105 protein-coding genes, 1 tRNA gene and 1 riboswitch (2 of these 107 cut by a window edge) are annotated in these 115343 nt (G+C 58.1%); of the genes, 46 read left to right on the plus strand and 60 right to left on the minus strand.

The genetic code is table 11. The annotated features are described in order from the left end of the window. The 12 genes from ACR0CZ_RS07645 to ACR0CZ_RS07700 all read left to right on the plus strand — a co-directional run. Window positions 1-67, plus strand: partial view of a DUF2484 family protein gene (locus ACR0CZ_RS07645; RefSeq protein ID WP_170392032.1) — the 3' portion only. It extends 200 nt beyond the left edge of the window; the window shows 67 of its 267 coding nt (coding positions 201-267); its start codon lies off the left edge, out of view; it ends in the stop codon at window positions 65-67. Between the two features lie 23 nt (window positions 68-90). After that, window positions 91-384 carry a hypothetical protein gene (locus tag ACR0CZ_RS07650; RefSeq protein WP_170392030.1) on the plus strand — a complete coding sequence of 98 codons (294 nt, stop codon included), beginning with the start codon at window positions 91-93 and terminating at the stop codon, window positions 382-384. Beyond that, window positions 381-1307 carry a UDP-N-acetylmuramate dehydrogenase gene (gene murB / locus ACR0CZ_RS07655; protein ID WP_170420834.1) on the plus strand — a complete coding sequence of 309 codons (927 nt, stop codon included), beginning with the start codon at window positions 381-383 and terminating at the stop codon, window positions 1305-1307. The genes ACR0CZ_RS07650 and murB overlap by 4 nt, the downstream gene beginning before the upstream one ends. 108 nt (window positions 1308-1415) lie before the next feature. Continuing rightward, window positions 1416-2333: a D-alanine--D-alanine ligase gene (locus ACR0CZ_RS07660; protein WP_170392026.1), complete on the plus strand. Its 918-nt coding sequence runs from the start codon at window positions 1416-1418 to the stop codon at window positions 2331-2333. Then, on the plus strand, window positions 2321-3325 hold the full coding sequence (locus ACR0CZ_RS07665) for a cell division protein FtsQ/DivIB (protein ID WP_170392025.1): 1005 nt from the start codon (window positions 2321-2323) through the stop codon (window positions 3323-3325). Before ACR0CZ_RS07660 ends, ACR0CZ_RS07665 begins: the two co-directional genes overlap by 13 nt. A gap of 8 nt (window positions 3326-3333) precedes the next feature. After that, window positions 3334-4668, plus strand: coding sequence for a cell division protein FtsA (ftsA, locus tag ACR0CZ_RS07670; protein ID WP_170392023.1), 1335 nt, complete (start codon window positions 3334-3336; stop codon window positions 4666-4668). Further along, window positions 4655-5074: a hypothetical protein gene (locus tag ACR0CZ_RS07675; RefSeq protein WP_170392021.1), complete on the plus strand. Its 420-nt coding sequence runs from the start codon at window positions 4655-4657 to the stop codon at window positions 5072-5074. The genes ftsA and ACR0CZ_RS07675 overlap by 14 nt, the downstream gene beginning before the upstream one ends. Before the next feature lie 352 nt (window positions 5075-5426). After that, window positions 5427-7028, plus strand: a complete 1602-nt coding sequence (ftsZ, locus tag ACR0CZ_RS07680) for a cell division protein FtsZ (RefSeq protein ID WP_170420842.1) — start codon at window positions 5427-5429, stop codon at window positions 7026-7028. A gap of 214 nt (window positions 7029-7242) precedes the next feature. Beyond that, window positions 7243-8163: a UDP-3-O-acyl-N-acetylglucosamine deacetylase gene (gene lpxC / locus ACR0CZ_RS07685; RefSeq protein WP_170420844.1), complete on the plus strand. Its 921-nt coding sequence runs from the start codon at window positions 7243-7245 to the stop codon at window positions 8161-8163. Window positions 8164-8289: 126 nt separating this feature from the next. Beyond that, entirely contained in the window at window positions 8290-9153 is an 864-nt protein-coding gene (locus ACR0CZ_RS07690; protein WP_170392015.1) for an outer membrane protein assembly factor BamD, read from the plus strand. 36 nt (window positions 9154-9189) lie between these two features. Further along, on the plus strand, window positions 9190-10839 hold the full coding sequence (gene recN / locus ACR0CZ_RS07695) for a DNA repair protein RecN (RefSeq protein WP_170392013.1): 1650 nt from the start codon (window positions 9190-9192) through the stop codon (window positions 10837-10839). Window positions 10840-10931: 92 nt separating this feature from the next. Then, window positions 10932-12617: a chloride channel protein gene (locus ACR0CZ_RS07700; RefSeq protein ID WP_170392011.1), complete on the plus strand. Its 1686-nt coding sequence runs from the start codon at window positions 10932-10934 to the stop codon at window positions 12615-12617. On the opposite strand, the gene ACR0CZ_RS07705 is transcribed toward ACR0CZ_RS07700, so the two are convergent. Next, entirely contained in the window at window positions 12618-13988 is a 1371-nt protein-coding gene (locus ACR0CZ_RS07705) for a DUF3179 domain-containing protein (protein ID WP_170392009.1), read from the minus strand. It lies immediately after the preceding gene. Window positions 13989-14178: 190 nt separating this feature from the next. On the opposite strand from ACR0CZ_RS07705, the gene speB reads away from it, so the two are divergent. Then, the gene (gene speB, locus ACR0CZ_RS07710) at window positions 14179-15150 is read left to right on the plus strand and encodes an agmatinase (protein ID WP_170392007.1); all 972 of its coding nucleotides are present in this window, start codon (window positions 14179-14181) and stop codon (window positions 15148-15150) included. Between the two features lie 30 nt (window positions 15151-15180). Here the strand turns inward: speB and ACR0CZ_RS07715 are convergent, their stop codons facing one another. The 8 genes from ACR0CZ_RS07715 to ACR0CZ_RS07750 all read right to left on the minus strand — a co-directional run bounded on the left by ACR0CZ_RS07715 (window position 15181) and on the right by ACR0CZ_RS07750 (window position 24444). Beyond that, the gene (locus ACR0CZ_RS07715) at window positions 15181-16401 is read right to left on the minus strand and encodes an aminopeptidase P family protein (protein ID WP_170392005.1); all 1221 of its coding nucleotides are present in this window, start codon (window positions 16399-16401) and stop codon (window positions 15181-15183) included. A 160-nt stretch (window positions 16402-16561) separates the two neighbouring features. Further along, complete coding sequence (locus ACR0CZ_RS07720; protein WP_170392003.1) at window positions 16562-17773, minus strand: ABC transporter permease; 1212 nt, start codon at window positions 17771-17773, stop codon at window positions 16562-16564. 5 nt (window positions 17774-17778) lie between these two features. After that, complete coding sequence (locus ACR0CZ_RS07725) at window positions 17779-19053, minus strand: ABC transporter permease (protein WP_170392001.1); 1275 nt, start codon at window positions 19051-19053, stop codon at window positions 17779-17781. Window positions 19054-19122: 69 nt separating this feature from the next. Continuing rightward, the gene (locus ACR0CZ_RS07730; protein WP_170391999.1) at window positions 19123-20214 is read right to left on the minus strand and encodes an extracellular solute-binding protein; all 1092 of its coding nucleotides are present in this window, start codon (window positions 20212-20214) and stop codon (window positions 19123-19125) included. 101 nt (window positions 20215-20315) lie between these two features. Further along, complete coding sequence (locus tag ACR0CZ_RS07735; protein WP_170391997.1) at window positions 20316-21416, minus strand: ABC transporter ATP-binding protein; 1101 nt, start codon at window positions 21414-21416, stop codon at window positions 20316-20318. 132 nt (window positions 21417-21548) lie between these two features. Then, on the minus strand, window positions 21549-22262 hold the full coding sequence (locus ACR0CZ_RS07740) for an aspartate racemase/maleate isomerase family protein (protein WP_170465072.1): 714 nt from the start codon (window positions 22260-22262) through the stop codon (window positions 21549-21551). After that, window positions 22259-23404, minus strand: a complete 1146-nt coding sequence (locus ACR0CZ_RS07745) for a M24 family metallopeptidase (RefSeq protein WP_170391992.1) — start codon at window positions 23402-23404, stop codon at window positions 22259-22261. The genes ACR0CZ_RS07740 and ACR0CZ_RS07745 overlap by 4 nt, the downstream gene beginning before the upstream one ends. Next, complete coding sequence (locus tag ACR0CZ_RS07750) at window positions 23401-24444, minus strand: pyridoxal-phosphate dependent enzyme (RefSeq protein ID WP_170391990.1); 1044 nt, start codon at window positions 24442-24444, stop codon at window positions 23401-23403. The genes ACR0CZ_RS07745 and ACR0CZ_RS07750 overlap by 4 nt, the downstream gene beginning before the upstream one ends. A 203-nt stretch (window positions 24445-24647) precedes the next feature. On the opposite strand from ACR0CZ_RS07750, the gene ACR0CZ_RS07755 reads away from it, so the two are divergent. Continuing rightward, a tRNA-Leu gene (locus ACR0CZ_RS07755) sits at window positions 24648-24733 on the plus strand. 8 nt (window positions 24734-24741) lie between these two features. On the opposite strand, the gene ACR0CZ_RS07760 is transcribed toward ACR0CZ_RS07755, so the two are convergent. Both ACR0CZ_RS07760 and ACR0CZ_RS07765 read right to left on the minus strand, forming a co-directional pair. Then, a complete protein-coding gene (locus ACR0CZ_RS07760) occupies window positions 24742-25239 on the minus strand; it encodes a hypothetical protein (RefSeq protein WP_170391988.1) in 498 nt (165 codons plus the stop codon). Further along, the gene (locus ACR0CZ_RS07765) at window positions 25232-25993 is read right to left on the minus strand and encodes a helix-turn-helix transcriptional regulator (RefSeq protein ID WP_480537010.1); all 762 of its coding nucleotides are present in this window, start codon (window positions 25991-25993) and stop codon (window positions 25232-25234) included. Before ACR0CZ_RS07765 ends, ACR0CZ_RS07760 begins: the two co-directional genes overlap by 8 nt. A gap of 613 nt (window positions 25994-26606) precedes the next feature. Here ACR0CZ_RS07765 and ACR0CZ_RS07770 point away from each other — a divergent pair. The 6 genes from ACR0CZ_RS07770 to ACR0CZ_RS07795 all read left to right on the plus strand — a co-directional run bounded on the left by ACR0CZ_RS07770 (window position 26607) and on the right by ACR0CZ_RS07795 (window position 35550). Next, complete coding sequence (locus tag ACR0CZ_RS07770; protein ID WP_480537009.1) at window positions 26607-29054, plus strand: beta strand repeat-containing protein; 2448 nt, start codon at window positions 26607-26609, stop codon at window positions 29052-29054. Window positions 29055-29182: 128 nt separating this feature from the next. Continuing rightward, on the plus strand, window positions 29183-31129 hold the full coding sequence (locus ACR0CZ_RS07775; RefSeq protein WP_170464947.1) for a type I secretion protein: 1947 nt from the start codon (window positions 29183-29185) through the stop codon (window positions 31127-31129). A 36-nt stretch (window positions 31130-31165) separates the two neighbouring features. Continuing rightward, window positions 31166-33472, plus strand: a complete 2307-nt coding sequence (locus ACR0CZ_RS07780; protein ID WP_170391971.1) for a type I secretion system permease/ATPase — start codon at window positions 31166-31168, stop codon at window positions 33470-33472. Between the two features lie 3 nt (window positions 33473-33475). Then, window positions 33476-34816 carry an HlyD family type I secretion periplasmic adaptor subunit gene (locus ACR0CZ_RS07785; protein WP_170391969.1) on the plus strand — a complete coding sequence of 447 codons (1341 nt, stop codon included), beginning with the start codon at window positions 33476-33478 and terminating at the stop codon, window positions 34814-34816. A 72-nt stretch (window positions 34817-34888) separates the two neighbouring features. Then, a complete protein-coding gene (locus ACR0CZ_RS07790) occupies window positions 34889-35281 on the plus strand; it encodes a rhodanese-like domain-containing protein (protein WP_170391967.1) in 393 nt (130 codons plus the stop codon). 83 nt (window positions 35282-35364) lie between these two features. Beyond that, the gene (locus ACR0CZ_RS07795) at window positions 35365-35550 is read left to right on the plus strand and encodes a hypothetical protein (RefSeq protein WP_170391965.1); all 186 of its coding nucleotides are present in this window, start codon (window positions 35365-35367) and stop codon (window positions 35548-35550) included. Here ACR0CZ_RS07795 and ACR0CZ_RS07800 read toward each other — a convergent pair whose 3' ends face one another. Further along, window positions 35551-36309, minus strand: coding sequence for an alpha/beta fold hydrolase (locus ACR0CZ_RS07800; RefSeq protein WP_170391963.1), 759 nt, complete (start codon window positions 36307-36309; stop codon window positions 35551-35553). Between the two features lie 89 nt (window positions 36310-36398). Between ACR0CZ_RS07800 and ACR0CZ_RS07805 the strand changes: the two genes are divergently transcribed. After that, window positions 36399-36773, plus strand: coding sequence for a hypothetical protein (locus ACR0CZ_RS07805; protein WP_170391953.1), 375 nt, complete (start codon window positions 36399-36401; stop codon window positions 36771-36773). 68 nt (window positions 36774-36841) lie between these two features. Here the strand turns inward: ACR0CZ_RS07805 and glyA are convergent, their stop codons facing one another. Next, on the minus strand, window positions 36842-38137 hold the full coding sequence (glyA, locus tag ACR0CZ_RS07810; protein ID WP_170391950.1) for a serine hydroxymethyltransferase: 1296 nt from the start codon (window positions 38135-38137) through the stop codon (window positions 36842-36844). Window positions 38138-38305: 168 nt separating this feature from the next. On the opposite strand from glyA, the gene ACR0CZ_RS07815 reads away from it, so the two are divergent. Next, window positions 38306-39067 carry an NAD kinase gene (locus tag ACR0CZ_RS07815; protein ID WP_170391948.1) on the plus strand — a complete coding sequence of 254 codons (762 nt, stop codon included), beginning with the start codon at window positions 38306-38308 and terminating at the stop codon, window positions 39065-39067. A gap of 271 nt (window positions 39068-39338) precedes the next feature. Here ACR0CZ_RS07815 and ACR0CZ_RS07820 read toward each other — a convergent pair whose 3' ends face one another. The 3 genes from ACR0CZ_RS07820 to ACR0CZ_RS07830 form a co-directional block, all read right to left on the minus strand. Further along, entirely contained in the window at window positions 39339-40778 is a 1440-nt protein-coding gene (locus ACR0CZ_RS07820; RefSeq protein WP_170391946.1) for an amidase family protein, read from the minus strand. A gap of 180 nt (window positions 40779-40958) precedes the next feature. Beyond that, window positions 40959-42848: a propionate-CoA ligase PrpE gene (gene prpE / locus ACR0CZ_RS07825; protein ID WP_170391944.1), complete on the minus strand. Its 1890-nt coding sequence runs from the start codon at window positions 42846-42848 to the stop codon at window positions 40959-40961. 287 nt (window positions 42849-43135) lie between these two features. Next, complete coding sequence (locus ACR0CZ_RS07830; protein WP_170391942.1) at window positions 43136-45409, minus strand: NADP-dependent malic enzyme; 2274 nt, start codon at window positions 45407-45409, stop codon at window positions 43136-43138. A gap of 196 nt (window positions 45410-45605) precedes the next feature. On the opposite strand from ACR0CZ_RS07830, the gene ACR0CZ_RS07835 reads away from it, so the two are divergent. The 7 genes from ACR0CZ_RS07835 to upp all read left to right on the plus strand — a co-directional run bounded on the left by ACR0CZ_RS07835 (window position 45606) and on the right by upp (window position 52005). Continuing rightward, window positions 45606-46310 carry a hypothetical protein gene (locus tag ACR0CZ_RS07835; RefSeq protein ID WP_170391940.1) on the plus strand — a complete coding sequence of 235 codons (705 nt, stop codon included), beginning with the start codon at window positions 45606-45608 and terminating at the stop codon, window positions 46308-46310. After that, on the plus strand, window positions 46273-47376 hold the full coding sequence (locus ACR0CZ_RS07840; protein ID WP_170391938.1) for a cupin domain-containing protein: 1104 nt from the start codon (window positions 46273-46275) through the stop codon (window positions 47374-47376). Before ACR0CZ_RS07835 ends, ACR0CZ_RS07840 begins: the two co-directional genes overlap by 38 nt. Before the next feature lie 104 nt (window positions 47377-47480). Continuing rightward, window positions 47481-47873: a cytidine deaminase gene (locus tag ACR0CZ_RS07845; protein ID WP_170391936.1), complete on the plus strand. Its 393-nt coding sequence runs from the start codon at window positions 47481-47483 to the stop codon at window positions 47871-47873. Between the two features lie 4 nt (window positions 47874-47877). Further along, window positions 47878-49185: a thymidine phosphorylase gene (locus ACR0CZ_RS07850; protein ID WP_170392910.1), complete on the plus strand. Its 1308-nt coding sequence runs from the start codon at window positions 47878-47880 to the stop codon at window positions 49183-49185. Beyond that, window positions 49182-50393: a phosphopentomutase gene (locus ACR0CZ_RS07855; RefSeq protein WP_170391934.1), complete on the plus strand. Its 1212-nt coding sequence runs from the start codon at window positions 49182-49184 to the stop codon at window positions 50391-50393. Before ACR0CZ_RS07850 ends, ACR0CZ_RS07855 begins: the two co-directional genes overlap by 4 nt. Further along, a complete protein-coding gene (locus tag ACR0CZ_RS07860; protein WP_170391932.1) occupies window positions 50390-51376 on the plus strand; it encodes an adenosine deaminase in 987 nt (328 codons plus the stop codon). Before ACR0CZ_RS07855 ends, ACR0CZ_RS07860 begins: the two co-directional genes overlap by 4 nt. Beyond that, the gene (upp, locus tag ACR0CZ_RS07865) at window positions 51373-52005 is read left to right on the plus strand and encodes a uracil phosphoribosyltransferase (RefSeq protein ID WP_170391930.1); all 633 of its coding nucleotides are present in this window, start codon (window positions 51373-51375) and stop codon (window positions 52003-52005) included. The genes ACR0CZ_RS07860 and upp overlap by 4 nt, the downstream gene beginning before the upstream one ends. 3 nt (window positions 52006-52008) lie before the next feature. Here the strand turns inward: upp and ACR0CZ_RS07870 are convergent, their stop codons facing one another. Continuing rightward, window positions 52009-53022 (minus strand): hypothetical protein, encoded by a 1014-nt coding sequence (locus tag ACR0CZ_RS07870; protein WP_170420887.1) that lies wholly within the window; start codon window positions 53020-53022, stop codon window positions 52009-52011. A gap of 147 nt (window positions 53023-53169) precedes the next feature. On the opposite strand from ACR0CZ_RS07870, the gene ACR0CZ_RS07875 reads away from it, so the two are divergent. After that, window positions 53170-54108: a DMT family transporter gene (locus ACR0CZ_RS07875; RefSeq protein ID WP_480537007.1), complete on the plus strand. Its 939-nt coding sequence runs from the start codon at window positions 53170-53172 to the stop codon at window positions 54106-54108. Between the two features lie 209 nt (window positions 54109-54317). Continuing rightward, the gene (locus ACR0CZ_RS07880) at window positions 54318-55094 is read left to right on the plus strand and encodes a Hint domain-containing protein (RefSeq protein WP_480503466.1); all 777 of its coding nucleotides are present in this window, start codon (window positions 54318-54320) and stop codon (window positions 55092-55094) included. A 53-nt stretch (window positions 55095-55147) separates the two neighbouring features. Here ACR0CZ_RS07880 and ACR0CZ_RS07885 read toward each other — a convergent pair whose 3' ends face one another. From ACR0CZ_RS07885 to ACR0CZ_RS07920, 8 genes are all read right to left on the minus strand, one after another. After that, window positions 55148-57349, minus strand: coding sequence for a 3-hydroxyacyl-CoA dehydrogenase NAD-binding domain-containing protein (locus ACR0CZ_RS07885; RefSeq protein ID WP_170391924.1), 2202 nt, complete (start codon window positions 57347-57349; stop codon window positions 55148-55150). Next, window positions 57342-57830, minus strand: coding sequence for a cupin domain-containing protein (locus ACR0CZ_RS07890; RefSeq protein WP_170391922.1), 489 nt, complete (start codon window positions 57828-57830; stop codon window positions 57342-57344). The genes ACR0CZ_RS07885 and ACR0CZ_RS07890 overlap by 8 nt, the downstream gene beginning before the upstream one ends. Then, window positions 57830-59041, minus strand: a complete 1212-nt coding sequence (locus tag ACR0CZ_RS07895; RefSeq protein ID WP_170391920.1) for an acetyl-CoA C-acetyltransferase — start codon at window positions 59039-59041, stop codon at window positions 57830-57832. Before ACR0CZ_RS07895 ends, ACR0CZ_RS07890 begins: the two co-directional genes overlap by 1 nt. Before the next feature lie 12 nt (window positions 59042-59053). After that, a complete protein-coding gene (locus tag ACR0CZ_RS07900; RefSeq protein ID WP_170391918.1) occupies window positions 59054-59692 on the minus strand; it encodes a glutathione S-transferase in 639 nt (212 codons plus the stop codon). Window positions 59693-59723: 31 nt separating this feature from the next. Further along, window positions 59724-59936 (minus strand): hypothetical protein, encoded by a 213-nt coding sequence (locus ACR0CZ_RS07905; RefSeq protein ID WP_170391916.1) that lies wholly within the window; start codon window positions 59934-59936, stop codon window positions 59724-59726. A 53-nt stretch (window positions 59937-59989) separates the two neighbouring features. Further along, window positions 59990-61771 carry an acyl-CoA dehydrogenase C-terminal domain-containing protein gene (locus ACR0CZ_RS07910; RefSeq protein WP_170391914.1) on the minus strand — a complete coding sequence of 594 codons (1782 nt, stop codon included), beginning with the start codon at window positions 61769-61771 and terminating at the stop codon, window positions 59990-59992. 38 nt (window positions 61772-61809) lie between these two features. After that, window positions 61810-62211 (minus strand): MerR family transcriptional regulator, encoded by a 402-nt coding sequence (locus tag ACR0CZ_RS07915; protein ID WP_039536426.1) that lies wholly within the window; start codon window positions 62209-62211, stop codon window positions 61810-61812. Window positions 62212-62383: 172 nt separating this feature from the next. Continuing rightward, the gene (locus ACR0CZ_RS07920; protein ID WP_170391912.1) at window positions 62384-62752 is read right to left on the minus strand and encodes a MerR family transcriptional regulator; all 369 of its coding nucleotides are present in this window, start codon (window positions 62750-62752) and stop codon (window positions 62384-62386) included. A gap of 117 nt (window positions 62753-62869) precedes the next feature. Here ACR0CZ_RS07920 and ACR0CZ_RS07925 point away from each other — a divergent pair, with 117 nt between their 5' ends. From ACR0CZ_RS07925 to ACR0CZ_RS07935, 3 genes are read left to right on the plus strand one after another with little or no spacing between them, the layout of a single operon-like run. Further along, window positions 62870-63289, plus strand: coding sequence for a PaaI family thioesterase (locus tag ACR0CZ_RS07925; RefSeq protein WP_010438901.1), 420 nt, complete (start codon window positions 62870-62872; stop codon window positions 63287-63289). A 1-nt stretch (window position 63290) separates the two neighbouring features. Further along, complete coding sequence (locus ACR0CZ_RS07930; protein WP_170391910.1) at window positions 63291-63809, plus strand: PaaI family thioesterase; 519 nt, start codon at window positions 63291-63293, stop codon at window positions 63807-63809. A 2-nt stretch (window positions 63810-63811) separates the two neighbouring features. Then, window positions 63812-65128, plus strand: coding sequence for an MATE family efflux transporter (locus ACR0CZ_RS07935; protein WP_480537006.1), 1317 nt, complete (start codon window positions 63812-63814; stop codon window positions 65126-65128). Here the strand turns inward: ACR0CZ_RS07935 and arsC are convergent. From arsC to ACR0CZ_RS07955, 4 genes are read right to left on the minus strand one after another with little or no spacing between them, the layout of a single operon-like run. Beyond that, window positions 65125-65466 (minus strand): arsenate reductase (glutaredoxin), encoded by a 342-nt coding sequence (arsC, locus tag ACR0CZ_RS07940; protein ID WP_170420902.1) that lies wholly within the window; start codon window positions 65464-65466, stop codon window positions 65125-65127. The two genes, ACR0CZ_RS07935 and arsC, sit on opposite strands and share 4 nt — an antisense overlap. Continuing rightward, on the minus strand, window positions 65463-66521 hold the full coding sequence (locus ACR0CZ_RS07945) for a quinone-dependent dihydroorotate dehydrogenase (protein ID WP_480537005.1): 1059 nt from the start codon (window positions 66519-66521) through the stop codon (window positions 65463-65465). Before ACR0CZ_RS07945 ends, arsC begins: the two co-directional genes overlap by 4 nt. Continuing rightward, window positions 66518-66949, minus strand: coding sequence for a DUF1330 domain-containing protein (locus ACR0CZ_RS07950; RefSeq protein ID WP_170420906.1), 432 nt, complete (start codon window positions 66947-66949; stop codon window positions 66518-66520). The genes ACR0CZ_RS07945 and ACR0CZ_RS07950 overlap by 4 nt, the downstream gene beginning before the upstream one ends. After that, complete coding sequence (locus ACR0CZ_RS07955; RefSeq protein WP_170818724.1) at window positions 66946-67284, minus strand: DUF952 domain-containing protein; 339 nt, start codon at window positions 67282-67284, stop codon at window positions 66946-66948. Before ACR0CZ_RS07955 ends, ACR0CZ_RS07950 begins: the two co-directional genes overlap by 4 nt. 108 nt (window positions 67285-67392) lie before the next feature. Between ACR0CZ_RS07955 and ACR0CZ_RS07960 the strand changes: the two genes are divergently transcribed. Continuing rightward, entirely contained in the window at window positions 67393-68970 is a 1578-nt protein-coding gene (locus ACR0CZ_RS07960; protein ID WP_170625323.1) for a bifunctional metallophosphatase/5'-nucleotidase, read from the plus strand. 52 nt (window positions 68971-69022) lie between these two features. On the opposite strand, the gene ACR0CZ_RS07965 is transcribed toward ACR0CZ_RS07960, so the two are convergent. Further along, a complete protein-coding gene (locus ACR0CZ_RS07965) occupies window positions 69023-70675 on the minus strand; it encodes a tetratricopeptide repeat-containing sulfotransferase family protein (RefSeq protein WP_170391897.1) in 1653 nt (550 codons plus the stop codon). A gap of 151 nt (window positions 70676-70826) precedes the next feature. On the opposite strand from ACR0CZ_RS07965, the gene mnmH reads away from it, so the two are divergent. Next, window positions 70827-71879, plus strand: coding sequence for a tRNA 2-selenouridine(34) synthase MnmH (mnmH, locus tag ACR0CZ_RS07970; protein WP_170391895.1), 1053 nt, complete (start codon window positions 70827-70829; stop codon window positions 71877-71879). Here mnmH and selD read toward each other — a convergent pair. The 7 genes from selD to ACR0CZ_RS08005 are packed head-to-tail and all read right to left on the minus strand — an operon-like array spanning window position 71870 to window position 79956. Beyond that, window positions 71870-74029 (minus strand): selenide, water dikinase SelD, encoded by a 2160-nt coding sequence (selD, locus tag ACR0CZ_RS07975; protein WP_170391893.1) that lies wholly within the window; start codon window positions 74027-74029, stop codon window positions 71870-71872. The genes mnmH and selD overlap by 10 nt on opposite strands. A gap of 5 nt (window positions 74030-74034) precedes the next feature. Further along, entirely contained in the window at window positions 74035-74421 is a 387-nt protein-coding gene (locus tag ACR0CZ_RS07980) for a Na+/H+ antiporter subunit G (protein ID WP_170401276.1), read from the minus strand. A gap of 7 nt (window positions 74422-74428) precedes the next feature. Then, the gene (locus tag ACR0CZ_RS07985) at window positions 74429-74698 is read right to left on the minus strand and encodes a K+/H+ antiporter subunit F (protein ID WP_170391889.1); all 270 of its coding nucleotides are present in this window, start codon (window positions 74696-74698) and stop codon (window positions 74429-74431) included. Further along, window positions 74695-75192: a Na+/H+ antiporter subunit E gene (locus tag ACR0CZ_RS07990; RefSeq protein ID WP_170392908.1), complete on the minus strand. Its 498-nt coding sequence runs from the start codon at window positions 75190-75192 to the stop codon at window positions 74695-74697. The genes ACR0CZ_RS07985 and ACR0CZ_RS07990 overlap by 4 nt, the downstream gene beginning before the upstream one ends. Next, a complete protein-coding gene (locus tag ACR0CZ_RS07995; RefSeq protein WP_170391887.1) occupies window positions 75192-76730 on the minus strand; it encodes a monovalent cation/H+ antiporter subunit D in 1539 nt (512 codons plus the stop codon). Before ACR0CZ_RS07995 ends, ACR0CZ_RS07990 begins: the two co-directional genes overlap by 1 nt. Further along, a complete protein-coding gene (locus ACR0CZ_RS08000) occupies window positions 76727-77086 on the minus strand; it encodes a Na+/H+ antiporter subunit C (RefSeq protein ID WP_170391885.1) in 360 nt (119 codons plus the stop codon). Before ACR0CZ_RS08000 ends, ACR0CZ_RS07995 begins: the two co-directional genes overlap by 4 nt. Then, window positions 77086-79956, minus strand: coding sequence for a monovalent cation/H+ antiporter subunit A (locus ACR0CZ_RS08005; RefSeq protein ID WP_170391883.1), 2871 nt, complete (start codon window positions 79954-79956; stop codon window positions 77086-77088). Before ACR0CZ_RS08005 ends, ACR0CZ_RS08000 begins: the two co-directional genes overlap by 1 nt. A 220-nt stretch (window positions 79957-80176) precedes the next feature. Here ACR0CZ_RS08005 and ACR0CZ_RS08010 point away from each other — a divergent pair, with 220 nt between their 5' ends. Together ACR0CZ_RS08010 and ACR0CZ_RS08015 are read left to right on the plus strand one after the other, a co-directional pair. Further along, complete coding sequence (locus ACR0CZ_RS08010) at window positions 80177-80650, plus strand: rhodanese-like domain-containing protein (RefSeq protein WP_170391881.1); 474 nt, start codon at window positions 80177-80179, stop codon at window positions 80648-80650. Then, on the plus strand, window positions 80647-81462 hold the full coding sequence (locus ACR0CZ_RS08015) for a PHB depolymerase family esterase (protein WP_170391879.1): 816 nt from the start codon (window positions 80647-80649) through the stop codon (window positions 81460-81462). The genes ACR0CZ_RS08010 and ACR0CZ_RS08015 overlap by 4 nt, the downstream gene beginning before the upstream one ends. Here the strand turns inward: ACR0CZ_RS08015 and mdoH are convergent, their stop codons facing one another. The 13 genes from mdoH to cbiE all read right to left on the minus strand — a co-directional run bounded on the left by mdoH (window position 81463) and on the right by cbiE (window position 96165). Continuing rightward, a complete protein-coding gene (gene mdoH, locus ACR0CZ_RS08020) occupies window positions 81463-83334 on the minus strand; it encodes a glucans biosynthesis glucosyltransferase MdoH (RefSeq protein ID WP_170464936.1) in 1872 nt (623 codons plus the stop codon). It abuts the gene before it with no gap. Further along, a complete protein-coding gene (locus tag ACR0CZ_RS08025) occupies window positions 83331-84830 on the minus strand; it encodes a glucan biosynthesis protein G (RefSeq protein WP_170391875.1) in 1500 nt (499 codons plus the stop codon). The genes mdoH and ACR0CZ_RS08025 overlap by 4 nt, the downstream gene beginning before the upstream one ends. Then, window positions 84827-86044: an OpgC domain-containing protein gene (locus ACR0CZ_RS08030; protein ID WP_170391873.1), complete on the minus strand. Its 1218-nt coding sequence runs from the start codon at window positions 86042-86044 to the stop codon at window positions 84827-84829. The genes ACR0CZ_RS08025 and ACR0CZ_RS08030 overlap by 4 nt, the downstream gene beginning before the upstream one ends. A gap of 33 nt (window positions 86045-86077) precedes the next feature. Continuing rightward, on the minus strand, window positions 86078-87448 hold the full coding sequence (locus tag ACR0CZ_RS08035; protein WP_170391871.1) for a tetratricopeptide repeat protein: 1371 nt from the start codon (window positions 87446-87448) through the stop codon (window positions 86078-86080). A gap of 180 nt (window positions 87449-87628) precedes the next feature. After that, window positions 87629-88813, minus strand: coding sequence for a CoA transferase (locus ACR0CZ_RS08040; protein ID WP_170391869.1), 1185 nt, complete (start codon window positions 88811-88813; stop codon window positions 87629-87631). Then, a complete protein-coding gene (locus ACR0CZ_RS08045) occupies window positions 88800-90419 on the minus strand; it encodes a thiamine pyrophosphate-binding protein (RefSeq protein WP_170391867.1) in 1620 nt (539 codons plus the stop codon). Before ACR0CZ_RS08045 ends, ACR0CZ_RS08040 begins: the two co-directional genes overlap by 14 nt. Window positions 90420-90498: 79 nt before the next feature. Then, the gene (locus tag ACR0CZ_RS08050; RefSeq protein WP_170391865.1) at window positions 90499-90963 is read right to left on the minus strand and encodes a DUF302 domain-containing protein; all 465 of its coding nucleotides are present in this window, start codon (window positions 90961-90963) and stop codon (window positions 90499-90501) included. Window positions 90964-91039: 76 nt separating this feature from the next. Then, window positions 91040-91783, minus strand: coding sequence for a precorrin-6A synthase (deacetylating) (gene cobF, locus ACR0CZ_RS08055; RefSeq protein WP_170391863.1), 744 nt, complete (start codon window positions 91781-91783; stop codon window positions 91040-91042). After that, window positions 91776-92504, minus strand: a complete 729-nt coding sequence (gene cobA, locus ACR0CZ_RS08060; protein WP_170391860.1) for a uroporphyrinogen-III C-methyltransferase — start codon at window positions 92502-92504, stop codon at window positions 91776-91778. The genes cobF and cobA overlap by 8 nt, the downstream gene beginning before the upstream one ends. After that, window positions 92501-93823 carry a cobyrinic acid a,c-diamide synthase CobB gene (locus ACR0CZ_RS08065; protein WP_480537078.1) on the minus strand — a complete coding sequence of 441 codons (1323 nt, stop codon included), beginning with the start codon at window positions 93821-93823 and terminating at the stop codon, window positions 92501-92503. The genes cobA and ACR0CZ_RS08065 overlap by 4 nt, the downstream gene beginning before the upstream one ends. Beyond that, window positions 93810-94604, minus strand: coding sequence for a precorrin-4 C(11)-methyltransferase (gene cobM, locus ACR0CZ_RS08070; protein ID WP_170391857.1), 795 nt, complete (start codon window positions 94602-94604; stop codon window positions 93810-93812). Before cobM ends, ACR0CZ_RS08065 begins: the two co-directional genes overlap by 14 nt. Beyond that, a complete protein-coding gene (locus ACR0CZ_RS08075; RefSeq protein WP_170391855.1) occupies window positions 94601-94969 on the minus strand; it encodes a cobalamin biosynthesis protein in 369 nt (122 codons plus the stop codon). The genes cobM and ACR0CZ_RS08075 overlap by 4 nt, the downstream gene beginning before the upstream one ends. Beyond that, entirely contained in the window at window positions 94966-96165 is a 1200-nt protein-coding gene (gene cbiE / locus ACR0CZ_RS08080; protein ID WP_170391853.1) for a precorrin-6y C5,15-methyltransferase (decarboxylating) subunit CbiE, read from the minus strand. Before cbiE ends, ACR0CZ_RS08075 begins: the two co-directional genes overlap by 4 nt. Between cbiE and ACR0CZ_RS08085 the strand changes: the two genes are divergently transcribed. Then, a complete protein-coding gene (locus tag ACR0CZ_RS08085) occupies window positions 96164-96895 on the plus strand; it encodes a cobalt-precorrin-6A reductase (protein ID WP_170391851.1) in 732 nt (243 codons plus the stop codon). The genes cbiE and ACR0CZ_RS08085 overlap by 2 nt on opposite strands. On the opposite strand, the gene cobJ is transcribed toward ACR0CZ_RS08085, so the two are convergent. Genes cobJ through ACR0CZ_RS08120 form a run of 7 tightly spaced genes read right to left on the minus strand, consistent with a single transcriptional unit; the run spans window position 96892 to window position 104856 of the window. Next, window positions 96892-97650: a precorrin-3B C(17)-methyltransferase gene (cobJ, locus tag ACR0CZ_RS08090; protein ID WP_170391849.1), complete on the minus strand. Its 759-nt coding sequence runs from the start codon at window positions 97648-97650 to the stop codon at window positions 96892-96894. The genes ACR0CZ_RS08085 and cobJ overlap by 4 nt on opposite strands. Continuing rightward, window positions 97647-98375, minus strand: a complete 729-nt coding sequence (locus ACR0CZ_RS08095; protein WP_170420941.1) for a precorrin-2 C(20)-methyltransferase — start codon at window positions 98373-98375, stop codon at window positions 97647-97649. The genes cobJ and ACR0CZ_RS08095 overlap by 4 nt, the downstream gene beginning before the upstream one ends. Then, window positions 98372-99001 (minus strand): precorrin-8X methylmutase, encoded by a 630-nt coding sequence (locus tag ACR0CZ_RS08100; RefSeq protein WP_170420943.1) that lies wholly within the window; start codon window positions 98999-99001, stop codon window positions 98372-98374. Before ACR0CZ_RS08100 ends, ACR0CZ_RS08095 begins: the two co-directional genes overlap by 4 nt. After that, window positions 99001-100128: a precorrin-3B synthase gene (gene cobG / locus ACR0CZ_RS08105; RefSeq protein WP_170391843.1), complete on the minus strand. Its 1128-nt coding sequence runs from the start codon at window positions 100126-100128 to the stop codon at window positions 99001-99003. The genes ACR0CZ_RS08100 and cobG overlap by 1 nt, the downstream gene beginning before the upstream one ends. Further along, the gene (gene cobN, locus ACR0CZ_RS08110; RefSeq protein WP_170391841.1) at window positions 100125-103418 is read right to left on the minus strand and encodes a cobaltochelatase subunit CobN; all 3294 of its coding nucleotides are present in this window, start codon (window positions 103416-103418) and stop codon (window positions 100125-100127) included. Before cobN ends, cobG begins: the two co-directional genes overlap by 4 nt. A 5-nt stretch (window positions 103419-103423) precedes the next feature. Next, entirely contained in the window at window positions 103424-104479 is a 1056-nt protein-coding gene (cobW, locus tag ACR0CZ_RS08115) for a cobalamin biosynthesis protein CobW (protein ID WP_170391839.1), read from the minus strand. Further along, entirely contained in the window at window positions 104476-104856 is a 381-nt protein-coding gene (locus tag ACR0CZ_RS08120; RefSeq protein WP_170391837.1) for a DUF1636 family protein, read from the minus strand. The genes cobW and ACR0CZ_RS08120 overlap by 4 nt, the downstream gene beginning before the upstream one ends. Window positions 104857-104941: 85 nt before the next feature. Further along, window positions 104942-105148: riboswitch (cobalamin riboswitch) on the minus strand. Window positions 105149-105253: 105 nt separating this feature from the next. On the opposite strand from ACR0CZ_RS08120, the gene ACR0CZ_RS08125 reads away from it, so the two are divergent. The 3 genes from ACR0CZ_RS08125 (at window position 105254) to ACR0CZ_RS08135 (ending at window position 107966) form a co-directional block, all read left to right on the plus strand. Then, window positions 105254-106240 carry an NAD(P)-dependent oxidoreductase gene (locus ACR0CZ_RS08125; protein WP_480439222.1) on the plus strand — a complete coding sequence of 329 codons (987 nt, stop codon included), beginning with the start codon at window positions 105254-105256 and terminating at the stop codon, window positions 106238-106240. A gap of 114 nt (window positions 106241-106354) precedes the next feature. Further along, window positions 106355-107362 (plus strand): glycosyltransferase family 2 protein, encoded by a 1008-nt coding sequence (locus ACR0CZ_RS08130; protein ID WP_480503451.1) that lies wholly within the window; start codon window positions 106355-106357, stop codon window positions 107360-107362. Then, entirely contained in the window at window positions 107355-107966 is a 612-nt protein-coding gene (locus ACR0CZ_RS08135) for a class I SAM-dependent methyltransferase (RefSeq protein ID WP_170391833.1), read from the plus strand. The genes ACR0CZ_RS08130 and ACR0CZ_RS08135 overlap by 8 nt, the downstream gene beginning before the upstream one ends. A 124-nt stretch (window positions 107967-108090) precedes the next feature. Here ACR0CZ_RS08135 and ACR0CZ_RS08140 read toward each other — a convergent pair whose 3' ends face one another. From ACR0CZ_RS08140 to ACR0CZ_RS08150, 3 genes are read right to left on the minus strand one after another with little or no spacing between them, the layout of a single operon-like run. After that, the gene (locus ACR0CZ_RS08140; RefSeq protein WP_170391831.1) at window positions 108091-109089 is read right to left on the minus strand and encodes an ABC transporter substrate-binding protein; all 999 of its coding nucleotides are present in this window, start codon (window positions 109087-109089) and stop codon (window positions 108091-108093) included. Further along, the gene (locus tag ACR0CZ_RS08145) at window positions 109068-110435 is read right to left on the minus strand and encodes a sensor histidine kinase (protein ID WP_170391829.1); all 1368 of its coding nucleotides are present in this window, start codon (window positions 110433-110435) and stop codon (window positions 109068-109070) included. The genes ACR0CZ_RS08140 and ACR0CZ_RS08145 overlap by 22 nt, the downstream gene beginning before the upstream one ends. After that, complete coding sequence (locus ACR0CZ_RS08150) at window positions 110425-111093, minus strand: response regulator transcription factor (RefSeq protein ID WP_170609335.1); 669 nt, start codon at window positions 111091-111093, stop codon at window positions 110425-110427. The genes ACR0CZ_RS08145 and ACR0CZ_RS08150 overlap by 11 nt, the downstream gene beginning before the upstream one ends. A 108-nt stretch (window positions 111094-111201) precedes the next feature. Between ACR0CZ_RS08150 and ACR0CZ_RS08155 the strand changes: the two genes are divergently transcribed. From ACR0CZ_RS08155 to ACR0CZ_RS08170, 4 genes are all read left to right on the plus strand, one after another. Beyond that, entirely contained in the window at window positions 111202-112179 is a 978-nt protein-coding gene (locus ACR0CZ_RS08155) for a tripartite tricarboxylate transporter substrate-binding protein (RefSeq protein WP_170391824.1), read from the plus strand. A gap of 66 nt (window positions 112180-112245) precedes the next feature. After that, window positions 112246-112728, plus strand: coding sequence for a tripartite tricarboxylate transporter TctB family protein (locus tag ACR0CZ_RS08160; protein WP_170391822.1), 483 nt, complete (start codon window positions 112246-112248; stop codon window positions 112726-112728). A gap of 1 nt (window position 112729) precedes the next feature. Next, window positions 112730-114241, plus strand: coding sequence for a tripartite tricarboxylate transporter permease (locus ACR0CZ_RS08165; RefSeq protein ID WP_170391820.1), 1512 nt, complete (start codon window positions 112730-112732; stop codon window positions 114239-114241). Continuing rightward, window positions 114231-115343: the 5' portion of a CoA transferase gene (locus ACR0CZ_RS08170; RefSeq protein ID WP_170391817.1), read on the plus strand. The gene runs 75 nt beyond the window's last position; the window shows 1113 of its 1188 coding nt (coding positions 1-1113); its start codon is at window positions 114231-114233; its stop codon lies off the right edge, out of view. The genes ACR0CZ_RS08165 and ACR0CZ_RS08170 overlap by 11 nt, the downstream gene beginning before the upstream one ends.

The raw sequence follows: 115343 nt of genomic DNA on the forward strand, positions 1-115343 counted from the left end.
GCCGGTGATTTACCTCACCCGTTGGACAAAGGCGAAAATGCAGGGCATGAAGGCGGCGAACAAGTAACTGGCCATTTTCAGGAGGCCCCCATGGTCGACATCGCCACTTTCGCCTATTTGCCGCTGATTACCCTGATCCTCGGGACGCTTGCGGGTTTTGTCGCCGCGCGCTGGATCGGCCTCAAGGCACTGCTGTGGCTGATCGGGCTGACCTCGGCCCTTGGTCTGGTACTGATCATAATGCTGGCCAGTGTCGGCACCGGGGAAGAGGAACAGGCGTTCGGCCCCTTCGTCTGGCTGACCGGTGCGGTCCTGCCCTTCCTGTTTGCGGTGATCATGGGTGGAGTAGGCGGGCGCAGCCTTGCATCCCGGGAAGGCGCATGAGCGAGCTGCCCGACGTCCGTGGCCGCCTGTCCGCGGCGCGTTCTCTTTCCGAACTCACCTGGCTGCGCGTCGGCGGACCAGCGGATTATCTGTTTCAACCCGCCGATACCGAAGACCTTCAGTCGTTTCTGCGTGATCTGCCTGCGGATGTTCCCATCTTTCCTATGGGTGTCGGATCCAATCTGATCGTCCGTGATGGTGGTCTGCGGGCGGTGGTGATCCGATTGGGGCGCGGGTTCAATGGTATCTCGGTCGACGGCAATACCGTCAGCGCGGGTGCCGCCGCGCTGGATGCGCATGTGGCGCGTAAAGCAGCGGATGGAGGTGTGGACCTGACTTTCCTGCGCACGATACCCGGGTCGATCGGCGGGGCCGTGCGCATGAACGCGGGCTGTTACGGCAGCTATACTGCGGATGTGCTGCAAAAGGCTACCGTAGTCACCCGCGCCGGAGAGATCGTGGACCTGACCCCGCAAGACTTCAGCTTCCGCTATCGCCAGTCCGACCTGCCCGAAGGCGCGGTGCTGATCTCGGCGACGTTTCAAGGCCCCTCGGGCGATCCAGCTGAGCTGCACGCTCGCATGGAGGCGCAGCTAAAAAAGCGCGACGAAACTCAACCCACCAAGGACCGCAGCGCCGGGTCGACCTTCCGTAATCCAGCCGGGTTCTCGTCGACTGGGCGCGCGGACGATGTGCATGACCTCAAGGCGTGGAAAGTGATCGATGACGCGGGTATGCGCGGGGCCACCAAAGGTGGTGCGCAGATGAGCCCCAAGCACTCGAATTTCTTGATCAACACGGGCGATGCGACCGCCGCGGACCTGGAAGGTCTGGGTGAAGAGGTGCGAAAAAAGGTTTACGAAACAAGCGGCATCACGCTAGAGTGGGAAATCATGCGGGTCGGTGATCCGCTGAAAGAATAAAGCCCCGACCGTCAGACCATAACAGGCAAATTAGGACGACGGATCAAAGGCATAAACGCAGTACGGACCACCACATAAGGTCCGGGGACATTGAGGCGCACATTGGGTATGTCGAGCAGGACAAACCCCAAAGTGGCGGTGTTGATGGGCGGCCCCTCGGCGGAACGCGAGGTGTCTCTCAGCTCTGGGCGCGAATGCGCAGCCGCTCTTGTGGGTGAAGGCTTTGAAGTGGTCGAACTGGACGCAGGTCCGGACCTTGCTGCTCGCCTTACCGATATCCAACCCGATGTGGTGTTCAACGCCCTGCATGGACGCTGGGGCGAGGATGGCTGTGTGCAGGGGCTACTGGAATGGATGCGCATTCCTTACACGCATTCCGGCGTGCTGGCTTCGGCCCTTGCGATGGACAAGCAACGCAGCAAAGAGGTCTATGCCGCCCAAGGATTACCTATCGTACCCAGCCTGATCGTTCCCAAGGTCGAGGTGGTCGAGGTCCATGTGATGGAGCCGCCCTATGTGGCTAAGCCCAACAACGAAGGTTCCAGCGTCGGCATCTATATCGTGCATGAAAATGCCAACGGCCCGCCGCAACTGGACGAGGCGATGCCTGATCAGGTGATGGTCGAGAAATACGTCGCGGGCCGTGAACTGACCGTGACCGTGATGGGCGATCGCGCCCTGACGGTGACCGAGATCATGACCGATGGCGGTTGGTACGATTATGATGCCAAGTACAAGCCCGGCGGCTCGTGGCATGTGCTGCCCGCCGAGATCCCGCAGGATATCTTTGACCGCTGCATGGACTATGCGGTTAAGGCGCATAATGCACTGGGGTGTCGCGGCGTGTCCCGCACCGATTTCCGCTGGGATGACAGCAAGGGTGCCGACGGGCTGTTCCTGCTGGAAACCAACACCCAGCCCGGCATGACGCCGACTTCGCTGGTGCCCGAACAGGCCGAGCATCTTGGCATCAGTTTCGGCCAGCTCTGCGCCTGGATGGTGGAGGACGCCTCATGCGACCGCTGACCGCCACCCGCGCGCCGGTGATTCACCGGACCAAACCGTTGGCGGGGCCGGATGCCGATTTCACCGCCGCGCCAAGGCCCGAGCCCAAAACCGAACCTAAGCTGCATTTGCGCGGGGCGCGTCTTTTTGGCCGCGCGCGCAACGCGGACCCCGCGCCCTCGCGCCTCAGCTACCGCTTTCAGCGCTGGATGCTCACCCCCGGCATCCGGCGCGGGCTAAAAATTGGCCTGCCGGTTCTGATCGTCGTTGGTTTGGTGGGTGGCTTCTTTGCCGCCGAAGAACGTCGTGAGGCGGTCAGCACCTATATCGCCGACATCAAGACCTCGATCCAGGAGCGCCCCGAATTCATGGTCAACCTGATGGCCATCGACGGGGCAGGAACCGCACTGTCTGAGGATATCCGCGAGATCGTGCCGCTCGATTTCCCGCTCAGCTCGTGGGATCTGGATGTGGAGTTGATCCGCGACACCATCACCGGGCTTGACCCGGTGAAATCGGCAACCGTACGCATTCGCGCCGGCGGGATTCTTCAGGTTGATGTGGTCGAACGCCAGCCGGTCATCGTCTGGCGCACCCGAGACGGGATCGAGCTATTGGATGAAACCGGAGCCCATGTTGACCGTGTTTCAGCACGCGCCGATCACGCAGCCCTGCCACTGATCGCAGGGAAGGGCGCGAACAAACATGTCCCCGAGGCGCTGCAAATCCTGACCACTGCCCGCAGCTTGGGCGACCGCGTTCGCGGTTTGGTGCGCGTTGGCGAACGGCGCTGGGATCTGGTGCTGGATCGCAACCAGCGCATCATGTTGCCGACCGAACGTCCGGCGCGCGCGCTGGAACGCGTGTTGGCGGTGAACGAGGTGCAGGACCTTTTAGAACGTGACGTGGCCGTGGTCGACATGCGACTGGGGCAGCGACCGACCATCCGAATGAACAAAACGGCCAGCGAAGACTGGTGGAACACAAAAGTAGATGTGAGTAGCGGGCAGTAACGACCATGATGACCGATCTTTATCAGTCCCAAAGGGCTATGCGGCAGATGCGCCGACAGGCAATGCAACGCGGTGTAGTTGCTATCCTGGATGTCGGCAGCTCCAAAATCGCTTGCCTTGTATTGCGCTTCGACGGGACGGGGCGGTTGTCCGAGGATAACTCGATCGGCTCCATGGCCGGTCAGACCGGGTTCCGCGTCATCGGCGCTGCGACTACCCGCTCGCGCGGGGTGCAGTTCGGCGAAGTCACAGCGATGCAGGAGACCGAACGCGCCATCCGCACCGCACTGCAGGCAGCGCAGAAGATGGCCGATATCCGCGTGGATCACGTGATTGCATCCTTCTCAGGGGCGAACCCGCGCTCGTACGGGCTGGATGCACAGGTCGATCTGGAAGGGCAACTAGTTACCGAAGCCGAGGTCGGTCGTGTCCTGAACGCCTGCGACGTGCCCGATTACGGCGAAGGGCGCGAGGTACTGCATGCGCAACCGGTGAATTTCGCGCTCGACAACCGCTCGGGACTAATCGATCCGCGTGGGCAGTTGGGGCAGAGCCTTGCAGTGGATATGCACATGCTAACCGTCGATGCGGTGGCGATCCAGAACATCGTCCGCTGTATCAAGCGCTGCGATCTGGAGCTGGCAGGGATTGCGAACTCGGCCTATGTCTCGGGCATTTCCGCATTGGTCGAGGACGAACAGGAGTTGGGCGCGGCCTGTATCGATCTGGGCGGCGGCACCACCAGCATCTCGATCTTCATGAAGAAACACATGATCTATGCCGATTGCGTGCGCATGGGCGGCGATCACGTGACCAGCGATATTTCGATGGGCCTCGGCGTGCCCGCAGCGGTGGCCGAACGGATCAAGACCTTTAACGGCGGCGTTCACGCGACCGGAGCCGATGATCGCGACCTGATCGACATCGGTGGCGATACTGGCGATTGGGAGCATGACCGCCGTACCGTCAGCCGTGCCGAGTTGATCGGCATCATGCGCCCCCGCGTCGAGGAGATTCTCGAAGAGGTGCGTACTCGTCTGGACGCTGCCGGTTTCGACCACCTGCCAAGCCAGCAGATCGTTCTGACTGGTGGTGGCAGCCAGATCATGGGGCTAGACGGGCTTGCCAGCCGGATTCTGGGTCAGCGTGTTCGTTTGGGCCGCCCGCTGCGTGTTCATGGCCTGCCGCAATCCGCGACCGGGCCCGGTTTTTCTTCGGCAGTGGGGCTTAGCCTGTTTGCGGCGCATCCTCAGGACGAATGGTGGGATTTTGAGATCCCGGTCGACACCTATGCCGCGCGCCCGTTCAAGCGCGCCGTGCGCTGGTTCCGTGACAATTGGTAATGCCCTGCGTGGTGCAGCCGTTGGCGCGGCCCTTGGACCCGCTGCGGCCCCGGCTCAAACCCTGATTACGCCAGAGGCGTTTCTGAGCGCCGTCGTTGGCAAAACGATCACCTTCCATGAAATCCGAAGCGGTATGTTGGTCGGAACTGAGGAATTTCTCAGCCCGACTCTCTCGGTCTGGCGGATGGAGGGGCGGGGCTGTGTCTATGGCCAGATCACCACGCCAAATGGCCAGATCTGTTTTCTGTACGATGATGCGCCCGATGGCCTGCCAGTCTGCTGGTGGCCCTACCTGTACAATGACCGGTTGATGGTGCGGCTGGCGCGCTTCGTCGGCAGCGAAATGCAAGAGGTCCGTAGCATCTCTGAAGATGGCCTGAATTGCCCAAGTGCCCCGGTAGGCTAAAGAAATCAGTTGCGGCAACTGCCAAATTGCCGCAAAATAAGGCTCAAGGCCCGGCAGAGGCCCAGCGGCAGGACATTGAGCAGTTTTCCGCGACCAAACGAGTGACTAAAAGTTTTACACCCCCCCCCCTCAAGGTGGGCGGGGTCTTTCCGTGTGTAGTAGCGCATGAGTCTTTCGCCGCAACATGTCGCGGTAACAGCGAAATGCCGCTGTTTGCTGCCTTATTTCCTCCATATTTTGTGGATTCGTGCGATTTTTCTGGTGACGTTTCCGAAATGACACAGTAAAATCGACTGTGGATAGGTCAGAAAAACCGCATTTTGCGGCAACATAAAAAACAGGCGGACAGAGCATGACATTAAATCTTTCGATGCCCGGGCACGACGAACTCAAGCCTCGGATTACCGTATTTGGCGTTGGCGGCGCTGGGGGCAATGCTGTCGACAACATGATTGAAAAACAGTTGGACGGCGTAGAATTTGTCGTCGCGAACACAGACGCACAGGCGCTGCAGCAAAGCCGTTCGTCGGCGCGGGTGCAGCTGGGCGTCAAAGTCACCGAAGGGTTAGGTGCAGGTGCGCGTCCGACCGTGGGTGCTGCAGCAGCTGAAGAAAGCATCGAACAGATCGTGGATCATCTGGCGGGTGCGCATATGTGCTTTATTACCGCCGGCATGGGTGGCGGCACAGGCACCGGCGCGGCGCCGATCATCGCGCAGGCAGCGCGGGAGTTGGGTGTTCTGACCGTTGGGGTTGTCACCAAACCCTTCCAGTTCGAAGGCGCCAAGCGTATGCGTCAGGCCGAAGACGGCGTTGATGCGCTGCAGAAAGTCGTTGATACGCTGATCATCATTCCGAACCAGAACCTGTTCCGTCTGGCCAACGAAAAGACAACATTTACCGAGGCGTTCTCGATGGCCGACGATGTCCTGTATCAGGGCGTCAAAGGCGTAACCGACCTGATGGTGCGTCCGGGTCTGATCAACCTCGACTTCGCCGACGTTCGTGCCGTGATGGACGAGATGGGCAAGGCGATGATGGGCACAGGCGAAGCGACCGGTGAAGATCGCGCCATTCAGGCAGCCGAGAAGGCCATTGCTAACCCGCTGTTGGACGAAATCAGCCTCAAGGGTGCCAAGGGTGTGCTAATCAACATCACCGGTGCGCACGACCTGACCTTGTTCGAACTGGACGAGGCCGCCAACCGCATCCGCGAGGAAGTGGACCCGGAGGCCAATATAATTGTCGGTTCGACCCTCGACACCGAGATGGAAGGCGGAATGCGCGTTTCAGTCGTTGCCACCGGTATCGATGCCAGCGAGAAAAGCGAAGATGTACCGGTCGCCCGCCGTTCGATGTCGGCTCCGCTGACACGCACGGTTTCGGCAGAAGACTCCACGCCTGAACAAATCGCTGCAGATGAGGCCCCGGCTGAGGACAACATTGCGCCCACGCTCTTCGAGTCCATCGAAGATGTCGAGTTCAATGAAGGCTGGCAAGACGAACAACCCGCTGCCGAGCAGGAAGATGACGGGCTGCCTCCGCCCGCCTATCAGCCTCAGGTTGCGCAGTTCGAACCGCAACCCGAAGTCGAAGAGACAGTCGACTCCTACGACGCACCGCGTGCCCAGACCCCCGGCACACCGTCTCCGGAAGCGATGCAGCGGTTGCAGGCCGCAGTTCAGAAAGTACCTTCGAACCGGCTGCGTCCGACGCCTGAGGCACCTCGCGAACCGGCCCCTCAGCCGCAGCAAGCGACCGAGGATCGCCCGCGTTTTGGCTTCAACCGATTGATTGACCGGATGACCGGCCATGCGGCCGATACGCCCGCTCAACCGGTACGCCAACAGCCTGCGATGCGGTCGGTTGACGCAACGGCACCTGTTCAGGATGAAGCCGATCCTGATCAGGAGCGCATCGAAATTCCCGCCTTCCTACGGCGTCAGGCCAACTGATCGCGGTAACAAAATCATCTCGAAGGGCCGCCATCGCGCGGCCCTTTTTTGTGGAAACACAAGGTGTTGAGCTGGTGTAAGCAGGGATTTGCCGATGTGTCACATTCATGTTTCATTCGGTTGCAAAAGGTGAGTTGAGCCTTGATGCCCCCTTCCTTAGTTGAGGGTGCAACACAGCCCCTGATAGGCTGGACACAACTCACCGAGGCTCACATTGCAACATACGCTCAAATCTTCAGTCACGTTTGTGGGCACTGGGCTGCATAGCGGCAAGCCTGCGACGATGGTTCTGAAGCCTGCAGCGGCAGGTCATGGAATCTGGTTCAAACGGACTGATATCGAGCTGGGCAATGCGTTGATCCCCGCTATCTATGACGTTGTTGAGCGGACGCCTCTTTGCACACGATTGGTTAACGATGCGAATGTGTCGGTATCGACTGTGGAACACATCATGGCGGCACTTGCCGGATGTGGTGTCCATAATGCGCTGATTGAAATCGACGGTCCCGAAGTCCCGATCATGGATGGTTCGTCCGTGGCCTTTGTTCGGGGCATCATGGCCAAAGGCGTTCGTCGTCAGGCTAGTCCGGTACTGGCTTATGAAGTGCTCAAACCCGTCTCTGTTGAACGCGAGGGCGCAAAGGCATCTATCGCGCCTGCGGAAGGTCTGGAGATCGAGTTCCACATTGATTTCGAAGATGACGCCATTGGAAGCCAGACAAAAGTTTTGGACATGCGCAATGGTTCGTTTGCGCGTGAACTCTGCGACAGTCGCACGTTTTGCCGCCGCACAGATGTCGAAGCGATGCGTGAAAACGGATTGGCCTTGGGCGGCACATTGGACAATGCCGTAGTCGTACAGGGCGACGAAGTCCTGACCCCGGGTGGCTTCCGTCACACGGATGAAGCGGTGCGCCACAAAATGCTGGACGCTCTGGGTGATCTCTATCTTGCAGGCGGTCCGATTCTGGGGCGCTTTGTCGGCGAGAAGTCGGGGCATTCGATGACTAACACATTGCTGCGCAAACTGTTCGAAACACCGGGCGCTGTGCGACCGATCCTTTGTACCCCTGAACAAGCCGCGCGTCTGCCCGGCCAGGGCCTTGTGCGAAGCGAAATCCCGCAGGTTGCGTGATCTGATCAACTCTGACGACATTTGCGCCATGAGGGTGGATAAGGCGTTTTGCACTGGAATTTTATGTGCTAGACCGAGGCCCGATCAGGGGTAATTCCCGCTAAGTAGACGACAAGGATGGGCGGAATGGTTGGCAGCAAAGCGGCAGTCAGAATCGCAGGTGCGCTTCTTCTGGCAGCAACTTTGACGGCATGTGGCAATGCCGGAGGTCTGTTTGGTAACCGTGGGGCAGACCGCAGCCAAAACCTCGAAGGTTTCACGCCTGAACAGATTTACACCCGCGGTGAATACGAGCTGTCGCAGAATCGCTCGGACGACGCGGCTTGGTATTTCTCTGAAGTAGAGCGGCTTTATCCTTATTCCGATTGGGCGAAACGTGCGCTGATCATGCAGGCGTTCTCATTCCATTCGGACCAGAACTATGAAGAAAGCCGCGCCGCCGCGCAGCGATATATCGATTTCTATCCCACTGACGAAGACGCCGCCTATGCCCAGTATCTTCTGGCGCTCAGCTACTATGATCAGATCGACGAAGTTGGCCGTGATCAGGGGCTGACCTTTCAGGCACTGCAGGCGCTGCGCACGGTGATCGAAGTCTACCCAGACAGTGAGTATGCCACATCTGCCGTACTGAAATTCGACCTTGCCTTTGACCATCTGGCTGGCAAAGAGATGGAGATCGGGCGCTATTATCTGCGTCAGGATCACTTCACTGCGGCGATCAACCGATTCCGCGTGGTGGTCGAGGATTTTCAGACCACATCTCATACCGCCGAGGCGCTCTATCGCCTGATCGAGGCGTATCTGGCGCTGGGACTGGTGGACGAGGCGCAGACCGCGGGTGCGATTCTGGGTTACAACTATCAGTCCTCGGAATGGTACGACGCGGGGTACACGTTGCTGACGTCGCGTGGTCTCGATCTAAAGAGCCGAGGTAACAATTGGCTCAGCACGATCTATCGCCAGACCGTCAAGGGTGAGTGGTTGTAACGGCCATGGCTAAAGGCTTGGGACGCTAAAGACCCGATGCTGCGCGCCCTTGATATCCGCGACATGCTGATCATCGACCGGCTGGAGCTGACGTTTCAGCCGGGCTTGAATGCTTTGACCGGTGAAACCGGCGCGGGCAAGTCGATCTTGCTGGATTCGCTGGGCTTTGTGCTGGGCTGGCGAGGGCGCGCCGAGCTGGTTCGTCAGGGGGCCGCACAGGGCGAAGTTGTGGCCGAGTTTGAACTGCCTGACGATCACCCTGCCCATTCGATTCTGGCCGAGGCGGGTCTGCCCGGTGGCGAGGAGCTGATCCTGCGCCGCGTCAACACGGCCGAGGGACGTAAGACTGCATGGGTCAATGACCGCCGTTGTTCGGGCGAAGTGTTACGGGCGCTGTCGGAAACTCTGATCGAACTACACGGCCAACATGATGACCGAGGCCTGCTGAACCCACGCGGGCATCGCACAATGCTGGATGCCTATGCCGGGGCAGGGGATCAGTTGGCCGCCGTGCGTGCCGCATGGGGCCAGATGTCCATCGCCCGCAAAGCTCTGGCGCAGACTGAGGCAGCGCTGGAGGCTATGCGTGCCGAAGAAGAGTTCCTGCGTCATTCCGTTGCCGAGTTGGATCAGCTTGACCCGCAGCCGGGCGAGGATGCAGATCTCGACGCCCGCCGCCGCATGATGCAAGCGGCCGAGCGGATTCGCGATGACGTGGCCCGTGCCTTTGCCTTGCTGGACGGCGACGGGGCCGAGGGCGCGATGGCCGATGCCGTGCGCTGGCTGGAAGGCGTGTCGGACAATGCGGGTGGCCAGTTGGAAGGCCCCATTGCAGCGCTGGGTCGCGCCCTGATCGAACTGGGCGAGGCGCAGGATGGGGTCAACGCCTGTCTGCAAGCGCTCGATTTTAACCCAGCGGAACTGGAACAGGCCGAGGAACGCCTCTTTGCCATTCGCGCGCTGGCACGGAAACACGATGTGGCCCCCGATGATCTGGGCACCTTCGCCGATACCTTGCGCGACCGCCTGAACCGGCTGGATGCAGGTGACGCCGACCTCAGCAACAAACGCGCTGCTGTGGACGCGGCACAAGCTGCGTATGACAACGCGGCCACCGCACTCGGCGAAACGCGCCGTAAGGCCGCCAGTGCGTTGGACACCGCAGTAATGGCTGAACTCGCGCCCCTGAAAATGGAACGCGCCGTGTTCCGGACCGAGATCACCGCGACCGACGCAGGCCCCGAAGGCACCGACGCGGTGGCCTTCACCGTCGCCACCAACCCGGGGGCGCCGTCAGGGCCGCTCAACAAAATCGCCTCGGGCGGCGAACTCAGCCGCTTTCTGCTGGCGCTTAAGGTCTGCCTAACGGGCGAAGACAGTGCCCGCACGATGATCTTTGACGAGATTGACCGCGGTGTCGGCGGTGCCACGGCGGACGCGGTGGGCCGCCGTCTGGCCGCACTCGCGCAGGGCGGGCAGGTGCTGGTCGTCACTCACTCGCCGCAAGTGGCCGCACGGGCGGCGCATCACTGGCGGGTGCAGAAACAGGTCACCGGCGATCAGACCCTGTCCACCGTGATCCCGCTGGCCGACCCCGACCGCGTCGACGAAATCGCCCGGATGGTCGCAGGCGACACCATTACGGATGAGGCACGTGCCGCTGCCCGTGCCCTATTGGATGCATGACGCGCATTCTGTGAGCATCTTGTCGTGAACCGACTTTTCTAAGGCGCGCGCGTGGCTTACTAAGGGTCAGGCGACCACCCCAACGAGGGCCAATGACCCAATCGACCCGCACCGTGCTGCGCAATCAGCTCAATCAAGCCCTCTCAGCGCTGCGGGATGCATGGCGGGTAATGCTTCATCGTGGCCCCAGCCAGATTCAGTTCTGGTTTATTGCTCTGGTCATTGGGATCGCTGCAGGCTTCATGGCGCTGGGATTCCGGATGGCGATCTCGTCGTTGCAGGCTTATCTCTACAACACCGAAGATATCCTATTCCTGCACAGCCATGCTGAGAAGCTGCATTGGCTCTGGATTTTCCTTACACCTGTGGTCGGCGGGTTGGTCGTCGGGATCATCCTGAACAGGTATACCGATGATGGCCGTGTGCGTTCGGTAGCTGATGTGATCGAGGGTGCGGCCATCACTGATGGACGGGTCGAAAAGAAGGCCGGTATCGCATCTTTTTTCGCTTCGCTGATCACGCTCAGCTCAGGCGGATCCACGGGGCGGGAAGGACCTGTTGTGCATATGGCCGGGGTCATCTCGACTTGGGTCAGCGACCGTATCCACGCCGACGGCATCACCGGGCGCGACCTATTGGGTTGCGCTGTGGCCGCTGCAGTTTCGGCCAGTTTCAACGCCCCCATCGCCGGTGCTTTATTTGCGCTTGAGGTTGTGCTGCGCCACTTCGCCGTTCATGCCTTTGCGCCCATTGTCATCGCCTCGGTCGCGGGGACCGTGATCAACCGGCTGGCTTATGGTGACGTGACCGAATTCACGCTGGATACGCCCGGGTCGTTGCAATTCTATGTCGAGCTGCCCGCCTTCCTGATCCTAGGCCTGATTTGCGGGCTGGTCTCGCTGCTGCTGATGCGATCGATCTTCTTCGCCGAGGATATCGGCACGCATATTCAAAACCGTTTGTCTCTGCCGCGCTGGCTGCGCCCCGGTGTTTCGGGCGCGATGCTCGGCCTGTTGGCGGTCTGGTTTCCGCACATCATCGGCGTGGGATACGAAACCACGATCCGTGCCTTGACCGGGGACCTCGTGCTGACGACCGCGATCCTGTTCGCGGTCATCAAGACCGTCGCAGTGGCGATTACCATGGGCGGTCGCATGGGTGGTGGTGTGTTTTCCCCTTCATTGATGATCGGAGCGTTGACCGGGTTGGCCTTCGGCCTGATCGCCACCGGATTGCTGCCAGATGTGTCAGGCACCCATACGCTCTATGCCTTTGCCGGGATGGGCGCGGTGGCCGCCGCGGTGCTGGGCGCACCAATCTCAACCACGCTCATCGTGTTTGAATTGACCGGAGACTGGCAGATCGGCCTCGCCGTGATGGTTTCGGTCTCGATGTCCACTGCGCTGGCCTCGCGCCTTGTGGACCGGTCCTTCTTCCTGACCCAGCTGGAACGACGCAATGTGCACCTTGCCGCCGGGCCGCAGGCCTACTTGCTGGCAATGCTGCGCGCAGGCGCAGTGATGCGCCCGCTGGGGGACGCGCGTTCGATCTCCAAGGAAGACGCGCAGGCATTGATCGAACAAGGCCTATGCGTCAAGGCCAGCGCCACGCTTGAGGCCGCGATGCCATATTTCGACCGCGATGACATCCCTTGCATCCCGGTGGTGATCATCGACAAGGACGGCTGTGAAAACCCCGTTGGCGCGCTCTATCACATCGACGCGCTGAAAGCTTACAACCGCGCGCTGGCCGCCACAGCGGCCGAGGAACATTCTTGATCAGCGTCCGTAAACGCTGGCTGCGTCGCCAAGATAATTGTCCCAGGCAAACCAATACGAGATATGTCCCGCGACGCGCGGCAACTCTGCGCCATCCGGGCCAATTAGTGCCTCTTCGGTGACGCGCCACTTGTTGCCCGTTTCGTCCAGCAGCCCGCCATCGGTGGTCGCGCGGAACTGGCGCGATCCACGCTCGTAGGCGCGCACGCTGCGCTTGTCCGGGTCGCCCATCAGCATCAGTGCCCGCCCGCCAATCGCATCGTTGATCACCGGCTTGCCCTTGAACGCGTCCAACGGCCAGGCCCGCGCCGCGCCGAACTGGCGCACGGCGAACACGTAGTCCTTCTGGCGATGCCGACTTTGATCGACCAAGGCCGGGAACATCAGATCGGGTGAGGCAAAGTAATCGCGATACACAACGCCCGAGCCATAGTTGCGCCGATGACCGGTGCTGAGCGACAGCACCTTCGTATCTGAATGCGACGCCTTCCAGCTGTCCCAGCGGGTGATCACCACAGGACGCTGCTTCAGCTCGATTCCACTGTTGACCAGCGGTCCGACCACGGGCTTACCTGTGTACTGGTTCCATAACGAATGCGTCTCACGGTCGAACATCAATTTGTTCGACCGATACAGGAACCCGGACGAGCCAAATACAAACGGCTTCCGCCGCCCCTCGACCTGCGTTTCAAACAAAATCCCCGATCCGCACAGCGTACAATAGGCCAGTGCTACCGGAACGCCTCCGATCACCTCGTTGAACATCTCGTGCCAGCCCATGATGCGCAGCGGATAAGCGCGTACATCGCCGTTGATCGAGACGCCAAAGACCAAATCGTCGTCTTTCATGTAGTCCGCCCGCGCCGCCGGGATCAGCTTGGGATTGTCCAGCGAAGGGATACCGTCCTTTAGCACACCACCCCAACTGATCTCTTCCAACCGAATCTTCATGTTGTCGCGTTGCAAATATTCGGGTTTCAGGAAAACGTCGAAGTTCTGATCGATGCCCAAAAGAACTTCGCGTTTGAACGGTATCAAAGATGGATGAGGTACAATCTGAGCGTTCCGTTCTTGCCATAGCATCCATTCGAACCAGTCTGTGCCGTGGCGCGCGCCGCTCAACGCTTCCATGACTTTGGCAATGTCTCGCTCTCGCCGTCTACCATAGCGCATCGCCGTCAGAAGCGCGGGCACAACGTCCGGTTTGCCGCGCTCGGTCAGGAACGCCATCCCGGCTTCGAAATCGGTCCGACTGTCATACAAAGTTGAACGTACGGCATCGTAGACAGGGTCATCCTGCGCCCAAAGAGCGCGAGGGGCTACAGCGCTTGCCCCCAACAGGCCGACAAAGCTGCGACGTGGAATCGACATGGCATCCTCCGATCGGGTTCATATTCGATCTTGCCCGCAAAGCAGATCACATACACGCAACACTCGCGTGAGTGGCTCGAATTTCTGAAGCTGCACGCCGGGCATCTCGACATTGGTCCATCCTGAGCACAAGATGCTGCTGCGATTGATGTCATCGAACGTGACAGTGGCAATGAAAAAGGAAATACCCATGCAAGACCATGGTTATAAGGCGGGGCGACTAAACCTGCCTTTTGTCGGCATCTCAACCTTCGCCAAATCTCCATATGTTGAGAATTGGGATGAGATAGAGGCGGATATCGCCGTTCTCGGCGCGCCCTTCGATTTCGGGACCCAATGGCGACCGGGGGCGCGGTTTGGACCTCGGGCCGTGCGCGAAGCCTCGACCCTGTTCAGTTTCGGCCACGCTGGGGCTTATGATCACGAAGATGACGCAACCTATCTGGATGGCTCGGTGCGGATCGTTGATCTGGGGGACGCGGATATTATCCATACCAAGACCGACGAGAGCCATGCGAATATCGCCTTGGGGGTGGGCAAGATCCTGAAAGCAGGGGCCTTGCCGGTGACAATTGGCGGGGACCATTCGATCAACATCCCCTGTATCAATGCCTTCGCCGAGGATTGCACGCAGAACGGCCCGATCCATGTGGTGCAGATCGACGCGCATCTGGATTTTGTCGATGAACGCCACGGAGTGACCGCCGGACATGGCAACCCGATGCGGCGGGCGATTGAGAAAGACTATGTCTCAGGCATGACGCAGCTGGGCATCCGCAATGTCTCATCCACCGCGAAGGAAGGCTATGACGACGCCCGTGCGCGCGGGTCGGACATCCTGTCTGTGCGGCAGGTGCGCAAACTGGGGGCCGAGGCAGTGCTGGCGCGTATCCCGCAGGGGGCACGGTATTACGTAACGATAGATATCGACGCCTTCTGTCCTTCGATTGCCGCGGGCACCGGGACGCCCAGCCATGGCGGGTTTCTCTACTACGATGTACTGGAAATTCTACAGGGTCTGGCCAAACGCGGGGATGTTGTGGGCATCGATCTGGTCGAAGTCGCGCCTGCTTACGACCCGACGGAAAGTACCCAGATTCTGGCAGCGCAGCTGTTGCTGAACTTTCTCGGCTTCATCTTTCACGAACGCAACCAGCGGTAGTAGGTGGGGCCATCAGCCCCACCCGTTTTCTTACGCCCCGATGATGTTGTGGCCGGGACCATAGGGGAAGCCGGTGATGTTCTCGGCCCCGTCTTCGCCCACCACGAGGATATCGTGCTCACGATAGCCGCCCGCGCCGGGCTGGCCTTCGGGGATCCACAGCATCGGCTCGATCGAGACGACCATGCCGGGTTCCAGCACCGTGTCGATATCTTCGCGCAGCTCCAGACCGGCCTCGCGCCCGTAATAGTGGCTGAGGATGCCGAAGGAATGGCCATACCCGAACGAGCGGTATTGCAGCAGGCCCTCATCCGCGAAGAAGCGGTTGATCTCAGCCGTGATGCCCGAACAGGTCGCGCCGGGTTTGATCAGGCTCAGGCCCAGCTCATGCGCGGCAACGTTGGCCTTCCACAGGCGCAGGCTGTCTGCGTCGGGCTCGCCCAGGAACAGGGTGCGTTCCAGCGCGGTGTAATAGCCCGAGATCATCGGGAAGGTGTTCAGCGACAGGATATCGCCCTTTTGCAGCGCGCGTTTAGTCACCGGGTTATGTGCGCCGTCGGTGTTAAGCGCCGACTGGAACCAGACCCATGTGTCGCGGTATTCGGCATCCGGGTAGGCGCGGGCGATTTCCTCTTCCATCGCGTCGCGTCCAGCCATGGCGATCTCGATCTCGGTGGCGCCTTCACGGATAGCTGCGTGAATGGCGGCTCCACCCACGTCAGCGGTGCGCGCGCCGCCTTTGATCAGCTCGATCTCTTCTGCGGATTTCACCATGCGGGCAAACATCGTGTCAGGTGCGATATCGATCAGTTCCGGTCCGCCCAGCATGTCCAGCGCCGTGTTGCGCGCCGCCAATGTCATGTGGTCGCCTTCGATCCCGATCCGTTTGGCCCCGCCGATCAGGCTGGCCACTGCGCGCCAGTAATTGTCGCGCTTCCAGTCGGTGTAGATGACGTTATCCTCGACCGAGCGGCGCCAGGGCTGGCCCGCGTCGATATTGGCCGAGACGGTGGTGCAGGCGTCCTGCGTGACGACGCAGCCATAGGGCCGACCGAAAGAGCAGTACAGAAAGCCGGAATAATAGGCGATGTTCTGCATCGAGGTCAGCAGGACGGCGGGGATGTCATGCTTGGCCATGATAGCGCGCAGGGCGCCAAGGCGGCGGTCGTATTCACCCTTGCTGAACGGCAGGGGCGCTTTATCGCCATTGTGGCAGGTGAAGAATTCTGGGCGATTTGTTGTGTCTGTCATGACTAGGTCTCTCATCTTTGCCGGGCGGCAAACCCGGCCACTTGTCCCGGCGTTCAGGACAGGCGGTCTCGGGGTCCGAGAGCCGATCATCCCAGTGCGTCCGCGACGCCATCGCGGCTGGGATGAACGTATAGATCGTTAGATCAGACCTGCGCTTGCGTCAAGCGGGGGAGAGACCCCGCAGACGCTCGGACCGGCGGCGCAGCAGTTCGACCGTGGTCAGCAGCGCGATTGAGATCACAACAAGGATCGTCGCCACAGCCAGAATGGTCGGGCTGATCTGTTCACGCAGGCCAGTGAACATCTGCCATGGCAGAGTCTTTTGGCTGGCAGAGCCGACAAACAACACCACGACCACTTCGTCGAACGAGGTGATGAAGGCAAACAGGCCACCCGAGATCACGCCCGGCAGGATCAGAGGCATCTGGATCTTGAAGAACGTCCGCACTGGACCCGCGCCCATATTCGCCGCCGCCCGCGTCAGCGAGCGGTCAAAGCCCACTAGCGTTGCGGTCACGGTGATGATGACGAATGGAATACCCAGAACGGCGTGAGCGAGGATCACTTTCACATAGCCCACAAAATTCTTGTTCATGCCCAGTGTTCCCTCCATGAAGCGGCCGATATCGCTGTAGAAGAAGAACATGCCTGTGGCTGAAATGATCAGCGGCACGATCATTGGCGAGATCAGGATGCCCATGATGGCGCGGCGGCCTGGAACGTGGCTCTGGCTGAGGCCAATGGCCGCCAGCGTGCCCAGCGAGACCGAGATGATCGTCGCAATCGGCGCAATGATGAGCGAGTTCTTGAAGCTGCGCTGCCATTCATTGTTGGTGAAGAAATCGCGGTAGTGCTTGAGCGAGTACCCTTCCGGGTCGAGCCGCAGCATTTCTGGCGTGAAGGTAAAGAAGTCCTGCGCGTTGAACGAAAGCGGCAAAACCACGAGGATCGGGGTGATCAGGAACACGAAGATCGCGCCGCAGATCACCCGGAACAAGTAGTGATAGAACACTTGTTTCGCGGTCAGATAGGGCAACAGTTTTTGGCGATATCGACCTTCGTACAGCCAAAAGATAAACCAGACGAAGAACCATCCACCCAACAGGCCCAGAACGCCGCCCATTGGGCCAGAGAACAGAAAGCCGACGATGCCAAAGCCAAGGATATTGATCCATCGTGCCAGTTTTTCGTTCTTGAGTATCGTGATGTAGACCCAGGCCACAGCGGCGATCAAGGCTGCACCGCCAATAATGCCGAGGAAGACCGAGCCATTGCCCGCGCCGACAAAGATACCGGCGAAGGCGCCTGCCAGCGCAACGCTTGGCAAAACCATGGACAAAGGTTTGCGGGATATCGGAGTAAGTGCGGCCATGTCGATTATCCCAGCTTCACGTTATCAATGCCGACAATCTTGTCGTAGCACCAGTAGAGCAGCAGTACGACGCCCAGAAGGATCGTTCCCAATGCCGCGGCCAGCCCCCAGTTCAGTGAAGACGAGATGTGATAGGCAATCCGGTTCGAAATAAAGACACCTTTGGTGCCGCCAACGATTTCAGGCGTGATGTAGTAGCCGATCGCCAGAATGAACACGAGGATTGAGCCCGCGCCAATGCCAGGAATGGATTGCGGGAAGTAGATGCGCCAGAATGTCGTCCAGTTGGTCGCGCCCATGGATTTTGCGGCGCGGGTGTACGAGGGCGGTATGGTCTGCATCACCGAATACATTGGCAGGATCATGAACGGCAGCAGGATATGCGTCATAGCTATGATCGTGCCGATCTGGTTGTTGATGATCACCAGCCTGGCGTCGTCGGCGACCAGTCCCAGCCAGACCAATGTTTCATTGATCACGCCCTGTTGCTGCAACATCACCTTCCACGCCGAGGTTCGCACCAACAATGACGTCCAGAAGGGCAACAACACGAGGATCATCAGCAGGTTCGACACCCGCATCGGAAGTGTCGCCAGCAAATAACTGACCGGATAGGCCAGCAGGATACAGGACGCGGTGATCACCAGCGACATGAACAAAGTGCGCCCGAACAGCTTGATCAGGATCTGCTTGTCCTCGGGCTGCGCCTGCGCGCCCTCGGGCGTGCGGCGCATGTCCACAGCGTTCAGAAAATAGCCATTGGTGACAGCGGGCGAATGCGTCTTGATAACCGCCCAAGTCTGCGGTTCACCCCAGCCGTCGTGAATCTCGATGACCTGGTCTTTGAACGGCCCATCGGTTTCGGGGTCCAGCTTACCCATTTTCCGACCCGAGCGGCGGAACATTGAAGACATGCCTGTCTCTTCGTAGTTCAGACGCGAACCCAGCCGGGTGTGTGTCTTGTTATCGACGGCCACGACCATATCGCGGACAAAGGCGTCATAAACGGCTTCGTCGGGCAACTCGCCGCTGGTTTCATCCCAGCTTTGCAATGCTTCAACCGTCAGGGGCAGTGTCTCTTGTACGATGCTGTTTTCCACAGATCGGAACAGCATCGCCGCAATAGGCACGATGAACGAGAACATAACGAACAGCAGCAGTGGGGCGACCAGCATCAGGGCCCGCAGCTTTTGCCGTCGCAGAGACCGGGCCAGCGATTGCTTGAGTGGCGTGCCGTCCGCGGCCAGCATGGGACCAGTATTTTGGGTGGCGTCAGTCATCGGTACCCCTTGGGTATTTTTGGGGTCGGGGGCGATAGCCGCCCCCGACAATCTCAGGAAATCAAACGCTTATTGCGCCAGCCAAGCCTGGAATTTGGCGTCGATATCGTCACGGTAATCCGCCCAGAACTCGTAGTTGTACAGGAACGTGTTCTTGGCGTTTTCCGGATCGGTCGGCATGTGTGGTGCCATGTCGATGCCCAGATCGGCGTGCTGACCCACCAGCGGTGCAGAGGAGGCACGAGCCGGGCCGTACGAGATGTACTTGGCCTGATCTGCCAGACGCTGCGTGTCAGTTGCGAACATGATGTAGTCCAGCGCGCGCTGTTGACGCTCTTCGCTCAGGCCTGCAGGAATGATCCAGCCATCAAGATCGAATACCTGAGCATCCCACAGCATCGCTACCGGCTGCTTTTGTTCTTCGATCACGCTGAACAGGCGGCCGTTATAGGTCGAACCCATGACAACTTCACCATCGGCTAGCAATTGTGGCGTGTCGGCACCGGCAGACCACCAGACGACACTGTCCTTGATGGTATCCAATTTGGCCAAGGCCTGGTCCTGACCTTCAGCAGTGGCCAGAACGTCGTAGACGTCGTCTTTTGCAACGCCGTCACACAGCAGCGCCCATTCCATGTTGTTGATCGGGCGCTTTTCCAGCGAGCGCTTGCCGGGATAGGCTTCAAGATCGAATACTGCGCAGATGTCGGTTGGCGGAGTATCACCGACCAGATCTGTGCGATAACCGAAAGTGGTTGAATAGACGATCTGCGGGATAAAGCAGTCGCTGACCAGAAGGTCACCGAAATCTTCGGAGGCAGGCGTGCCATCGGGGGCAGGGGCCAGTTGAGTGTCGAAATCGATCTCAAGTGCTAGACCTTCGTCGCAGAGGCGGATTGCGTCCGCCGCAACCACATCAACCACGTCCCATGTGATGTTGCCCGCTTCGTTCATCGCGCGCAGTTTGGCGACGGCCTCGTTCGAGCTGTCATCGTTCAGGATGGTGACGCCGGTCTTCTCCGAATAGGGCTCGTGATAAGCCTTGAGCTGCGATTTGGAATAGGCGCCGCCCCACGAGACGATGGTCATCTCTTCGGCGGAAACGCCGCCAGCCGCTGTCGCAATAGCAGCTGCTGTCAGCAGTGTTTTGGTAGTTTTCATGTGTTACTCCCAGTACTTCCCGTTTGTTGTTTGGTCAGCTGACGCACGGGTTTTCGCCAGCTGGTCCCTCGGTAAACCACGTTTGTATCGCGCGGCTTGGTCTATGCGTCGAGCGCACGACAATCCTGTGCCAACCATCCGATTTCGATTTCCTGCCCCGGTTGCAGGCGAATGGCGTCGGGGGCATTCCGTGTTTTGACAATGAATTCGTCATTGCCCGCCACCGACATGCGGAAGCGGAACACGTCGCCCATATAGATGAATTCCTTGACCGTGGCTTTCAGCGTATGCGCATCGGCATGCAGACGGTCCTTGTTGAATTCCACACGCTCGGGCCGGATCGAGACCTTGGTGCGCTCACCCGGATTGTGCACGTTGATCGGAACTGCATCAATTTCCGAACCGTCATCCAGCTGTACAAGGCAAGTGTCACCGTCTATCGATTTAACAACGCCTTCTAGCGTATTGTTTTCACCTATAAATTGCGCAACGAAGCTGTTTTCGGGCTCTTCATAAAGTTGATCCGGCGGGGCCAATTGCTGAATGCGACCATCGTCAAACACTGCCACGCGGTCGGACATCGTCAGAGCTTCGGTCTGATCGTGGGTCACGTAAACGGTGGTGATGCCCAGTTCATGCGCCAGACGGGTGATTTCGAACTGCATATGCTCGCGTAGTTGTTTGTCCAACGCACCCAGCGGTTCGTCCATCAACACCAGTTCGGGCTCGAAAACCAGCGCACGTGCCAGTGCGATCCGTTGCTGCTGACCACCCGACAACTGCGCGGGGCGACGATTGCCGAAGGCACCCATCTGCACCATGTCCAGCGCGCGCTTGACCTTCTCCTCGCGCTCGGACTTACCCAGCTTGCGGACTTCCAGCGGGAACGAAAGGTTCTCGGCTACAGTCATATGCGGGAACAGAGCGTAGTTCTGGAACACCATCCCGATGCCACGTTTGTGCGGAGGGATATTGTTGATGGGTTTTCCATCCAGAAGAATCTCGCCATGTGTGGCGGTTTCGAATCCGGCAAGCATCATCAGGCAGGTCGTCTTACCTGATCCGGACGGCCCGAGCATGGTCAGGAATTCGCCCTTTGGCATTGCCAGGTTGAGATCTTTGACGACGAGGTTCTCGCCATCATAAGACTTTTGAACGCGTTGAAATTCAACAAACGCGGCGTCGCTATTTGTGTCGGTCACAAGACCCCCTGTTGCGTCAAATGATTACCCGGTTGGTCCGGGCCTCATTGATCTTCTCGTGCATTGATGACGAGGCTAACAAATGGTCGCAAGCCCGTAAAGCAATTGGAGTCGCGTAAACGCCGCATTTACCTAATTTTGCGACACGTTCAGTTGTTTCATATGCCAGGCCAAACTCTGGTTGCTTGACAGGACAGGCTTGCCGATCTGCGCCTCGATCCTTGGGATAGCCGTCAGTGTCCGAAGGTTCGTACAACTTAGGAATACGGCGTCGACTGTTGAATCTCTTCCCAGTCGCACGGCGGCATCGACCACGGAATCGGTTGAGATCCGCACAACTTTGGCTTCTTCGGATTCGCCGAAAGTGCCAAACACATCCATCGAGATGCCTTGTTCTGCAAACGCGCGTCGCAACGGAGTGTTTACTTCTTCAATGTAAGGCGACAGCAGCGCAAATTTTGAGACGCCCAAATGTCTCGCGCAGGCAGAGGCTGCCCGCAACGGGTTGGTGACGGTCGATGTATTACAGGACTGCATGACCATCTGCTTAACCCGATCCGAGCCGATAACCGAACTGGCTGACGTACATCCATAGCCAACAACTCGATAGGGCCGCGCCTTTGGCAGCAAATCAGCCGCTGCAGGCAAGTCGGTCTCCATCTGCGCCAGCGTGTCGGTGTTAACCTCGGTCCCGCTGGGAATGCGGCTGACATAAAGCGGGCTTTTGTCATCGATAAAAAGGCTACGAAACTCAGGTTCGATTGTCTCGTCAGTCTGTAAAACGATCAGCCCCATTGGTACGGCCGAGGGATCGTCAGGATCCAGTGTGTACGGCAACGTGCTCATATCTCGGCGATCTCTGGTCCGGTGCGGGGGCTGAGGAATTCGGGCGCGCCTTCGGTTACCAGGATGTTTTCTTCGTGCACGAGAATTTTGCCATCGACCGCAATACCCGGTTCAAGCGTCAAAACCATTCCCGGTTGCAGTTCAGTATGATCATCGGGAATAAGCGAAGGCCATTCGGTCAACGACATTCCTAACCCGTGGCCCAGTCTCCCGGCATCGGTACCCGCGCTGCCATCGGTAAGTATTCTGTTCATCGTATGAAAAAGCTGAGAAGCCGGCACGCCGGGACGGGCTTGATCAAACGCTGCATCCGAAGCCTCGACCAGTCTGGCATGTGCATCGCGTACCGCCTTGGTCGCTGGGCCGACGGACCAATTGCGATCATAGTCGCAAAAATAGCCATCGTGGACGAGGCCGGTGTCGAGCATAAGCACATCGCCTATACGAAGCGGGGTCTGTGTCGCGGGTGAGATTACATCCGAGTACCCGCCTTGCTCGGCCCCTCCGGCCAGATAGGGCACCCAGTCGGCACCTTCTTCAAGGCAGAGTCTCTGAAAGTTTCGAAACACCTGATCCAACGGTGTCCCTGCTGAGGCAATCTCGGGCACTCGTGCAAAGGCGTGGGCACCAATCTGACAGGCAGTTCGAATCTTTGCGATCTCGGCGTCAGATTTCACCATCCGCAGCGCCCGCAGGATGCCATGGTCACCCGTAATTTGGCGCGCTCCAATTGCGGATTCGAGATGCCTTAGATCGGCCAGTGGCATCCTTACATGGGTCTCATGCCCGTCGGGGCAGCCGATTGAGGCGTTTTCAGGCGTCAACTCTCTCAGTGTATCGGCCAGCAGGGATACCCCATCATCTTCAAGGTCGGGTGCACTCCAGGTTCGAATGTCGTCGATCCATGTCTGCGCCATCAATGCAGCACCGATGGATGGGATTACTGCAACCGGCTTGCCAGAAATCGGAACGATCAGAAACCAAGGCCGCGTTGGGCTTTCCCAGAAACGGGTCAGATAACCTGTGAAATAGCGAAGCTGGGGCTCAGTCGTAAGCAACAGGGCCGATAGCCCGGTTTCTTGCATCCGATGCTGGGCGCGCGCAACGCGGGTCGCGAATTCCTCTGGTGCGAAACCTCTCATGCAGGTTGCTCGCTCAAGATGCAGAGCACTTTGGAATTCGGTCCAATACCCAGTTCACTACGGATCGCGTCGTTCAGAACGGCCGCAATGCCAGCACCGCCCGAAGCGCTGGTTTCCAACCCGGCCTTCGCCATAGCCGGAAGCTGTGCTTCGACAGTGTCATCCTCGATTGTCACAAACAGATCGGCATCTCGGGCCAAGCCGTTCAAGGCGATCAGCGAGGGCTCTTTGCAATCCAGTCGCCCCATGATGCTGTCGGGCCCGTCAGCAAACACACAATGCCCCGCTTCGATACTGGCCTGCAGCGCCGGGGCAGAGGTTGGCTCGACAACGATGATCTGCGGAGCATCTCCCCAAACGACCCGCGCATAGGCAGCGACGGCTCCGGCCATGCCGCCAACACCGGCTTGCAGAAGAATGTGCGTTGGTGCCTCATTACATTGCTCGGCGGCTTCGACCGCCATTTGCAGATACCCTTCCATCAGCAAGTACGGTAGTTCAGTATACCCCTCCCAGGAACTGTCCGAGAGCAAAGTCCAGCCATTGTCCTGCGCCGCCTGACTGGCTGCTTCCATGCTGGCGGCGTAATCCGCACCCGCCCGGACCACTTGTGCGTTTTGAGCGCGCAGGCGATCTGCAAAGCTCTCTGGCACTGTTTCTGCGATGTAGACAACTGAATCAGCTCCGAAGGCGCGCGCGCCCGCGGCCATGCTCATCCCGTGATTGCCCGCGCTTGCCGTAACATAGGTGCGCCCTTTGAGCGTGTTACCATCTGGCGTTACCGAGATGTCATTTGCTTGGCAGGCGATCACATAAGCCGCACCCAGTGCTTTGAACGACCCCAGGCCCATGCGGCTCCGCTCATCTTTAACCCAAAGATTCGCAACGGGTGCCAGCGCCGATGCATCCGCAAGGGGCGTTTCGACAAAGTCAGGGCAGAAGAATCGATGCCGGCCCAACCCATCTGTCTCTACGGAGGGATAAGGGGCCTGATCCGAAAGCTTAGAACCACCTCGAAACGGGTTACTGACTAGTTTCATCGCTCGCTCCCTGATCTTGTGTTGCGCCGACGTGAACGAATTGGCCAAAGGCTGTCAAGCTCGGCCTTGATTCAGCAGGATTGTGTTGGTGTTCTGCATGCATCCCTGGATCTGATGAATGAGTATCTTTTCAATCGTTTTGGTTGGTTGTAAGTGTCTGCACACGACATCGGCGCGGTGAGACAAAACTTCGACGATGATGTGCGGGCGTGATGGAATGGTAGACATATCGGACTTAAAATCCGAAGGCCTTAGTGCCGTGTGGGTTCGAGTCCCACCGCCCGCACCAGTACCATCTCAGACAGGGAAACCCAGCTGGGTGATCAATTTCCAGATATCCCTGTTGGCATTCGAGAGCTGAGTGACAACATCCTCGATTTCTTTCATTGCTTTGTCGTCAACTGTGTCTTCACGACCAAGTTTGATGTCGGTCTTGCGATCAGCAATGCGCATCAGGATGGTCTTTGGATTTCCGCTTTCCTGATCGAAAGAATAGATGCAGTGATTGTACTTGTTTCGAATAGAGGACAGGCGCGACAACCGCTGGGTGTGTTCGAGAATCGGATCGCGGATTTCAGGGGGGCGACCCTCCATCTTGGCGAGACGTTCGACCAGATCGATACGGGCACGTGTGGTGTTAAGCGTCAGGAATATGATGACCGCAACATCTTTGTTGGCCCCGGTCAGACCTGCGATCAGGTGGATCAGCAGGCTTTCCGTGTTCGTCCACATATAGTTGAGCCGACCCACCAACAGAATGAGCCGGTCGAACCGGGTTTCGAATGCCTCATCCAACGGGCGCGTTGCGCGCTTCGTTCGGCGCGACCTCAAAGTAGAAATGCGCAGCTTCAGTCCGGTTGCTCACATCGATCTTGCCCGAGACATTGTGCATATGCAGTTTTACGGTGTGTTCGGTGATGCCCAGATTCGACGCAATGGTCTTGTTGCTCTTGCCTTGCGATACCAGCCTCAGGACTTGCTTTTCGCGGCGCGTCAGCTTTGAGTATCGCAACAGTTTGTCAGGCGACCGGGTTCTGGTTGCAGGCTGTTTTTCGATAGGTGTGCCTGGCGCACTTTGTGTTGCGTTCATGCTGTCGGCCAGAAAGCAGGGCAGGTGCAGCTCTTCGTGCATCAGAAGCCGCAATATTGCGCGCCAAACATCCGGCGCCACGTTCATTGGCAAATACCCGACACTGCCGAAACGGGTACGATCCCAGCGTTCGAACAGAACCCGGGCCGGACTTTTCTTGCGATAGGCGAAGGCCAGACATCCTATCTCGGCGAGCCGGGAATAATCAGCGGGCCGCGCCAACAGATCTTCGAGCATCATCTGATCCACGACAATGATGCGCTCGGAGGGAACTGAGTTCCCACTCTCAGCCAGCAGGTCGTCAAGGCTTTCATATCTTGATGCACGAACGCCAAATTCGCTTTGAACACTTCTCAGGGTTTGGTTCGAGTAGAACAATTCCTTGCCGATAAAAATGATCGACAGCTCTTCGGGATATTCAATCTGATCACGGGCGTCTTCTTGCAATGAAATATTCATTGATCTTCCCCCCACTAATACAAACGCCGCCCTCTGAAACTTTAAATCGGGCACAGAACTGGGTGGCGCGAAACATTAACTTTGAACTCAAATAGTACCTTATCATAGCTGAAAGTACGTGTTTCAGCAACCAAAGGCGGGTTCCGCAATACCGCGTACTAGAACCTTTGATCAGGTTTTTCGTATATAGTTTTAGCGTAACTTTATGAAATTTCAGGGTTAATAATCCTATATGTTTGAGCATGATTGTTTCTGAGGCAAATCTGGTGCGAAATACGCCAGATTTCGAAAAATATATATATTAAACAGCTAATTACGGAAAATAGCCCTTTCGGCCAGCTATGCACATCCCCTTATCGCTGCAACCATGCCCAAGCTTCAATTTGTGAAGTGATCTTAGACCTGACGTGCCTGCGGTCCGCGTATTTCTGCGAATTCTCCGTGGTCATGGAATCGGCTTAGCCGAGAAAGGGGGGCAAACCAAACAGAAGACCTTCACGGCCGCGCGAGTGTCCAGATTGACACGTTGCGCGCAAAGTCTGTTTCAAACCGCGCCTGTTACCGCTTTGTAGATGAATGGCGGTCTGGTGCTTCAGTAAAAGTGGAACTTATTATGGAACGCAGATTAGCTCCAATCACCGATGTCCAAGAAGTTATCGACGATCAGGATCCTGTTGTAGACGAACCGCAGCTGGAAGAAGAAGAGATGGCTGTTGAAGATTTGAACCAACAGCAACAGCAGCAGCAACAACAGCAGGGCGACGACAGCAACACCAACGGTGGTAACGACAGCAACACCAACGGTGGTAACGACAGCAACACCAATGGTGGTAACGACAGCAACACCAATGGTGGTAACGACAGCAACACCAATGGTGGTAACGACAGCAACTCACAGACCAATGGCGGTGACGACAGCAACACCAATACCGCGACCGTAGATATCGACTTCGGCGGCGGAGAGTGGATTCCGCGCGACGATGACAAAGTCGACGTTGATATTGAGGACGTCGAAGGTGATGTCGGCGACGTTATTACTGCCGGTGACGATGTAAATTACGATCCCGGCGACGACGTCAACATTGATATCTCGCAAGATGGTCCCGGAAATGATTTCGCGTCGATCAACCAGCAGTTTGCCAGCCTGGAAGACAATGACAGTTTGGGTACAGCAAGTGTCGAGAATTCAGGCGACTTCACACAAAGCGGTGACGCCAACGGCGGTGAAGCCTATGCTGAAGACGGTATCGACGTAAACAACGACGGTGGCTCCTCTGGCGATGGCGGCATGAGCTATGGTGGTGAAGCCTATGGCGACACCAATGGCAGCCATTCGCTGGCCTTTGGTGGTCATTCAGGAAATGCTGATAGCGCTGCGACAGGTGGAGATGGCGCATCTTCGGGTGATACCTATAACGCAAGCCTGGGTCTTGGTCATTCGAGTGCCAGCGCAGACGGTGACAGCACCGGCGGCGAAGGCGGCGCAGCAGACAGCGAGTCTAATGCCGACAACCACGGCGAAGCGAGTTCCGATAGTGACTCTACTGGTGGTAACGGTGGTAATGCCGGATCGATTGGCCTTGGTCTTGGTCTTGGTTTGTCCGGAGCGAACGCCGATGGCGATGCAGACGGTGGTGACAATACATCTGGGGCATTAGCTGCTGGCCTTGGTCTGGCAGGCACCGATGCTTCCAACGACGGTGCCGATGGTGGTGCTGGTGATGCCGATAACGATGGTTCGGCAGACAACTCTAGCGACGGAACCAACGAAGCCAACGAGTCTTCCTCTGGAGGCAATATTGGTTTGGGTCTGGCTGGCGCTGGCGCGATGGGCTGGAATGATGCCGATGGCGGTAGCGGTTCCGGCGGCGAAGGCTCCGGCGGCGAAGGCTCCGGTGGCGAAGGCTCCGGGGGCGCGGGCTCAGGCGGTGAAGGCTCAGGCGGTGAAGGCACTGGTGGCGAAGGCTCCGGTGGCAATGCCAATGGTGGCGACGGCACCGGCGGAGATTCCGGCTCGGTAGAAGAAGCCTTCCCATTCCCGGTACTCCTTGTGGAAGAGGAAGATCCTGACGGAGACGAAGAAGCTGCAGCAGCTGGTAACTCGAACGGTACCGGCGGAGACGGTGGTACTGGTGGTGCAGGTACCGGCGGTACGGGTACTGGCGGTACAGGTACTGGTGGTACGGGTACTGGAGGTACTGGTACTGGTGGCACAGGTACTGGCGGACCGGGTGCTGGCGGTACAGGAACCGGTGGTGCAGGCGGCGGCTACGTTGACACGGATGCGGATGCGCAAGGTGTTGGTGACCAAGATGCTGCCGGCCCTGTAATCACGCAGTCACCTGGTGATATCGATGGCTCTGCCGACAATGATCAGGACGTTGACGGTTCTGGTGGTAATGGTGGTACCAACACAAGTAATGGATCAGCAGACGCCAGCGGCGATGGAATGGCATCGGCCGAAGGTACTGGTGGCGCTGGCGGTACGGCCAACCCCGAGGCAAGCTCGGCCGGAAGCGGTGCTGGTTCAGCTGACGCAACCAACGAAGCCGGAAACGGCGGTGACTCTGAAGCATGGGCCGATTCAGCCAACGATGGTTATGCCGAAAGCCTTGCCGAAGCGATTGCGGGATACGGTGGAGATGCTTCGTCCGATAATGATGCGGACTCGATGGCTTCAGGTGATGCAACAGGTACTGCGATGTCAGGTGACGGCGGTGCCGGTGGTGCAGCGGCATCGACTGGCGGTACCAGCGGCGACGTCATGGGCTCGTCTACTGGTGGTGCAACCACAGGTGCAATGAACACCGGTGGTGAAGCATCCGGTGCATATTCGGGTGCCGGTGGTGCTGGCGGTAATGGCGGTACCTGGGGTTCGGATAATGGTGGCGATGGTATCGTCAACGGCGAGTCTTATGCATCCGCAGCAGCAGTCGTCGATACGAACGCGTTCAACCAATCGATCGTACAGGGTGCCAACGTGCTTGGTAACTCGGTCGATACGACCATGGTTGGCGGTTCGATGACCTCGACTTATTCGAGCGACGACACCGAGGTCTAAGACCAATTCGCGGGGGCCGCATTATCGGCCCCCGTTCAATGAAATCGCCGGGGCCGCGAAATGTGGCCTCGGCCCAGCAAATCCCGAACCGGAAATTTTAGTCGGCAAGGGGGTAAGGGATCATCGAAATGTCATTCGATAGTGTTACCGAAAAGATTGCACACTTTATTGGATCTTTTGATCTTACGATTGAAAAAGCCCGGTTGAGGGATCAGTACGAAGAGTTCACCGCCATGCGGCGCAAGGCGGAACTGGACGAACTGGAAGAACCCGCAAAGACCCGGATCAAGGCAGATCTTGAATTGGACCCAGGCAAATATGGTCCGCTTTCCTATCGGTTTGACACCCCCCCCGCCACTCCTGAACTTCCACCCCCAACCGACGGCCCTGAATTTGAAACGGTCGTTGTACTTGAACCACCACTCTCAGACGGTCCGCCGTTACCCGAAGCGACAACCGGCCTAGGTGCAACGTTTGTGATCGAGCAGCAGCTGGAGATTGTGACAGAGCTTATCGGGTCTGCTGTGACCTACACGTTCCAGACGATTTTCCTACGCGACAATGACGTTGTCGGCGAGGGAGATTTCCGCGATGTCGATCAGTTGATCGCATTGGCCGAGGCGGCTGCGCAGGTCGCAGCATCGATGCACGCGTTTGCCGTGCCCTCGTTCTCGATCTCGGACTACTTGTCGGTTGAATACGTCGAGTCTTTGGCCGAAGCGATGTTGGCCCCGATCAATGTCGAAGTTGAAGGCGCGGTTGTTTATCAGTTCCACGGCGAAGACGCGATGGGCGTGATCGTCAATGGTGAGTATGTGGACGAAGCCCCGGAATGGGAAGATCTTCTGCCTGCGCATCATAGACCGGACGAGGAAGAGGACGACGAAACACCCGATATGATGCCCGCAGAATGGGCTCAGGACGAGGAAGACGAATTTGCCGAAGGTCACACGGTGATCGCAGGCGGCAACCTTGCGATCAACGAGATGAACGCAACTGTGGCCTGGGTCGATGCGCCTTATATTGCGGTCGGTGGAAAAGCAATCGAACTGGCCATGGTGAGCCAGGTCGCCGTTGTATCTGACACAGACAAGGGCACGAATGGCGGCTCGGGCACCAATGTGGTGCACTCGTCGACGATCGAGGTCGAAGGCAACTCAGCCCCTTGGCTTAAGACAGGTTCAAGTGAAGACGATGCCCCGGCATATGTGCATGTTGATTGGATTACGACCGACCTGATCGTTGCTAATTTTGTCAAGCAGGACATCGACGCAACGGATATCGATCATATTGATACCGAGATTAACGCGACGACCACGCTGTACGCATTGGGCGACAACGAGTTGATTGATGTCACCAATATTCTTCAACTTGGCAGTTATTATGACCTGATCATGATCGAAGGTGACATGATATCGGTCGATGCGTTTGTCCAGACGCACGTATTATTGGATGACGATGTGGTGATGGGCGGATTGCCCGGACCCATCGATGGATCGGACGAGAACCTGGTTATGAACGAGGTTTCTCTCAAGAAAGAAGGCGAAGATACGTATCAGGCGATGCACGACTCCATGGCCGACGCCATGACCATGGGCGAGGACGACATGGCAGCGCTGGAAGAGGCGCTAATGAACGATCCGATGTTTGCTGGCATGGAGCAGATGCGGGTCCTCAAGATCGATGGATCGCTGGTTCAGGTCAACGTGGCCGAGCAATCGACGATGCTTGCCGATCAGGATGACGTATATCTGAATGGTCCCCACGCGGACGAGACCGAGGTTCTGGCAGGCAGCAATGCGATGCTGAACGCCGCCAATGTAACCAAGGCCGGCGTGGATTCGGTTGTTATGGCTCAGGATGGGGCATTTTCTGACCTGCTACTGCATCAGGCAAGCCTGCTTGACATGCCCACGAATGAGGACATCGCCGAGATGACCAACGAGGCAATCGCCGCCATCATGGAAGAGGCGGGTATGCCAGGTCACGACAATGGCATTGGGCCTAACGGTAACGATCTCACGCCAAGCGAAATGGCGAATTCCTCCGATGGCCTGCAGACCATGCTGGCCTAATATTTCCTGATTTACGAGTGACCGGAAGGTTAGTTTATGTCGATCGTTTTTTCGTCGCGCCGCACCCGTTTTGCAAGTCCATTGGACCGGCACGGAGGCGGAGGCCCATTGACCCTGGAACCCCGAAATCGGGTAGCAAAACCAAATGAAAGTAAACTTGCAAAAACAGCGTCCCGCCTGCGTTTGACAAGTGATATGCAACTGGCGGAACCCGAAACCAAACCAGAGACCCCGGAAGCAAGTGACACCCCGGTTGCCGGGCCCGCGAAACGATCGCGGCAATCAGAAGCGCCTCAGGCGACGACACAACCGGATAATCCGGGGCAGACCCAGGCAGAGCAGTTGGATCAAACATCACAACCGCGCGCTGGTTCTCCCCTTCGGCGCGCGTCGTCGCGGCCCGCGCAAGATAAGGATCCTGCGGGTGGCGACACTGGGGTGGCCGATACCGAAGCCCCCGATTGTGAAACCGCCGACCAATCGACTGCACGCATGACCCCCTCTGCGCCGTCGGATGGTAAAGACCGCATGGGCACCACGATCGAGGCCAAGGCCAACCAACCCTTGCTGCGCCCGGGGACGGGTGGTGGCGATGGCAAGGGGCCACCCCAAACATTCCACAAACGCACGCCGCCTGAAGATTTCCAGAAGACGCTGCGTACCTCACTGCGCGCGATTTGGCGCAATCTGGCTTTCGTGCTGGTACTGACCTGCGCGACCAACGTCCTGATCCTAGCGATCCCGATCTACCTGTTTCAGATCAGTGACCGGGTTCTGACTAGTCGCTCGCTGGATACGTTGATCATGCTGACGGCAATCGTTGCCGGAGCAGTCATTTTTCAAGCCGCATTTGATGCCGTTCGTCGGTTCATGCTGATGCGTACAGCGGTCGAGGTCGCCGCCCGTCTTGGGGCCCCGGTTCTTAGCGCTGCGGCCCATGCCTCGCTGCACGGCAACGGACGCGAATATCAGACACTTGGGGATCTGCAACAGGTGCGGGGCTTTCTGGTCTCGGGCACTCTGATCTCATTTCTGGATGTACCATTTGCACCGCTGTTCATCCTGATGATCTTTCTGGTGCATCCGCAACTTGGGATGATTGTGGTGACGACGGCCGTGATTCTGATGATCATCGCGCTGATCAACCAGAAAATGACCGCCAAGCCCTTTGCCAAGGCCAATCAGGCGCAATCAATGGCGAACCAGCATCTGGATTCAATGTCGCGCAACAGTCAGATCATCAACGCTTTGGCGATGATCCCCGAGGCAGTGCGCATCTGGGGGCGTGACACCGCACAATCGTTGACATGGCAGGTCAAGGCGCAGGATCGTAACGTGATCTTCGCGGCCATTTCACGTGCCGTCCGTCTTTTGACGCAGATCGGCATTCTGGGCTGGGGCGCATTTCTTGCGCTGCAGGGCGAAATTACAGGCGGTATGGTCATCGCCGCCTCGATCATCGCGGGGCGGGCTTTCGCGCCGATCGAAGGATCAATCGAGGGTTGGAATACCTTCCTGCTTACGCGCGGCGCTTTTGGGCGGATCAAGGCTCTGCTGTCGAACTCGGCCCTGCAATATGAAAAACTGCGCCTACCACGGCCTGAGGGGCGGTTGGATGTCGAACGCCTGCTATATGTCCCAGGCGGCACCAAGCGGGTGGTTCTGAACGGGATTACCTTTGCGCTGAACCCAGGTGAAACTCTGGCGATCATCGGGAATTCAGGCGCAGGCAAAACGACACTTGGTAAAACGCTGGTGGGTTCGATCCTGCCGACCTCGGGCAGTGTGCGGCTGGACCTGATGGATATCCGCAACTGGGATCCCCGCCAGTTTGGCGAAAATATTGGCTATCTGCCGCAAGACGTACAGCTATTCCCCGGCAGCATCAAAGACAATATTGGCCGGATGCGTGCCGATGCCACGGATGAGCAGATCCACGATGCTGCCGTTTTGGCCGACGTGCACAATATGATCGCAACGCTGCCGCAGGGGTATGAGACTGTTGTGGCCGCCGACGGCTCACCTCTCTCAGGTGGCCAGAAGCAGCGTATTGCTTTGGCGCGTGCCTTCTTCGGCAACCCGCGTTTGGTTGTTCTGGATGAGCCGAATTCGAACCTCGACGTGGCAGGTGACAAGGCGCTTGCGCGCGCAATTCAGCAAGCAAAGGAAAGCAAGATCACCGTTGTAGTGATTACGCAAAAGCCGACTCTGTTGAATGTTGTCGACAAGATCATGCTGCTGACCGATGGGCGCGTGGCGCTGTTCGGGCAGCGCGAACAGGTGCTGGAACAGCTCAACGGGCCGCGCCAGCAACCGCCCGAAATACAGGGCAAGGGGGATTAAGCGATGAACGACGTGGCACGCACCGATGAAGGCGGTCTTTGGTACTCTGAAGTTCCGCGCTCGATCACCAAATTCATCGTGATTGGCTTTATCATGCTTATTGTCTGTTTTGGCGGCTTTGGCGTCTGGTCCTTCCGTGCACCTCTGGCCGCTGCAGTCATCGCGCAAGGCAGCTTTGTCGCGACCGGTCGCAACAAGATCGTGCAGCATTTGGAAGGCGGTATCATCGAGAACATACTGGTCTCGGAAGGTGAATCTGTTCAAGCCGGACAGATCATGATGACTTTGGATCAGACCTCGGCCGAGGCGAGTGAACGCGAATTGTTCATTCGCAAACTTCGCCTTCAGGCCATGACCGAACGGTTGCTGGCTGAGCATAGCGAACAGGAAACCCTCGTGTTTTCGCCCGGATTGATCGAAGCATCGGACGACGTCGAGGTCATGACGATCCTCGACAATCAGAAACTCAGCTTTGATGTATCGCGCAAGACACTGCTGAACGATATTGCTTTGCTGCAGCGCAACATGGAGGCGTTGAAAATTCGTGCGTCAGGATTTGAAGCACAATTGGTCAGCATGGAAAGGCGATCAGAGATTCTCGAGGAAGAATACGAGACCAAATATTCGTTGTTTGAAAAAGGATTAGTGCGCAAAGGTGATCTGAATACGATCCGCCGGGTGCAGGCCGAAGCCGAAGGTCAACTGGCGCGTCTGCGCGCTGAAACGGCTGAGGTAAACCAGATGCTGCTGAAGTATGAAGAGCAGATTCTGCGCACCCGCTCAGCCTACCGCGAGGCTGCGCTGGACGAGTTGGGCGTGATTGAAGCCGATCTTGAAAGTGTGCGTGAAAAAGCCCGTCAGGCCCGTAGCGTTCTGGCCCGTGCCGTTGTGCGTGCACCGGTGACAGGCACGGTGGTGCGACTTCATCACCACACGCCGGGCGGGGTGATCGAAACTGGCGAACAGATTGCTGAGATTCTGCCCGCCGATGCGCCATTGATCATCGAAGCGCAGATCCCGCGTACCGAGATCGACAGCGTGGTCACCGGGCAGATCGCGACGGTGCGCCTAGTCGCGCTCAATCAACGGACAACCCCAGTGCTTGAGGGCGAGGTCTATTACGTCTCGGCTGACTCGCTTGTCGAGGATTCTGCCGGTATGCCGCAAGAGGTCTATCTGGCGCGCATTTCTCTGACCACGGAAGAGATGGGTCGCGTGCGGGGCTTCGTGCCGACACCCGGAATGCCCGCCGAGATCATGATCCAGACCGAGGAACGCACCTTTGCGGCCTATATCGCCAAGCCGGTGGTTGACAGTATGTCGCGTGCTTTCCGCGAACATTAAGGGTCTGAACGTCTACACCTTCAATTTTCTGCATGTTAGCCTTTCACGGATTCATTTCCTGGAGGGGCGCAAATGCCATTGACGGTCAAAGACATGATGCAAGCTGCAAACGCGGTGGTTGAGCGTATCGACGCCAGCCGGGCCAAAGAACTGATCGGGCAGGGTGCCTTGTTGTTGGATATTCGCGATGCGCCTGAACTGGAAAGGACAGGGCGCGCGGTCGGTGCGCATCATATCCCGCGCGGTATGCTGGAGTTTCGGGCCGACCCCGAGTTGCCTTCCCATGATGCAGAACTGCGCAGGGATCGGGTGATCATCCTGCATTGTGCGTCTGGCGGAAGGGCAGCGCTGGCTGGAAAACTGCTTAAGGAAATGGGATATTTACACGTCTACAATCTGGGTGGCTTTGCGGATTGGGTGAATGGCGGTGGTGAGGCGACCGGGCCCATGGATCGCGGGATGTAGCTACATATCTGACCCAAATCAAAGTCACACATATTCCGTTGCTGTAATGTAAAGGCCAGAAGCTTAAACACAGGATACTGGCCATGATACGCCTAGCAGCCACGCTTTATTCTTTGATCGCCACAGCCATCGCGGGTTCTGCCGTGATTGCGGTCCTAGCGGTTGGAATGGTGACCTGGATGGCCATCGTTTCCGCCGCAGCAGCAGGGGCGGTTGTTGCCGCGCCGGTGTCGTGGCTGGTGGCAAAACGCCTGTATCAAGGCGCTTGATTAAGCGTTCAAGAAGGTCCTGACTGCAGCTTCGAATTCGCGGGGTTTCTCGGCATGCAGCCAGTGCCCCGCACCGGGAATTTTGGCGAAGCGAGCTGCAGGAAACAGGGTGCGAATCTGCTCTCGGTATTCGGGCTGCACATAATCTGATGCTGCGCCGGACAGGAACAGAGCGGGGCCGTCCCAATGGGTCGAAATCTCGGGGAAGCCCATGATCTTTGGCATTTCGCTGGCCAGTACATCTAGGTTCAGCCGCCAGCGGCTTCCCTCAACATCCAAAGACTGCGTAAAAAAGCTCTGCAGCGCCTTTTCGACGCCCAGATCGGCCAGCTGTGCTTCGGCATCTGAACGACGCTGAACGCGGGACATATCGACCGCCCGCATTGCCTCGATGAATTGAATCTGGCTGTGGCTGTATGCCACTGGTGCGATGTCTGCGACGACCAACTTGCGCACCAGATCGCCATATTCCAGCGCCAGCACCATCGAAGCTTTTCCACCCATGGAATGCCCGACGATATCGGCGATGCCGCCAACGCTGTCGATGACCTTTGCCAGATCATGCGCCAAATCTGGGTAGCCATGCTGAGCATCCCAAAAGCTGTAGGCGTGATTGCGCATATCGACGGCAATCACCTGTCTTTCGTCCGACAGTCGCCGCGCAATGACTCCCCAATTGCGCGCCGAACCATAGAGGCCATGCGCTATCAGCAGGGGCGGATGATCAGTCGGGTCGCCATGGATGATCGTATTCAGCATGCTTCTGTGATACGCGTCACCGCGCGGAACAACCAGCCCCATTGTCGCCGGTGTGACGCGCGGCTACATTGTCCCGTCAGGAGGCGCCAATGACGCAGGAAATCGATATCCAGACCCGGATCGCAGAGACCATTCGGTTGCTGCGTAAAAAGCTTGGCGTGAAAGACAAGACCCTGATTGCCTCGGTCCGTCGCGCGAAGCGGCGTTTGCCGCGCAAGGTCTATAAACAGGCCTTGGTTCTGGCAGAGGCCGAGCAGATGGCCGAGCATCCCAAACTGCGGATGGTTTTGGATATGCCCCGGCTCGAAAAAGCGTCGGACGAGGTGCAAGGCCACCTGAACGCGATCAATCTGGCAGATCGACGTTGGGGATGGTTCCTGAGCTTTCTTGGCTCGCTTGCGTTGGGCCTGATCGTGTTGGCGGCGTTGGCTGTATTCGTACTACGATGGCGCGGGTATATCTGAACGCTGCTGGCCTCAAAGAAAAACGGCGCCGATCAGGGCGCCGTTTTCTGTTTTAAGTCCGTATCGGATCAGAGATTCGGATAAAGCGGGTAGCGCGCGCAAAGTTCGGCGACTTCGGCTTTGACTTTGGCTTCGACCGCACCGTTTCCGTCTTCGCCATTTGCGGCCAGACCGTCGACCACTTCGATGATCCAGTCTGCGATTTGGCGGAACTCGGCCTCACCAAAACCGCGGGTGGTTCCGGCAGGCGAGCCCAGACGGATACCGCTGGTGATCGTCGGCTTTTCGGGGTCGAACGGCACACCGTTCTTGTTGCAGGTGATATGTGCCCGGCCCAAAGCTTTCTCGGTTGCGTTGCCTTTAACACCTTTGGGGCGCAGGTCGACAAGAACCACATGGGTATCGGTGCCGTGGGTCACAGTGTCCAGGCCACCCTTGATCAGCTGATCTGAAAGGGCTTGCGCATTCACAACGACCTGCTTGATATAGTCCTTGAACTCAGGACGCAGTGCCTCGCCAAAGGCAACGGCCTTGCCAGCAATCACATGCATCAGCGGACCACCCTGAATGCCCGGGAAGATCGCCGAGTTTACCTTTTTGGCAATCGCTTCATCATTGGTCAGGATCATGCCGCCGCGCGGGCCGCGCAGGGTTTTATGCGTGGTGGTGGTGGCCACATGCGCATGCGGGAAGGGCGAAGGGTGCGCGCCTGCGGCAACCAGACCGGCGATATGGGCCATATCCACATGCAGATAGGCGCCGACCATATCGGCGATTTCACGCATGCGGGCAAAATCGATGACGCGCGGGATGGCCGAGCCTCCGGCGATGATCAGCTTGGGGTTATGTTCCTTTGCCAGCGCTTCGATCTGATCATAGTCGATCAGGTTGTCCTGCTTGCGCACGCCATAATGTACCGCGTTGAACCACTTGCCTGACTGGTTCGGCGCCGCACCATGGGTCAGGTGACCACCTGCATCCAGCGACATTCCCAGAATGGTGTCACCGGGCTTGATCAGCGCCTGAAATACACCTTGGTTCGCCTGCGATCCCGAATTCGGTTGGACGTTGGCAAACTCACACCCAAACAACTGCTTGGCACGGTCGATAGCCAGGTTCTCGGCAATGTCGACGAACTGACAACCGCCATAGTACCGGCGGCCCGGATAACCTTCGGCATATTTGTTGGTCATGACCGAGCCCTGCGCCTCCATCACGGCGGCAGAGACGATGTTCTCCGAGGCGATCAGTTCGATCTCGTCGCGCTGGCGGCCCAATTCAGATGTGATCGAGCCGAACAGCTCGGGGTCACGATCCGCGAGGGACTGGGTGAAAAATCCGTTGTCACGAAGATTGGCGTTCATGTGCGCTCCGCATGGCTGGGGTGTATCTGGCGGATTTCCTATCGGAAACGACGTGTGTCAGAAAGGTTGTAAAGCGACGAAATGGCCCTCTATGGCGTCAACTCTGGCCTATTGCGGAAAGGTATGTTTGTTTCGGAACCAAATGTGCAGCACTGGAAACTATAAAACATGACAAAGAGAATCGCCTTTCTGGCCAGCGATGCCAAGGTTGCGCAGACCGCCCGGGATGCGCTTGTGGCGCGCTACGGAAATGCAGCGCCGAGAGACGCAGATGTTGTGGTGGCGCTGGGTGGTGATGGCTTCATGCTTCAGACGCTGCAGGGCGTCCAGCATTTGGACAAGCCGGTTTATGGAATGAATCGCGGTACCATCGGGTTTCTGATGAACGAATATGCCGAAGTTGATCTGATGGCCCGGCTAGCAGAGGCAGAGGAAGAAGTCATCAATCCATTGGCGATGACTGCAATGGACCAGGCGGGCCAAAAGCACCAAGCACTTGCAATCAACGAGATTTCGCTGCTTCGTGCGGGGCCGCAGGCAGCGCGGTTGCGGATCAGCGTTGATGGGCGGGTACGCATGGCCGAACTCGTGTGTGATGGTGCATTGCTTGCCACGCCGGCGGGTTCAACCGCATATAACTATTCCGCTCACGGACCCATTGTACCCATTGGCGCGGACGTTCTGGCATTGACGCCAATCGCCGCGTTTCGCCCCCGGCGGTGGCGTGGCGCCTTGCTGCCGAAAGTTGCGAAAGTCAGATTCGATGTGATCGAGGCTGACAAACGCCCGGTTATCGTTGCGGCCGATTCCATATCGTTTCCGGATATCGATTGGGTCGAGATCAGGTCTGAGATTGCGATCCAGCATCGTATTCTATTTGACCCTGGCCACGGCCTGGAAGAACGATTGATCTCCGAACAATTTACTTAAATCTCAGCGTGTTGATCATTTTTCCACCGCTTGTGTGAACCAGTTCACATGCAACGCGATAAGGGTTTGTTAACTTCAAGTTGCCCGGAGAACACGCCGAGGTGGAAGTGAGTGGCCATCTAAAGGTGTTTTCGAATGGTTGCGCAGTTTTCGCGCTGGCGAGGGTGGGTGGTGCTACGCTCGTCATCTTAATCCGGGCATATTTTAGTATGCGGACCCCGGGACAAAATCCCGGGGTCTATTTCATTTGTGAGGCCTGAGTGACGATGTCTCAGGTTTGCGCGCTCATTCGATCCCACAGAATCGGAGCCATCTGCCCCACACGCGCTTCGATCGCGACCGCTGCATCCACCGCCATATCCTCACGCCAGCGTCGAGCAGCAATCTGAACATTGATCGGTTGCGGCCCATTCGGCAATTCGGCCAAGCGTGCGGGAACGCTGGCGGCGGGCAGCCCGAGGAAATTCATCGCATAAGAATAGACCGCGCATCCTAACACCTCATGAACGCCTTCCGCACCTTCGGTATCGCGATCAGGTCTGAAGAACGGTTGCGGCAGGAATGGAGACAGGACCAAAGGATATTTCTGCATGAATAGCGACCATTGGCGCGCAAAATGGCTGCGTTGCGCCAACGCCTGAATCAGTTCGTCGCCTACGATCGGAGGAAACTCCTGAAAATAAACCTCGAAAATATCACGGATGGTTTGAGACCCGACTGCCTCGATATCGTTTTTCATCAACGTCAGCACTTCACCCATCAGCGCGCGATAGCCGATGCGCCCACATTCGAACACATCCGGCGGATCAATGTCTTCAACTATATATCCGGCATCTACCAGCGCCTCCCGAGCGGTACTTAGCGCTTTGTCCACTTCGGGGTGCAAAGCGTATTCGAACGAATTTTTGGTGAACGCAACTTTGATTGGGGTGTCCGGCCCCGCGCCGCGCCAAGGCATTGGCACATGGAAGGGGTCGCGGGCGTCCGGGGCGATCAGGCTGGGCATCGAAAGGTGCAGGTCCTTTGCGCTTCTTGTGAGCAAGCCCTGTACCGACATCGATTGTGCCAGCATCCCGCGTTCCACCTTCTGGCTGGGGTTCCAGGCCGGTACGCGGCCCAGCCCCGGTTTCACTGTAACCGCACCATTGGCCGCTGCCGGAAAGCGCAGACTGCCTCCGATATCGTTGCCATGAGCCAGGGCACCGATGCCCGCCATGACCGCAGCCCCCGCGCCCCCGGACGACCCACCGGGCGAGATATGGCGGCCCCAAGGATTGTGCGTGCGCCCATGAAGTGGATTATCCGTGTCAGCGCGGAACGAGAATTCGGGCGTATTGGTCCGCCCGATGACAATGGCCCCCGCCTTATGCAAGTTTGAAACCACCGGTGCGTCATCAGGGGCAATGACATCCTTCAAGGCAACCACACCATTTGTGGTGGCATGGTTCTTCTGGTCGACATTCACTTTGATGGTCACGGGTACCCCGTGCAGCGGTCCAACCGAGGCACCATTGCGGCGCGCCTGATCAAGCGCAGATGCACGCTCTAACGCTTCTGTGCCCAGATCGTCCACGACAGCATTCAGCGAGGGATTTACCTGATGCATCCGCTCCAATGCATCACTGATCACCTCTTCTGCGCTCAACTCGCCAGCTTGGGTCAGCGCAGCCAATTCTGTTGCATCAAAACGCCAGATATCGCCCTGTGTCATGCTCGTCCTCCTCACCTCAAACTGAGGTGAGGAGGACCCAATGACAAGCCCCGCAATCGCAAAACGGATCCAACCTTCATCTGGCCAAGAATATCTCGGAGCGCGAGGCAGAGCCTCGCACACGCGCGACAGCGCAAATCGGTTGCGCCGTAAGGCGCTCCGCTTGATCGTACCGTGAAATTACTGCGCGTAGCCGATAGTTTGCAGGGCCACCGTGATCTCGTCCAGAATTGCTGGGTCATCGATTGTGGCAGGCATTTTATACGCCTTGCCATCCGCGATCGACACCATCGTACCACGCAGGATCTTGCCCGAGCGTGTCTTGGGCAGACGATCCACCACTACGGCTTTCTTGAACGCAGCGACTGGGCCGATTTTGTCACGAACCATCTGGACCACATCGGTTACCACCTCCGCGTGATTCCGGTCGGAACCGGCATTCAGGCACAGGAAACCGACAGGCATCTGGCCTTTCAGTTGATCAGATACCCCAATCACAGCGCATTCTGCCACATCGGGGTGAGCGGCCAACACCTCTTCCATCCCGCCCGTCGAAAGTCGGTGCCCGGCGACGTTGATCACGTCATCGGTACGGGCCATGATATAGAGATACCCATCTTCGTCGATCATGCCCGCATCACCGGTTTCGTAATAGCCGGGAAAATGCTCAAGGTAGGATTTTCTGAAGCGCGCCTCAGCATTCCACAGGTTTGGCAATGTGCCTGGCGGAAGCGGAAGCTTGACTGCGATCGCGCCCAACTCGCCCGGTCTCATAGGATGGCCGCCTTCGTCCAGAATCTGAACGTCATAGCCCGGCATAGGCTTGGCAGGTGATCCCAGCTTGACCGGAAGCTCTTCGATTCCGAGCGGGTTGCCAGCGATGGTCCAGCCAGTTTCGGTTTGCCACCAATGGTCGATGACCGGAACTTTCAGCGCATCCTGCGCCCAGATGATCGTATCTGGGTCAGCCCTCTCTCCTGCAAGATACAGAGCCTTAAGGCAGGATAGATCGTAATTCGCCATCAATTCTGCGCTTGGGTCTTCGCGTTTTACGGCACGAATGGCGGTTGGGGCGGTGAAGAAGCTTTTGACCTTGTGTTCGGATATCACGCGCCAGAAAGTTCCGGCGTCAGGTGTTCCGACGGGCTTGCCCTCAAAAACAATCGTCGTGTTGCCGTGGATCAGCGGGGCATAACAGATATAGGAATGGCCAACGACCCAGCCGACATCCGAAGCCGCCCAGAACACATCTCCCGGATCGACATTGTAGATGTTTTTCATCGTCCAGTTCAGTGCGACCAGATGGCCGGCAGTCGGGCGCACGACGCCTTTGGGCGCACCAGTGGTGCCGGATGTATAGAGGATATAGGCTGGATCATTGCCGCTGACTGGTACACATTCTGCGGGCTCCGTACCGTATTGGAAACCGTGCCAGTTGACGTCGCGCCCCTCGATTAGTTGTGCGACTTCCTGCTCGCGCTGGAATATTACGCAAAACTCGGGTTTGTGGGTGGCCAGATCGATCGCGCCATCCAGCAGAGGTTTGTAGTGCACAACGCGTCCCGGCTCCATCCCGCATGAGGCAGCGATGATCGCCTTGGGTTTCGCATCGTCGATACGTACGGCCAGTTCGTTGCTGGCAAAGCCGCCGAATACCACTGAATGCACTGCTCCTAGCCGGGCGCAAGCCAGCATTGCCTCCAGCGCTTCGGGGATCATAGGCATGTAGATGATGACGCGGTCACCTTTCTCAATACCTTTTGCACGGAGCGCGCCAGCCAGATTAGCAACCCGATTGCGTAACTCGACGTATGAGATTTCGCGTTTGGTATGAGTAATGGGGCTGTCATAGATGATCGCGGTTTGCTCACCACGACCATTTTCCACATGGCGATCAACTGCGTTCCAGCACGTATTTACCTTGGCATCACTGAACCATTCGTAAAGAGGCGCATTGTCGTCAAACAGAGCTTTGCTGGGCGCTTGAACCCAATCGATCCCCTTGGCTGCATCCATCCAGAATGCTTCGGGGTCGTTCTTCCAGCTCTCGTAGACGTCCTGATATGCCATGATGGCCTCCTCCCAAATTCCTTGAGCTATGTGTTAGGCATCGTGGATGTTTCGAGCAAGCGATGCGCATAACGGCGCGTCAGTTTATCGCAAAATCTTTGCAGAACCTTGCAGATTGGCTTGCAAATTTTTGCAAATCTTCTGATCTGAGCAGACTTCTGAGTGTCATATGTAAGGATTTGCAAATCTGCAAATTTATTGCTGCAAATGTTCTGGCGCTAACAGAATCAAACCGGGCACCTAATCTGGTGCCCGGTCATGTATACGTAATGATATAGGCGCTGGGCTTATCCGTAGTGCGCGACTGGCGTACCTGCGATGGCCGCCATGTTCAGCAGTCCCCTGGCCGTAATCGAGGGCGTTACGATATGCGCCTTGTTTCCCATTCCCATGAGGATTGGACCTACCTCAAGCCCGTCCGCTTTCATCTTCAGGATATTGCGCACACCGCTTGCCGCATCCGCATGGGCGAAGATCAGGACATTTGCAGAGCCTTCCAAACGCGAGTTCGGGAAGATACGTGCACGCAATTCAGGATCCAAAGCCAGATCAAGGTTCATCTCGCCTTCATAGCTGAAGTCGCGTGGCTCGGAATCGAGAATCTCAAGCGCAGCCCGCAGCCGCTTGCCTGATCCCTCGGCCTGATTGCCGAATTGCGATTGCGAACAAAATGCGATCTTGGGTTCCAACCCGAACCGCCGCACGTGACGAGCAGCTCCAATGGTGGATTCGGCAAGTTCTTCTGGTGTCGGCAATTGTCTTACATGCGTGTCTGCAATGAACAGAGGGCCATCTTCCAGAATCATCAGCGAAAGCGCGCCATGCGGGCGCAAATCGCCATCATCCAGAACCTGTTCGACATAGTTAAGATGCCAGCGATACTCACCAAAAGTGCCACAGATCATGCTGTCCGCCTCGCCGCGATGCACCATGATTGCTGCAATGGCGGTGTTGTTGGTGCGCATGATGGCCTTGGCCAGATCCGGAGTGACCCCCCGACGCTGCATTATTTGATGGTACGAATTCCAATAATCGTAGTAACGGGGATCGTCCTGAGGGTTCACGATTTGAAAATCCTGCCCCGGTCGTACTGTCAGGCCTAGCCTTTCGCAACGTGCGCTGATCACGTCCGGTCGCCCGATCAGGATCGGGGTTTCCGTGGTTTCTTCCAATATCGCTTGCGCAGCCCTTAAAACACGCTCGTCCTCCCCTTCTGCGAAGACAATTCTACGCGATGCGACGGCTGCGGCTTCGAACACTGGCCGCATCAACAGTGCAGATTTGAACACGGTTTGGTTCAGGCGCTCTTTATAGGCTTCGAGGTCATCAATGGGTCGTTTTGCGACCCCGCTCTTCATAGCAGCCTGTGCAACCGATGACGAAACGACCCCCACTAGGCGCGGGTCAAAGGGTTTTGGGATCAGGTAATCTGGACCAAAAGTCAGCTGCTCACCCTTATAGGCCGCCGCGGCTTCGGCGCTGGTCGTCGCGCGGGCCATGTCGGCGATGCCGTCGACGCAGGCGATCTGCATCTCGTCGTTGATTTCAGTCGCACCTACGTCCAGGGCACCTCGGAAGATAAACGGGAAGCACAACACGTTGTTCACTTGGTTCGGAAAGTCGCTGCGACCGGTCGCAATGATCGCGTCAGGGGCAACTTCGCGCGCCGCCTGTGGCAGGATTTCCGGAGTGGGGTTGGCCAGCGCAAAGATGATCGGGGTTTTGGCCATCTTCTCGACCATCTCAGGCTTGAGCACATTTGGTCCGCTCAGCCCCAGAAACAGATCGGCACCTCCGATCACATCATCCAGAGTGCGCAGATCGGTTTTCTGCGCAAACTGATCCTTGTGCGGGTTCATATCCTCGGCGCGACCTTCATAGACCAACCCGTGAATGTCGCAGAGCCAGATATTCTCGCGTTTGACGCCGAGCTTCACCAACATGCTGAGGCAGGCGATCCCGGCAGCACCGCCGCCGGTCGAAACTACTTTGATATCCTCGAAGCTCTTTCCTGCCACATACAGGGCGTTCTTAGCTGCGGCACCAACAACGATTGCCGTGCCGTGCTGATCGTCATGAAACACCGGGATGTTCATCCGTTCCCGGCACAGTTTTTCGACAATAAAACAATCCGGTGCCTTGATATCTTCAAGGTTGATCGCGCCAAAGGTAGGTTCCAGGGCGCAGACGATATCTGCCAGCTTTTCTGGGTCAGGCTGATCCACCTCGATATCAAAGCAATCGATGCCTGCGAACTTTTTGAACAAGACGGCCTTGCCTTCCATCACCGGTTTCGAGGCCAATGCGCCTATATTCCCAAGGCCTAGAACTGCGGTGCCGTTTGACACAACCGCAACAAGATTGCCGCGGGCCGTGTATTTCTCAGCATTGGCGGCGTTGTCCTTTATCTCAAGACTGGCTTCGGCGACGCCTGGCGAATATGCCCGCGCAAGGTCCCGACCATTTGCCATTGGTTTGGTTGCCTTGATCTCAAGCTTTCCGGGCTTTGGATACGCATGATAGTCAAGCGCGGCCTGTCTCAGGTTCGGTGTGTCAGACATCGGTAATACAACTCCGTTCCAATATTCGTTTGATGGTTAAACTATTTCTCAGCGCTTGGCTATGTCGCCTCGAACCGCAGTCAGAGACAGGCCTCACGGATACGTTAACGAAACGTTGGTTGAGAGTTGCTGCATCGTTTTTATGTACAGCCAATTCCGGGGAACCTGACGGACACCAGAAGCGGCGGACCTTATCATGCGTCATGAAGACAAAGCTTGTGCTAGTGCACAATTTGCCAACCCTTCAATCAGGATTGGTGCCAATCGGAATGTCTTCTTTGTTGTGCTTGTTTTGGCGGTTTCATTTCTTTTTGTGGTTATGATTTGGCCCGAAGCGGCTGCGGCTTTCATCCAGGAAGGTGGGTTGATTGAGACGATATCGGCCTCTGCGTTACTGGCTGCCGGTTTGGTCGCGTTGGTACGCTTCCGAGTCATCTCGCGGCTTTACATCGCGGTGGTCTGCCTGCTGTTGGCCGAGCGCGAATTGGAGGCGGAGGTGTACACAGAAGGCAGCGCGCCTTTCGTGGTGCTAAACTGGATTGACTTATTGCTTGATGTGACTGCAGTAAGGATCGTTTTGGCTGCGATCGTCATTGGTGGTTTGCTCTGGCATGGGATACCGAACGGAATTAAGGCACTGAAGATCCGCGCGCCTTTTTTGATGATTTTTTTCCTGGCTGGAAGTGTTGCGGTGCTGGCTCAGCTTCTTGAGGAAATCAGCGGATTGTTCGACGAATACCTTTCGGTTGCGATGGCTACACGTTTGTTCGTGATGGAAGAAACGCTGGAGATGTACTTTTCGATTGGCATTTTGGCTGCTGTTCTGATCGGATGGCCAAAACCAAAATCCGAAGAGAAACAGAATGACCAGCAATACCAGCGACTCCCTCACGCGCGCTGAAATCCGACTGCCGACGCAGGAACTGCGCAACGATATCCCGTTTTATACCAAGGTACTGGGGATGCGGATGGATATGATCTATCCGGCAGATGACCCTCGGGTTGCCGTGTTCTCTGGTCACGGTCTGCGCTTGCGGATCGAGAAAGATGCAGCTGAAGCGGCGGGAACGTTGCGCATTCTGACAAACGATCCAGATGGTTTTGCCGAGGGGCAGCGCAGCCTTGTCGCGCCGAACGGCACCCGGATCGAGATTGACGAGTTGAACCCGCCGCTTGTCATGCCGAACACGGTGCACTCATTTGTAGTCCGTAGGCTCAAGGATCAGGCGCCGTGGATCATTGGACGGGCAGGGATGCATTATCGCGATCTCGTGCCGGACCGGCTGGGCGGATCGATTATCGCCAGCCATATACGTATCCCAGATGGCGGTCCTGTGCCCGATATGGTGCATTTCCACAAAGTCGGATTTCAGCTGATCTTCTGCATCCACGGCTGGGTCGATGTGGTCTACGAAGATCAGGGCGACAAGATGCGCCTGACGGCAGGCGATTGCTTTATTCAGCCGCCTGAAATCCGCCACCGCGTGCTGGAAGCGTCAGACAACGTTCAGGTGATCGAGATTGGTGTCCCAGCCGAGCATGTCACGGAGATTGATCATGAGATGGAACTGCCCACCCCGCATTTCCGTCCGGATCGGGAATGGGATGGGCAGCGGTTCGTTTACAATCAAGCCAATGATGCCGACTGGGTGCCATTCCGCTTGCCCGGTTACATCTGCCGTGACACGACGATTGCCGAGAATACCAAAGGCGTGGCGGGCGTTCAGGTCGTGCGCCGGGGCGAGGGTAACCCTCAATGGGCCAGCCACGACACCGACATACACTTTACCTTCGTGATGACCGGCGAGGTGACTCTTGAGGGTAAAGGGCGCGAGCCCTATCGGTTGGAACAAGGCGATGCCTTCGTCATCCCGCCGGGAATGCGAACACGGCTGTCAGACCCCTCGCAGGACGTGGAACTGCTTGAGGTGACTTTACCGGGGACCTTCAATACGACGTTGGGTTAGGTCCAAGAAGAAGTGGATAATGGCGTCAAGGGGGCTTCAATTCCCCCGTCGCTTTCCAGTAGGGTATGATATTCTGACCAGATGATCAAAAATTGGGATTCGCCATGTCTTTGAAAGATGCAGCTTTGGCCGTTCGGGAAAATGCCCACGCGCCTTATTCGAATTTCAAGGTCGGGGCGGCGATCCGGTCCAGTTCAGGTGTGATCTATTTTGGCTGCAATGTCGAAAATATTGCTTACCCCGAAGGTACGTGCGCCGAGGCCGGGGCAATCGCGGCAATGGTCGCCGCTGGTGAAAAAGAACTGACCGAGGTCTACGTGGTCGCCAGCAGCCCGCAGCCGGTGCCCCCATGTGGTGGATGCCGTCAGAAACTGGCCGAATTCGGCAACGGGGATGTGGTCGTTACAATGGCAACGGTTGATGGTCTGGAAACCAAAACCACGATTGCCGATCTATTGCCCGGTGCGTTCGACGCGTCGCATATGGAGGATGTCTGACTTCATGGATGCGCGCTCGATCATCGCCAAACTTCGCCGTCAGGAGGTGCCAACTGGTGACGAACTAATGTGGTTCGCGCAAGGCCTGGCCGATGGTGGCGTCAGTGACGCGCAGGCCGGGGCCTTTGCGATGGCTGTCTGTATGGGCGGTCTGGGGGCCAATGGGCGGGCTGATCTGACTGTTGCCATGCGCGACAGCGGCGAGGTGCTGACGTGGGATTTGGACGGGCCGGTGGTCGATAAGCATTCGACCGGTGGGGTCGGCGATTGCGTCAGCCTGCTGCTTGCCCCGGCTTTGGCGGAATGCGGGGCGTATGTGCCGATGATCTCGGGGCGTGGTCTGGGCCATACCGGGGGCACTCTGGACAAGCTCGAGGCCATACCGGGAGTGACCACTCAGATCGGTCAGGCGCGACTGACGCAGGTGCTGAAAGACACAGGGGCAGCCATCGTGGGGGCAACGGGCCAGATCGCCCCTGCGGACAAGCGGCTGTATGCGGTGCGCGATGTGACGGCGACGGTGGAGAGCCTTGACCTGATTACGGCATCAATACTGTCCAAGAAGCTGGCGGCGAGCCCGGATGCGTTGGTTCTGGACGTTAAGGTGGGCAGCGGCGCGTTCATGAAGACGCTGGATGAGGCACGCAATTTGGCACAGGCCTTGACCGAAACGGCTAATGCCGCTGGTTGCCGTACATCCGCAGTGATCACCGACATGAGTCAGCCCCTCGCTTCCGCACTTGGCAATGCGCTGGAAGTGGCCGAGGTGATGAAAGCTTTGACCAGCGGGCAGGGATCGCCTTTGGCCGAAATCTCGGCCGAGTTGGGGGGCGTTCTCATGGCGGATGCCGGTATGTGCGCTACGGCAGAGGAAGGAAACGCCAGTATAGCCCAAGTGATCCGCGATGGTCGTGCAGCCGAACGGTTCGGACGCATGATGGCTGCCGTGGGTGGACCGGTGCATTTCGTTGACACATGGGATCGGTTTTTGCCGGAGGCCAATGTGATCCGGGAAGTTCACGCTCCGCATGGCGGATATGTCTCGTCCATTGATGGCGAGGCGCTGGGCCTCGCAGTCGTGGCCCTAGGCGGTGGGCGCCAGATCGAGAGCGATGAGATTGATCCGGCGGTTGGCCTGTCGGGCCTTCTGAGGGTCGGAGATAAGGTGACCAAAGGCGCTCCGTTGGCGGTTGTTCATGCGGGGCGAGAAGATGCAGCGCAACGGGCTGCCGCGGTAGTGCTAGATGCCATCACGCTGAGTGACGAACCGGTAGCACAGCCGCCTCAAATCCATGAAAGGATCAGCGCATGAGCCGCGCTTTCCTTGTGGTAATGGACTCGGTTGGTATCGGCGGCGCGCCGGATGCCGATCAGTTTTACAACGGCACCAAACCCGATACAGGCGCGAATACAGTGGCCCACATAGCACAAGCTTGTGCCGAGGGGCGTGCGGAAGAAGGGCGGAGCGGACCGTTGCAACTGCCCAACCTGGATGCCATGGGGCTGGGGGCGGCGACCCGTCTGGCCTCGGGCGCACCGACGCCGGGCCTTGAGGCCGCGCCGACGGGCTTGTGGGGTTGCGCACGTGAATATTCTCCGGGAAAGGATACGCCCTCAGGGCATTGGGAACTGGCGGGTCTACCTGTGCCCTGGGACTGGCGTTATTTCCCGGATCGCCAGCCAGCGTTTCCCGAAACGCTAAGCAAGGCTGCCGCCGAGGTAGCGGGGACCGACGGAATATTAGGCGACTGCCATGCCTCGGGGACGACGATCATCTCAGAACTGGGGGCCGAGCATATACGTACCGGCTGGCCGATCTGCTACACGTCTGCCGATAGCGTATTCCAGATTGCCGCGCATGAAGACAGCTTTGGGCTCGACCGACTGCTGGATATGTGCCGCTCACTGGCGCCTCGATTGCACGAAATGAAAGTGGGCCGCGTTATCGCCCGGCCGTTTGTCGGAACGCCCGAAAAGGGGTTCACCCGGACAACCAACCGCAAGGATTTTGCCATCGTTCCACCTGAACCCGTTCTTACGAATTGGGCACAGGATGCCGGTCGCCGTGTGCATGCGGTGGGCAAGATTGGCGATATATTTTCAATGCAGGGGATCGACACGCTGCGAAAGGGTTCGGACGCAGAGTTGATGCGTCACCTGTCGGACCTCGTTGATGAGGCGGAAGAGGGCAGCCTGACCTTTGCAAACTTTGTCGAGTTCGACAGTCTGTACGGCCATCGGCGTGATATCAGCGGCTATGCCCGCGCGCTGGAATGGTTCGATCGTGAAATTGGCGCGATCCTACAAAAACTGCGCCCCGGTGATCTGATGCTATTGACCGCAGACCACGGCAACGACCCCAGTTGGAGTGGCACTGACCACACGCGTGAACAAGTGCCCGTGCTGATCGCAGGGCAGGGCACGGGCGAGATCGGTCCCGTGAACTTTGCCGATATCGCCGCCAGTATCGCGCACCACCTGAACATACCGGCGCAAGGGCCGGGAAGGACTTTTCTATGACAGTCGCTGACCTGCCTAAGATCGAATTACATTTGCACCATGAAGGCGCCGCTCCGCCTAGCTTCATACGCCAACTGGCCCATGAGAAACGAGTGGACCTGAGCGGGATATTCAAACCCGACGGCTCTTATGATTTCCGCGACTTTGCCCATTTCCTTAGCGTTTATGAGGCTGCGTGCGAGGTGCTGAAAACGGCCGAAGATTTCCGCCGCCTGACACTGGCCATTCTGGAAGAGAGCGCCGCGAATGGTGTGGTGTATTCCGAAACATTCCTTAGCCCGGATTTCTGCGGCGGTGGCGATTTGCATGCATGGAAGGATTACCTGACTGCGATTCAGGACGCCGCAGACGAGGCCGAGCGCAAATTCGGGATCACCCTGCGTGGTGTCATCACTTGCGTGCGCCATTTTGGACCCGAGCAAGCCAAGGCCAGCGCCCATTGTGCGGCTGAAACCGCAGGTGACTGGATTACCGGATTTGGTATGGGCGGCAACGAATCCGTCGGAACACAGGGCGATTTCAAATGGGCCTTTGACTGCGCGCGCGAGGCTGGGTTGCGATTGACGACCCATGCCGGTGAATTTGGCGGTCCAGAGAGTGTTCGGGATGCTGTCCGTGATTTGGGGGTCGAGCGCATAGGCCATGGCGTTCGCGCCATCGAAGACCCGGATCTTGTGTACGAGTTAGTTGACCGGGGCATAACGCTTGAGGTCTGCCCGGGTTCAAACGTGGTACTGGGCCTGTTTCCTGATTTTGCCGCACATCCCATCGCTAAATTGCGTGATGCAGGCGTCAACGTCACGGTATCCACTGACGATCCGCCGTTTTTTCATACCACGATGCGGCGCGAATATGAGATGCTTAATGCAGCGTTCGGCTGGCAAGCCGAAGATTTTGCTGCCCTGAATGAAACAGCCCTGAACGCGGCCTTTTGCGATGAAGAGACCCGCGCGCGGGTCAAGAAAAGACTGGAGACATCATGAGCGATCACCTGACCGTCGTCGACCACCCATTGGTGCAGCACAAATTGACGCTCATGCGGGACAAAGGCACCTCAACCGCTGTGTTCCGGCAGTTGCTGCGCGAGATCACGCTTTTGCTGGCTTATGAGGTCACCCGCGAGATGCCGCTGACCACCCGCCATATCGAAACCCCGATGGAAGAAATGGACGCTCCCATTCTGGCGGGCAAGAAATTGGCGCTGGTATCGATCCTGCGGGCTGGAAACGGGATGTTGGACGGCGTGCTGGAGCTGATCCCCTCTGCCCGAGTGGGGTTCGTGGGGCTTTATCGGGATGAAGAGACGCTGAAGCCGGTCCAATACTATTTCAAAGCTCCCGAGGGTTTGACGGATCGTTTGGTCATTGCTGTTGATCCGATGCTGGCAACCGGCAACAGCTCGGCTGCGGCCATTGATTTGCTGAAAGAGCAGGGGGCGAAAGATATCCGCTTTCTGTGCCTGCTGGCTGCCCCCGAGGGCGTCGCGCGCATGAAAGAGGCGCACCCGGATGTCAAAATCGTCACGGCCGCGCTGGATCGTGAGCTGAACTCAAAGGGTTACATTATGCCTGGACTAGGTGACGCTGGCGACCGGATGTTCGGGACCAAATAGGTGCTATTGCCCACAGATATTCTGTAGCCGGACCCAATCGCGGTCGGGCAGTACCTGTTCCAAAGTACGACCCGCCATCGGATCGGCTTCTATCAATCCAAGAACGGACTCGCCTGTGATATCAAGCGCATAGGCGTATGGGGTCGAGGGCAGGGCGGTCTGTGCAAAAACCGCGAGCAGCACGTCATCGCTTAGCTGCGGCTGTGGACCGGATAGAACCTGCTCGGTGTAGGTGTCCACGATCTCGGGCGTCAATTCGCCGGTAGTCAGCAACCGAAATGCGGCACTCGGGCCGGTACGGTCCAACAGATCGTCCAGCGGTTCCTGCTGAGTTGCCCGCGCGCGCGCGGCTATGATGTATCCGGCGGCAACGGCTGGGTCTTCGTGATCTTCGACCAGTGCCCGGTTTAGCAGTACGGTTCCACCCGGCAGGCTCAGGCTGTCAGGCAGACCTGCTGGTAGGATCACGATTTGGCGGACACCGGTGCGGCGCGCCAGCTGATCCAGCGACGCTTGCGCATCAGGCGAAGAGCAAGCCTTGCCTGACACCCTTTCGATCCGCTGCAGGATTGCATCGCCGATTTCTTGTTGCTTGACCTCTGGCACTACCGAAACAACATGGCGCTGCAGTGCGCTGGGTAGCCAGAACAAAAGCACTGCCAAGACCGCCAGAACAACCCCTGCAACGCTGAGCCAACGCAGCCGTCCGGGATGTGGTCTGGCACGGTCGATGGCGCGCTGCAGCCGGTCAATTGCTTCGATCATTGTGGTTTCAGATTCTGCAAGCTCCAGTGTTTCGCCGGGATCGCCGTCGGGATTGAATATTGCAGGGTAGGTTCCGGGGTTTTGTCGCTCTAGCGCCGCCAGCGACCAATGGGTCAGCGCGCTGTCATTGAAGTCAGAAATCGTCAGAGTGGCTTCACCAATTGATACCACTACTTCGCGCCGTTGTTCATCGGGCGAGGGACGCCACAGACCGGTGGCTTCGATCCGCTGGTACTGTTTGAGTGCGGTCATCGGGTAATGCTGCTCGAATATTATTTTGCGCCAAGCTTAGCATGGCGAAAACCAGCGGCGCAAACCTGTTGCGCAGTGTTTGTGAAATGTGCTGAGTGTGCCGGGTAAGTTTCGGCCAGAACGGGCTGATTAAGGGCAGAGGCGCGGATGCAGTCACAACAACAAACCCATTCAATCATGGCGTCGTTGCTGATGGTTGCGGCCATGTCCATTATCGGCGTGATCGACAATTTCGTGATCCGCGTCGCCGAGAGCGTGGGGCTATGGCAGTTTCACCTAAGTCGCGCCTTACTGATGCTGCCGCTGATCGCGGTGTTGTCGATATTGGGTATGGGCACCTTGAGGCCCCGGCGGATTGGTGTCGTCGCGGTGCGCAGCGTGTTGATCACGCTGGCAATGCTTTTCTATTTCAGTGCGCTGGCATTGATGCCCATCGCTCAGGCGCTTGCCGGGTTATTCACATCGCCGATATTCGTGCTGTTGATTTCGGCCCTTTTGTTGAAGCAGCGCATAGGTCCCTGGCGGATCGTGGCTGTTTTATTGGGGTTTTCGGGAATTCTGTGCGTATTGCAGCCGGACCCGACATCATTTGACGTAAAGACGCTACTGCCAGTCGCTGGTGGCTTTTTTTACGCACTCAGCGCTGTTGTAACGCGCACCCTCTGTTCCGACGAAAGCACTGTTGCGCTGCTGGCGGCGATGGTTGTCACACTGGGGCTTGCAGGGGCGATCGGACTGATCTGGCTTGCCCTGTTTCCGGTTGGCGTGCCAGTCGGGCCGGATGGCTTCGCGATGCGCGGTTGGGTTTGGCCGATGCAAGACGCGTTGCCTTGGGTTGTGGTTCAGGCCGTGGGCTCAACAATTGCCGTTTTCATGCTGATCAAAGCCTATCAACTGGGTGAGCCATCATATGTCGCAGTCTTTGAATACTCGGTCATGATATTTGGCCCGCTCTTTGCCTGGGTGGCGTTTGGGCAGTCCGTCGGGCAGATGCAAATCATCGGCATTGGCATGATCGCCTCTGCCGGAGTGCTGCTTGGGTGGCGGGAGCGGCGGATATCCTCGCTACAGCAGGCGGCGCAGTAAGAACGGAATAGAATCGGCTTGTATCCGTCATAGTATCGTTTCGAGATGCAGATCAAAGCCCGTTCGGAATACTGATTTGTTTATTGAAAACCAGTAAATTGCGGCGAAACTGATCTAATTTGGCCACAAATGTGGCAAAACTAAGTCAAATTGAGGCACAACTCTAAGACCTTCTGAGTTGTTTGAAGGTGCCAACAGGGGGACGGCACGTGTTAGAGTTAGTGAGTGTTTCGGGGTATTCGAAACGTGAAGTGAAAGGCCGACAGGCCTTTGTGGGACAGGCCGCATCAGCGCGTCGTGGGGGATTGCTGCACGGAACCAAAGTGTCCACAACAGGGGGCTGGAAACGGGTCGAAAGACTGGTTGCAGGCGATCTGGTGCGGACACGGGACCATGGGTTCAAAGAATTGAGGCGCGTTTGCGTTGACCGGATCGTGGTGGCGGGAGACGAGCGCAGGCCCGAGCATTTGCCGGTTCTTGTGCCATCCCGAGCAGCATACAATGGGCGTCCTGTTTGGCTGATGCCGGAACAAGGTATGGCGTTGGATCAAGGCAAGCTTGGTGTTGGAATCGAGGGGGTTTCGATCATTCCAGCTCGAACGCTCAGCGGGGTGGGGCGTATTGAGTCCAGCACACCTGCGCAGTCCTTCGATGTCACGTCATTATTCTTTGACGAGGATGAGCTGGTTTTTATCGAGGGCGGATTTCAGGCTTATTGCCCGTCCGGTCGCATGAATACCGGGTCAAGTCGAAACCCTGAGGCCTATGAAGTCGCGGATGCTGAACACGCCGATCTTCTGATCGAGGCCGTGACCGGCAAAGGGAACCTTTCGGCTTTAACCAACCCGTTGGCTGCGTTACCTGCACCCATTCCGCAAGAGCCAATTTTCCCGATCCGACCGGCATTGGGCGTACGTCGACCCGGGCGACCGGGGCGGCCCAATATGCCTGCGCTGTTCCTGCGGCCTGAATGGCAGCTGCAATAGTAGGTGTTTGAGTATGAAGCAGGCGCATGGGCTCATGCGCCTGCTGTCTTTGTTCAGGCGGCCTGTGCTTCGGGGTTGAAGCGGCCATAGAAGCTCTGACCTTTTTCCGCCATCTCGCGCAGCAGCGGCGGGCAGGTAAAGCGCTCACCATAGGCTTCGGTAAGTTGATCGCAGCGTTCGGCGGCGTAGGGCGTACCAATGATGTCCAACCAGCTGAGCGGGCCACCGGACCACGGCGCAAAGCCCCAGCCAAGTATCGCACCCACGTCGCCCTCGCGGATATCTTCCAGAACACCTTCTTCCAGCGCACGGACGGCTTCCAGAACCTGCGCGAACATCAGACGTTCCTGCACTTCGATCAGGTCGGGCTGGTTTGCGGCATGTGGGTATTTGTCCTGCAGGCCCTTCCAATACTCGACGCGTTTGCCCTTGTCGTCATAGTCGAAGAATCCTGCATTGGCCTTGCGACCCAGACGACCTTGTTCTTCCATCCAAAAGATCAGATCATCGCCCGGATTTTCCGGGTAAGCGTTGCCCATAGCTGCCTTAGTAGCGCGGGCGATCTTGGCCCCCAGGTCAATCGAGGTTTCGTCGTTCAGCTGAATGGGTCCTACGGGGAAGCCCAACTGACGCGCCGCATTGTCGATCAGAACAGGGCTGACGCCTTCGGTGATCATCCGCAGACCTTCGTTGATGTACGGAATAATGCAGCGGTTGGCGTAGAAGAAGCGCGCGTCATTGACCACGATCGGTGTCTTGCGGATTTGGCGCACATAGTCCAGCGCCTTGGCGACAGCACGATCGCCGGTCTCCTTGCCTTTGATGATCTCGACCAAGAACATCTTCTCGACCGGTGAGAAGAAGTGGATGCCAATGAATTGCTCGGGCCGTACGCTGGCCCTGGCCAGATCTGTGATCGGTAGGGTCGAGGTGTTCGACGCAAAGATGCAATCCTTGGGGATGATCGCCTCGACCTTCTTGGACATTTCAGCCTTGACGCCGGGGTCTTCGAACACGGCTTCGATGATCAGGTCGCAGCCTTTCAGGTGCTCCAGATCGGGCGTGGCGGTAATGCGGTCCAACAGGGCTTCTTTCTTCTCAGCCGTCGCTTTGCCGCGCTTGATCCCTTTATCCATGTAGCTTTCGCTATAGGCTTTGCCCTTGTCGGCAGCCGCCTGATCGCGGTCGATCAGAACGACCTCCATCCCGGCCTGTGCCGAGACTAGCGCGATACCAGCCCCCATCATGCCGGCACCCAGAACGCCGATCTTCTTGACTCGCTGATCGGGCACGTCCTTGGGCCGCACTGCGCCTTTCTCCAGCGCCTCCTTGTTCAGAAACAGCGACCGGATCATCGCTGACGAAGACGGGTTCATGAGCACGTTGGTGAACCAGCGCGCCTCAATCTTCAAGGCGGTGTCAAAGTCAACCAATGCGCCTTCGTAGATTGAACTCAACAGAGCCTTGGCCGCTGGGAAGGCACCTTGAGTCTTGCCGTTCACCATGGCGCTTGCGCCGACAAAGGTCATGAAACCTGCGGGGTGGTAGGGTGCGCCGCCGGGCATCTTGTAGCCCTTGGCATCCCACGGCTTTACCAGATCAGCTTCCTTGGCGTTCAGTACCCATTCCTTGGCCGCCGCAACCGGATCATCCGCCACCGCGTCGATCAGTTGTGCGCCTTTGGCCTTCTTCGGGTCCATCATCTTGCCTTCAAGCAAGACGGGTGCCGCTGCCATTGCGCCGACCATACGGCTGTAGCGCATGGTGCCGCCTCCACCGGGGAAGATACCCAGCAGAATCTCAGGCAGGCCGATCTTGGATTTCGGATTGCTGGTCATCACACGGTGATGACAGGCCAATGCGATCTCGGTCCCGATCCCTGCGCAGGTGCCGTTGATGGCACAGGCGACCGGCTTGCCGCCTTTTTTGGACTTGGGGTCCATGCCTGCCAGTTCCAGCCGACGCAGGATGTTATGGCCACTCATGACGAAATCGAACAGTGCCTGCGCGGGTTCGTCGCCGGCCTCCTGTCGGATCGTGGCGAGCGTGCTCAAGTCCATGCCGCCTGCAAACGACCCTTCTTTTCCACTGGTGATAACGATGCCCTTGATCTCATCATCCGCCAGCGCCTGATCGATCAGATCACCGACCAGAGTGAAGGCCTCGCGCGACAGGACGTTCATGGATTTGCCGGGAACGTCCCAGGTGATGAAGGCGACGCCATCGGCGTCTTTGCTGAGGGTGAAATCAGTCATTGTCATCTCCAATCTGGTCAGCCGTCAGCGGGCTGCCATCCTTGCGAGTGAAAGAGAATCCGTTCTCATCATCTTTCACCATCATGTCTATATCGCTGTAATAGCCGGTCTCGGTCGGGGTCCGGGTGCCCACCACCAGAAAGGTTGCGGGCGTGTCGGTTTTGTTCACAAGGTGATGGCCATTGGCCTCACCTGCAGGCCAAGCGGCGCAGTCACCGGGCAGCATCTCATGCTCGCCATCATCATCGATCAGAATGCATTTGCCGCTGAGCATGATGGCAAACTCGTCCTGCTCCATGTGGTAATGGCGCAGCGAGGATAGCCCCGAGGGCTCCAAACGCACGATGTTGACCCCGTATTGGGTCAGCCCGCCTGCATCTCCGACGCGCTGGACAAAACGACCCGCGGTGGCCTCGGCTAACTTGCCGGGATAAGATGAACCGCCTTTGAACGGTATCTGAGAAAGATCCAGTTTGGGCATCAGACGCGCTCGATAATTGTTGCCGCGCCCATACCGGATGCGATGCAGAGTGTGGCCAGACCGGTTTCCTTGTCCTGACGCTCAAGCTCATCCAGCAGCGTACCGATAATCATCGCGCCGGTTGCACCCAGCGGGTGACCCATCGCGATCGAGCCGCCGTTCACGTTCACCAGCGCCGGATCGACGTCGAACGCCTGCTGGAAGCGCAGCACGACCGAGGCGAAGGCTTCGTTCACTTCGAAAAGGTCAAGATCGCCGATTTTCATTCCGTTGTCGGCCAGAATTTTCTCAGTCACCGGAACCGGACCGGTCAGCATTATGGTCGGATCGGTGCCGATCTTGGCAGTTGCTTTGATGCGCGCGCGCGGCTTCAGGCCGTATTTCTCGCCGAACTCCTTATTACCGATCAGCACAGCGGCCGCACCGTCCACGATGCCCGAGCTGTTGCCCGCGTGGTGTATGTGGTTGATCCGCTCAAGATGCGGGTATTTGATCATCGCCACCTTGTCGAAGCCCGGCATCTGCTCACCCATCATTGCGAAAGACGGGTTCAGCGCGCCAAGCGACTGCATGTCGGTGCCGGGACGCATGTACTCGTCGCGGTCCAGAATGGTCAGACCGTTCTGATCTTTGATGGCGATCACCGACTTTTCAAACCGGTTGTCTTCCCAAGCCGCTGCTGCGCGTTTTTGGGATTCAACGGCCAGAGCATCGGCATCATCGCGGCTGAACCCATATTCGGTTGCGATGATGTCGGCCGAGATACCTTGCGGCACAAAATAGGTTTCCATCGCCAAAGACGGGTCAACGGCAATCGCCGCACCGTCGCTACCCATGGCCACGCGGCCCATCATCTCGACACCGCCTGCGATATAGGCTTCACCCGCGCCGCCTTTGACCTGGTTTGCAGCCAAGTTCACGGCTTCCATGCCCGAGGCGCAGAAACGGTTGATCGCCAGACCGGGGATCGATTCATCTAGATCCGAAGCCAGAACTGCCGAGCGCGCCAGACAGCCGCCTTGCTCCATCACCTGCGTGACGTTGCCCCAGATCACGTCCTCAACGGCGTGGCCTTCCAGATTGTTCCGTTCTTTCATCGCGTTCAGGGTCAGGGCAGACAGGCGCACCGAGGTTACCTCGTGCAGGCTGCCATCCTTGCGGCCCTTGCCGCGCGGGGTGCGCAGGGCGTCATAGATATAGGCTTCGGTCATGGGGTCTTCTCCTTAAGCTCGATCCGACGGGTTGCCGGGCATCAGGTCGTAGGGGTGTTTCCAACCGGGCTGTTCGCTAAGGCGCGTCAGCCAGGCATCGATGTTGGGCCAATCGGCGCGATCAAAGCCAAATGGTTCGGGGTAATAGAGGTAGCCGCAGCAGCTGATATCAGCATTGGTCACGCCACCACCAACGATCCAGTCGCGGCCTTCAAGATGGGCGTTCAGTGTCTGATAAGCAGCCTTGAGGCGACCCTGGTTGAACGCGATAACATCCGGATTGCGGTGCTTTTCGGGCAGGAAGTTGATCAGAAAACGAGTCAGTCCGGCCATCGAGCTAAGCTTGTGGTTGTCCCAAAGAACCCATCTGAAAATCTCGTAATTTTCGTCACGATCCTTGCCGCCGAATTTTCCGGATTTCTCGGTGACATAGGCCTGAATTGCTCCGGACTGGCTGGTGCGAAAATCGCCATCTACCAGTACGGGTGCTTCGCCCATTTCGTTCACTTCGGCCCGGAATTCAGGGGTGCGCGTTGCGCCGTTGAAAAAGTCGACAAAGACCGCTTCCCACTCCAGACCCGACATCTCAAGCGCCAGAGCGGCTTTGTAGCTGTTTCCGCTTTCACCGAAGCAATGCAGTTTGATGGTCATTTGGGCGCCCCTCCCAAGGCGTATTGCGCGTTCAGCGCTTTCTTGCGTCCAGCTCGGAGTTGAAGATGCGCAATCTGTGCGTCAGGTTCTCGTGATCAATCACGCTATTGAAATTCTCGAACAGGAACGACAAAGCCTCACCTTCATCCAATCCCGCCTCTCGCGCGAATCCGCGGAGTTTGCGATAGCCATCCTCGGTCATGGCGACGGGAAAGCGGCGGGTCAGGCGAAAGCGTTTTGGCATCTTGTCTCCTCCAAGGGTGGGTTCGGGCTACGACGCCCGAGCCCACACTGAGATCAGAAGTTCGCTGCGTCCAGCGCCATTACCGTGTCCGCTCCGGTTTGGATGCGCGCCAAATGCATGGCTGTCGCGGGCAGGCGACGGGCCATGTAGAAGCGACCGGTATTGATCTTGGTCTCGTAGAACTCTTTGTCCGAGGCGCCACCATCCAGCGCTTCGCGAGCGGCTTTCGCCATCTGAGCCCACATCAGGCCCAGGCAAACATGACCAAACATGTGCATGAAGTCATACGAACCGGACAGCGCGTTGTTAGGGTTCTTCATGCCTTCCTGCATGAAATACATGCCAGCGGCTTGCAGGTCCTTGGACGCGGCCTTCAGCGGTTCGATGAACGCTTTGTCATAAGCTTCATCCTTGCCGGCATTTTCCTTGCAGAAGGTTTTAACCATCTCAAAGAACGCCATGACATGCTTGCCGCCATCCTGCGCCAGCTTCCGGCCAACAAGATCCAACGCCTGAACGCCGTTTGCCCCTTCGTAGATCATCGCGATGCGGGCGTCGCGGGTGTATTGCGACATGCCCCATTCTTCGATGTAGCCATGGCCGCCATAGACCTGCTGCGCCTGAACGGTCATGTCGTAACCTTCATCCGTCAGGAAGCCCTTGATGACCGGTGTCAGCAGCGAGATCAGCCCGTCGGCATCCTTGTCACCCGAGCGGTGCGCCTTGTCGATCATGGTCGCGCCCCACAGGATGAACGCACGTGCGCCCTCGGTGAAGCTTTTCTGATCCATCAGGTTGCGGCGGATGTCCGGGTGCACGATCAGCGGATCGGCCGGGCCATCCGGGTTCTTCACACCTGTTACGTCGCGGCCCTGCAGGCGGTCTTTGGCGTATTCGACGGCGTTTTGATACGCTGCCTCGGCCTGGGACAGGCCTTGCATGCCCACACCCAGACGCGCTTCGTTCATCATCGTGAACATGGCGCGCATGCCTTTGTGTTCGTCGCCCAGCAGCCAGCCGGTGGCCTCGTCATAGTTCATGACGCAGGTCGAATTGCCGTGGATGCCCATCTTTTCCTCGATCTTGCCGACCGAAACACCATTACGCTCGCCAGGAGTACCGTCTTCGTTCACGATAAACTTCGGGACAATAAACAGCGACACACCTTTGATGCCCTCGGGTCCGCCTGGAATTTTGGCCAGCACCAGGTGAATGATGTTGTCGGCCATGTCGTGATCGCCCGCAGAGATAAAGATTTTCTGACCGGAAATCTTGTAGCTGCCGTCGCCCTGAGGTTCCGCCTTGGTGCGCATCAGGCCCAGATCGGTACCGCAATGCGGTTCGGTCAGGTTCATGGTGCCGGTCCATTCGCAGCTGACCATGTTGGGCAGGTACGTGTTCTTTTGCTCATCCGAACCATGAGCGAGGATCGCCGAGGCTGCGCCGTGGGTCAGGCCCTGATACATCACAAACGCCTGGTTCGCGCCCGAGAACATTTCGCCTACCGCAGTACCCATCACATAAGGCATGTTCTGGCCGCCATACTCTTCCGGCATGTCGAGGCCAGTCCAGCCGCCTTCTTTCATCTGCTCGAAGGCATCTTTGAAACCTGTTGGGGTGTACACAATCCCGTTTTCCAACCGGCACCCTTCGATGTCCCCAACCACGTTCAGCGGGTGCAACACATTGGTGGCAACTTTGCCCGCTTCTTCCAGAACCGCGCCGGTAAACTCGGCCTCCAGTTCATCATAGCCGGGGATATCCGACTGCGAGACTTTCAGAACATCGTGCAGGATGAACTGCGTATCTTTGGTTGGCGCGTTATAGACGGGCATGTGAAGCTCCCTTAATTCATATGTCCGAAAGGCCGGGCTTATTCGGCGGCCTTCTTTTCCTGTTTCATCGAGGCGATAACCTTTTCGCCCCAGCGCAACTGCTCTTTCAGTTCGTCAATGGCCTGCGTCAGCTCTTCGCGGCGCGATTCCATGTCAGCAAGGCGCTCGCACGCGATTTCATAAGTGCGGGACATCTGGGTCAGCTGCTGGTCACCCACGTGGTACAGGTCCAGAAGCTGGCGGATCTCTTCGAGGCTGAAGCCAAAGCGCTTGCCGCGCAGGATCAGTTTCAGGCGTGCACGATCCCGTTTGGTGAACAAGCGCTTTTGGCCCTCGCGGATCGGAAACAAAAGCTCTTTGGCCTCGTAGAACCGCAATGTGCGGGGCGTGACATCATATGTCTCGCACATTTCACGGATGGTCAGCAGATCTTCGGTCATGGTTCAAACTCTCATCACTGGCGTCATGCAATCTGAGTTGCGCAGTCGATGAGCGTTTTACAACACACAAGTGACGTTTACGTAATGCGGACGCTGCGTCACAAAATAGTTGACGTAACATCCAGTCGCGTAAGCAGGGGTTTCGGCAATTTTCTTGCCGTAGGGGAAGGAGCTATTTCAGCAGGCCGACGGTCTGATCGCGCAATTGCTGAAGCGCATCCATTGCTTCATCCAACTGCGCGCGCTGCTGGCGCAGCTCTTCCATTTGACGATCGGCCATCTCGATAAAGGTCGCCATCTGCGCCTGATTGCCCTGATCTTCGTAGATCAGCAGCCACTGGCGAATCTCTTCCAAAGGAAATCCGAACTTTCGACCACGCATGATCAGTTTCATCCGGGCGCATTCACGAGGCCCATAAAATCGCGACCTGCCTTCACGGTCAGGCTGCAGCAATTCGATGTACTCATAGTAGCGCAGGGTGCGTGGGGTCACGTCGAACTCGGCGCACATTTCTTTGAATGACAAACGGGTGTCGGACATTCCGGGTCTCCTTGGCAGCAACCTAGGGCGTCGTTGCGGCAAGCGCAACAGGTGGGCTTGCCCTTGGTGTAAACGCAGGCCCATAAAGGGGCAGGTACAAGGACAGGACCCAACCCCATGGTCGATAAGACAGTTTTAGCGCGGCAATTCATCGAGGCGATTCCGCACGCCAAGGCCTTGGGGCTTGATCTGACCCACATCGGAGAGGGCGAGGCTGAAATCTCGATGCCCTATAACGAGCAACTGATCGGCGACCCTCGGACTGGCGTGATCCATGGCGGGGCTGTGTCGGCCATGCTGGATACCTGTTGCGGTGCCGCAGTGATGAGCCACCCCTCGGCCCCGGGAGGAACCGCCACCATCGATCTGCGTATTGATTACATGCGGGCCGCAACGCCGGGTCAAAGTATCCGGACCCGCGCGACCTGCTATCACATCACGCGCAACGTGGCTTTTGTGCGGGCGACGGCGACGGATGATGACAGCGACCGTCCCGTTGCCACCGCTTCAGGTGCCTTCACTGTGGAGGGTCGCTGAGATGGCAAGACCTCGCCCAGAACCTATGCAGGTGGTCAAGCAACGCCGTGATGCCGCATTGACCGCGCTGGTCGAAGGTGTGCCGTATATTCGGTTCCTTAATATAACATTCGACCGGCGGGGGGACGAACTGACAGGCGTTCTGAATTTCGATGAGAAGTTGATCGGTAATCCTTTTCTACCCGCTATCCACGGTGGGGTGACAGCGGCGTTTCTGGAAGTCACTGCCGTAATCACGCTGAGTTGGGAACATATGTTTCCCAGGATTGAAAGCGGTGAGATCGGTGCGGAGGACATCCTGACTGACGTGAATATCCGCTTTCCCAAAACCATCGACTTCACGGTCGACTACCTGCGGTCTGGCCTGCCGCGAGACGCCTATGCGCGCGCTTTCATCAATCGCTCGGGTCGACGTTATGCCTCTGTCCGGGTCGAAGCCTGGCAAGACAATCACGCCAAACTCTTTGCGCAAGGTACGGGGCACTTCCTGATGCCGCAATCTCCGACATCGAAAGACTAAGGATGGAGGACGCCTCAGCGCCCATTACCCATCGGCGCGTTTTGAAAATCGCGTTGCCGATCGTGCTGTCGAACGCGACCGTACCGATCCTCGGGGCAGTGGATACCGGCGTTGTCGGTCAGATGGGGCAGGCCGCCCCCATCGGGGCTGTGGGCATGGGTGCGGTGATCCTGTCTGCGATCTACTGGATTTTCGGCTTTCTGCGGATGGGCACCACCGGGCTGGCGGCACAGGCGCGCGGTGCAGGTGACACTGCAGAAACCGGAGCGTTGCTCATGCGAGGCTTGCTGCTGGGCGGAACAGCAGGATTGGTCTTCATTGCCGCGCAGGTTTGGGTATTCCTTGGAGCTTTTGCACTGTCGCCCGCCAGCGCCGAAGTCGAGTCTCTGACGCGCGCCTATCTGGAGATTCGCATCTGGGGCGCTCCGGCCACAATTGCCCTTTATGCGGTGACAGGCTGGCTGATCGCAGTCGAACGCACGCGAGGTGTATTCATCCTGCAGATATGGATGAATGGGCTGAATATAGCGCTGGATCTATGGTTTGTGCTTGGCCTGGGCTGGGGTGTCGAGGGCGTTGCCATCGCGACATTGATTGCCGAGTGGACGGGTCTTGCCCTGGGTTTGTGGCTTTGTGGTGATGCGTTTGGCGGCAAGCAGTGGCGGGATTGGCCGCGTATTTTTGATGCCGCACGGCTGCGCCGGATGATGCAGGTGAATGGCGATATCATGGTGCGCTCGGTTCTATTGACCGGGGCTTTCACCACGTTTTTGTTTGTCGGTTCCGATCTGGGCGACGTGAATTTGGCGGCCAATCAGGTGTTATTGCAGTTTCTCGAAATCACCGCGTTCGCTTTGGACGGATTTGCTTTCTCGGCTGAAGCTCTTGTCGGAGGAGCCGTCGGTGCTCGTGACCGCCGGAAGGTCCGGCGCGCGTCGGTTATGGCGTCTCAATGGGGCGTTGGCGGGGCCATCGGGCTTGGGCTGGTGTTTTACCTGGCAGGGCCCGCGCTGATCGATCTGATGTCGACATCGCCTGAAGTTCGTATGACGGCACGCGAGTATCTGCTCTGGGCTGCTCTGGCACCGATCATCGGAGTGGCAAGCTGGATGTTCGACGGTATCTATATCGGCGCCACCTGGACCCGCGATATGCGCAACGCGATGATCCAGTCAGTCACGCTGTACGTGGTTGCGTTGTTCGTGCTGGTGCCAACGATGGGCAATCATGGGCTTTGGGCCGCGCTGATGGTGTTGAACATCGCACGGGGCCTTACGCTTGGTTGGCGCTATCCACGACTTGAGGCACAGATCGCCTAAAGCAAGTCCAGCAGGTTCTCGGGCGGGCGTCCGATAGCGGCTTTGTCGCCCGCGATGGCCAGCGGACGTTCGATCAGGATCGGGTGTTCGGCCATGGCCTGAACAAGCTCCTCATCGGGCGAGGTCTTGGCCAGACCAAGCTCTTTGAACGTTTTCTCTCCGGTGCGCATCATGCTGATCGCCGGGATATTCAGCTTGGCCAGAACCGTCCGGATTTCATCGGCCGAGGGCGCGTCTTCGAGGTATTTGCGCACCTCAGGATCTGCGCCGTTTTCCTGCAGCAACGCCAACCCCGCGCGGGATTTGGAACAGCGCGGATTGTGCCAGTATTCGATCATAGCCAGTCCTCTCGTTTACTGCCCACCGCCTGTGCGACCGAGGCGAAGCCGTCGCGTGCCAGCAATGCATCCAGCCCCTGCGCGATGTCAGCGGCCAGGGAAATCCCGCCATAGACCATCGCCGTGTAGAACTGCACTGCGGACGCTCCGGCGCAGATCTTGGCATAGGCCTGTTCTGCCGTGCTGATGCCGCCGACCCCGATCAACGGGATATCTGCGCCCGTCAAATGGCTGAGCTGCGCCAGCACCCGCGTCGATTTCTCGAATAACGGCGCGCCGGACAGGCCTCCGGCCTGATCCTTGTGCGCACTGCGCAGGCCATCGCGCGACAGTGTGGTGTTGGTGGCGATCACCGCGTCCACGCCGGTTTCACGGGCGACAGCGGCGATATCCTGCAATTCGTGCTCAGTTAGATCCGGGGCGATCTTCAGGAAGATCGGGATCGGGCGGGGCAGGGCGTTTCGGGTTTCGATCACACCGCTCAGCAACGCAGTTAGCGCCGCTTTGCCCTGCAAATCTCGCAGCTTTTCGGTATTGGGCGAGGACACGTTGACGGTGGCAAAGTCCAAATGCGCAGCGCAATGGGCAAGCACTTTTGCGAAGTCTCCGGGCCGATCATCACTGTCTTTGTTGGCCCCAAGGTTCAAACCGATCACCGCGTCCTTTGGACGCTGCGCCAGACGCGCGGCCATGACCTCCATTCCCTCGTTGTTGAAGCCAAAGCGGTTGATGGCGGCGCGATCTTCGGTCAGGCGGAACAAGCGTGGTTTAGGATTGCCGGGCTGCGGACGGGGTGTCACCGCCCCGACTTCGATAAACCCGAACCCGGCGCGTGAAAGCGGCAACAGTGCTTCGCCATTTTTGTCAAACCCTGCGGCCAGTCCGACGGGGTTGGGCAAATCCAGACCCGCGACTCGGGTCTTCAGCCGGTCCGATGTGACCGGCCCAGGCGTCGGTGCAAGCCCCGAGGTCAGGGCCTTGATCGAAAGCCCATGCGCGGTTTCCGGGTCAAGACGGTGCAGCGCAGCGAGCCCAAGTTTTTCGGTCAGTTTCATCCGAAGGAATCTCCACCCTCTGTCGGCGCGCAACGTATCAGGCGCGAGGTTTCAACGGCGGCCTGCCGGTGTATCACCGCGGCGCGATAGGCAGGGTCGGTCACCATCTCAAGAAATGCGTGGGCGGTGGGGTAGCGGGCGATGAACACAGCATCCCAAGCCTCATTTTGTGGACCGATCAGCATAGTCTGAAATGCGCCGCGCCAAAGGATCGACGCTCCTATGCGGGCGACGATAGGCGCGGTTTCAGACCCGTATTTGCCATAGGCCTGTGCGCCGGTCAGATGTGCGCCGGCCAGTGCGTGATCGGACGGATACTGAGCTGTTTCGCGAAACTTCACCAGATTGAGCATCTCGATAGGATGGTCTCGATCGAGGGCCTTAAACGCCTCGAACTGTTCGCGTTCGGGATCGATGAAGCGTGTCATTCCATCTCCTGCGGGAACTGGTGCGCCTGACCGTCAAAGGGCAGATCGCGTGACCAGACCACATCCGACATTTGAATCTGGCGGTAGAGATGGGGGAACAATGCGCCGCCACGGGAAACCTCCCATTTCAGATCGTCACCCATCGCCTGGCTGTTACAGGCCAAGAGGGTCAGGCCCTCGACCCCGGCAAAATGCTTGGCAGCGGTTTCAGCGGCCTGTTCTGCGGTTGAGAAATGAACATATCCATCCAACACATCAATCGGTGCACCATCCGAAGCCCCTTGTGCCTGCAGGTTTGCCCATTCATCGGCGCGGAAGATCTTGTAAATCAGCATGAAGTCCTGATGCCCCGCACGACAGGTAGAATCAAGCCGGATTTCCCCCTTTGACTCTTCGCCACGCAACGCGCACCATCGCGCAAAACAATCATAGGGAGTTTCACGATGTTCACCCGTTTTCTGGCTTCGGCTGCGGTATTGGCACTCAGCGCCGGTATGGCGGCTGCCGAATACAAGCTTACGATTCTGCATACAAACGATTTCCACTCGCGCTTTGAACCGATCAACAAGTACGACAGCGCCTGTGGCGACGAAGACAATGCCGAAGGCAAGTGCTTTGGTGGATCGGCGCGCCTTGTGACGGCAGTCGAAGAGGCCCGCGGACGGGCCGATAACTCGATCCTCGTTGATGGGGGCGACCAGTTCCAGGGCTCGCTGTTCTATACCTACTACAAGGGTAAGGTTGCGGCTGAGTTCATGAACAAGCTGGGCTATGACGCCATGACTGTGGGCAACCATGAATTCGACGATGGCCCTGAGGTGCTGCGCGGCTTCATCGACTCGGTCGATTTCCCGGTGCTGATGTCCAACGCCGATTATGCGGATGAGGAACTGCTGACCGACAAGATCAAGAAATCGGCTGTGATCGAAGTGGGCGGCGAAAAGATCGGTCTGATCGGACTGACGCCGGAAGACACGCACGATATCGCGTCACCTGGTCCAAACATCACCTTCTCTGATCCAGTTCCTGCCGTTCAGGCTGAGGTCGACAAGCTGACCGGCGAAGGTGTGAACAAGATCATCGTTCTCAGCCACTCAGGCTATGGCGTCGATCAGCGCGTGGCGCAGGAGACCACGGGCGTTGACGTGATCGTGGGTGGGCATTCGAACACATATCTTTCGAACACATCCGACAAGGCCGCCGGACCGTACCCTACCGTCGTAAACGGGGTGCAGATCGTTCAGGCCTATGCCTATGGCAAGTTTCTGGGTGAATTGAATGTGACATTCGATGATGACGGAAATGTTGTATCCGCAGAGGGTGAGCCGCTGATCATGGACAATGCGGTGACCGAGGATCAGGCCGCGCTGGACCGCATCGCCGAGCTGGCCGTTCCGCTGGATGAAATTCGCAACAAGGTTGTCGCGGAAGCGTCAGCTTCGATTGAAGGCGACCGTTCCGTTTGTCGCGTGCAGGAATGTGAAATGGGCAATCTTGTTGCGGATGCCATGTTGGCGCGGGTTGCCGATCAGGGCGCCCAGATTGCGATTGCGAACTCGGGTGGGCTGCGCGCCTCGATCGATCCGGGTGAGGTGACCATGGGTGAGGTGCTGACAGTACTGCCTTTCCAGAACACGCTCTCGACCTTCGAGATCAGCGGTCAGGGCGTGATTGATGCTCTTGAAAACGGGGTGAGCCAAGTTGAAGAGGTCAAAGGCCGCTTCCCTCAGGTGGCAGGAATGACATTTACCTGGGATCCATCGGTTGCCCCGAATGAGGGCCGGATTGTTGAGGTCATGGTCGCCAAGGATGGCGGTTTCGAAGCTATCGATCCCGCGGCGACATATCTGGTGGTGACAAACAACTATGTCCGCAATGGCGGCGATGGTTATTCTGTGTTCTCGGGTGATGACAAGAACGCCTATGATTTCGGGCCTGATCTGGCGGATGTTACGGCGGAGTATCTAGCCGAGAACGCCCCGTATCAGCCTTATCTGGACGGGCGTATCAAACAGAAGTGATGTGACCGGAGAAGCAAAAAAAAGGCCGTCTCTCGGGGCGGCCTTTTTTTGGTCAATCGAACCTGTATTCGGGCCACAACGCCTGATCCAGCCCATCCAACATCGGCTGAATTTGATCCGCAACCTCTTGCCAGCCACCAATTGACCCGGTTGAGATTTTCTTGCGCACCTGATCGGTGCTGGCGGTGCGGACTTTCCTGGTATTTTTCTCAGGGGTCATCATCCGCTCATCCCAGTCGATACCGCAGAAGGCGGCGACTTGCTGGATACAGGTTTTGGGGTCGACTACCAGGTCCTCATATCGAACCGTCAGAATACGATCACCGAACAGCTTTTCCCAATGAGATAGATAGCACCGGTACAGGTTGGCTGAGTGGGCAATCGATTCAAGATTGGATGCATAGCGCATACCCGGTGAATGAAAACGCCTGATCCATTTTGATAGCCCCACATCCCTTGGATCGCGCAACATGTTGATCACGCGGGCATTCGGGAACGCTGACAATATGAAGCCGAGCCTTTGATAGTTGTGTGGCATCTTGTCAACGAATGCAGTCGAACTTTCGGGTAAGGGTGGCATCAGCCTGCGAAACTCTGCTGCACATTCAGCAGCTGCGTCTGCGTCAAATGGTTTGCCGCTCTCTCTGACCTTCTGGGATAATTCACCTGCAATCGTCAGCTCTCCGCAGCCGGCGATATCCGGTGCCGAACTAAGCATCATTTCCATCAGTGTTGTGCCTGATCGTGGCTGTCCGACCACGAATATCGGCTTGGGCCCATCGCTTACGCCTGCAGTCGCAGGAGGTACATTCAGGGGAAAAAACGTGCTGATTTCTTTGAACCGTTTCTCTTCTTGCGTGCTGTCATACGGATTCACGTTGTTTTGAATGGCATTGGCCCGCGCAAAGTGGGGGAGCGCCGAGAACAGCCCATCACGTTTGGAGATCAAGTGTGCCTTTGCGAATTCAAGCACCGAGTTGGCGTGATCACTTTCTGAAATTGCGGTGTCGACAGCACGCGCAAGGCTCTCGGCATGGTCATTGTCCACCATTAGAGACAATTGGTAGAGCGCCGCCGCGCAAAACTTGTTTCTCTCAAGTACAGCGCGCAAAATGGTTTTTGAGCCCTCTTTGTCGCCCGATTGATACAAGTCTACGGCTTTTGACAATGCGATTTTTTCATTTTCAGGTGCGATCCCATAAGCGCGGGCAATGTCCTGAGAGCTGTGATCGGAGAATCCGACCTCTCCGTAGGCGCGGGCCCGCAACCAAAGCAAATCTGCATTGTCAGGGTCTTTTTCCAGTTTGTTCGTCGTATGGTCGATGATCAGGCGCCAATTCTGTCCCTTGAGCTGAATTTCATCAATCACGCGGACCAGTTCTTTGTTATTCGGGAAGCGTTCAAGCTTCTGCTCGGCATAGGACAGCGCACGCGGAATTTGACCTGTCTGCATTAACGCGTTGGCGAGGTTTTCGACAAATTGAGCATCGTCCGGTTTCATTCGCGATGCTTCAGCGAAGTGTGGAATGGATTGCTTGTACCGCTTCATCTCGGTCAGGACAAAGCCTGCGATTGCTTGGTAATCGGCATCCTTGGGGTGTTTCTTGATGCCAAGCTGCGCTTTTTTCAAGGCCTGCGGCAACTTCCCTGTCTCCAGATCGGCCAATGCTTTGCTCTTGAGGGAATTTGCGGTCTGCTGTGCCATTTGTGCGCACGTCCCATGCCAATAAGAAACCAGTATCGATGGTTCATTACCCAAGCGAAGATGGTTTGCAATGGCTGTTCCGTATTATGGTCTGGTACCTTCAACAGCGGCTTGGGTTTTCTTCCGGCACCATGCGGGATAGACCGTTGATATGGTTTTGAAAGTCTCCAGCCTGCAGCAATTCTACAACCACACGTTTGATACGATTATCGACGTGCGTAGCCCGGCTGAGTTCGCCGAAGACCATATGCCGGGCGCTATCAATCTGCCGGTTCTGAACAATGAAGAACGGGCACGGGTCGGTACCATCTACGTCCAGCAAAGCCCGTTTCTGGCCCGCAAGCTGGGTGCTGCGCTGGTGTTTCGCAACGCGGCAGGCCATATCGAGGATCACCTGAGCCATCATGAGGGCGACTGGAAACCGCTGGTCTATTGCTGGCGTGGCGGGCAGCGATCAGGATCATTTACCTGGATGTTGCAACAAATCGGCTGGCGCGCCGAGGTGGTTGAAGGCGGCTATCGCAGCTATCGCCGACTGGTAAAGCAGTTCCTCTATGATGAAGTGTTGCCATATCGATTAGTCGCGCTGGATGGTTATACCGGGACGGCCAAGACAGACCTGTTGGGCCATCTAAAGGCGCAAGGCGCGCAAGTGCTGGACCTTGAAGGGTTGGCCAATCACCGAGGCTCATTGTTGGGCGAAATGCCGGGTGGGCAACCCAGTCAGAAAGCCTTCGAATCCGCGCTCGCCGCTTCCTTGGGCGAGCTGGATGCAGCGCGTCCGGTGGTTGTTGAAGCAGAATCATCCAAGATCGGAAACCTGATCCTCCCGCCCAGCCTGTGGTCGGCCTTGTGTTCTGCACCTCGCATCCAGATCACAGCACCGATTGCTGCGCGCACCGCGTATCTGGTGTCTGCCTACGATGACATTCTGTCGGATAGCGAACGGCTACGTGATCGATTGTCTCCACTGCGCATTCATCGCGGTCATGAGGTTGTGGATGGTTGGCTGGAATTGATCAATGCCGGCGACAAGAGTGGACTGACACAGGCATTGATGGAACAGCATTACGACCCGGCCTATGCCAAATCGCGTAAGGCGCAGCGTGCCGAAGTGATCGCGCAGATTGAGGCACCGTCACTTGATGATACGGGGCTGTCGGCGACGGTGGCTCGGATTAAGAATGTTCTGGATCAGCTTTGAACACGCAGGCCCGATGTAGCGTCGATGTGACCAATCAGGGCGGCAGGGTAACCGGCGGCGCGTAGTTCCGAGCATACTTGCTCGGCTTTGTTGGCATCGACGGCCGCCAAGAGACCTCCCGCAGTCTGAGGATCGAATAATAAATCCGCCTTGCCGCCGGTCGGAAGGCCTGGGGCGATGGCACGGTTGTCGGTGTAGATTGTAGATCGAATGCCCTGATCACTGAGCTCTGCCGCACCTTCCAGAGCTGGAATCGCGTCCAAAGACAGGGTTGCCCCGCAGCCAGACGCTTCGCATACCCCTTGCAGGTGACCCGCCAGACCAAAACCGGTGACATCCGTCATCGCATCGGCATTTTTCAGGATGCGGGACGCCTCACCCTGCGGCTGTATCATTTGCGCGAAAGCTGCCGCGACCCAGGCGCCTTCCGCCTTGCCCGCCATTTCGGCCGCCATCAAAACACCGCTGCCCAACGGCTTTGTCAGGATCAAAGCGTCATTAGGTTTTGCGCCACCCAGCGTGATCGGTTCAGCATCACAGAGCCCGGTCAGAGTGAACCCGATGGTCATTTCGTCACCCATTGAGCTATGGCCGCCGACGATCTCAGCCCCGGCTTGGCGCATGACGTCGCTGGCAATATGCATGATCTCAGCCATTGTGCGCTGCTGCAACTCAGCTGACATGCGCGGCAGGATGATCGTTGCTGTCGCAGCCTGCGGACGAGCGCCCATTGCCCAGATATCACCAAGCGCGTGGACAGCGGCGATACGCGTCATCAAGGCGGGATCGTTGGTGAAGCTGCGTAAGTGATCCGATGTCATAGCCTGTCGCGTGCCACCGGTTAGCAGCACCGCCGCATCGTCACCGGGCAGGGGTGTAATGTCGGGCCTGTCGAGTTGCGGCAACTCCTGCAATGCGGCCCGCAAAGCGCCTCGACCCACCTTTGCACCACACCCGCCGCACATTGGTTTTTCTCCCAACGCCTCTTGCAGCCCTGCTGCGTGATGACGGGGCAATGCGGTGGTGGGCATTTGGGGCAGTTCACGGAACCGGTTCATGAACTTCTGATCGATATGGTTTTTCCATTGCCACATGAGCGGCCCGCTGAATGATGTTCCCAATCGCTCGGCCAGTGCGGATTTTCCACCCAGAGAGATGAGTTTCAGGTAATCCTTCTGCGGCATATAGCGCCGCATTTTCCCAGACCCTAGCGCGGCGCGCAAATTGTCATACAATATTGGTGCCTCGCGCACTGCGTAGACCCCTGCCTTGGGGCGCGGGTTCTCGGACAGATGGGCGCAATCTCCCGCGGCGAAAATCGCCGGATCGCTGGATTGCAGGGACGCGTTCACTTTGATGAAACCGTCATGCAGCGCGAGGCCGGTATTGGATATCCACTCATAGGGCCGCGCGCCTGCAGCACCGGTGATGAAATCGGCCGGTATCTGGCGACCGTCCGTTAGCTCGATTTCGCCCGCAGAAATCTTCTGGATTGATGTGTTTTCCAGAACTTCGATCCCCAGGTGCGCCATCGCCTGCCGGATGGTGGCGGATGCCTTCGGGACAGTCGCTGTCAGGGCCGTTGCACTGTCGATCAAAGTAACCTGCGCTTCACGTCCTTTGGAACGCAGTGCATGGGCCATCGCCATGACTAGCTCTACTCCCGCAACGCCACCACCGATCACGGCGACCGAGGCGCGGCCCGTCCCTGAAAGATAGCTTTGCCATTGCGCGGCGAAGAGGCCGAGCGGCTTGGCCGGAACGGCATGCTCGGCGAATCCCGGCAATGCTGGCATGTCTGAGGTGATCCCGACATTGACCGAGGCCACATCAAACGCCACCGGCGGGCGTCCGGGTACATGGATTTGGCGTGTGTCCGGGTCGATACCTTCAACTGCGCCCAGTATCACCCGCGCACCGGCAAAGCGGGCCAGACGCACCAAATCAATATCAAGCTCCCACCGCTGATAGTGACCAGCGACAAATCCTGGCAACATGCCCGAATAGGGTGCGGTGGGACCGGGGTTTATCACCGTAACCCGCGCGCCGGACAGCGGTTTCATACCCCATTTGCGCAGCAGTAGCGCGTGCGTGTGTCCTCCGCCTATCAGAACCAGATCGCGGGTTAGGGGCAGCAGAGGTTTGTGCATAGGTCTCAGTTTGTACTGTGGTCCGGGACGTCCTCGACCTGTTCGACCGCGTGGGTGGCCCAAAGCTCATCCTCGCCTGCGTCTGGTAGATCACTGGGTTTTTCATGGCGATGAATGTGCCATTTGGCAATGAACAGGGCCGTGATCGGGGCTGTCAGGAACAGAAAGAGCGTGATCAACAACTCGTGCATCGACAGTTTGCCCTCAAGCAAAACCGAATGCGCGATCGAGGCAAGCAGGACGCCGCCCACGCCCAGCGTAGTTGCCTTGGTGGGTGCGTGCAGGCGGGACATGGGGTCTTTCAGCTTGATCATGCCGAATGATCCGACAAAGCCGAAAATGCCCGATACGATCAGGAAGAATGCGATGAGCAGTTCGAAGATAAAGGTCATGCCACGCTCATTCGATGATATTGCCACGCAGCATAAAGCGCGCATAAGCCACGGTTGAGACAAAGCCGAGCATGGCGATGATCATGGCGGATTCAAAGAAGATTTCGGTCTCGATACTCAAGCCGTAAAGGATAAGCAGAGCAATGGTGTTGATCACCATGGTATCTAGGGCCAGAACACGGGTACCGACACCGTCGGCAGTAATGATACGCCACAAGCACATCATGATCGCAGCGCCGAAGCAGGCAAAAGCAAAGTAGATCGCATAGGTGATCATTCGAAAATCTCCTTCAGGCGGCGCTCATAGCGTTGTTTGATCTGGTCGCGCACCTCTTCGGGGTTCGGTGCATCCAGACAATGAACCAGCAGGTAGTGCCCTTGTGCGGACAAATCGCAGCTGACGGTGCCGGGGGTCATGGTGATGGTTCCGGCCAGAACTGTGATGGCCTCGGGCGTGCGCAGTTCCAGCGGGACGCTGACAAAGCTTGGCTGGCGGTCTGCGTCGCGTTTGAACAGGATGATCCGGGCCACCGCGATATTGGCCATCACGATATCCCATAAGACAACCAACATGTATTCCGCCACCATCGGCCAATTGCGCAGTTTCGGGCGATCCGGCCAATAGGGCTGAGTGATAAACGGAATGATGATGCCCAGTAGCAGGCCAAAGACCACCGAGTTCAAAGACCCGGTGTTTGCCAGAAACACCCACACCAGTGTAAGTAGTGCGGTCAGATGGGGATGCGGAAATATACGGTGCAGAAGCTTCATCATTCTTCCCCTCCCAGCACGGCCGAAATGTAATCTTCCGGCGCGAACAGTTGCACGGCCGTGTTGCTGGCATATTGCAGCGCCGGACCTGCAAACAGTGTCAGCAGCACAAGTCCCAGAACCGCCCCGAACACCGAAGTAAAGGCGAGGCCCGGATAGGGCTCGGGCGCGGTTGGTAGGCCGGCTTCTTCGGTTGGCTCAGGCGTCACATTATGTTGGGCGTCGTGACTTTTCCAGAAGATCAGCGTTCCCGCGCGGGCCAGACCCACGATTGTGACGAACGACCCGATCAAGATCACGGCCCAGACCGCATTTGCATCGGGCGCGCCACGTGAGGCGTCCAGTACCAGCAGCTTGCCCACAAAGCCCGATAGTGGCGGCATGCCAGCCATCGCGATGGCGCCGACAAAGAACAGGGCTGAGATCAGACCGGATTGCGGCATCGGCGTCGAAGGGGCTATGGCTCCGCCACGGCGCTCCATTACCATGTCCGCGACAAGGAACAACAGGGCCGTCGCCAGCGTCGAATGGAAGATATAGTAGAGCGCTGCCGCCGTCGCGGCCTCGCTAAACAACGAGATCGCAATCAGCAATGTGCCCATCGACGCGATGGCGCAAAAGGCCACCATTCGCGCGATATGTTGCGAGCCCAGAATGCCAATAGCGCCAACGGCCAATGTCAGCAGCGCTGCAGGTTGTAGCCAACTACCGACTAGCCCTTCGGTTGCGGCTACATTGGGCCCAAAGACCAGCGTATAGACCCGCAGGATCGAATAAGCACCGACTTTGGTCATGATCGCGAACAGCGCCGCAACGGGCAGCGGCGCATTTGCGTAGCTTGCAGGAAGCCAGAAATGCAGTGGCAACACTGCGGCCTTGATACAGAAAACCAGTAATAGCAAGACTGCTCCAACCCGCAGCAAGGCGGTGTCTTCGGGTGGGATATCGGCCACGCGAACGGCCAGATCAGCCATGTTGAGCGTGCCGGTCACAGCATAAATCGTACCCAATGCAAACAGGAACAAGGTCGAGCCGAGCAGGTTATAGGCGACGTACTGAACCCCGGCCTTCAACCGCACTGCGCCACCTGCATGCGTCATGAGGCCGTAAGAGGCAATCAGCAGGACCTCGAAAAACACAAAGAGGTTGAAGGCGTCGCCGGTGAGAAAAGCACCGCAGACACCCATTAGCTGAAAATGGAGTAGAGCATGGAAGTGTTTGCCTCTCTCATCCCAGCCAGAGCCGATGGCATAAAGGACAACCGGCAGGGCCAGCAGGGCCGTCAACAACACCATCATGGCCGAAAGTTTGTCCAACACCATTACGATGCCGAACGGTGCGGGCCAGTTGCCGAGCTCATAGACCTGAACCTCGCCACCCGATGCCTGGGCGGTAATGGTCAAGGCGATACCCAGCAATCCCACGACGCCGGCGACCGAGAAGATGCGTTGAAGGTCCAAATGATATCGCAACACCATAATGATAAACGGGGCCAGGATCGCGGGCAGGACGATCGGCGCGACGATCCAATGGTTCATGCGTCTTCTCCCGGAGCGTCCACGCTATCGCTTGCGCTCATATCGATATGGTCATCCTTCGAGGACAGATAGGCGGACAACGAAATCATCACGATCACCGCCGTCATCCCGAATGAGATCACGATGGCCGTCAGCACCAGCGCCTGCGGTAGCGGGTCGGTATAGGGGACATCTTCATATTTGTTCAGAACTGCAGGTGCGTTCAGCGCCAGCCGCCCGGTGGCGAACAAGAACACGTTCACCGCATAGGTGATCAGCGACAGGCCCAGAATGACCGGGAATGTACGACGACGCAGGATCAGGAAAATCCCGGCTGCGGTCATGACGCCTACGGCAGAGGCTACGAGCGCTTCCATCAGGCCTGCTCCTTCTCGTTATCTTCATCCTGAGGGCTGTCCCGCAGTGGGTTGATATCCATCGGGAATTCTTGAGCCATGCCCGGTTGCCAGGCGAACCGTGACAAGCTGTCAAGCGCCAGCATCACCGCCCCAAGCACAGCGAGGAACACGCCCGTGTCAAACAGGATGGCGGTGGCCCACTCGAACTCTTCCAATGGTGGCCAGTGGATATAGCCGAAATCGCTGGTCAGGAATGGACGTTCATTGAACCATGCGCCCAGCCCGGTGGCAGCAGCGATCAGAACGCCCCAGCCGATGGTGCCGTGATAGTAGAACCGCTGCCGTTCAATCGCCCAGGTATAGCCGCTGGCCATATATTGCATCAGGAAGGCGATCGCGACGATGAGGCCTGCGATGAAGCCGCCGCCGGGCTGGTTGTGGCCTCGGAAGAAGATATAGGCCCCGACCATCAATGCGATGGGCATCATCACGCGGGTGACGACCACCATCATCAATGGGTGAGAGTCACCCGACTGCGGCCAATGTGGTTTACGGTTCAGCAGGTAACTGCGCACATTGGTGCTCAGCACTGCTTCGGTCAGGGCGTAGATGATCAGGGCTGCGATGCCCAGCACGATGATCTCGCCAAAGGTATCAAAACCCCGGAAGTCGACGAGGATCACGTTCACGACGTTGGTGCCACCGCCACCTTTGTACGAATTGGCCAGATGGAATTCCGAAATCGTTGGGAAAGCAAAATCCCGCATCATCAGCGCATAGATCAAAGCGCCTGAGCCGATCCCGGCAACCACCGAAATTGCCGCATCACGCCAACGCCGTGCCGCGCTGCTGTCCCAGGGTGTGTCGGTCGGCAGAAAGTTCAGCGACAACAACAGCAGGATCATCGTCACCACTTCGACCGAAATCTGTGTCAGCGCCAGATCGGGGGCAGAAAGGTAGTTGAATGCCATCGAAACGATCAGGCCAACCACCCCGATCAACACCAGTGACAGCAGACGGTTGCGGTGGAACCACATGATCGCCAGCGTCGCACCCACCAGACAGATCCAGCCGATGATCGGGATGACCTGAGCCTCAAGCGGTACGCGTGTTTCAACGCCAATGGTGCCGGTGGTGTAGGCGTAGTAGCCAAGCCCAACGACAAAAGCCACGAAGATGATCGCATACCGGCTGAGCACACCATTATGCAGTTCGTCCGTAATCCAGCGGCTGAGACGGGTCAGCGCGTCGATGATTGCCTCGAAGATCACCTTTGCCTCGGGCCGGGGCAGGGCGTTCCATATCTGGTCGCCGCGTTTGTGCAACGACAGCAGGAACAGGCCTCCCAGCGTCGCGACCACCGACATGTAAAGCGCGGGTGTAAAGCCGTGCCACAGTTTCAGCGAGTAATAAGGCAGCTTCTCGCCCCCGATCACCGCGCTGGAGACAACCGCGACAAGCGGGCCAACGATGGCTGCGGAATAAAGACCGATCAGGACAACCAGCACCACAAGGAACGCCGGCGCCAACCAAAGACCGACAGGCGGGTCATGCGGATGCGCGGGGTAATCGTCCCGCTCGGGCCCAAGGAAGACATGGCTGACAAAGCGAAAGGAGTAGGCCGCTGAAAATAGCGCAGCCAAAAGCGCCAAGCCGGGTACCAAGTAAGGTGAGTTAAGCCAAGTAGTGTGGACTGTCTCTTCCAGCATCATCTCTTTCGAGAGGAAGCCATTCAGCGGTGGCAGACCAGCCATCGACAGGGCAGCGATTGTGCCGATAGTAAACGTGATCGGCATCAGATGCCGCAAACCACCCAGCCGTTTGACATCGCGTGTGCCGGTCTCGTGGTCCACGATCCCGGCGGTCATGAACAAGGCCGCCTTGAACGTCGCGTGGTTGATGATGTGGAAGACGGCTGCAACAGCGGCGATCGTCGTGCCAAAGCCCAGTAGCATCGTCACGAGACCCAGATGGGACACCGTCGAAAACGCCAACAGCGCCTTTAGGTCATCCTTGAACAGCGCAATCACGGCACCCAGCAGCATGGTGATCAAACCGGTAGTGGCGACGATGTAGAACCACGCATCCGTACCCGCCAGAACCGGCCACATCCGGGCCATCAGGAACAGGCCTGCCTTCACCATTGTGGCCGAGTGCAGATAGGCCGACACTGGCGTCGGAGCCGCCATCGCGTGCGGCAGCCAGAAATGGAACGGGAATTGCGCCGATTTGGTGAAACAGCCAAGCAAGATCAGGATCAGCGCAGGAAGGTAGTACGGCGAGGACTGGATCAGCTCTTTGTTCTGCAGAATGACACTCAGGTCATAAGATCCCACGATATTGCCGAGGATAAGCATCCCTGCGATCATCGCCAGCCCGCCCGAACCGGTCACGGCCAAAGCCATACGCGCGCCTTGACGACCCTCGGGCAGGTGCTTCCAATAACCAATCAGCAAGAATGAACTGAGCGACGTAAGTTCCCAGAATATTAGCAGAAGCAGGATATTGTCGGACAGAACAATTCCCACCATCGCGCCCTGAAACAGCAGCAGATAGGTATAGAACTGCCCCATCGGATCCTCGCGCGACAAGTAGAATCGTGCGTAGAGGATGATCAGAAGACCGATGCCCAGGATCAGCAGGGCGAACAAAAAACCCAGGCCGTCCAGCATGAAGTTCGCGTTTAGTCCAAGCCCGGGTATCCAGTTGAACCGCGCGGTCACAACATCACCGCGCATGACGCTGGGAATGTGGATCAGCAATCCCATCAACGCGAGGAAGGTGGTCAACCCAGCCGCTGATGCTGCTGCGTTTCGTCCTGCCCGGATCAGGAGGGCCGGAAAGACAGCTCCGAGGAAGGGAAGGGCCGCGATAAGGAATAGGGACAAGTGCGATACTCCGGTCTGTGCGGTCAATATGACTGAATTACTAGGGATAATTTATTGACTGTCCGGAAATTGCAAGGTTCCGAAAGGTCCTAAAGCGCACATATTGGACGTGATCTACCTGTGTAACTATGACGCGAACTTGATCTGAGGGTTGGATTTCCTGAAAGCGTCGCGAATTGCCATATGATAATACCGATCTGACAATGCAGGAGAGTGCCGCATGGCAGAAGGGAAACGCCGAACCCGCAGATGGGTCCTATTGGGCGGAGGGGCCGCCATTGCAGCGGGTTTCGCAATCCGCGAATACCGGCTGATCCCGCAGGCCTATGCTGGTGGTCAGATTGCGGCGGCCACAGCCTATCAACAGGCCCTCGACGGCGCGATCCATCTTATCGATATCCGAACCCCACGCGAATGGCGGGCGACCGGGGTCGCCGAAGCGGCCCACCCGCTCGACATGCGCCGTGAGGATTTCGTGCAGGCCTTGGACCATCTGCTCGGGGGGGACCGATCTGCACCTGTCGCACTGATCTGTGCACGCGGGGTGCGCTCGGCCCGATTAAGCAATCGACTGACCGAGGCTGGATTTACCAATATCATCGACGTGCCCGAGGGCATGCTGGGTTCGGCGGCCGGGCCCGGTTGGGTGCGGGCTGGGTTGCCTGTCAACGCTTATGAAGAGGAAACGGGATGAGTGTCAGACACTGGTTGGCCGCGTGCTTTGTTTTTGCCGGGCAACCCGGCCTTGCGGCTTGTGGCGATACCGAGGGGATGTGCGAAACCGCATCAGGCGGATATCACATCGAACTGCCGAAAGCGGAGAACCCTCCGCTGGTTGTGTTCCTGCACGGCTATGGCGGCAGCGCCACCGGTACGCTCAAGAACCGATCCATGGTCGAGCCACTGCTGGCGCGCGGCTACGCAGTGATGGCACCGGAAGGGTCCGAGAGAAACGGCCGAAAAAGCTGGAACTTCTTTCCCGGTTGGGAAGGTCGGGATGAACCCGCTTTTCTTCGAGAAGTAGTGCAGGACGCCGCCGACCGGTTTGATATCGACCCGGATCGCGTGGTGCTGGGTGGCTTCTCGGCTGGGGCGTTCATGGTTTATTACCTCGCCTGCGCTGCGCCGGATTCATTTTCTGCTTATGTCCCGGTTTCAGGCGGGTTCTGGCGGCCACATCCCGAAAGCTGTGATGGTCCGGTACGCATGTTCCACACCCATGGTTGGACGGACAATGTGGTACCGCTGGAGGGCCGCCTTTTGGGCGGAGGCCGTTTCCACCAGGGCGATATCTTTGCCGGATTGGAAATCTGGCGGGTCGCCAATGAGTGTGCCGATACCAAGCCCAGCGGGTTTTCTACCACGGGCCAGTTTATGCGTCGCAACTGGATGGGATGTGCCGAAGGTAGCGCCTTGGAATTTGCGCTGTTCCCGGGCGGCCATACCGTGCCAAACGGCTGGGCCGATATGATGGTAGACTGGTACGAGGGCCTGCCCGGCGGGTGATCATTCCGCCGGTGTGATCACGCCCTTGCCTTCGATCAATCGCTTCAACTCATCACGATAGCGCCGGGCCGAGCGTGTAATTGCAGGCTCACTGACATCTTCGCGCATACCAACCATACGGCGCGCGGTGCCTGCCGATACGCCGCTGAGCGCAGACAATGGGATCGCCAGTGCCAGGCTGATCGCAATCGGGGCCAGCCAGACCGAGACCAGACCGGCGAGGATGCCAACGCTAAGCGCGACGCCGATGATAGTCTCAAGGCTGTGGCATAGGATCAGCGTGCGCAGCCCGTAGCTGCCACCATCGCGCGCTTGCGGGGACCAGCCCTTTTGAATGCCCAACGCGGTGCGGAACACTGCAATCATCTGCTGCACCATAAGTATAGGGGCATAGAGGATCGACAGGATGACTTCGGACAGAAATGAAGTGAAGAATTTCCGCGTTCCGCCGAAATCGGAATAGCGCACACCGCTGAGGGGCAGAGCAGCGACGCCCAAAACCTTGGGTGCCAATAGCATCGCATACATCACCAGAATGATCAGCACATGGCGTGTTTCGGACATTTCTGGCCATTGCGGGAACAGCGGATTGTCCGGGCTGAAGTAATGCAGAACCGAGGCGTCCTTGCCCTGACCGATCAAGGCCCACATCACCAAAAGTGCGAACCATAGCGGCGACATCAGATATCCGACCGCTCCGTGGAACATATGGAACCGCGAGACTGCGCGGAAGCCGGTCGAACCCAGCAGTTTCAGGTGCTGCAGGTTGCCCTGACACCAGCGGCGATCGCGCATTGCGTGGTCAATGAGGGTGGGGGGCGTTTCCTCATATGATCCGCGTATGCGCGGCAGAAAGCGCACGGCCCATCCTGCGCGGCGCAGCAATCCGGCCTCGACGAAATCGTGGCTCATGATCAGCTTGTCTTGTCCGTTGAGCGACCGCAACTTGGGCAGACCTGCGCTAGAAGCAAATGCACAGGTGCGAATGATGGCGTTGTGGCCCCAATAATTGCCTTCTTGCCCGCACCAGCGCGCGAGGCCTTCGGCAAAGGCAATACCATAGACGCCGTTGGCAAACTGCTGCATCCGGGCAAAGACCGATTGCGCGCCAATCAGCTGCGGATAGCTTTGGATCAGGCCTGCGCCGGGATCGCGCGCCAGCGCATCGGTCAGGCGCGAGATCGCGCGACCCGTCATCAGGCTGTCGGCATCCAGCACCAACATCGCATCCCAGTCCGCGCCCCAGCGGCTTACCCAATCGGCAATATTGCCGACCTTGCGATCCGTATTCTGGGGGCGGCGGCGGTAATAGAGTTCAAGCCCCGGTGCCAGCGTGGTCCGTAGCGCCTCGACACTGGCCTGTTCCTGCGCGGCGATCTCGGGGTCGCGCGTGTCGGATAAAATGAACATGGCATAGTGGTGCTGACCACCGCGTTTCTGCAGGTCTTCCAGCATCGTGCGGGCGTTGCCGAGCACGTTCCACGGCACCTCGTTATAGACAGGCGTCAAAAGCGCCACGCGCAACGGTTGCGAGCGTCCTTCACGCTTTGGCTGCTCTTGCCGGGACAGCGAGACCATGCCCAGCAGTACGGTGCAGACCGTGAAGGAAATCCAGAAGAAATTGAACGAGATTAGCGTCAGCAGGATACCTTCGACCAGATTGATCCCTTCGGCGCTGAACCAGTCGGACATGACCCAGAGCAGACCCAACGCCGCCGCCATGGCAGGTGAGAAGACCAGCGCGCGCCAAAACCCGACAGAGGGATTTCGACCCCCGGCAGGTACCTGCGCATCGCGGAATCCCTGCGCAAAGTTCTGGGCTGGCATCGCTAGAGGGGCCTCGGGCGGCATGATATGAAGATCGCGGTTCATATGGTCCAACGGTAAAGCCAGACTTCAGAGGCTGGTTGTTTGTCTTTCAGCAACTGCGCGCGCAGTTCCACGTGGTTGCGTTCGCCTGGTTCGAATGAGAACGCCAGCCGCAACCCGCCCGTGTCTGGGTTACGCTGCAGAACGCCTTCTGAAGTTTCGGCATGGGGCGAGTCGACAAACACCGTGATGGCCTCGGGATCGTCAAGCAGCTCACTGCCTTCGAAATCAATCACAGCCAAACGGCCCTCGCCGAACGTGTTGTCGCCCATCGCGGTGTTGATCACGCGGGCCATAGGGGTGTGCTGCGGTTCCTCGCCCCAGATCAGGCGATAGGACAGATCAATCTGGCTGCCTGCTGCGTAGGGTTCCATCGGGCGCCAATAGGCGACGATGTTGTCATAAATCTCCTGATCCGCTGGGATTTCGACAAGCGTGACAGTGCCTTTACCCCAGTCTTCGCTGGGTTCGACCCACAAGCTTGGGCGTTTGTGATAATTGGCTTCAAGATCCGCATAGTCCGAGAACTTGCGCTTGCGTTGCATCAGGCCAAAGCCGCGGGGGTTTGTGTCGACAAAAGACGAGATCTGCAGGCGAGTCGGGTTCGCAAGCGGGCGCCACAGAACCTCTCCTGCGCCGTTGCGGATCATCAACCCGTCACTGTCGTGCACTGCGGGGCGAAAATCATCGAAACGGCTGTGATTAGTCTGATCGAACAGGAACATAGATGTGCCGGGCGCGATGCCGACATGGGGCAGTTCGGTACGTGGGAACAGGGTGGCTTCAATATCCATCACGCAATCTGAACCGGCGGTAACGTGGAAGCGATAGGCCCCTGTAACGCTTGGGCTGTCCATGAGCGCATGAACGACCATGTTACGTTGATCCGGTTCTGGACGCTCCAACCAGAAACGAATGAATTCGGGAAATTCCTCGCCATCTGGATCGCCGGTCTTCAAGGCGAGCCCTCTGGCCGAAAGGCCATAGACTTCGTGCAAACCGATGGCGCGGAAATAGCTGGCCCCTTGCCAAACGCAGAACTCGTCTGTCTCGCCAGGGCGGTGCATCTCAGTACGCAGGCGTAGACCTGAAAAGCCCAGCGTGTCGTCAATTGGAAGCTCAGGTACGTCTTCAGACTTATCGAACATGGCCAGATCAAAGGCGACCGGCTTGGTCATACCGTCCTCGACGGTCGATACTTTCACTGTGCGTGGAAAATACAGGCCCGGCGTGAAAAAATCGACGTTGAAGGGCGTCTCGGTCTCGTACCACAGCGCGCGATCCAGCCGGAACCGTATTGAACGGTATTGCTGATACGTCAGGTCCTGCCACTCCTGCGGAACCATCTCACGTTCGGCATAATCACGGCTGGCCAGGTCGCGGGCCATTGCGATGACGTCGTCTCGGCTGAACGGGGTCTCTCCACCTGTGGCATATGCCGCTGGGGCGAAGGCCAGAGCCGTTGATGAGGCGAGAAAAGCGCGACGTGTAAAGTTCATTTCTTTGATTTCCAAGGTTGTGACTTGAACCAGGCGGCCAGATAAGCCACGCCGATGATCATGGCAAAGCCAATCATGTTGGCGATGAACACACTGGCAACATCTCGCCCACTCAGGTCCAGTCCGACGCCGATAAGTCGTGCTGCTGCCATAGAAAATACGAACACCGCGAGCGATTGCTGACCCACTTTGGTGATGATGGTCAGCAGGAACTGCCAGACCTTTGCGGCTGCCCCATGACCGGTCGCTATCAGGCGACGGCCATGCTCACCGGCGATAACCCAACCCAGATAGGCAAGCGACAGAAAATGCAGATATCGGAATAGACCAAAGTCGGTCTTGTCGCGAAATTCTTTGGTCACTGGCCAGACCTTGCGAATCTCATCAGCCAGATCAGGGGCTGCTGCATTGATCCAAGTGAATACCTTCCACGAGCCGAACGGCATCGAGAAGATCAAAAACAAGGCTGCCGCCCAGATCAGAGTTTTCGACACCGGCGGCGCTGGAATCCAACCTCGCATGAACGCAAAGCCGGTGAAGAACAGCAATTGCCACCCGAATGGGTTGAAGAACCACTGGCGCTCTGACCAGGGCTCGGCCGGCAGGTCAAGGTAGTCGAATTGTGCAACGAGCCAGATCGTGACCGAGGCCATGGCGACCGCCCAGAATCCGATACGATATAGCCCCATAAACAGGGGCATCATCGCCAGTACCACCAGATACATCGGTAGAATATCGAAGTAGTTCGGCACATAGGTCAGGGTGAACAGTCCGACGATCTGTGACGCCGGATCGTTGAAGAAATGCTGTAGATTGAGAGAGGAGATATAGTTTTTCTCGAACAGCCCACTCTGGTTCAGGGCCGCCATTGTCATCGCGACAAAGAAGAACAGGCAGATATGCGCCCAGTAGACCTGCCAGATGCGAAAGCTCACGCGTGCGGTGCCCATCCACCAGCCTTTGCGCATGAACGCCCCCCCAAAAGCAATTGCCGAAGCCATGCCTGAACAGAATACGAAGATCTCGGTTGCGTCCGAAAAGCCAAAGCGGGCAGGTATCCATTTGGCCCACGGATCGTTCGGAATATGGGCAATCAGGATGATGAACATCGCGATGCCGCGATAGAAATCCAACCGCGGATCGCGCGTAGCGGCGGGGGCGGCTGCCTGAGACGCCACCGGAGCAAAATCAGAAGCGGGCGATGCGGTCGCCATACGGTTTCTGTCCTTCTTGGTCTTTTATTGTTGTTATTCGGCGGGGACGCTTTGTGCGTCGCCGCTGTCGCGTGCGGCCTCGATCAATTCTCGGCGGGCGAGGGCGTAATTGTCCTCTCCCCCGGCACGTTTGGCGCGGCGGTCGTCCAAGATGCGCTCGACAGCATCCAAGCGGCCAGCGCGCAGGCCGGAATCAATGGTGATGCGCTCGAATACATCACGTTGGGCGTGGCTGCCACCCGCCAGTTGCATCCCACCCCGGGCATTTGAAAGAAAATCAAAGGCTTGGCCGTAAAGGCCTTCTCCAAAGGCCTCAAGCCCCTTGGCGGCGGCAATGCCCGGGTCGGACATGCGGATCGGCGTGTCACCCTGATTGCGCTGGGCGTCATTTTGAATACGCTGCAGCATATTTGCTGTAGCCTCCGAACGATTGTCCCCGGTCAATGCCAGCAAGTAGTGAAGATCGGCGAAGATCAAGCATCCGTCTTCGGTTCGGGCTGCGCTGAGATCGGCCAGTTCTTCCCAACGGTTGCCAACATCAACGCCCTCAAGCTCTAGCCGGGACAGCAGCGAGGTTGCATTCGAGATATCGCGATAGTCGTCGGTTTTGTCCTGGCGGATGTGATGATCGTAAAGCGCCATAACTTGATCGACTTGCCCCAAATCCAGATGCATCAGCGCCTTGTGCCACCAGACATGATAGCGAAAATTGTTGCAATGCGCCCAAGCGTCCTCACGTCCCGCGAGCCAGTCCAGTCCCAGCTGCGCGTTGCCCGTCATCTCGTGCACGTGCGCTACAGCGTGCAATCCCCAGGCGTCGTCCGAAACCATCCACAAGGCCTGACGACCGGCGATCTCGGCTTTCTCGTAGGCGCCGGTTTCCTCCAGCGCGAACGAGTGGCATCCCAGCAAGTATCCACGTCCGGCGTGGTCGGGTTCATACGCTGGCATCACCCGTTCGATCGACCGACGCATCCCCGCCGCATCGCCCAAAACGAAACGCGTCGCATGGCTGAGCTTCATGGCCAAAGTATCCGTTGGGTGCGCTCGCAGAATCTCTTCAAATTTCTGAACGGCCTGTGATGGAAGGTCGGCCATATACAAACCCAGCGCCTCGACATATAGCCTTTCCCGGGCTGAAACTGGCTGACGCTCCATCGCTGCATTCGCGGCACTCAGCGCTTCGGCAGCGACCGCGATCATCTCACGCCGGCCCAGCAGAACCATGAACAACCCTTTGACCGCATGGCCCAGCGCAAAGTCCGGCTCAAGCTCCAGAACCTTGCTCAGATATTGCGGTGTTACAGCGGCATGCGCCATGAACCCAAGGAGAACACCATCCCATGCCTCGACGCTTGCGGGCTGGTTCAGGGTGTTCATCTGTCCAAAGACGTCTTGTTTCATACTCGGGTCCAATCTGATTGCGACGTTCTACACTGTTCGATGTAACAGAGTGTGCAGCCGGGTCGTAACAGTATCGACCCTGCTCTCGAATTGGTGAAATCCCGTGTGTGAGAAACGCGAAAAAAACCGCCGATTCAAGGGCATGTTTCAGCAACTTGCCGCCTAAACGGGCAGAGTGTTTCAATCTTCGAAGGGGTTTTCCGCGTTCAGAACAGCCTGTGTGTCAGCCCCACAGACCGGTGGTGCGCTGCGATATGTTACAGGCGTGCGTGACAGGTTCAGGGGATTCCCGATCAGTTGCACCTCGCCAGGTTCAGCTTGCATCGAGATCTGCATCTGGCGGGCAGCGACCTGATCCGAGGCAAAAACCTGATCGAGCGTCCGCACCGGGCCAACAGGGACTTTCAGGTCTTCAAGCCCCGCGATAACGCTGCCTGTATTCAGCGCCTGAACAGCAGGGCGCAGGATTGCATTCAACGCGTCCCGGTTTTCAAGACGGGCCGGGTTGGTGGCGAATCGAGGATCGTCGGCAAGCTCTGGCTTTTCGATGAAGCTGCAAAATCTTTTGAACTGACTGTCATTTCCAACGGCCAGAATCACGTGCCCATCCGCCGTCTGATAGACCTCGTAAGGCACAATATTGGGATGCCCGTTGCCGCGCCGCTGAGGCACTTCGCCCGAGGTCAGATAATTCACGCCTTCATTGATCAGCCAAGCGACCTGTGCATCCACCAGCGCCAGATCGATCTGCTGACCCTCGCCAGACATGTCGCGATGACGCAGCGCAGCCAGAATACCAACGCAGGCATACATACCACACATCACGTCAGCAATTCCGACGCCTACTTTCATCGGCGCGCCGTCGGCGTCTCCGGTCAGAGACATGATCCCGCCATATCCTTGCGCCATAAGATCATATCCGGGCTTCGATGAGTTTGGGCCTGTCTGCCCGTAGCCTGAGATCGAACAGTAGACGAGGTCAGGAAACTCATTGGACAAGGTTGCGTAGTCGAGCCCGTATTTCGCCAGTCCACCGGGCTTGAAATTCTCGATCAGAATATCAGCGTGCGAGGCTAGGCGTCGGACTTCTGCCTGTCCTTCGGGTGTTGCGATATCCAAGGCGACCGATTTCTTGTTGCGGTTGGAGGACATGAAATATGCGCTCAGGTCTGAGCGGTTGCCATCCGCATCCTCGGCGTAAGGAGGGCCCCATTGCCGCGTATCATCACCACCGGTCGCCGGGTTTTCGACTTTGATGACGGTAGCGCCAAGGTCGCCCAACAACTGCGTACAAGTGGGTCCTGCCAGAATGCGAGACAGGTCCAGTACCTTGACGCCTTTCAGCGGTCCTTCAGATGCGGCCATCATATCCTCCACGGTCAATTTCCGCAGCAATGACAGTGAATTTGTCTGCTTTCAACGCCTGATCCAATGCAGCCCGCAAATCGTCGCGGCTACGAACTGTGTGACCATAACCGCCGAATGCGCGGCCTAAAGCCGCAAAGTCATGGCGGTCAAAGTCCACTCCGCGATTGCCCATCTGGCGCTGGCGCTGTTTCAGTTCGATCAGCGCAAGGCTGGCATCGACAAAGACCAGAAAAATTGGGTTGCCACCCAATTCGGCGGCAGTCGACAGCTCTCCGGCAACCATCAGAAAGCCGGCATCGCCAGAAAAGCTGATCACGGGGCGATCCGGTTCGGCCAATTTCAGACCGATCGCCATCGGAACGGCACACCCCATGGTGCAGAGCGCCGAGGACTGGATCAACCCTCGTGCCTCCGAACACTCCCACATCTGACTGAGCAGAATGCGATGCGCGCCGCTGTCGGCCGTGGCGAGGGTCTCGGGTGGCAGAACGGCACGAGTTTCTGCGATGATCGCCGCCGGTCCCCAGTCTTCATCTATCGGAAAAGCATTCGCCAGCGCAGCCTTGACCTGTTCAGGCTCACCATTCGGCCAAGTCTTGCCGGCAGGGTTGCCCTTGGCAATGGCCTCAAGCGTTGCGCCGGTGTCGGCGACCAGATTTAGCCCAGCCTGATGCATGTAATGATCGTTCACCACGGCTGATATGTCGATCACGCGCTTGGTTTCTGGGTTCCATATCTCGCGCCAGCCGGGGCGCATCTCGATAGGGTCATATCCCAAACACAGTACCAGATCAGCCTGTTCCACCAGCGGGACTAGGTGCTTGTCGGCCAGCGGAGACAAACCCGCCCCGCCCAGGCAGAGTGGATGATCCTCGGGCACCACCCCCTTGGCCTTGTAGGTGGTGAGAAAGGGAATGTTGAAATGCTCTAGAAATGCTCGCACCACACAGCGCGAGTCGTCGTAAAGAACATCAAGACCGATGATCGCCAAAGGTCGCTCAGCCTCGGCCACCCAGCGGCGGGCCTTTTCCAGACATTCCGCGCCAGGCGCGACAGGAGCAACTTTTGCCAGTCGACGACGTTTAACCCCTGATACGCGCGTATCGGCCACCGAGATAGGCACATCGATGTGTACCGGGCCGGGGCGCGCTTGGTTGGCAAGCGATACCGCCTTGTCGGCGATGATATCGGCCCCGTCGGCCGTCAGCATGAAGCTGCCTTTGGTGATCGAGCGATAGACTTGCGCGTGATCCATCACCTGATGGGTGTAGGTCAACGCCTCATCCGCGTCGACACATCCGGTCAGCACGATCATCGGCACCCGATCCTGCAGGGCGTTGGCGACAACATTGATCCCGTTCATCGCTCCGGGTCCGAGTGTGGCCACGAGGATTGCAGGTGCACCATCGCGATGGTGGACCGCTTCGGCCATGAAACCTGCTGAGTTTTCGTGTTTTGCAAGGTGGAAAGCAATGCCCGCGCGTTCCAGCGCATCCACCAATGTCAGAACCTCGCCGCCGGGCATTCCGAACGCATGGCGGCATCCGGCCTCGAAAAGGCGTTGTGCCAACAAATCCGCAGCGCGGGGAGACAGGTCCTGCATTAATCAAGCTCCGACAAAGTTATCTGTCAGCAGATTGCGGAGGACGCGTCCGGACGCAAGCAGGTTCACGTCAGTGTGACTATTTGACGGCGTTTTCCGCTACGGCCTGAAACTTTGCGTCCAATTCTATGGCAATCTCGCGCAGAGCGTCTCCGCCCTCGTCTGCGTAAGGGGCAAAGACGAAGCTTGGTGTCTTGTAAGAAAGGGTTGCAGTGCCGTCCTCGTTCTCGGTTACGTAGAAGCGGATGGGCGCTTCGATCATCGCGTTGGTCGAGGTTTCAAGAACACGAACCGCGTAATCGTTGTTGAATGCGCCAATCACCCGGTTGCCCGGAATGCTGATACCGCGCGAGGCCGCCGCTTTGGTCGGCCCGGCCTGTGTCACAACGATCAGGCCGTTTTCCTTTACCGCGGCCTTTGTGTCATCCACGAGGGTCTCATAGCTTTTTCCGCTGGAGTAAACCGCCCATCCAGTAAGAGGTTCGATGCCGTTGGCCCAAGCAGGCATCGCCAGCAGGCAGATCGCAGCCCAAAGCGCCCTCATGTTCTTTCCCTTCCTGTTGACTGGGGAATTGATGACAGAAAAGCGCTGAAACGGGGCTCACAATCCTGTGCGCGCGTCAGGTCGCACGTTTCTTCAGCAGATAGATATCCATGATCCAGCCGTGATCAGAACGGGCCTGCGCGCGGGTATCCAGAATGTCTTGCGCCACATCCGCCAATGGGCCTTTGATCAGAATCTCTTCTTTCATGCCCACATATGCCCCCCACCAGATGTCATAATCGGTCATCTTCAGGCTCTGGAACGAGCATTCGCCATCCAGCATTACGGCCACTTTCGACGCCGTTTCAGGCCATCCATCATCGCGGATGCGACGGCCTGTGGTCACGACATAGGGCGCACCCAGATCATTGATCGGGATCGCATGGGCTGCAGTCAACGCCTGTAACGCTGTGATTCCCGGCATAACCTGGACTCGCGGTTGCGGGTCCAGCCGCGCTGCAATTCTTAGCGAACTGTCATACAGCGACGGATCACCCCAGATCAGCAACGCCACCTTCTGCGCGTCCGGGTAGGCTGAAATCGCCTCGTGCCAGCGTACGGCAATTGCGTCGTGCCATTCGTCGACGCCTCGGAGATAACCGTCATCTGCCCGGCGTTTGGGAACGTCGAAATAGGCGATCCGTGCAGGTTTGTCGGTGACTTGCGTGATGATGTCTTCGCGCAAACCGGCCAGATCGGCTTTGTTCTCTCCTTTTCGCGGAATCAGGATCAGGTCCGCTGATCTGATCGCCTTCGCCCCCTGAAAGGTCAGGTGGTCGGGATTACCCGTTCCGATTCCGATCAGGATCAGTTCAAACATCTTCGAACTCTGCCAGCGGGCCATACAGGATCAGGGCCGGGGCGGTTCCAACCTCGGATCGCAGCTTGTCGGACAGGTCTCCGATTGTGGAGCGCCCCAAGGATTGCTCGGGAGTTGAAACAGATTCGGCCATCAAAGCAGGCGTGTCCAACGGCAAGCCATGCGCGCTCAGGGCTTCGACCAGCAAGGGAAAAGTGCGCTTGCCCATAAATACGACCGTCGTCGCGCTAGCATCAGCCAGGGCGGGAAGGTTCAGATCGGTCGGCAATTTGCCACTTACGTCATGCCCGGTGACGAATTGAACACGACGTGCAGTCAGGCGTCGGGTCAGAGGGATACCAGCGGCAGCTGCCGCCGCGACGGCAGAGGGGATGCCGGGAATGATCTCATATTTGATGCCGGCTGCCTGCAACGCGACCAGTTCTTCCTCCAGTCGACCGAACAATCCTCCGTCACCGGATTTCAGGCGTACCACCTGCTGACCGGTCTGCGCATACTCCACCAACAATCGGCTGACGTGATCCTGCTTGGGCGAAGGGCGACCGGCGCGTTTGCCAACACCAACCAGATCAGCATCGTCACGCGCATGGGTCAGGATCGGGCCGCTGCTGAGATCATCAAACAGCACCGCATCGGCCTTCTGCATCCGGTCTACGGCCTTGAGCGTTAGTAGCTCCGGATCACCCGGACCGGAGCCAATGAAAGAGACAAAACCGGTCATGCCGAGGCCTCTGCAATAAGATGGAAAAATGTGCCGGTGACATTGCCACGTCGCGATCCTGTCTGAGGGCCTTCGGCCCCCTCGGCATCGAAGACTCGCGCAAGAGGAGCGTCAGGTTGTTCGATGATCGAGGAATAGTGGAACTCATGTCCGCGCAAGGCTGTACCCTTGGCAAAGCCCGGCATCGACGCCAAAAGTTCAGCCCTGCGATAGCCAAGGTTGAATTTGCGCTTTTGGTATGAGGTTTGCAGACCCAACAACCCCGCCATCTGATGTGGCGCGCCTTCCTTGTCGACCAGAACTTCCCCCAATGCCATATAGCCCCCGCATTCACCATGCACGGGCCGCGTTTCCGCGTGTTTGCGCAGCCCCGTCAAGAAAGTATCTGCTGCCGCCAATGTTCCTGCGTGCAGCTCGGGATAGCCCCCCGGTAGCCAGACCAGTTCAGCGTCTGCAGCTGGCGCTTCGTTTGCCAGTGGCGAAAAGGGCAGTATTTCTGCACCGGCGCTGCGCCACCCTTCCAGCAGATGCGGGTAGGTAAATGAAAACGCTGCATCACGGGCCAGTGCGATCCGCTGCGCGGGGGGGCGCGGCAGCGCGGCTGACGATGGCCCAGCAGGGCCTGAGGAGGCCGCCCGTTTGATCGCATCCAGATCGACATGTTCACGCAGGAATGCGGCATATCCGGCGATTGCCGTTTCCAGATCCGGATGCTCAACCGCCTGGATCAGGCCTAGATGTCTTTCGGGCAGGGTCAGGTCACCTCGGCGCGGAAGAACGCCCAGAACCGGCAATCCAGCCCGTTCCATGCCCAGCCGCGTCAGCCGCTCATGTCTTGGGCTGGCACAGCGGTTCAGGATCACCCCGGCAAAAGGTAGATCGGGGTTATACATCTGAAAGCCAAGCGCAGTCGCCGCCGCCGATTGCGCCTGTCCTCCGACATCCAGGACCAGAACGACCGGCCATCCCATGCGTAGCGCCGTTTCAGCGCTCGACCCATGCCCCAGCTCTCCGGGTTTGGCGACGCCATCAAACAAACCCATTGAGCCTTCGGCCACCACAATATCCGCGCCCGTGGCCTGCTTAGAGATCGCGCTTAGCAGCGGCTCCCCCATCGCCCAGCTATCCAGATTGAACGAGGCTCGGCCCGCTGCAGCGCGGTGAAACGCCGGATCTATATAGTCCGGTCCGCTTTTGAACGGTTGCACGGTCAAGCCGTCCTGGGCCAAAGCCCGGAGCAATCCCAGCATGACAGTGGTCTTGCCTGTACCCGACGACGGAGCGGAAATCAGTATTCCCGGTGGGTTAGTCATCACCATGGCTCCAGCTCGACCACGGACTGTCGGCGCTTTGAGGGCGATAGCGGCGGTCATATGTCTTGGAATACAGACAGCTTTCGTCAAACCCTTCACCTGCAAGCGCTGGACCAACCATGATCAGTGCGGTGCGCGAGATGCTGTTGTCCAGCGCCTCCTTCAACGTGGCAAGCGTTGCGCGGATGATCTTCTCATCTGGCCAACTAGCGCGGTAGACCACGGCGACCGGGCAGTCTGCCCCATAGGCAGGTGTCAGGTCGGCGATGACGTTGTCCAGATTTCCGATCGAAAGGTGGATAGCCAAAGTCGCACCTGTTTTAGCGAAGTTTTTCAGTGTCTCGCCTTCCGGCATCGAAGACGCACGCCCGGGCGTGCGGGTCAAGACCACTGATTGCGCCAGACCGGGCAGTGTCAGCTCGGTCCCGAGCGCTGCAGCCGCAGCCGCAAACGAGGGTACACCGGGCGTGACGCTGACCGGGACACCCATCTCTTTCAGACGTCTGATTTGCTCACCCATCGCCGACCAGACCGAGAGGTCCCCGGAATGCAGCCGCGCCACGTCCTGTCCAGCTTTATGCGCTGCTTCGATTTCGGCCATGATCTGATCCAGATCCATGGGTGCGGTGTTTACGATCTTCGCGCCTTCGGGGCAGTGGCCCAGAATCTCCTCGGGTACCAATGAACCCGCATAGAGGCACACCGGGCAGGAGCCGATGATATCGCGCCCGCGCAGGGTTAGCAGGTCGGCGGCGCCCGGTCCGGCGCCGATGAAATGAACGGTCATGTCTGTCCTCCGATGGCGACGGCGCAGGTTGCAAGCCGGTCGTCCGAGATTTGTCTGGGTGAAATCAGCCGCGCGCCATGTCCGGCGGCAGCAAGAGCGGATGCTTCGGCCACGCTGCCGGTGCCATATGTGGCGCGACTGCGGGTTGAGCAAGTAAGTGTGCGTTGTTCGGCAAGATCATTTGCCGGAATGAAATGTACCGGCAGCTCAGTTGCTTCTGCAAGCGCGGCAAGTGCGGTGTGTCCGTCCTTGTCCGCAACAGTCGCAAGGGCATCGACAGTTTTTCCTGTCGAGGCAAGCTCGAAAGCGGCACGAAGACTGGCCAGCGTAGCAGAGGATGAGAAACCTAACCCCGCGACGATCATAACGTGAGGCTCCACTGCACCACGGGATATGCAGATTTCCATCCTCGCCGCGGACCAAGCGCAGCTGCCTGCGCAAGTTCGATACGCAGCAGGTCTCCGCCCAGCTTGTCGTGCCATTCAGCTAGTAACGCTTCGCTTTCCAATGTCACCGCGTTGGCGATCAGCCGCGTGCCGGCCTGAAGATTAGCGTGTAGCCAGTTCAGCAGATCCGCACTCAGACCGCCACCGATGAACACCACATCGGGTCGGTCAAGATCAGCCAACGACTCTGGTGCAGAACCGTGCACAACGCACAACCGATCCTGCCCTAACGTATTGGCATTGCGGCGAATGCGTTCGGCCCGATCAGCACGCGGCTCGATAGTCGTTGCAGTTAGCGTCGGATCGCACATCAGCCATTCGATGCTGATCGAACCGGTGCCGCCGCCAATATCCCACAGATGCTCACCCCGCTGAGGAGCAAGCGCCGACAGGGTTAGCGCGCGAATGGGGCGCTTGGTGATCTGGCCGTCGGTTTCAAAGATGTCATCGGGCTTTCCCGAGGCTTTGGGAAAGGCACGCCCAGTACCCGCGACATCAAGACCGACACAAACCGGATGTTCGAATGTTCCAAGCAACGCCTCGGTCAGCGACACGCTACGCGCGCGTTCACGGGGGCCACCGAGCGCTTCCATGACGTGCAGAGTGCAATCGGCAAAATCGGTTTCGCCCAGATAGGTCGCAAGCTCAGCTACGGCTTTGCCGTCGCGCAGCAAGAGAATCGCGCGCAGGCCGGGTGCCAAGTGAGGGCGAAGGCGCGTAAGAGGCGCGGCATGTAGCCCGAAGGTCAACGTGTTTTCAAGCGGCCAACCAAGCCGCGCAGCAGCAAGCGAAAAGGTTGACTGGCCGGGTAGGGCAATCCATTCGTTCGCATCGAAATTACGCGCGATAACGGACCCGGCCCCGAACCAAAACGGATCACCCGAGGCCAGCACAACGGTTTGCTGACCGCGCAATCCGGTCAGAATTGGCAGGCCATCGGCAAATGGGACCGGCCATTCAATCCGTTCCGCCGCGCTGTCTGGTATCAACGACAGGTGGCGTGTCGGGCCCATGACAATCTCAGCGCGGTCCAGCACTTGACGGCTTGCAGGGGACAGGCCATCCAGTCCATCTTCGCCCAAACCCAATACAGTCAGCCACGGAGTTTCAGACATGCCCAACCTCCTGATTCTTGGTGGCACGACCGAGGCGAATGCTCTGGCAAAATCGGTTGCCGATCAAGGCATTCCCGCTACATATTCCTACGCTGGACGTGTCGATAACCCGCGCTCGCAACCCGTGCCGATGCGCGTGGGCGGGTTTGGTGGTGCAGCGGGACTGGCGCGGTACATTCACGAGCACGGCGTCAGCCATGTTGTCGATGCGACTCATCCCTTTGCCGCGCAGATGAGCCGGAATGCGGTGGAAGCCTGTGCGGGGGGCGCAACGCCCTTGGCCGCTTTGACGCGACCTGCTTGGGTCGCGCAAGACGGGGACAACTGGCAGCACGTACCGGATATTGAAGGTGCGGTTGAAGCTCTGGCCGGTCCAGCCCGCCGCGTCTTCCTGGCAGTTGGCCGCATGCATCTTCATGACTTCGCGGCCCAACCTCAGCATCACTATCTTTTGCGGCTTGTAGACGATCCGGACGCATTGCCGCTTCCGAAAAGCGATGTGATCGTTTCGCGGGGCCCGTTTTCTGTTGAAGAGGACCGGGCCTTGATGGAACGTCACCATACGCAATTGATTGTATCCAAGAATGCGGGTGGCACCGGCGCGCGGGCCAAACTGGATGCCGCCAGGGCGCTGGGCTTGCCGGTTCTGATGATAGACCGTCCGACCCTGCCGAAGCGGACCGAGTTGGCAAATGTCACGCAGGTCTTGGACTGGCTGGCGCATACTTAATCCTTGGCCAGCGTGAATCTCGGGGTGTAGACGATCGGGGCGCTGTTGCGCTCGACTATGCGTGTCAGGGACGAGCCGACGATGACGACGGTCTGCATGTCCGCCATATCTGCCGTGGCTTCTTCCAGAGTTGAAATCCGCAATGCCTCATCCTCGCGGGATACAGCGCGTGCAAACAGGATCAGGCGTTCCGGCTCACATTCTTCCCGCAGGATTTCCAGCGTTTTTTCAAACCCTTCCGGTCGAGACTTCGAGCGAGGGTTATAGAACGCCATGGCGAAATCGCCCTGCGCGGCAAGTCGGAGGCGCTTTTCGATCAGTGGCCATGGCTTCAGGTTGTCGCTCAGGTTGATGGCGCAGAAATCATGCCCTAACGGTGCCCCAGCGCGGGCCGAAGCCGCCAGCATCGCAGTGATCCCCGGCAGCACGTCAATCTGTATGTCACGCCAGTCTTTCGGCCCGTTTTCAAGCGCTTCAAACACCGCAGCGGCCATTGCAAACACGCCGGGATCCCCTGACGAGACTACAACGACGCGCTTACCGTCGGCCGCCATTTGCAAAGCGTGCTGAGAGCGGTCGATCTCGACCCGGTTATCGCTGGCGTGCAGGGTCAACCCCTCTCGCTCGGCCACCCGAGCAACATAAGGGATGTAGCCAACCACGTCCGTCGCTTCTGCCAGAGCGGCAGTGACTTCGGGAGTGACCAGTGCTTCGTTTCCAGGCCCAAGGCCAGCGATCTTGACCCAACCGCTCATGGTCGGCGTCCCTGTCCATGAACCAGAATGATTGAGAAATAGGGCGTGATCCCTTCGCAATTATCAGACAGTTTGCAGACCCGTTGGTTCGGCATCTGAGCGTATTCGACGATCCACGCGCGATCATAAAGCCCGGCCTGTCTCAGCGCGCGCTTTACCTTGTCGAAGTTCCGCCCGATCTTCATGACAACCAGCGCGTCGGTCTGGGTCATGCGTTCAGTCAGCGTATCCTCGGGCAAGGTTCCAACAAGAACCGTGAGGACATCGTCGCCCCAAGTTATCGGGTCACCGGTTGCGGTCCAAGCGCCGGACATGCCGGTTATGGCAGGTACGACTTCGACTTCAGATATATCTCGTAGTCGATTGTAAAGGTGCATAAATGATCCATAGAAGAACGGATCGCCTTCGCACAGAACCACTACATCCTCACCATTTTCGGTAAGCGACTTCAGATGTGCGGCACAGTCTTCGTAAAACACCGAAAGGAGTTCATTATACCTTGGATCCGTCACCGGGATTTCGGTGGTTACCGGGTACTCCATTGGAAACTCGATGGCGTCGCCGGGGATCATTCCATTGACGATCTTGCGGGCCTGACCTGTGCGGCCAGGTTTGCGAAAAAACGCCACATGGCGGGCATTGCGCAGCAGGCGGTCCGCACGGACACTCATCAGGTCCGGATCGCCGGGGCCAAGGCCTACGCCGTATATCTTTCCCCCGCTCATTCCGCGCGGCTCGCGATGGCGTTGATTGCGGCTACGGTGATCGCACTGCCTCCCAAACGGCCTTTGACGATGCAGGAGGGTACGGGCTGCGCCTCCCACAAGGCATCCTTGGACTCGACCGCTCCGACGAAGCCCACCGGGCAGCCGATAATGGCAGCGGGGCGTGGGCAGTCGGGATCTTCCAACATGTTCAGCAGGTGGAAAAGCGCGGTAGGGGCGTTACCGATCGCGACCAGTGCTCCTTCCAGATGCGGACGCCACAGCTCTAGCGCGGCGGCAGAACGCGTGTTGCTCATTTCGGCAGCCAGAGGGCGAACACGCTCGTCATGCAGGGTGCAGATCACTTCGTTGTCAGCGGGCAGGCGAAAGCGGGTGACGCCTTCGCTGACCATGCGGGCATCACACAGGATCGGCGCGCCATTTTCCAGCGCGGAACGCGCTGCCGAGACAAAACCGTCCGAGAAATGGACGAACTCTTCCAGCCCGACCATCCCTGCGGCGTGGATCATCCGAACGGCGACCTGTTCTTCATCGGCATCGAACCGGGCCAGATCAGCCTCGGATCGGATGGTGGCAAAGCTCTGCTTGTAGATCGCCGCGCCGTCGGTTTCGTATTCATAGGGCATCAGGTGAAGTCCATGGTCATGAGTGTTTCTTCGGTCAGGCCGCGTTGGCAGGGCTCATCCCCCGCGCGGCCTTGTTTGACAAGGTCAAATCGTCCGGAATTACCAACCAAAGTGACATCGGCCGGACCCATTCGGGCGCATCCCTTGGCGCAGCCCGACACATGCAGGCTGCCTGCAACGCGCGCGGCCAGGGCGCACGCCACACCGCGGGTTTCGACCTGCGCCTGCGGGCAGTATGGCGCGCCGGGGCAGGCGTCGGTTGTTCTCAGCGGGTCGGTGCCATCTGTGACAAAGTCAGGGGCGGGTATCGCCGCCCCGCCTTCCAACAGGAACAGCCGCCATGGTGTGACCCGCAGGGCAGTGGCGTTGCTGTTTTCAACCAGCGAATGGAGTTGCCGCGCCGGTAGCTGCCCAAAGGCAGCGCCATAGAGTGTCCCCCGCGCGCAGGCTCCCGGTTGAAGAGGCACGCCAATGGGGCCGGGCGCGCTGCGTTGCCACTCGCTGGGCAAACCATATATGGCAACGGTCCGCGCCATGCGGCGGGTCTCGGTTGTGTGGGTTTGCGCAAACCACTTCGCCAACGCGATCACTTGGTCGATTGCTTGGGCTTCGCTCACCGCTCGCCCGGTTTCGGCCCCGTCCGCGCGCAGGATCAGGCTGCCCGAACCGAGTTCAAGCCGGATATCCGCCGAGTCATCGGCCAATAAACGCTCGGGACCTGTGTCGATGGCAAAGCCGAACTTGGCAGGTAAATCCGGAAGCTCGGCAAGACGCTGGATCAATTCCTGTGTCAGCCGGGTGGTCAGATCACCGGCTTCATAGAGCGGTGAGACCAGAATGTTGCGGCGAATTTCGATTCCGGGTTCGGCGTCCAGCAGATTCAGCGCGGAAAGCGCTGCCAACAGGGATTGGTGGTCGGTTTCCTTCACTCCACGCAGCTGAAGATTGGCGCGGTTGGTGAGGTCGATGGTACCATTGCCGAACCGTTCCGCCAATTCGCACAGTCCCAGCGCCTGTTGCGCATCCAGACGTGCCAGCCGAGGGCGCACCCGCACGACCAGCCCATCACCGGACATCATCGGGCGATGGGCACCGGGGCACCAGCCCTGCACGATGGGCGCACTCATCCCAACCCCTCCAGGTCGGCGCGGATCGAGTTCCGGCGGGTATGCCATAGCCCTGCCTCCAGCAGTGCACGGAACCGATCCTGCATGGCCTGATGTGCTTGCGGGTTTGCCTGTTGCAGGAAGGCGTCGACCTCTTCATTGCCCAGCGTGGCGTTGTGGTACAGATCGAACAGATGCGGTGCGACTGTGCCGGACAGATGCGCGAAAGATGCCATATGATCCAGCGTCGCCGCGATTTCAGCGGCGCCCCGGAACCCGTGCCGCTGCATTCCGGCAATCCAGCCCGGGTTGGCGGCGCGGGCATAGACGACGCGGCTGATTTCCTCGGGCAGGGTGCGGGCGCGCGGGTTGTCCGGGTTGGTATTGTCCAGATGATAGAGCTGTGCGGTACCGCCGGTGATTTTCTTGGCGGCGGCAAATCCGGCCTCGTGCGTTGCATAATCATTGGCCAGCAGCAAGTCCGTCTCGGTCAGGTCCTGTAGGTGCACAAAGCTGTCGGCGTTGGCGACGCGTTGCGAGATACCGTCCTTATCCTGCGCGATGTGTTCACCTTCCAAAGCGAAGGAACTGGCGTCCAGCCAAGCCTCACCCGCCTGCACGCGTGCCTCATCCGTATAGGTTTCGGACAGATGAGTCATGTTCAGACCATAGCTGCCGGGGGCTGGCCCATAGACCCGCGCCGCAGGCTCCTGACCGGCGTAAGGATTCCAATCGGGTGCTTCATCTCGTTTGGTCAATGCGCGGACAGCCTGACCGTACAGCGCGGAAAGCGTCGGGAACACGTCCCGGAAAAGACCTGAGACGCGCAATGTTACGTCCAGTCGCGGGCGGCTGAGATCGGTGATCGGCAACACTTCGATGCCCGAGACCCGCTCAGACCCTTTATCCCAAACCGGCTTCACCCCCAGCAGGTGCAGCGCCAGGGCGAATTCCTCGCCCGCTGTGCGCATAGTGGCCGAACCCCATAGATCGACGATCAAGCCCTTGGGGTAGTCGCCTTCTTCTTGCAGGTGCCGCCGAACCAGTTCCTCAGCGAGCTTGACGCCTTGTGTATAGGCCGCGCGCGTGGGAACCGAGCGCGGGTCGGTCGTGAAAAGATTCCGCCCGGTCGGCAATACATCCGTACGTCCGCGATAGGGGGATCCGGACGGCCCGGCCTCGATCCGTTTGCCCGCTAAAGCGTCAATCAGGGCAGAGCGTTCAGCTTGGGCTGAGGGGGCAGCGTCGAAATTACCCGTCACATCGGGGACGCGCCCAAAGATATGCAGCCCATCTCCGAATTGGCTTTCCTTGATGTCGCAGACAAATCGGTCAATGCGCGTGATCGCCTCGGCGGTACAGGTGGCCTGATCGAGGCCAAGATCGCTTTCCAGCCCGATCGCCTGCGCCTCGTCCCGGATATCTTCCTGCAGGCGATCGCGGCGTTTGGGGTCTAGCCCGTCCGCGTTCGAGAACTCGTCCAACAGCGATTCCAGCCGCACCATGCGATCTGGTGTGCCGCTTTCCTTCATCGGGGGTGGGATATGGCCCAACGTAACCGCCCCGATCCGACGCTTGGCCTGCGCGGCCTCGCCGGGGTCGTTGACTATGAAGGGGTAGATCACCGGCAGATCGCCGATTAACGCCTCGGGCCAACATTCGTTGCACAAGGCGACTGATTTTCCCGGCAACCATTCCAGCGTGCCATGTGCGCCGATATGGATCAGCGCATCCGCGACCAATCCTTTGCGCAGCCACAAGTAAAAGGCGACGTAGGCGTGGCGCGGTGTGCGCGACAGATCGTGATAGTCGTCATCGCGCAGTTCGGGTGTGCCGCGCTCGGGCTGCAGCGCGATCAGAGCCTTTCCGCGACGCAGTGCCGTGAAATGGAACGCGCCATTTGTGAAAGCAGGGTCGTCTTCGGGAGTGCCCCAAACCTTATTGAGATCGGCGCGGAGTGTTTCCGGCAGCGCCGCCAGCGCCGCCTGATAATCCTCTAGCGGCCATGAAATCCGGGCATCAAGAAGAGTTTCAGCAATCGGTTCGGTAGGCGCGGTGTCATACCCTTCGCCTTGCAGATCGAGCAACATTGCCTCAGCCGAGGCCAGCGCATCCAGACCCACTGCATGTGCCATCTGCCAGTCTTTGCCGGGATAGGTCGATAGTACCAGCGCCGGAACCTGCTCCGCTTTGGGTTTGTCGTGAAGGTTCAGCCAGCCGGAGACGCGGTTGATGATGGCTTCGATCCGTTCGGGTTCAGCCCGATGAGCGAAGCGAGAATACTCGAGATGCGGGTCGCGTTTGCCCGGCTCTTTGAAGGATACGATGCCCGCGTTGATCCGCCCGTCCACTTCCGGAAGGACCACATGCATGGCAAGATCAGCTGGTGAAAGGCCACGTTCCGCTTCGGCCCACGCTTTGCGGCGTGAGGTGGCCAGCGCCACCTGAAAGACCGGCACCTCTGCCACATCGAGAGGTGAGGTGCCTGATGCGCCCTTGCCTGAGAATGAGGTGGCGTTGACGATTGCCGAAGGCTTCAGCGCTACAATAGTCTCGCGCAGCCAATCGGCGGCATTTGGTGCTTTGAGCGACGGGGCAAACAGGCCGACGGCCTCAAAACCTCGCGCGCGCAAGCTGCGGATCAGCGCTGCGATTGGGGCTGTGTCCGCCGAGGTCAGATAAGCACGATAGAAGGTTACGATGATACGTTTCGCATCACCGGGCAGAGCGTTTTCTGCAGGGATCACGCCGTGATCTGGGCACCAGGCACCGCATTCGGGGATGGTCTTGGCGCCCATGACCGGACCTGCATACAACCCCGCAGCCAGTGCCATCTGCGCCAGAGCGGCCTGCGCCGCGACCTCACCGCCGGTGTCGCACAGATGCGCCAGCCGCCGCAGGGTCGAGACAGGCAGGGTAGAGTAATCATCCAGCCGCGTATCCTCGCGACCGTCTGCGGGCAGTACGGCCAGTGCAATCCCTTTGGCCTGCGCCAGCGCCAGAACCTGCTGCAAGCCGTACGCCCAATAGGGCACTCCACCGATCAGACGGATCAGGATGCCCTTTGCGCCCTCCAGTGTCTGCTCGACATATGTGTCGACTGAGAGGGGATGCTTCAGCGCCGTCAGATTGGCCAGCCGCATCGTTGGCATGCGTCCTTCAGGCCCACCTCCACGATGCCATCCCGCCGCGAAAGCGCCAAGGTCACTGTCGGAAAAGGACAGCACCACCAGGTCCGCCGGGCTCTGACCCAGATCGGTCGGGGTCTCGGTTTCTTCGAGCCCATGGCTTTCGCGGAAGACGACGTGCATAAGTCTTACTCGGCAGCCTCGGTTACACCCACGAGGATATCGCGGATCTCGGCCTCTTTGATATCGTCATGCTCGGCAATGACCACAAGGCGCGAGCGACGGTCTTCGCCGGGCTCCCACAGGCGGTCATATTGGTGACGCACGCGCGCACCGACGGCCTGAACCAGTAGGCGCATGGGCTTGCCCTGAACGGCGGCATAGCCTTTGACGCGCAGGATATTCAACTCGTTGGCCAATCGTTCAATCTTGGCGACCAGATCAATCGGATCGGTTTGCTCGGGCAGTTCAACGATGATGCTTTCGAAATCGTCATGCTCGTGATCGTGATGGCCGTCGTGATGGCTGGGACGCGCGTCCATGTCATCCTCGGCCGCGGCTTCTAGACCCAGCACGACGCGGACGTCCACGGCACCCTCGGCCACTTCGACCACGGGCATGGGGCGGGGCGCTTCGGCGGCGATGATCTCTTTCGCTTTCGCAACGCCTTCCGGGCCAGCCAGATCGGGCTTGGTCAGCAGAATGATGTCGGCGCAGGAAATCTGATCCTCGAACACCTCGGACAAGGGAGTTTCATGATCAATCGAGTCATCTGCCATGCGTTGCGCATCCACCGCCTCGACATTCGGAGCGAACCGACCAGCGGCCACGGCCTCGGCATCGGCCAGAGCAATCACGCCATCGACGGTGATTTTCGAGCGGATATCGGGCCAGTCGAACGCCTTCAGCAGCGGTTTTGGCAGGGCAAGACCGGAGGTTTCGATCAGGATGTGATCGGGGCGCGGCTCTAGTGCCATCAGGGCTTCAATGGTCGGGATGAAATCATCGGCCACGGTGCAGCAGATGCAACCATTGGCCAGTTCCATGATGTTTTCTGCGGGGCAATCAGGAATGGCGCAGGACTTCAGGATATCGCCATCGACGCCGACATCGCCGAATTCGTTGACGACCACCGCCAGACGCTTGCCCTGCGGGTTCTGCATCAGGTGTCTCACCAAAGTGGTTTTGCCCGAGCCCAAAAAGCCGGTGATCACAGTGACGGGGAGTTTCTCGAGATTGCTCATTTCAGGGCTCCAATCGGGGGAATGCGGGCCGCACAGTTTTTGCGGAAATGTTCGGGACGTTCGCGCCATTTGACCAAACCGTCCTCGGTGGCGAGGTATTTGGCTGCGCCTTCGACGATGGTTTCAACATGGTCGATCTCGTTCAGATGCTCATACACGAAAGTCCAGCGATCCGGTCCTCCGCGTAGCACGATCGAGCAGCCTTCATCGCAATTCGACAGGCATTCCACAGCTTTCAAGGTAATGCCTTCGGGCAGGCCCGCCTGTTCAAGCGCCTTGTGCAGCAACGTGCCGGGGCGCTGGGCGTCATCCTCGACAGGCAGCCCGCGACGGCAGGTAGTGCAAACCAGCAGTTCGACCGGTGCGGTCTCGGTCATGTCTCTCATCCCCCCAAATCCTCTTCGTGGGGGACGGGGTTTCATGCGGGCCGATCACAGCCCCACACCGGAACACCCCGTCCGGTTTCATCTTCGGGCGTTGGCAGGTCTCCCGGCTTGCGGATGTCAGAGGAGGCCTCTGTCGGATGTCCCGCCTTCCCGGCCATACTGCCAGTGGCTTTGGGCACCCTCTCCGGTCACGGTCGCGGGGGCGGCTGCGTTTGACGGCAAAAACCGCTGACGCATTCCCTTTTCATCTGCTCTCGCAGACACCAACGAAAGGGACATGCGGCAGGGCAGGGTTGCTTGTCAAGCGAGTCGCGCCGATCCGTGAAAAAGCGGATAAAAAGCGACCTGTCGGAGTCGCTGGGCGGCATGATACTTCTGCAACGACGTGCTGGCATGGCAGCAAGATGCGAACAGGAGGATACCGCGCATGAAAGTAGGGTTTATCGGGCTGGGGAATGTAGGGGGCAAGCTATCTGGATCGCTGCTACGAAACGGTATCGATCTGACGGTTCATGACCTGAACCCGGATCTGGTGACCGAATTCGTCGCCAAGGGTGCCAAAGCCGCCAAAAGCCCGGCGCAACTGATGCGCGATTGCGATGCTGTTATAACCTGTTTGCCTTCTCCTGCGGCCTCGGATGCGGTGATGCAGGAAATGTTGCCAGAGGTCGGCCCTGGCAAAATCTGGATGGAAATGTCGACCACTGACGAAGCCGAAGTCAAACGCCTTGGCGCAATGGTCATCGAACGAGGCGGCGCAGCGGTGGATTGCCCGGTTTCCGGCGGATGTCACCGGGCAGCGACGGGTAATATCTCGATCTTCGCAGGCTGTGATCGTGAGACTTTTGAACGTATCCTGCCATTCCTGACCACCATGGGGCGGCGCATTTTGCACACGGGCGATCTGGGCTCGGCCTCTGTTCTGAAGGTGTTGACCAATTATCTGGCTACCGCCAACCTGATCACCTGCGCCGAGGCATTGGTGACAGCCAAGGCCGCCGGTATGGACCTTGGAACCACCTATGAAGCGATCAAGATATCGTCAGGCACATCCTTCGTGCACGAGACCGAAAGTCAGGTCATCCTGAACGGCTCGCGCGATATTTCCTTCACCATGGATCTGGTGAAAAAAGATATCGGTCTGTTTCAGGAGGTCGCCGACCGTGCCGGAGTTCCTCTGGAGATAAACCCATTGATGATCAAGATTTTCGAAGATGGCATCGCGCGATATGGTGAGCGTGAACTGTCCCCGAACATCATCAGGCGGCTAGAGGACGCGACCGGACTGGAGATCCAGGCGCCAGGGTTCCCAACCGAGATGCTGGACGACGAGCCAGAAGAACCGGGTTATGAGGTGATCCCGCAGAATCGGTAGATCGATTAATCGGCAAGCATTGCGGCTGTCTGGCGACCTGGTTGGACAAAATTCTGGTGCTATTCTAAATAGGTCGACAGGAGTCCGACACCGGCACAGGCAAGAGAACAACTTATGACGAATGAGACCTTTCTCATCGTAACAACGATGAAAAACGAAGGGCCTTTCATGATCGATTGGGTGGCCTACAACCACGCAATCGGCTTTGATGACATTCTGATTTATACCAATGATTGCGCTGATGGTACCGATGCCATGGGCGAACGGTTGCAAGCGCTTGGCTGGGCTCACCACCAACGAAACAGACTGGGTCCGCGCGCCGCGCCGCAGGTTCGTGCATTTTCGCTTGCGCGGAGTCACCCAAGCTATCTGTCATCGGATTGGATTCTCAGTTTGGATGTGGACGAGTATATCAATATCCGTTTGCCCAATAGTGATATAAGAAGCCTCGTTGAGGCCAGCGGCGTGGCGGACGCGATCTCGATCTGCTGGCGCATGTTCGGAAACGCGGGTCAGAACGATTTCGTTGATCGACCCGTACCTGAGACTTTCTTTCTGGCCGCCACCGAAGACGGCTATCCGCATCATCGGACCAAAGGGTTCAAAACGCTGTTCCGCAACAACGGAAAATTCAGCCGTTTTCGCGCCCATCGTCCCAGGATCAATCCAGAAGATGCACCGAACCCTGACACGCCATACGAAGGCGTGTTGTGGCGGGATTCGGGCGGGAACCTGTACCCAGCAGACCAAGTGAAATGGAAAGCATGGCGTGGTTTCAGCCATAAATTCGCGCGCATTCATCATTATGCTGTGCGCAGCACTGATAGCTTTTTGGTCAAGCGCGACCGTGGGCGCACCAATCATGTGGGGCAGGATCAAGGGCTCAAATACTGGCTCATGATGAACCACAATGATGTTGAGGATCGCTCAATTCTGGAACACATGCCGGCTATGCACGACATCAAAGCTGAGATGATGGCAGATCCGCTATTGGCAGACCTTCATCATAAAGCATGTGAGTGGCACAGGTCGAAAGCCGAAGAATTGAGAGCCAGACCGGATTGGGTTGATCTGGTTGAAGCGTTGCAAAATTCCTCAACCGGAGAAGACGTCTATGGGTGAAGCTGTATCTGCTGAGGATCGCCGCAAGAAGCAAGCTGAGCAGCGCGAGCGGAAGGATTCCCTGCGGCGCGAAATGCTCAAGACCATGCCGCATGGACGGTTGAGCGTTGAAATTGGCGTTTGGAAGGGCGAATTTTCGCGGATTCTGCTGGAAGAGCTGCAACCCTCGAAATTGTGCCTCATCGATCCCTGGCAAGTACAGCAAGACCCGGATGGCGGTGCTTCGCTTGCCGGAGCGCGCACGCAAAAGGATATGGATCGGATCTACGATGCAGTAACGGGTAAATACAGCACCGAGATCGCCAAGGGGCAAATTTCGATCATTCGCGACTATTCGCGACCGGCGCTAAGCCTGTTTGAAGATCAGAGCATCGGGTTTGCCTATTTGGACGGCGACCATTCCTACGAGGGCGTAAAAACGGATCTGGATGCTTTGCTGCCCAAGATGATCGAAGGCGGCGTAATCATGCTTGACGATTATCACAGGCGCGGTTGGTGGAAAGATGACGTGATGCGTGCGTTCCACGAATTCCTCGGGGCAAATTCTGCGGGGCTGCGGCTCAAGGCCATCATGGGGGCGCAGGTGGCCGTCGAGAAACTTTGAGCCGAGATCATTTTTCTGATTATAGATTCGTGCGACGTAACCCAGGCTGGCTAGTGTCTTCCAGCGTCAACAGTGTTAAGCAACAAGTTCAGCGATGACGGATAGGGTTGTTGTCTAAGTCCGATCATCTTTGAATAGCGGCACTTTCCCAGGCAGACAGGAACTTTCTGCGCTTCAGCGTATCGAGGAACGTCAACAACGCAGGGTCCAGCGCTATCGCTGCGCTTTCGGTCGTGGAGTCCTGCGTGTCCAGAAGTGGCAGTGCTGCCAGTGATTCCGGATTCAGCGTGGTCAGGTGCCGGACAAAGGTTTCCGCTTCCTCCGGCAAGCGGCTTTTGCCAGTTACCATGGCGGTTCGCATCATCGTCGTCTGAAAATCCGAAGGCAGAATGATCTGAAGGGCATCCTTTCCTTCTGTTCGTACCGCCGCATAACTGCCAAGCACGTTGTAGGCCACCGCGATTGTACCATCCGCCAGGTCGTTAATCATGTCGCCCGAACAACAATAAAGCCGCACATCCAGGCCGCCCAATACCTCCATCAGTCGCCAATAGGTCTCCGAGGCGCGGGCGTCCTGCGTCGCGAACAAATAGCCCAATCCCGACTGGCGCACGTCATAAGTGCCGACTTTGCCCCGAAAATCATCCGGGCGGGCACGCAGCGCTTCGATCAGTTCCTGCCGCGTTTGCGGCATTGGTTGTCCTTCGAACGCGGTGCGGTTGACAACGATGGTTGCGGGTTCCGAAGTGAAGGCGAACAGGCTTTGATGCCATTGCGCCCAAGGGGGGTGCGGAAGATCATTAAGCGCCAGCGCATATCCGTCATTCGCGAGCTTCAGTTGCAGGTCCATCGCGCTGGAAACGACAACGTCGAACGCTTCTGGCGTGGCTCGGACGCGTCGGTCGATATCGGCCGTGCCGGTCACCAGATATTCGACCGATATCGCTGGATTCTGGGCGACGAAATCCTCGATCAGCGGCGCAAACAGGGCGGTATCGGTGCTGGAAATGACCCGCAGTCGGGGGCCGTCGGCACTTTCGTTGAATATTTGTCGGTCTTCCCAATCCTGAGCCCCTGCGCCGCTGGCGAACAGGCATAGGATCAGAGTGACAAGATAACGCATGCGCCGCCCTCCGCTTTGTTTGACAGTACCAGCGTGCCACCATGGGCGACCGCGACGTCCTGGGCAATGGTTAGCCCGAGGCCCGATCCGATGGTTCCTGCCGCGTTCTGACCACGTTCGAAACGTCTTGTGAGCGTTTCGATTTCATCGGGCGGAAAGCCTGGCCCCTGGTCGCTGACCGTGATCCGGGCTGTGGGTGATCCTGCGACATCGATGACTACGGTACTGTCCGCTGGCGCATATTTAAGCGCATTGTCTACCATGTTCCGCACCGCATTTTGGATGAGGATGGGGTCGCCCGAATACATGACCTGCGGATCGCCAGTCAAAGCAAGCGAAAGGTCTTTCATTTCAGCGATGGGCGTCAAGCGCTGGACAAGCTCTCGGATCAGAGTCACCAGATCGATATCCTCGCGCTCCAGATGGTCGGCGCGGAATGTGATCATGGCATGATCCAGTAGTTGCCCCGCGGCCCGAGAGCTTTCGTCGATAGCGCGCATCATTGATCGTAACGCCTCGCGGTTGTCTTCTCTCTCCACCCGTTGCAGCGTCGCCTCGGCATAAGACCTGACCGTTGCCAGCGGGGTGCGGACCCTATGGGCGGCCTCGGCGATAAAGTCCTCGGATTGGCTGAGAGACTGGTCCAGGCGTCCCATCAGCGAATTCAGCGATGACACCAAAGGCGCCATTTCACGCGGTACTGGTTTTTTGAATGGGCTGAGATCTTGCGGTCCCCGACGGGTGACGGATGTCGTTAATCTGTCGAGCTGGCCGATGGTGGCCGAACTCACCCAGAAGGACAATACAGCCGCAAGCACAAAGAACCCCAATCCCAAAAGGCCGGCATTGCGTGAGATTTGATCCAGCGTCTCCGACAGCGCATCTTGGGTCTGTCCCAGGGCCACTTCGATTTCTGTCTGATTCCCCAGCCCAACCAGTGTGCGGCTGGCACTGACCTGACGAACGTTTTCACCGCGCACCTCACCGAAGCGAAAGGTCCACTTTCCATCAGCGGGTCCTTGAGTCGGGGTCAGGTCTTCGTAGCCGGACAGGAACTCGCCATCCTGAAAGATCGCATAAAACACCCGGTCGTCCGACGGCGTGCTCAGCATTGAAAAGGCAGCATAGGGGATATCGACTTCAAGCTCGCCTCCGCGCAGCGCCGCGGCGTCGAGGATCGAGGTGACTGAGGCACCCAGAATGTTGTCCTGACCTTGCTGGGCAACCTGAACTGCATAGTCGCGGACAGCAAAGAACAGCACAAGGGCCAGAATCGCGGCACCGCCGATTAGCGTTAGCGCAAGACGGTTTCGTAGTGATCCGGAAACGTTTGGATTAGTTGCCATGATCCAGCCTGTAGCCCAAACCGCGCAACGTTGTGATCCTGAGCTCCGATTTTTCCAGATGCTTGCGCAGTCGGCCGACATAGACCTCGATGGCATTGTCCGAAACACTGTCGTCGTAGGAGAACAACCGGTCCGCCAGCTTCTGCTTAGAAAACACCTGACCGGGGGCGTTGATCAGCAGTTCCAACAAGCGCAGTTCGCGGTTGCGAAGCGAGACGATATCGTCGCCCACCGTCAAATGACCTGCAACCGGATCAAAGACGACGCCGCCAATTTCAATCGTCGTTTTGGTCTTGCCGGATTTGCGTCTCAGCACTGCGCGGCAGCGCGCCTCAAGTTCGGCATGGTCGAAGGGTTTGGTGACATAATCGTCCGCCCCAAGATCGAGTGAGCCGATTCGATCCGACACTTGACTGCGGGCGGTCAGAACGATGACAGGTGTGTCCAGATGGCTGGCGCGATGCCGTTTGAGGAAATCCCGCCCGTCCCCGTCGGGAAGCATGATGTCCAGCAGGATCAGGTCATACTCATCGATTTCAACAAAGGCCACAGCATCTTCTATTTTCTCTGCGTGATCAACCACATGCCCGTCCAGTCGCATGCGCGAACTTATGGCATTGGCGAGGTCCAGATTGTCTTCGACCAAGAGGAATTTCATCGGGATCCAATAGTAATTTCACCCATGACAGGTTGATGTCAGGTTGATGTGTTTAGGTTTCGAATAATCTGAGCCGCACTGCGGCCGGTTGTCAAACGGGAGGAATTCATGACGACAATCAAACTGGGCCGTCGCGCCCTAATCGCGGCTGTGACCGCTATTGGTCTGGCTGGACCGACTTTCGCTGAAGAGGTCGTAGATAGCATCCACTTTCTGATCCCCGGTGGCGCAGGAGGCGGCTGGGACGGCACGGCCCGTGGCACCGGTGAGGCGCTGACGAATGCGGGTCTCGTGGGAACTGCATCCTACGAAAACATGTCGGGCGGCGGCGGTGGTAAAGCCATTGGATATCTGATCGAAAACGCCGACAGCAACCACGGCACGCTTATGGTCAACTCGACCCCGATCGTGATCCGCTCTCTGACCGGAGTGTTCCCGCACAATTTCCGCGACCTGACACTGGTCTCGGGCACGATCGGCGATTACGCCGCGATTGTTGTGGGCAAAGACAGCCCCATCAATTCAATGGCGGACCTGCTAGCCGCTTATGACGCCGATCCAAGTACAACGGCCATCGGCGGCGGTTCTGTGCCGGGCGGGATGGACCATCTGGTCGCGGCCATGGTGATGGAAGCGGCAGGCAAGGACGCTTTGGGCGTGAAGTACATCCCCTATGATGCAGGTGGCAAAGCGATGGCCGCGCTTCTGTCCGGTGAGATCGCCGCGCTATCGACCGGTTTCTCGGAGGCTGTCGATCTGGCGAATGCAGGTGAGGTGAAGATCATTGGCGTCACCGCAGAAGAGCGCGTGGATGCAGCCCCTGATGCGCAGACAATGAAAGAGCAGGGCATCGACACAACTTTCGTGAACTGGCGTGGGTTCTTTGCTGCTCCTGGTCTGCCAGAGGACAAGCTGGTCGCTTATCAAGAAGCCATCGCCAAGATGTATGACACACCTGAATGGGAAGAGGTCCGCGCCCGTAACGGTTGGGTGAACATCCACAACTCGGGTGCTGATTTCCAATCGTTCCTGGAACAGCAGGAAAAGCAGATCGGCGATCTGATGAAAAAGTTGGGTTTCCTGTAAGGATACCTCGGGCAGAGCGGGCAACCGCTCTGCCTCAACCAACAATAAATCAAAGGAGGGGGAAACATGGCGCTGGATCGCTGGATCGCGCTCGTTTTGCTGGGCATATGCCTGACATATGGCTACACCGCCTGGTTCACGATGGATGGCAGTCTGCCCCCCTTCATGCAGCGCAACCCCATTTGGCCGAGCACCTTTCCCAAGGTGCTGTCGATTTTGGGGATAATTGCCACAACGATTATTCTGCTGGGATTTGAAAAGGCTGAGCCCAAAGAGGCTGATATCGATTATCGGAGGCTGGGCGAATATCACTTGGGCCAGGCGCTGCTGTTGCTGGCTTTGATGGTTGCCTATGCGCTGTGCCTACGTCCGGTTGGATTTCTGATCTCGACATCCGGGTTCCTGATCCTCGGTTCTTTCATTCTGGGCGAACGCAAATGGCACGTCATGCTGCCGGTTGCCATAATCGCTACAGGTTCAGTCTGGTACCTCGTGCAAGAGGTTCTTGGCATCTACATGCGACCCTTGCCGGGCGTTTTCGGAGGCTGACATGCTTGAAGGATTGTTGATCGGCCTACAAACGGCATTCTCCATCCAAAACTTGTTGATGGTCATAGCGGGCTGTCTGATTGGTACATTCATCGGCATGCTTCCCGGTCTTGGGCCGATGTCGATCATCGCCATTATGATTCCGGTCGCCATTTCGATGGGCGATCCCTCCGCCGCATTGATCCTGCTTGCCGGTGTCTATTACGGCGCGATCTTTGGTGGCTCGACATCTTCCATTCTTCTGAACGCGCCGGGGGTCGCGGGAACCGTGGCCTCAAGCTTCGACGGCTATCCGATGGCTCGTCAGGGCAAAGCCGGGAAGGCGCTCACAGTTGCCGCTATCGCCAGTTTCGCCGGGGGTACGATAGGAGCGCTGCTACTGATGGTCTTTGCGCCTGCATTATCCTCGGTCGCACTGCTGTTCCACTCGGCTGAGTACTTTGCCTTGATGGTAGTGGGTCTGTCCGCCATCGCCGCCTTTGCGGGAACCGGGCAGGTGGCCAAGGCAATTGTCATGACCATTCTCGGGCTGATCATGGCCACTGTCGGCGAGGGCGCGCTGTTCAACTTGCCGCGTTTCACGATGGGGATCATGGATCTGCAGTCCGGCTTTGGTTTCATCACGCTTGCAATGGCGATGTTTGCCCTGCCCGAAGCGCTGTTTTTGGTTCTCAAACCCAAGGACCTGCAAGGCGACGAAGGCGAAATCAAGGACCTGCGCATCACAGGATCCGAGGCAAAGGCCATCGCTCCGGTGGTTGGTCGCCAATCTGTGCAGGGTTTCTTTATCGGTGTGCTTCCGGGGGCAGGGGCAACGATTGCCAGTTTCCTTGGCTATGCGGTTGAACGCAATATTGCCCCGAAAGAAGAGCAGGAGGAGTTCGGCAAAGGCTCGATCAAAGGTCTGGCAGCACCCGAGACAGCTAACAATGCTGCCTGTACCGGTTCCTTTGTTCCGTTGCTGACGCTCGGCATTCCAGGTTCCGGAACTACGGCCATTTTGTTGGGCGCCCTGATCGCGCTGAATGTGACACCGGGTCCGCGCCTGATGATCGACGAGCCACAGGTATTCTGGGCTGTCATCATGTCGATGTTCATTGGCAATCTGGTGCTGCTGATCCTGAACCTGCCGTTGATCCCCTATATCGCCAAGGTGCTTGCAGTACCGCGCAACTATCTGATCCCGTTCATTTTGTTCTTCACCCTCATGGGGGCCTATATCGGGCAGAACAATGCCACGGAACTGCTGATATTGGTCGGCTTCGGCGTCTGCGCCACAGCACTGAAATTTGCCGATTACCCTCTGGCACCGCTGCTGATCGGTTTCATCCTTGGCGGCATGATGGAGGATAACTTCGCCCGTTCCATGCAGCTGTATGACGGCATCGCCTTTATCTGGGAACGTCCGATGACGCTGGGCCTGTTGGTGATTGCCCTCCTTCTGGTGCTGTTGCCCAGTTACCGCGCACGTCGCGCCAAGGCGCGAGCGGCAGGCGTGGCCGATGGCGACTGAGCCACTTTCAGGCATCCGGGTTCTTGACCTGACTAATGTCCTGGCCGGGCCGTATTGTTGCTACCAACTGGCCCTGATGGGGGCCGAAGTGATCAAGGTCGAACGCCCCGGCAGCGGAGATCTGGCCCGTGTGCTGGGGGCGGATCCTGATCGGAACAAGGCCGGCATGGGCATCAGCTTTTTGGCGCAGAATGCAGACAAGAAATCCGTGACTTTGGATATGAAGGCTGATCGGGGAAAGGCTCTGCTCAAGCGGCTGGTCAAGACTGCCGATGTGCTGGTCGAGAACTTCCGGCCCGGCGTGATGGACCGGCTTGGGCTGGGGTATCAGGTTCTGCGCGCCGAGAACCCCAGACTGATTTATTGTGCCATCAGCGGGTTTGGTCAGGATGGACCACGCCGGGACGACCCGGCCTATGACCAGATCGTGCAGGGGATCAGCGGTGTCATGTCAATCACAGGTGCGTCGGATACCGCGCCTTACCGGGTTGGCTATCCTCTGGCAGATACCGTCGGCGGGATGACGGCGGCCTTTGCCATAAGCGCGGCCTTGAATGCCAACCCGCGCGGGGCATTCCTTGATGTCGCAATGAGCGAGGCGGTGGTTTCGACCATGGGGTGGGTGGTGTCCAACTATCTGGTCGGTGGCGTGACTCCTGCGCCGCATGGGAACGAAAACACAACGTCGGCCCCGTCCGGAACTTTCGCCACATCCGACAACCCTATAAATATCGCCGCCAATCGCGACGAACAATGGCATGCGCTCGCCCAACATCTGGGCCGCGCCGACCTTTTGACGCATCCGGACTACCTAACCCGCGAGGATCGCAAGACCAACCGGCATGAATTGCGCCAAGAACTGGAACGCACGCTTTCTACCCGTCCATCCAGTGATTGGGTCCAAGAGTTGAATGCGTTGGGTGTACCGGCCGGGCCGGTTATGACGGTGCCGCAGGCTTTGTCCGACGATCAACTCTCAGGTCGCGGGCTGATTGGAACTCTGTCGGCGTACGGAGAGAGTTTACGCCTTGCGGGCAGCCCAGTGGTCATTAATGGCGCACGCCGCATGCCACGATCCGCACCACCGGATCTTGGGGCCGAC

The sequence above is a fragment of the Ruegeria sp. H9 genome (assembly GCF_056532915.1).

Bases quoted from the DNA above. Each gene is read 5' to 3' on its own strand.
- ACR0CZ_RS07715 (WP_170392005.1), bottom strand. From the start codon at position 16,401: ATGACAGACACAACAAATCGCCCAGAATTCTTCACCTGCCACAATGGC.
- ACR0CZ_RS07665 (WP_170392025.1), top strand. From the start codon at position 2,321: ATGCGACCGCTGACCGCCACCCGCGCGCCGGTGATTCACCGGACCAAA.
- prpE (WP_170391944.1), bottom strand. From the start codon at position 42,848: ATGGCATATCAGGACGTCTACGAGAGCTGGAAGAACGACCCCGAAGCA.
- ACR0CZ_RS07795 (WP_170391965.1), top strand. From the start codon at position 35,365: ATGATACGCCTAGCAGCCACGCTTTATTCTTTGATCGCCACAGCCATC.
- ACR0CZ_RS08015 (WP_170391879.1), top strand. From the start codon at position 80,647: ATGAGTGTCAGACACTGGTTGGCCGCGTGCTTTGTTTTTGCCGGGCAA.
- ACR0CZ_RS07860 (WP_170391932.1), top strand. From the start codon at position 50,390: ATGACAGTCGCTGACCTGCCTAAGATCGAATTACATTTGCACCATGAA.
- ACR0CZ_RS07770 (WP_480537009.1), top strand. From the start codon at position 26,607: ATGGAACGCAGATTAGCTCCAATCACCGATGTCCAAGAAGTTATCGAC.
- cobW (WP_170391839.1), bottom strand. From the start codon at position 104,479: ATGAGCAATCTCGAGAAACTCCCCGTCACTGTGATCACCGGCTTTTTG.
- ACR0CZ_RS07660 (WP_170392026.1), top strand. From the start codon at position 1,416: ATGTCGAGCAGGACAAACCCCAAAGTGGCGGTGTTGATGGGCGGCCCC.
- ACR0CZ_RS08045 (WP_170391867.1), bottom strand. From the start codon at position 90,419: ATGCAGGACCTGTCTCCCCGCGCTGCGGATTTGTTGGCACAACGCCTT.
- ACR0CZ_RS07935 (WP_480537006.1), top strand. From the start codon at position 63,812: ATGGAGGACGCCTCAGCGCCCATTACCCATCGGCGCGTTTTGAAAATC.
- ACR0CZ_RS07980 (WP_170401276.1), bottom strand. From the start codon at position 74,421: ATGACCTTTATCTTCGAACTGCTCATCGCATTCTTCCTGATCGTATCG.
- ACR0CZ_RS07910 (WP_170391914.1), bottom strand. From the start codon at position 61,771: ATGCCCGTCTATAACGCGCCAACCAAAGATACGCAGTTCATCCTGCAC.
- ACR0CZ_RS08050 (WP_170391865.1), bottom strand. From the start codon at position 90,963: ATGAGGGCGCTTTGGGCTGCGATCTGCCTGCTGGCGATGCCTGCTTGG.
- ACR0CZ_RS08000 (WP_170391885.1), bottom strand. From the start codon at position 77,086: ATGGAAGCGCTCGTAGCCTCTGCCGTAGGCGTCATGACCGCAGCCGGG.
- upp (WP_170391930.1), top strand. From the start codon at position 51,373: ATGAGCGATCACCTGACCGTCGTCGACCACCCATTGGTGCAGCACAAA.
- ACR0CZ_RS08010 (WP_170391881.1), top strand. From the start codon at position 80,177: ATGGCAGAAGGGAAACGCCGAACCCGCAGATGGGTCCTATTGGGCGGA.
- ACR0CZ_RS08130 (WP_480503451.1), top strand. From the start codon at position 106,355: ATGACGAATGAGACCTTTCTCATCGTAACAACGATGAAAAACGAAGGG.
- ACR0CZ_RS08145 (WP_170391829.1), bottom strand. From the start codon at position 110,435: ATGGCAACTAATCCAAACGTTTCCGGATCACTACGAAACCGTCTTGCG.
- ACR0CZ_RS07775 (WP_170464947.1), top strand. From the start codon at position 29,183: ATGTCATTCGATAGTGTTACCGAAAAGATTGCACACTTTATTGGATCT.
- ACR0CZ_RS07785 (WP_170391969.1), top strand. From the start codon at position 33,476: ATGAACGACGTGGCACGCACCGATGAAGGCGGTCTTTGGTACTCTGAA.
- cobJ (WP_170391849.1), bottom strand. From the start codon at position 97,650: ATGAGCGGTTGGGTCAAGATCGCTGGCCTTGGGCCTGGAAACGAAGCA.
- ACR0CZ_RS07890 (WP_170391922.1), bottom strand. From the start codon at position 57,830: ATGCCCAAACTGGATCTTTCTCAGATACCGTTCAAAGGCGGTTCATCT.
- ACR0CZ_RS07990 (WP_170392908.1), bottom strand. From the start codon at position 75,192: ATGAAGCTTCTGCACCGTATATTTCCGCATCCCCATCTGACCGCACTA.
- mdoH (WP_170464936.1), bottom strand. From the start codon at position 83,334: ATGAACCGCGATCTTCATATCATGCCGCCCGAGGCCCCTCTAGCGATG.
- mnmH (WP_170391895.1), top strand. From the start codon at position 70,827: ATGGTTTTGAAAGTCTCCAGCCTGCAGCAATTCTACAACCACACGTTT.
- ACR0CZ_RS08085 (WP_170391851.1), top strand. From the start codon at position 96,164: ATGCCCAACCTCCTGATTCTTGGTGGCACGACCGAGGCGAATGCTCTG.
- murB (WP_170420834.1), top strand. From the start codon at position 381: ATGAGCGAGCTGCCCGACGTCCGTGGCCGCCTGTCCGCGGCGCGTTCT.
- ACR0CZ_RS07780 (WP_170391971.1), top strand. From the start codon at position 31,166: ATGTCGATCGTTTTTTCGTCGCGCCGCACCCGTTTTGCAAGTCCATTG.
- ACR0CZ_RS07995 (WP_170391887.1), bottom strand. From the start codon at position 76,730: ATGAACCATTGGATCGTCGCGCCGATCGTCCTGCCCGCGATCCTGGCC.
- speB (WP_170392007.1), top strand. From the start codon at position 14,179: ATGCAAGACCATGGTTATAAGGCGGGGCGACTAAACCTGCCTTTTGTC.
- ACR0CZ_RS07960 (WP_170625323.1), top strand. From the start codon at position 67,393: ATGTTCACCCGTTTTCTGGCTTCGGCTGCGGTATTGGCACTCAGCGCC.
- cbiE (WP_170391853.1), bottom strand. From the start codon at position 96,165: ATGTCTGAAACTCCGTGGCTGACTGTATTGGGTTTGGGCGAAGATGGA.
- ACR0CZ_RS08160 (WP_170391822.1), top strand. From the start codon at position 112,246: ATGGCGCTGGATCGCTGGATCGCGCTCGTTTTGCTGGGCATATGCCTG.
- ACR0CZ_RS08095 (WP_170420941.1), bottom strand. From the start codon at position 98,375: ATGAGCGGGGGAAAGATATACGGCGTAGGCCTTGGCCCCGGCGATCCG.
- ACR0CZ_RS07690 (WP_170392015.1), top strand. From the start codon at position 8,290: ATGGTTGGCAGCAAAGCGGCAGTCAGAATCGCAGGTGCGCTTCTTCTG.
- ACR0CZ_RS08030 (WP_170391873.1), bottom strand. From the start codon at position 86,044: ATGGCGACCGCATCGCCCGCTTCTGATTTTGCTCCGGTGGCGTCTCAG.
- ACR0CZ_RS07930 (WP_170391910.1), top strand. From the start codon at position 63,291: ATGGCAAGACCTCGCCCAGAACCTATGCAGGTGGTCAAGCAACGCCGT.
- ACR0CZ_RS07730 (WP_170391999.1), bottom strand. From the start codon at position 20,214: ATGAAAACTACCAAAACACTGCTGACAGCAGCTGCTATTGCGACAGCG.
- ACR0CZ_RS07700 (WP_170392011.1), top strand. From the start codon at position 10,932: ATGACCCAATCGACCCGCACCGTGCTGCGCAATCAGCTCAATCAAGCC.
- ftsA (WP_170392023.1), top strand. From the start codon at position 3,334: ATGACCGATCTTTATCAGTCCCAAAGGGCTATGCGGCAGATGCGCCGA.
- ACR0CZ_RS07925 (WP_010438901.1), top strand. From the start codon at position 62,870: ATGGTCGATAAGACAGTTTTAGCGCGGCAATTCATCGAGGCGATTCCG.
- ACR0CZ_RS07920 (WP_170391912.1), bottom strand. From the start codon at position 62,752: ATGTCCGACACCCGTTTGTCATTCAAAGAAATGTGCGCCGAGTTCGAC.
- ACR0CZ_RS07945 (WP_480537005.1), bottom strand. From the start codon at position 66,521: ATGAAACTGACCGAAAAACTTGGGCTCGCTGCGCTGCACCGTCTTGAC.
- ACR0CZ_RS07840 (WP_170391938.1), top strand. From the start codon at position 46,273: ATGACCAGCAATACCAGCGACTCCCTCACGCGCGCTGAAATCCGACTG.
- ACR0CZ_RS07985 (WP_170391889.1), bottom strand. From the start codon at position 74,698: ATGATCACCTATGCGATCTACTTTGCTTTTGCCTGCTTCGGCGCTGCG.
- ACR0CZ_RS08120 (WP_170391837.1), bottom strand. From the start codon at position 104,856: ATGACCGAGACCGCACCGGTCGAACTGCTGGTTTGCACTACCTGCCGT.
- ACR0CZ_RS07750 (WP_170391990.1), bottom strand. From the start codon at position 24,444: ATGAAACTAGTCAGTAACCCGTTTCGAGGTGGTTCTAAGCTTTCGGAT.
- ACR0CZ_RS07805 (WP_170391953.1), top strand. From the start codon at position 36,399: ATGACGCAGGAAATCGATATCCAGACCCGGATCGCAGAGACCATTCGG.
- ACR0CZ_RS07815 (WP_170391948.1), top strand. From the start codon at position 38,306: ATGACAAAGAGAATCGCCTTTCTGGCCAGCGATGCCAAGGTTGCGCAG.
- cobM (WP_170391857.1), bottom strand. From the start codon at position 94,604: ATGACCGTTCATTTCATCGGCGCCGGACCGGGCGCCGCCGACCTGCTA.
- ACR0CZ_RS07835 (WP_170391940.1), top strand. From the start codon at position 45,606: ATGCGTCATGAAGACAAAGCTTGTGCTAGTGCACAATTTGCCAACCCT.
- ACR0CZ_RS07765 (WP_480537010.1), bottom strand. From the start codon at position 25,993: ATGAATATTTCATTGCAAGAAGACGCCCGTGATCAGATTGAATATCCC.
- cobA (WP_170391860.1), bottom strand. From the start codon at position 92,504: ATGACCGGTTTTGTCTCTTTCATTGGCTCCGGTCCGGGTGATCCGGAG.
- ACR0CZ_RS07915 (WP_039536426.1), bottom strand. From the start codon at position 62,211: ATGACCGAAGATCTGCTGACCATCCGTGAAATGTGCGAGACATATGAT.
- ACR0CZ_RS07725 (WP_170392001.1), bottom strand. From the start codon at position 19,053: ATGACTGACGCCACCCAAAATACTGGTCCCATGCTGGCCGCGGACGGC.
- ftsZ (WP_170420842.1), top strand. From the start codon at position 5,427: ATGACATTAAATCTTTCGATGCCCGGGCACGACGAACTCAAGCCTCGG.
- ACR0CZ_RS08075 (WP_170391855.1), bottom strand. From the start codon at position 94,969: ATGATCGTCGCGGGGTTAGGTTTCTCATCCTCTGCTACGCTGGCCAGT.
- ACR0CZ_RS08165 (WP_170391820.1), top strand. From the start codon at position 112,730: ATGCTTGAAGGATTGTTGATCGGCCTACAAACGGCATTCTCCATCCAA.
- ACR0CZ_RS07885 (WP_170391924.1), bottom strand. From the start codon at position 57,349: ATGACTGATTTCACCCTCAGCAAAGACGCCGATGGCGTCGCCTTCATC.
- ACR0CZ_RS08150 (WP_170609335.1), bottom strand. From the start codon at position 111,093: ATGAAATTCCTCTTGGTCGAAGACAATCTGGACCTCGCCAATGCCATA.
- ACR0CZ_RS07955 (WP_170818724.1), bottom strand. From the start codon at position 67,284: ATGCTGATTTACAAGATCTTCCGCGCCGATGAATGGGCAAACCTGCAG.
- ACR0CZ_RS07740 (WP_170465072.1), bottom strand. From the start codon at position 22,262: ATGAGCACGTTGCCGTACACACTGGATCCTGACGATCCCTCGGCCGTA.
- ACR0CZ_RS07965 (WP_170391897.1), bottom strand. From the start codon at position 70,675: ATGGCACAGCAGACCGCAAATTCCCTCAAGAGCAAAGCATTGGCCGAT.
- recN (WP_170392013.1), top strand. From the start codon at position 9,190: ATGCTGCGCGCCCTTGATATCCGCGACATGCTGATCATCGACCGGCTG.
- ACR0CZ_RS07790 (WP_170391967.1), top strand. From the start codon at position 34,889: ATGCCATTGACGGTCAAAGACATGATGCAAGCTGCAAACGCGGTGGTT.
- ACR0CZ_RS08155 (WP_170391824.1), top strand. From the start codon at position 111,202: ATGACGACAATCAAACTGGGCCGTCGCGCCCTAATCGCGGCTGTGACC.
- ACR0CZ_RS07850 (WP_170392910.1), top strand. From the start codon at position 47,878: ATGGATGCGCGCTCGATCATCGCCAAACTTCGCCGTCAGGAGGTGCCA.
- ACR0CZ_RS07820 (WP_170391946.1), bottom strand. From the start codon at position 40,778: ATGACACAGGGCGATATCTGGCGTTTTGATGCAACAGAATTGGCTGCG.
- ACR0CZ_RS08065 (WP_480537078.1), bottom strand. From the start codon at position 93,823: ATGGTGATGACTAACCCACCGGGAATACTGATTTCCGCTCCGTCGTCG.
- cobF (WP_170391863.1), bottom strand. From the start codon at position 91,783: ATGTTTGAACTGATCCTGATCGGAATCGGAACGGGTAATCCCGACCAC.
- arsC (WP_170420902.1), bottom strand. From the start codon at position 65,466: ATGATCGAATACTGGCACAATCCGCGCTGTTCCAAATCCCGCGCGGGG.
- ACR0CZ_RS08040 (WP_170391869.1), bottom strand. From the start codon at position 88,813: ATGGCCGCATCTGAAGGACCGCTGAAAGGCGTCAAGGTACTGGACCTG.
- ACR0CZ_RS07875 (WP_480537007.1), top strand. From the start codon at position 53,170: ATGCAGTCACAACAACAAACCCATTCAATCATGGCGTCGTTGCTGATG.
- ACR0CZ_RS07895 (WP_170391920.1), bottom strand. From the start codon at position 59,041: ATGACCGAAGCCTATATCTATGACGCCCTGCGCACCCCGCGCGGCAAG.
- glyA (WP_170391950.1), bottom strand. From the start codon at position 38,137: ATGAACGCCAATCTTCGTGACAACGGATTTTTCACCCAGTCCCTCGCG.
- ACR0CZ_RS07900 (WP_170391918.1), bottom strand. From the start codon at position 59,692: ATGACCATCAAACTGCATTGCTTCGGTGAAAGCGGAAACAGCTACAAA.
- ACR0CZ_RS08025 (WP_170391875.1), bottom strand. From the start codon at position 84,830: ATGAACTTTACACGTCGCGCTTTTCTCGCCTCATCAACGGCTCTGGCC.
- ACR0CZ_RS07905 (WP_170391916.1), bottom strand. From the start codon at position 59,936: ATGCCAAAACGCTTTCGCCTGACCCGCCGCTTTCCCGTCGCCATGACC.
- ACR0CZ_RS07745 (WP_170391992.1), bottom strand. From the start codon at position 23,404: ATGAGAGGTTTCGCACCAGAGGAATTCGCGACCCGCGTTGCGCGCGCC.
- ACR0CZ_RS07855 (WP_170391934.1), top strand. From the start codon at position 49,182: ATGAGCCGCGCTTTCCTTGTGGTAATGGACTCGGTTGGTATCGGCGGC.
- cobN (WP_170391841.1), bottom strand. From the start codon at position 103,418: ATGCACGTCGTCTTCCGCGAAAGCCATGGGCTCGAAGAAACCGAGACC.
- ACR0CZ_RS07705 (WP_170392009.1), bottom strand. From the start codon at position 13,988: ATGTCGATTCCACGTCGCAGCTTTGTCGGCCTGTTGGGGGCAAGCGCT.
- ACR0CZ_RS08135 (WP_170391833.1), top strand. From the start codon at position 107,355: ATGGGTGAAGCTGTATCTGCTGAGGATCGCCGCAAGAAGCAAGCTGAG.
- ACR0CZ_RS08035 (WP_170391871.1), bottom strand. From the start codon at position 87,448: ATGAAACAAGACGTCTTTGGACAGATGAACACCCTGAACCAGCCCGCA.
- ACR0CZ_RS07650 (WP_170392030.1), top strand. From the start codon at position 91: ATGGTCGACATCGCCACTTTCGCCTATTTGCCGCTGATTACCCTGATC.
- ACR0CZ_RS08100 (WP_170420943.1), bottom strand. From the start codon at position 99,001: ATGCCCTATGAATACGAAACCGACGGCGCGGCGATCTACAAGCAGAGC.
- ACR0CZ_RS07830 (WP_170391942.1), bottom strand. From the start codon at position 45,409: ATGTCTGACACACCGAACCTGAGACAGGCCGCGCTTGACTATCATGCG.
- cobG (WP_170391843.1), bottom strand. From the start codon at position 100,128: ATGAGTGCGCCCATCGTGCAGGGCTGGTGCCCCGGTGCCCATCGCCCG.
- ACR0CZ_RS07720 (WP_170392003.1), bottom strand. From the start codon at position 17,773: ATGGCCGCACTTACTCCGATATCCCGCAAACCTTTGTCCATGGTTTTG.
- ACR0CZ_RS07800 (WP_170391963.1), bottom strand. From the start codon at position 36,309: ATGCTGAATACGATCATCCATGGCGACCCGACTGATCATCCGCCCCTG.
- selD (WP_170391893.1), bottom strand. From the start codon at position 74,029: ATGCACAAACCTCTGCTGCCCCTAACCCGCGATCTGGTTCTGATAGGC.
- ACR0CZ_RS07870 (WP_170420887.1), bottom strand. From the start codon at position 53,022: ATGACCGCACTCAAACAGTACCAGCGGATCGAAGCCACCGGTCTGTGG.
- ACR0CZ_RS07845 (WP_170391936.1), top strand. From the start codon at position 47,481: ATGTCTTTGAAAGATGCAGCTTTGGCCGTTCGGGAAAATGCCCACGCG.
- ACR0CZ_RS07950 (WP_170420906.1), bottom strand. From the start codon at position 66,949: ATGACACGCTTCATCGATCCCGAACGCGAACAGTTCGAGGCGTTTAAG.
- ACR0CZ_RS08140 (WP_170391831.1), bottom strand. From the start codon at position 109,089: ATGCGTTATCTTGTCACTCTGATCCTATGCCTGTTCGCCAGCGGCGCA.